The sequence below is a fragment of the Sphaerisporangium sp. NPDC088356 genome, from assembly GCF_040685555.1.
Lineage (GTDB): Bacteria > Actinomycetota > Actinomycetes > Streptosporangiales > Streptosporangiaceae > Sphaerisporangium.
The window spans coordinates 1-91,769 of record NZ_JBFBIK010000014.1 but is presented as its reverse complement, the minus strand read 5'-3'; the positions used below and the strand labels follow the sequence as shown (position 1 = coordinate 91,769).

The window sequence follows — 91,769 nt, the reverse complement described above, 5'->3', positions numbered from 1 at the left end:
CTGAGGCCGCGACACCCCCGGCCCCGGCGAGCAGTGCGCGACGACTGAACTGGAATGAGGATGAGGACGAAGACATGGGAGGAACCTCTCGAGAGCCTGGGGAGCTCTTCCAGGTCGCGCGGAATCCTGCCGCCCGCACACTGGGCGCGCAATCCATGCGCGCCCACCGGCGCAGAACTTCGTGTTTCGCGAACGTGAAGAGACTTTCACAGGATGAACATGGGATGTATTTGTAAGCCAGACACAGGGGAATGTCCAGACCTGCCGCCGATGGATGTCGCGGAGACCTCCGAGACCGGGCCCGCCGAGGCGGCCCACGAGCCCGGTAACGGCGTCATAAGGCCAGATCAGACAGGCATTTCTCGTTGCTCCCCCTCCTCCGGTTCTTCCGCTACGGAGACCCCTCGTGGCTGTGAAATCTGTCAGCCGTTCTTTCAGGACATGGGATGTTTCACCGTGGCTTCGCCCGGCTGGAACCTGCTGAGGGCGCTCATGCACGTGAGCACCACCGAGACCTGGCTGCGGGAGAACCTCGGCCGTCCGGCGTCCGGCCCGGACTCCCGGGTGCGGGGCCGAGTCGTGACGGCTCTCACCCGGGCGATCGCGCCGCCCCGGCGTCACCCGACCACGACGCGGGGTCGGTGGTCGTACCGGAGCGGCGCGTGCGACAGCCGGCTCGGGACTACTGGAACGAGGCGTCGTCGATGGAGAAGCCGTCGGTGCCCGCCGCCGTCTCGACGTAGAAGGTGGCCCCGGTCAGCGTCCCGCTCCACGACACCGTCGCCGTGCCGGTGAGCTGGGTCCAGCCGCCGGAGTTGACCACCGCCGCCGGAGTCAGCTGGAGGTAGTTCGTCGTGCCGTTCGCCGTGACCGCCAGGGTCGCCTTCGCGCTCGGCGTACCGCTCTGCGACCGCACCCAGACGCTCGTCGTGTAGCTCTTGCCGTTGGTGAGCTTGGAGGTCACATCCTGAGTGGTGCCGTTCCATGACGCCGTGCGTCCGGTGATGGACAGCGCCCGCGCGCCGCCGTGCACGGCGTTGGTGACGGACGACAGGGTTCCGCCGGACGCACCCCAACCAGTCGTGCCGCTCTCCATGTCGCCGTTGGTCAACAGGTTCCCGCCGGTACCGGTGCCGCCGTTGAACTGCCACCAGTTCACGTTGAACAGGGTGCCGCTCCCGCCGGTGTACTTGAAGTACAGGTCATGGGTGCCCGTCGCGCCGCTCACCGGGCAGGTGACCGTCGTCCAGGTCTGCCAGCCGCCGGTGCCCGCCACCGTGCACGTCCCCACCAGCGCGCCGTTGACACCGTCCAGACGCAGCTCGATCCGGCCGCCGCTGGTCGCCGAGGCCACCCGCGCGCTGAAGGACGTCGCGCCGGAACCGAAGGCGACCCCCTTGACCTTGACGTAGTCCCCGTTCTCGATCCACCCGACGTTCATCCCGCCCTCCGTGGAAGGCTCGGTCTCCACGCCGGACTCCCAGGCGATCGTCTCGGCCTCCTGACGGACGTAGGGGTTCAACGTGCCCACCTGCGGCGCCCCCGTCGTGGTCATGTTGATCGTCGGGATGGTCCCATCAGAGTTGTAGGAGAACTTCTCCACCGCGACCGAACGGGTGTAGCCGCCGCCGCCCGGCAGCGCGCCGTTGTGGTAGAAGAAGTACGACCCGCCGTTGTAATCGATGACGCCGGGGTGGTTGGTGAAGCTGCTGCCCTGCGTGGGCATGATCGTTCCCCGGTAGGTCCACGGCCCGGTCGGACTGGTGGCCGTGGAATACGCGATGAACTCCGAGCAGCATTTCGCCGCGAACACGATGTAGTACAGGCCGTTGCGCTTGTAAACCCACGGACCCTCTTCGAACAGGGTCGGACGGTTGGCATCCCCGCTACGAGTACCGAACCCCGCGGTGGTCAGCGCGATCTGCGTCACGCTGCCGGAGTAGGAGATCATGTCGGTGTTCAGCTTCACGTACGACAGATGCGGGTTGCCCCAGTACAGGTAGGCCTGCCCGTTGTCGTCGATGAACACCGTGGGATCGATCTCACCGTTCTCCACCAGCGGACGCCCGATCGCGTCCTTGAACGGCCCGGTCGGGCTGTCGGAGACCGCCACCCCGATGGCCATCCGCCCGGTCGACCGGTTGGTCGTCGGCACGTACCAGTAGAACTTACCGTTGCGGTAGATCGTCTGACCCGCCCACGCATCCGACTTCGCCCAACTGAAAGTGGCGACGCTCAGCGGGGAACCATGGTCGGTCCAGTTCACCATGTCGGTGGTCGACCACACCCGCCAATCCTTCATCGTGAAATACGTCGACCCGTCCTCGTCATGCCCCGTATACAGATAGACCCGGCCGTTGTACACCAATGGAGCCGGATCAGCGGTGTAGATCGTCTGGACGATCGGATTATCCGCCCGGGCCGTACCCGGGATCAGCGTCACGGTGCAGAGCAGTGCCATGAGCAAAAGCACACCGCGCCTGGATATGACGTCGAGTCGGAGGGGAGATGCGACTTTCATGATCACCCGTCCTTTCTGTACTCAGGGGGTGGTCAGGTCGAACCGGCGCACGGTCACCGAGCCGCCGAGGGCCTGGGTTGCGTAGTTGAACATCGCGAACCGGTAGCCCATGAAGAACTGCCAGGCGTTGTTGAGCGTGAAGGCCGGGCCGAGGGTGGTGAAGTTGACCCCGTCGGTGCTGTAGGAGAAGCGGGCCTGCCGTCCCGAGCCCGGGCGGATGTCGGCGTTGACGCGCAGCCAGATCCGGCCGCCGGAGACCGGCGCGCTCGCGGCCTCTGTGCCGGTGGCGGTGGTCTGCCAGCTACTGTTCATGGTGATGTTGTTGGTCATCACCACCCGGGTGGCGCCGTTGTCGCGCCTGACGCCGATCCACGCCGACGAGTCGCGGAGCATGGCCAGCCCGGCCCGGTCACCGTTGCTCATCGTGGAGTAGTCCAGGTCGATCGTCGCGGTGGACGAGGGGCCCTGGATGCGGTGGGTGAGGGTGTTGCGGGCCGCGTACAGGTCGCCGGTGACGGTAGCGGTCTGCAGTCGCAGCCCGCTACCCGCCGACCACTTGGTGTCGTCGGGGTTGTGGTTCCACTCCCACTGCGGCCCGAGCGCGCTCGTGGTGAAGGTGTCGGCGCCGATCATCGGTTTCACGGTCTTCGTGGTCTGGATGTTCGGCGTCGGGTACGAGGCGCCCCAGGCGCCGTTGACGGTCTGGACGGTGGGCCAGCCGTCGGCGCTCCAGGTGATCGGCGCGAGAGCCGGCATCCGGCCACCGGGGTAGGCGTCGACGAAGGCCATGTAATACCAGGCGCCGTTCTGGGTCTGCACGAGACCGCCCTGATGCGGCACCCCGCCACCGGAGATCGGGCCGGGCATGTCGAGCAGGACCTGCCGCATCTCGTACGGGCCGAACGGGCTGGTGGACCGCAGCACGTACTGCCCGTTGGCGGGGCGGGTCAGCCAGATGTAGTAGTAGCCGTCGCGCTTGTAGAAGCGGGAGCCCTCAAGAGTGCCGACACTCGACGGCGTGGTGAACACCTGCTGGTGGCGCACCTCGCTGAGCCCGTCGGCGGACAGCTGCGCGACGCTGATGTTGCTGTTGCCGTAGGCGACGTACATGGTGTCGTTGTCGTCGACGAGCAGGCCGGCGTCGTAGTAGCAGTTGTTGATCCGCGACCGCTTCTGCCAGGTGCCGTCCACCGCCGACGCGGTGTACACGTAGGTGCGGTTGAACTCGACGCAACCGAGCCAGTAGTACGTGCTGTTCCTCGGCCGGTAGTTCAGCGCGGACGCCCAGATGCCCTTGACGTAGGCGCGCCCGCCGCTCAGGTCGTAGGCGGTGGAGTCGAAGTCGAGCCGGGGCACCGAGTGGCCCGCGTACTCCCAGTTCACCAGGTCGTAGGAACGCAGGATCGGCGCGCCAGGCGAGTAGTGCATGGTCGAGGCCGAGTAGTAGTACGCGTCGCCGACCCGGATGATGTCACCGTCGGCGAAGTCCTGCCAGATGACGGGATTGTTGTACCGGGTCGTCGGCGTGGTTGGGGTCGGCGTCGGGGTGGGATTGGGGGTGCCGCCCATTTTGACGAGTTGCCACTGCTGGTTGGCGCCGTTCCAGTCGGTGTACTGGACGATGTTGCCGCCGTCGGCGGTGGAGGCGTTCTGGACTTCGACGGCCTTGCCGCTGTTGCGGTTGATCAGGCGGATGTAGCCGTCGGAGGAGTCGGTGAGGCGGAACTGCTGGTTGACACCGTTTCCGTCGCTCCATTGCACGATGGCGGCGCCGTCGGCGGTGGAAAGGTTGTAGACGTCCAGCACCTTGCCGGAAAGCTTGGACTTCAGCCGGTAGTAGCCGCCGCCTGAGTCGACGAACTGCCACTGCTGCTGGTTGCCGTCGTTGCGCGCCCACTGGGTGATCCGCGCCCCGTCATTGGTCGCCAGGTTGTACACATCCAGCGCCTTGCCACTGTTGCGGTTCACCAGCACATACCACGCGCTGGTGTCCACACTCGCCGCCGATGCCGTCGTCGTACCGATCGCGACCATGGATCCGGCCAGGACGACCGTCACGAACACGGCGAGCAGTGACCGCCAGCCACGCCGCCGCGGAAAGGCGTGCCCGACCTTACCGATGGCAACCATTGAGTCCTCCTTCGATCCTCCGGGCCGGACAGCCCGATATGTGAGCGTGATGCACTGCCGCGGCAGCGGGGCGGTCACGCATGACGTGCTCTCTGACCGGCGTCCAGATCAAGGTGGTCGGACGGTCCCGTAGGTGGGAGCACGGCTCGGATCGCTCACTTCGGAGAAGCGCGGCCTGAGGGTCGGCCGCGACCGCGACCAGGGCCGCCATGCCGATTCCGATGCCGACGTTCGGTCTGGTACGCCGTTTCACTGTTTGGTCCAGAGCTGGTTGGCGGCGCCGGTGCACGACCAGATCTGCAGTTTCACGCCGTTGGCGGTGGAGTAGTTCGGCACGTCCAAGCATTTGTTCGCGCCGACCGCGGTGATGCTTCCGTCGCCGTTGAGGCGCCACTTCTGGTTGCTCTGGCCGTTACAGTCCCAGATCTGCACCTGGGCACCGTCGGCGGTGCTCTGCTGGTAGACGTCCAGGCACTTGCCGCCGTACACCCGCAACTCACCTGCGGAGGTCAGCGTCCACTGCTGGTTGGCCTGCCCATTGCAGTCCCAGATCTGCACCAGCGTGCCGCTGGTCTGCGACGCGCCGGTGACATCCAGACACCGCCCGGACCCCACGCCGCGAATCGCGGTCGTACCCCCCGAGGGCGACGGGCTCGGGCTGGGGCTGGGGCTGGAACCGCCCGGCTGGCCGATGCTGCCGGGGACGGCCTGGAGTGCGGTGTACCACGCGGCGGCCATCTTGTCGTAGCCAGTGGCAGTGGGGTGAATACCGTCGACCAGGTCGGCGGTGGTCAGCTTGGCGTGCATGTCGACCAGGTGGACGTGCTTGCCGGCGTTCACCTTGCTCTGAACGATGCCGGGGATGGCCGCGTTGAAGGTGCGGGCGGCGGCTTCCTGGCTGGAGTTCGACAGCGGGATGATGGTCGCGACGAACACGTCAGCGTTGGGCACGGCCGTGGTGATGTGGTCGATCAGCGTGGACAGCCGCTGGGGCGCGCTGCTCACGTTGTAGTTCTGCAGCACGTCGTTGGTGCCGATGTGCAGCAGCACCGTGCGCGGGTTGTACGTCCGCGCCCAGCCGGTGATGTTGGCGTCGATCTGGTCGATCCGCCACCCGGGATGTCCCTCGTGGTCGTGGTCACCGAGGTTTCCCGGCCCGTTGAACTGGGATCCGACGAAGTCGGTCGTGTAGCGGCCGGCCGCCAGGCGCTGCCACAACCCGATCCGGTATCCGCCCGGCACCTGCGTGCCCTCGGTGATCGAGTCCCCCAGCGGCATCACCCGCACCCCGCCGTTGGACTCCGCGCTCGCGGCCCCCGTCCCGCTCACCGCGCCCAGCACCACCGCGACCACCATCAGGAACGCCCCGGCGCACCATCGTCTCCACATGAGCATGCTCGACCTCTTTCGGGCATCGGCGACCACACTGGGTCGACGCTGTGAGCGATAACAGATTCAACGATCGGGCCATCTCGGCGGCGAGCGTCGTGAGGTGGTGGCCTGTGCGGCCGGACGCGGGATCCGCCCCGCACGGCCGTCCGTTCTGTCGCGGGCCCCGCCGTCGCGGCGAGCCAATATGCCGACGGCTTCGGCTCTCCGCCCGGACGGACAACCTCCTGCCGGGATGCCGGCGATCGGTGGACCGCGTGGACGTGGTGTCTGTCCCGGGGTTCACGGCCTCCGGCCGCCGGGGCTTGTTAGCGTTAACATTTTGCCTGGTCGGCTAGCTCCTTCTCCGTCGGTGTACGGGGTGGTGTGGGCGGAGCAAATACGAGACAGGGAGGTGCCGTCAAGGGCCGGGCAGAAGGCGCGCCGCAAGCGCCCGGAGCTTCGGTGCGGCCGATCTGGTGTTATCGGCGTCCCCGCACTCCGACGCACACGGCATTGTGCTGAAACTTTCATCACTCTGGCCCCATCTCCGGCGTCGATCGCGATTTCCGGCGAGTGAGGACAGGCGTTGTGCGAGGTCTCCGGGCACTTCGAGGAAGCGAAGCCGAAACTTTCGCGCGACAGGTACGCGCTGATGGCACCTGCCGGGGCGTCGGGCTCGCTCGACACACCGCACGCGATCGGTTGGGCCTGGTGACTGCACACTGCACGCGATCGGTTCGGCCTGGTGACCGCATGAGTCGAGGGAGGTCCGCTGGGAAGGCAGAGGAGCATGGGGACCACCGCTTTGATCGTCATAGACATGCTCAGCCCGTACACGCACGAGGACGTCGAGCTGCTGGAGGAGAGCGCCGGAAAGGCCCACATCCACCGTGACCTCGCCGAAGCCGCCGTACGGATGATGGAACGCAACATGCGCGCTGAGATCACCGACTCCGTGCAATGCCTGAATATATGATCATCGTGCGATTCGCCGCTCTATAGGGTCTAGTTTCCCAATGGCCGGAGAACGCCATCGGGTTGCGCTTGCCGATCTCCCGGCGCGGCAGGGATCGGCGGCCTGTAAACGCGGGTATGCCCAGGTCAGGCCTAATATGAGACCCCTGATCAGGGGTTTTCGATCCGGTGCTGCGGGCACCCGGCGGTACACGTTGGGCGGGATATGCGAGCCCGACATGAGAAGCGACAAAGGTGGAAAGTAAGCCGACTATGAGAAGCGCCATATCCGGCAGAGAGGGTGCATGGTGAGCGCCGCTGTCATGGAAGCCGGCGTTTTCCCCGGAAGCAGGGAATGGCCGCGCGTCAAAGGACCCGGAACCGCATGAGACTTTCCGGTGCGAGCGTGTTGATCACGGGTGCTTCTTCGGGCGTGGGCGCGGCGACCGCGCGGACCGTGGCCGCAACCGGTGCGCGACTGGTCCTGGCGGGACGTAACCGCACCCGCTTGGAGCGTGTCGCCGCCGAGACCGGCGGGGTGGCCGTCGCCTGCGATCTTGTGACCGATGTTCACCTGCTCACCGAGCGTGCCGGACCCGTGGATGTACTGATCAGCAACGCCGGGGTCGGCTGGGCCGGGCCTCTTACGCGGATGCCGCACGACACGCTCGACCGGCTGGTGGGAGTGAACCTGACGGCCCCGATGCGGCTCACCGCTCTGTTCCTCCCCGGCATGGTCCGGTCCGGCCGGGGACACATCGTCTTCGTCGCCTCGATCGCCGGCGCGGTCGGGGTGGCGCACGAGGCGGTGTACTCGGCGACCAAGGCGGGGCTTCTCGTCTTCGCCGAGTCGCTCCGCCACGAGCTCCGCGGTTCTCCCGGGATCGGCGTGTCGGTGGTGCTGCCAGGTGTGGTGGACACGCCCTTCTTCGATCGTCGCGGCGCCCCCTACGATCGTCGCCGGCCCGCGCCCATCCCACCGGAGCGAGTGGCGCGCGCGATCGTCGCGGCGATCCGGCACGAGCGGGCCGAGTCGTACGTGCCGGGGTGGCTGCGCGTGCCCGCCCGGCTGCGTGGTGCCGCGCCGGGGCCCTTCCACCGCCTCGCCCGGCGGTTCGGGTGAGCCGCCTGCCCCTTCGGCGAAGGTCAGCCGTCGCGTATCGCCTGTAAGGACTCTTTGAGCGAGCCGAGAGTGGCGAAGATGGCGGTGGGCTCGTATCCGCAGTGCGCCATGCAGTTGGCACACCGTGGATCGCGCCCACGACCATAGGAGTCCCACTCGGTCCCCTCGACCAGTTCCTTGTACGTCCGGGCGTATCCGTCGGCCATCAGGTAGCACGGCCGTTGCCATCCGAACATCGAGTACGACGGGATGGCCCAGGCCGTGCACGGGAAGTCGATCCTTCCTTCGAGGAAGTCGAGGAAGAGGGGCGAATGGTTGAACCGCCACCTGCGGCGGTTTCCCCCGGCGAAGGCCTGGCGGAACAGTTCGCGTATCTCTCGTACCCCGAGGAAATGCTCCTGATCCGGGGCCTTCTCGTAGGCATACGCGGGCGAGATCATCATCTGGTCCACGGCCAGGTCATCGTTGAGGTAGTTGAGCACGTCGATGACCGTCTGCGGGCTGTCGGTGGTGAAGAAGGTGGTGTTGGTGGTGACGCGGAAGCCACGCCGCCGGCACTCGCGGACGGCGGCGACCGCCTCGTCGAACACGCCTTCCTTGCACACGGACGCGTCATGGCGCTCGCGCAACCCGTCGATGTGCACCGTCCACGCGAAGTACCGGGAAGGCGTGAACTCGTCGATCTTCTTGGGGATCAGCAGCGCGTTGGTGCAGAGGTAGACGTACTTCCTGCGGGCGACGAGCTCCCGGACGATCTCCGCGATCTGCGGGTGCATAAGCGGCTCCCCGCCCGCGATCGACACCATGGGGGCGCCACTCTCCTCGATGGCGGCCACGGCTTGGTCCACGGGCATGCGCTGCCTCAGGATGTCGGCGGGGTGCTGGATCTTGCCGCAGCCGGCGCACTTGAGGTTGCAGGCGAACAGCGGTTCGAGCTCGACCAACAGTGGAAACTTCGTCCGTCGCCGTAGCCTCTGGTGGAGGACGTAGCCGCCGACGCGCAGGCTCTGGCGTACCGGGATCGTCATGACAGCACTTCCTTCCCATGCGAGAACCGGATGGTCTCCTGGGCGACCCCCCGCACGATCCGGGGATCGACGCATGAGGCCCAGCGCGTGAGGGCCGGGCCGAGGCGCCGCAGCGCGCGGCGGGCCGAAGCGCCGCCTCGTATGGTGGCCAGGCTCAACAGTGGCGCGCCGGGGGTGTCGACGATGACGCGTACCGCCGCCAGCGGGCGACCGGCCGAGGCGGCCGCCAGCGGCCCGGTCTCCATGTCCACCGCGTGCGCGCCACCGGCGGCGAGGCGGGCGCGCTCGGTTCCGGTGACCACGTGGTCGCAGGTCAGCAGCCGCCCGGTACGAGCGGGCAGCCCGGCGCGAACCAGTTCCTCGGCCAGCGACGGCGCCGACGCGCAGGCGAACACGCGGTCCCCGAATAGCACCTCCCTGGCCACCAGCACGTCCCCCGGGCGCAGGCTCGGGTCGAGCGCACCTCCGAACCCCACCACGGCCAGGGCGCCGTACCCTGGCAGATCGCCTGCCGCACTGGCGGCCCGGCATGGTCCGGGCCCGGTACGCATCACTTGGACCTCCTTGGACGCGGCGGCGAGGCCACGCCGGACGGCCCGCGCCTCGATTCCCAGCGCGGTGCAGATCAGCAGGCCGGTCACGACGGCACCTGCGGTGCCCCGGCCGCGTCGCCGGCGCGGGCACGCACGTAACGGCCGAGGGCGCTGATCGGGAAGACGAGGCGATAGAGGTGGTAGTTGATGTAGAAGTCGCCGGGAAATCCGGTTCCGGTGTAATAGGGCTCGTCCCAGGTGCCGTCCGGACGCTGGTGCTCCACCAGCCAACCGACGCCCCTGTCCACGGCGGCCGAGCGGTCCCCGGCGGCGAGCAGGGCCAGCAGTGCCCATGAGGTTTGCGACGGCGTGGACCGCCCGCGTCCGAGCCAGGCGGGGTCGGTGTAGGAACGCAGGTCCTCGCCCCAGCCGCCGTCGTCGTTCTGGTGCTCACGCAGCCACGCGACGGCCCGCCGTACGCAGGCCGCCTCTGGTCGTACGCCGGCCGCGACCAGGGCGGGGATCACCGCCCCTGTGCCGTAGACATGGTTGGCGCCCCAGCGTCCGAACCAGGATCCGTCGGCCTCCTGGGCTCTGAGCAGCCAGACGACGGCGCGCCGCAGGGTCTTCGATCCGGCCGGTCGTTCGTGGGCGAGTGCCTCGACGACGTGGGCGGTGACGTCGGCCGACGGCGGGTCGATGACCGCGCCGAAGTCGCAGAACGGCAGCTTGGCGCACAGCGCGCGGGTGTTGTCGGCGTCGAAGGCCGCGAAGCCGCCGTCGCGTGAGGCCATTCCGGTCATCCAGCGCACAGCCCGGTCGATCGCCGGCCGCGTGCCGGGGCGGTGCGCCCGGCGCAGCGCGAGGACGACCTCGGCGGTGTCGTCGGTGTCGGGGTAGCCGTCGTTGTCGAACTCGAAGGCCCAGCCGCCCGGCGGCAGCGAGGGCCGCCGCACGGCCCAGTCTCCCGGGCCCCTGACCTCCTGGGTGAGCAGCCAGTCCGCGGCCTCGGCGACGGCCGGGTGGCCGGGGGCGATGCCCGCGTCGAGAAGCGCGTTGACCGCCAGCGCGGTGTCCCACACCGGTGACTGGCAGGCCTCCAGCCTGCGGCCCCTGTCGTCCCTGATCGTGAACCGGTCCAGTCCCTGGATTCCCCTGCGCATGACGGGATGGTCGGCGTGGTACCCGGACAGGTCGAGCGCGATCAGGGAGTAGACCCAGGGCGGCTGGATACCGCCCCAGGAGCCGTCGGCCTCCTGCCGCGCCACGATCCACTCGGCGGCACGCCTGAGCGCAGCGTCTCGTGTGCCCTTCACCGGGTTGCGCTCGTAGCGGTGCAGAAGCCGGTCCAGGGCGCGGAACGCTCCGTCCCAGCCCAGGCCCGCACGCGGCCGTACGGTGCGTCCGGTGCGCAGCTCGGCGAGGTCGAACGGGAGCGGGCGCACGGGCCGGTGCGCGCTGACCACGGTGAGCGGGACGATCGTCTGGCGGGCCCAACAGGCCCAGTCGTAGACGTTGAGCGGGAACCACGACGGCAGGAACATCATCTCCGGGGGAAGGACGGGCAGTTCCTCCCACGGCCACTGACCGAACATGGCCAGCCAGATCCGGGTGAACACCCGTGCCGCCTCCACGCCGCCGGCCTGCCGGACGAACGCGGCGGCGGCGCGCATGTGCGGGGCATCGGCCTGGTCGCCGGCGAGCCGCAGCGCGGCGTAGGCCTCGACGGTGGTGGACAGGTCGGGTGGGCCGCCGTGAAAGTTGGCCCAGGTCCCGTCCGTGCGTTGCTCGGATCGGATCCAGCGGGCCGTCTCGAAGGTGTCCTGCCGGCCCCGGATGCCGAGGAACTCGCGCAGGAGCAGGTCCTCGGCGTCCATCGTTACGTTCGTCCGCAGTTCGCCCTTCCACCATCCCTGCGGAGAGCGCAGGCCGATCAGGTGGTCACACGCCGCGTCGAGGGCCAGATCGGCGCCGGACGCCGACGTGGGCCTGGAGGCGTCGAGTGTGGTCATGTCAGCCGTCCCGGCATGGCCTCTGGCTCGGCAGGGGCCGGCCCGGTCGTCCGCGCGGCCTGCCGCCGAAGGCGCCGCCCGGCCGGGGTGCGGACGATCTGCTCGCAGCGCCTGTAGGCGTGGGAGGCGGTCACCGGGTCGTCTGCCTTGCCGAGAGAACCTGGAGCCAGGCGGCCAGCCATCGGCCCCGGCCGGGGCGGACGGCCTGCCCGAGCACGTCATGAGCGGACCGCTCCAGCGCGGTCACCGTGGCCTGGCCTCCCGCGATGTAGCCCGCGACCGCCATGCGGGCGTACCCCGTCAGCGAGCCGACGAGCGGACGGCCGTCTTCCAGCAGCCGTGCGGCTCGCGCGACCTGCAGGGACACCACGCGGCGCAGCCCCGCCGAAGTGACGCCACCGGCCAGGTCGCCCTCCTCGCAGTTGGATTCGCGCAGGTCCTTCCCCGGTAGGTAGACACGGCCCCGCCGGTAGTCCTCACCGACGTCCTGGCAGTGCTCGATGATCTGCAACGCGGAGCACACCCGGTCCGACAGCGAGAGCCGATGGGGAGCCGCCATACCGAACACGTGCAGCACGATGTGCCCGACGGGGTTCGCCGAGAGCTCGCAGTAGCCGAGCAGGTCGTCGAAGGTGTCGTAACGGGTGACCGTCTGGTCGCGCCGGTTGGCCTCCACCAGCCGGTGGAACGGCTCGGCCGGGATCACGCACGTCTCGACGGCCCGAGCGAGCCCGCCGACGGCCGGCAGGCGCGGAGTGGACCCGGCGTACAGGCGAAGCAGATCGGAGTCGACGGCGTTCAGCAGCCGCAGCCGGTCGGCCGGCTCGGCCTCGTCGCCGATGTCGTCCACGAATCTGGCGAACCCGTACACCGCCCAAAGGTGCTCGCGGTGCCGGCGCGGCAGCACCCGCAAGGCCACCGGGAAATTCTCGCGGCCGGCCTTCGATATGACGTCGTTCCCGCGATCCTGCCGCGATGACATCCCTGTTCGATTTCCATCGGCCTATGTCGCAAACAGAACGGCGCCGTCCGACGGCATCTATTGCCCCGCGTTGGCGGGGAATTTATGCCGTCCGGAGCCTTCCACGTCATCCGCGATGACAGGCCCACGTTTTCGTGTCGCGCGCATGAGGCCGAAAGGCGGTTTGACGGCATGGGCGGGCGGAGAGGGGGATTTCAAGCCGTATCAAGGAGGAGCGCAGTGGTCAGCCCGTCGCGGCGTTCCCGGGGCATGACGACCCTCGGCGGCCGTCCCTGCGACGCCATGGTCACGCAACGGCCCGACCCACAGTCCCATGGAACGGCAGCGGTCCACCAGCACCGGCAGGGCGCCGAGCCCCGATCGCCAGGAGCCGGGCGCCGAGGTGTGGTCGGAGTCGTGGAGCAGCAAGGTCGCGCCGCCGCGCAGTCCGGGCGCCATGGCCGCCAGCACAGAAGCCGGGCTCGCGGTGACGGTCCAGTCCTTGCCCCACGCGGTCCACAGCACCGGGCGCAGCCCTCGCGCGGCGGCCGCGACCAACGTCTCGGCGCTCAGCACGCCGTACGGCGGCCGGTACCACGCCGGACTCGCGCCGGTGACCGCGCGCACGAGCGCGGATGCCCGGCCGATCTCGTTGGTGACACGGCCCGGGCACATCATCAGGGCGTTGACGTGCCGCCAGCCGTGCACGGCCATCTCGTGCCCGTCCGCGACGATGCGCTGCCCAAGCGCGGGGTGGCGTTCGAGCATCTCACCGAGTACGAAGAACGTGGCCCGGCACCCGAGCCGTTCGAGCTCGTCGAGGAAGCGCGGGGTGGAACGGGGGTCAGGTCCGTCGTCGAAGGTCAGCGCCACATGATCGGCGCTTCCCACGCCCGCCAGGCCGGGCAGCCGGCGCCGTACGGCGGGCAGCCAGGTCCCCGCCGGGGCGGCGTGCAGCAGTGCCAGCCCCGCCAGAGCCGTCGACAGCGCGGCGGGTCGCATCCTCTCAGGCCCGACGGATACCGATGGTGACGGCGGGGCGACGCGTGCTGATCCTCAGCGCGGGCATGGGCGCCGGCCATGACGCGGTCGCCGCCGAGCTGGCCCGGCGGCTGGCCGCCGATGGTGCCGAGGCTGAGATCATCGATGTCCTCCGGTTGCTCCCGCTGCGGCTCGGCCCGATGCTGCGGTGGGGATACCAATGGGTGATCAGGCACGCGCCGTGGCTCTATGAGGCCACCTACCAGCTCTTCTTCGTCGCCAAACGGGCGCCGTCGACATCGCCGCTGACGATCCTCGCGGCGGCTCCCCTTGGCCGCCTGGCCGGCCGTCACCGGCCCGACGAGGTCATCTCGACCTTCCACCTGGCCGCCCAGGTGACAGGGCGGCTCAGACGGCGCGGCCGGCTCCGGGCGCCGAGCACGGTGCTGGTAACCGACTTCGCCGTGCACCGGCTGTGGCTCCATCCGGGCAACGATCGCTACCTCTGCCCGAACCCCGCCATGACCGGGCACATCACCGCCATGACCGGACGGCCGGCCCTGTGCACGGCCCCCGTCGTACGACCGAGGTTCCGGCCGCCTGCCGCCGAGTGCGCGAGGACACGAGCCCGGATCGGCGCGGACCCCGGTGACCTGCTGGTCCTGGTGTCCGCGGGTTCGTGGGGAGTGGGAGCCGTGCGCGAGACCGCGCGTATCTTGGTCCGATCCGGCCGCTACAGGCCGGTCGTCCTGTGCGGGCGCAATGCCCCGCTCCGGGCACGTCTGGGCGATGACGGGATGGTGCTGGCGCTCGGCTGGCGCGACGACGTGCCGGAACTCATGTCGGCGGCCCACGCGCTGGTCGACAACGCCGCTGGGCTCACCTGCGTGGAGGCCTTCGCGGCCGGGCTACCCGTCGTCTCCTACCTGCCCATCCCGGGTCACGGCCGCGACGGCGCGCTCGCGATGGCACGGGCGGGGCTCAGCGTTCACGCCCCGGACGCCGCGGCCCTCCTCGGCGCGCTGGACCGGCTGCGGGACGAACCGCGACGTCACCTCCAGATCACCCGGGCGTCGGCTCTGTTCACCTCGATCCCGGCCGAGGCCGCTCTCATGTCCGCTCCGGTGGACCTTCCACCGCTCGGACCACCGGGGTCATGAGGTGGTTCCCTGGCGCAGGTGCAGCCTGGCCAGGCGGGCCGCGTGGAGTCCGCTGCGCACGGCTCCCTCCATCGTGTCGGGCCAGCCTGTGTCGGTCCACGCGCCGGCGAGGTACAGACCGGGCCACCGGGTGCCGGCCGCAGGACGCAGCGCGCCGCTGCCCGGCCCCTGGCGGAAGGTGCCGCGTCGTTCTTTGGTGACGAAGAAGTCGGTGAGCCGTGCCCGCCATTCGCCGGGGAACAGCCGCTGCAGTGCGGGGACGAACTCGGCTTGGATCCTCGCGGCGGGCATGTCGATCCATCGGTCCGCCGCCGACACCGAAACCGTGAGGTACTGCCCCCTGTTCAGCCCTGCGACGCGGGTCTTGTCGAAGACCCACTGCACGGGCGAGTCCACGACGGCGGCGAACGGGATGTCGGTGACGGGACGGTCGTAGATGGTGTGCACGTTGACGATCGGGCTGGACCCCAGACCGCTCCAGCCGTCCCGTTCGGGCACCGCCTCATGGGGGACGAGCTTGGCGGCCTGCTCGTGGGGCGTCGCCAAGATGACCGCGGACGCCGCGATCCGGGCGCCGTCCACGACGATCGCCGGGCCCGGCACGACGGCCGTGACCTTCGCCGACAGGCGCACCTCACCACCACGTCGCCGGATGGCGGCCTGGGCGGCGGTTCCGTGCAGGTCGCCGAGAGGTACGGCCGGAATGCCGATGTCGGCGGCGTCGGCCCGCCCGAGCAGAGCGGTCTTGAACACTTTCACCGCCGCTCCAAGAGAGGCCTCCTCGATGCCGACGTTCAGGGCCGCCACCGCGAAGAGTTCCCAGAGCGCTGCTCGGGCGGGGCCGCGCTGCCCGTGTGAGGTCAGCCAGCTGCCCAGATCGATCCGGTCGAGTGCCGGGTCGGCGGGGTCGAGCCCGGCCAGCGCGAGGGAGGCGCGCACCGCGCGCAACCTGTCAGCCGGTCCCAGCAGGGAGTAGGTCGCAAGGGCGGGCACCAGATGGAGTGGTCCTGGCACGGCGGCCCGGCGCAGACGCCCGGCACGGCCCGTCGGGGTAAGGACCCGGATGTCGAACCGGTTTTGCAGGTGCACCCGGTCGGCGCCGCCGATCCTGTGGAGCAGGCCCCGATACGCCGTGCAGCATCGCAGGAACACGTGCTGGCCGTTGTCCACGATCAAGCCGTCGCGCTCGAACGAATGAGTGGCGCCTCCCAATCTCGGGCGTGCCTCGTACAGCGTCGCCGCACAGCCCGCTTCCGCCAGGGCGACCGCGGCGGCGATGCCCGCGAGTCCGCCACCCACGATCGCGACCGGCGCCACCGGCGAGCCGCTCACCTGCCGGCTCCCGCCAGTGCTCGCGCCGCCACCATCGCCTTCCGCCACGCGGGAAGCGTTGATCTGGCGGTCAGCGCCTGGACGGGGTGGACGGCGATGCGGTCGAGCAGGGACCTGTAGATGCCGGCCATCGCGGCGGTGCACGCCGCGCTGCGCCGGTCGAGCAGGGGTAGCAGGCGTGTACCCCGGTGGTACCAGTCGCGTGCCCGTTCGGCTTCGAACCGAAGCAGCGTGGCAAGCCGCTCGGGTGGATCGGTGAACCTCCCGCGAGAGTCGATGTCCAGCGTGCATCCGAACCGTTCCAGGTCCTCCGACGGCAGGTAGACGCGTCCGGCGAGACGGTCCTCGCGCACGTCCCGAAGGATGTTCGTCATTTGCAGCGCCACGCCCAAGGCGTCGGCCAGCGGGGCGGCCACCTCGGGATCCTCGGCTCCGAAGACGCCGAGCGAAAGGCGCCCGACCGATCCGGCGACGCACCGGCAGTAGGCCAGCAGGTCATCGAAGCTCTCGTACGTCGCACCGCGCACGTCAGCCGCGCACCCATCGATCAGCTCTTCGAACGCCGCGAGCGGGATAGGGTACCGGCGGGCCGCGTCGACGAGGGCCACCAGGACGAGGTCACCCTCGTCGGGACGTGAACCACGAAGCGCGGTACGCGCGTCGGCCAGACGGGCGAGCCGCTGGTCGGCGGGCCCGTCGGTGTCACCGATGTCGTCGATCCGGCGGGCGAAGTCGTACACGGCGCTCAGTGCCCGGCGTTTGGGCGGCGGCAGCAGCCGGATGCCGTAGGAGAAATTGCGCGCCCGGACACGGACGATCTGCTCGCAGCGCCTGTAGGCATGGGACGCGGTCACCGGGTCGCCTCCTTGTCGCAAGAACGGTGCGGCCATGCGGCGACCCGGCGGACAAGCGGGGCGACTCGACGGCGTCCAGCAGCCGCAGCCGACCCCCCGGCTCGCCTCACCACCGGTCTCGCCTACGAAGCGCGCGAACCCGTAGATTCCAGAAGGCTGCCGAGGTACCCGCGCGGCAGCGACCGTAAAGCCACCGGGGAATATCGCGGGCGGCCTTGGACATGACCTCCCGTATGCAATCCCGCCGCGTGGACACCGCTACGGAATTTCCACCGGCAGTCGTGGCAAAACAAGAGACGCGGAGCCTGCCCATGTTTATTGCGCCGTCCCGCCGAACAATTTACGCGCGGCGGTGATCTTGCGTTCAGGTCGCCGGTCATCGACCTCGTTCACCTCGGGTCCGTCCGAGGCGGCTCTCATGCCCGCGTCGGGGCGTCTTGTGACCGAGCCCGGATGGAAGCGACTTGGCGAGCCGGAAGCTGCCATAAATGATCAAAGTGATGCCTGTGGCTTCGAGCAGGATCCAGTGGCCCGTGCGGACATGTTCTCCGAACATCGTGGTGCCGTAGAGAATGCCGGCCACAGGGTCGCTGACGGTCAGTGCCGGCTGTGCGGCCACCAGGGGGCCGCTATGCAGCGCGTTCTGCAGCAGGAACAGGCTGCACAGACCAGCGACCACCATCGCGTACAACTGCCAGGAGGCGGGCAACGCGGCCGGATCGCGCTGGAAGACCGAAGTGCTCTCCTTGATGAAGGTGGCGGTGAAGGCGAACCCGACACCGGTGGCCACCCCGAGGGCGGCGGCCCGGCCGGCACCCGTGAACAGTCGTGCCACCATCACCAGCCCGATGACGGTGCCGATGGTCACGACGGTGGCCATCACCCATTCTGCCGAGGTGGGGGTCTGCCGTCCCGGGCCGGGCGCGGCACTGACGAGGAACACACTCACCCCGACGGTCACCGTCCCCACCGCCAGCCAGGATCGCCGATCGAGTTTCACGCCGAACATCCATGACAGCAGGACCATGGTGAACGGGAGTTCGATGACGAGAACAGGTTGCACAAGAGCCAGGGCTCCGACCGACAGCGCGGCGGCCTGGAAGAGGAATCCTCCGACGAGCGCGGCGATTCCCCCAAGCCACACCGGGTCGCGGACCAAGGCCAGGACGAGGGCCGGCCGGAATGCCTTGTCCTTGGGTACCGACCGTGCCGCGCGACGTTGCAGCACCGAGGCGGTCGCGTTGCCGGCCGCGGCGAGCAACGCCAGCACCACGGAGATCATTGAGCCCCCTCGTCCCGGGAGATCGTGATGATCACCAGAAGCGCCCCTCTCCGATCTCCGGTTCGACAGGACGGGCGCAGGGACAGGGGATCCCCTGCTTGATCACCAGTGCCCGGACGCCTGGGTGGTCTCGTCGGCGAGCTCCTGGTGAGCAACCATCAACCCATCCCTTCCCCCAACACCGGCTTCACATCTGACCTGCCGGAGTATCGCTCCCTCCCCCCTGTTCCAGCAGGAACTCGGCAGTGAGAGCAGCTGAACCCCACAGGCACGGAGAGCGCGGGCCAAGGCGTTCATGCGCCGTGATTTCCGAAAGATTTCGGGATTACAACATGGGCCTTTTCTCTCGTGGAGAGCTTTACTAACATAATGTTTCGTTGTTGAACCGAAAATTTTCGGGGGCGATCCCGAGGGAGTTCGATGAAACGTTTCCTGATCGTCGGTGCCACCGCGCTCATGCTGGCCGGCGCGCTGAGCGCCGTGCCTGTTCTCGCGGACGGGCGGCACCCCACGATCGCCGAGCAGAGCCTTCGCACGCTCGCCGCCCGCCACGACCTCGCCATCGGCACCGCGGTCGACATGGACGCACTGCACGACGCGGCCGATCCGCAGTACCGCGCGCTCGCCGCGTCGCAGTTCTCCACTGTCACCGCTGAGAACGTCATGAAGTGGGAGGTGCTCGAACCCACCCGGGGCGTGTACAACTGGGGTCCGGCCGACGAGTTGATCGACTTCGCCCGCAGGAACAAGCAGCAGGTCCGCGGGCACGTGCTGGTCTGGCAGAACCAGCTGCCGACCTGGCTCACCCAGGGCGTCAGCGACGGGACGATCAGCGACGCGCGACTCCGTGACATCCTGCGCGATCACATCACCGCCGTCGTCAAGCACTTCAAGGGCAAGATCTGGCAGTGGGACGTCGTCAACGAGGCGGTCAGCGACCCGTGGGACAGCCCGTCGTCGATCCACCTGAAGGGCTTCTGGGCGCAGCACCTCGGCCCCGGCTACATCGCCGACGCCTTCCGCTGGGCCCGCGCCGCCGACCCGGGCGCCCTGTTGTTCTACAACGACTACAACATCGAGGCGTTCGGCGACCGCGGCCCCTCCGACAAGACCTGGTACGTCTACACCATGGCCAAGCAACTGCGCGCGAGCGGCGTCCCCATCGACGGCGTCGGCAGCCAGGGGCACCTCGGCACCCAGTACGGGAACATCGACGCCTTCCAGGTGCTCGAAGCGCTCGACGCCTTCTCCGATCTCGGGCTCGCCACGGCGTTCACCGAGGTGGACGTGCGTAGCCAGATGACCGACGGCGTGCGTGCGGGCGACTCCAACGAGATCAATCCCCGCCTCCAGGCGTCGGCGTCGAACTACAGCGTGCTCCTGCAGGCATGCCTTGCCAACCGGCACTGCCTGTCCTACACCGTCTGGGGATTCAGCGACAGGCACTCCTGGGTGCCCGGCTGGTTCTCCGACCCCCCGGAGGGCATGGCCACCCTGTACGACGAGTCCTACCGGCCCAAGCGCGCCTACAACGCCGTCAAGGCCGACCTGGCCTTCGCCGGGCCGCCCTACGTCCTGCCGAGGATCCCGCAGAAGCCCCGACGATGAGCGACGCCGGGGCATCCGCCGGCTCGGATGCCCCGCGCGGCCACTCAGGGGCATGAGGAGGCAGTGCTCGCACCACTGGTTCCTCCGCTGGTAGATCAGGTACTTCTCGCGCATCTCGGCGAACGCCTTGAGCGCGTCGGCCCAGCCGGCCTCGACCTCGTCCGGGCCCTTCCCGGCGTCGATGTCGGTCCGGACCTGGGTCGAGCCGGTCATCTTGTCGATCCAGTACGGCCGGCCGCGGTGGACAGCACGGTCCGCCGGGAGAAGAGCTGGCCCATGCGCCGTCATGATCATGTCGGCGCCCGCGGCGGTGCCGGCCCGGAACGGCGGCGCGTCGATCCGCTCCCACTGCTCCTTCGTGTGGAAGATCCACGGCACGCCGGTATGGCTGTCGGTGACCGTGTCGCCGTGGCCCGGGAAGTGCTTCAAGGTCGCCGAGACGCCGCCCTGTCGCAGACCGCGGACGGAGGCTCGCGTCAGGGCTGACACGAGCTCGGTGTTCTCCCCGAACGAGCGGACGCCGATCACCGGGTTGCCCGGGTTGATGTTGACGTCGGCGACCGGCGCGTAGTCCTGGTTGATGCCGAGCGCGGCCAGCTCCCGGCCGGTGACCATCCCCGTGGTGAGCGCCCTGCCCGCGCTGCGGGTCGCCCCCAGCGCCATCTGCCCGGGGAACGCGGTGAACGGCTCGTCCAGCCGGTAGACGGCGCCGTGCTCCTGGTCGGTGGCGATCAGGAGCGGAATCCTCGCCGGCTGCGCCAGCGCCGCCCGCTGCAGGTCGTTGGACAGCCCCGCCGTCTTGACGGGGTCGTTCAAATTGTTCGCCCACCGGAAGTAGAGGATCGCGCCGAGCTTGTACTTGGCGAGGAGGTCGTCGCCGTTCTTGACGTCAGGCCCGTACATCGCCTGGTTCGCGGCCACGTCGGCCGGGTTGGTCGTGTCCCCGCTCTCGCCGTAGACGTCCGCCACGAACAGTTGCCCGACCTTCTCCTCAAGGCTCATGTTCGCGATCTTGTCGAGGATCCGGGGATCCTTCCCCTCGTCAGCGTGCACGGCCGGCGCCGCCCCCGTCCCGAGAACCACCGCCGCCGCCAGAGCCAGTAACCGCCGGTAACGCATCTGTCCTCCAACCCCTCGCATGTAGGTAAATTTCATGCAAGGTCGCCGCGTTGCCTGGAAGTTACTTACATCCGATCGGATGGTCAACGCTTTCTCGATGGAAACTTCGCCCGTCGCCGACCGGTCCCATAACACGGTGGTAGGGGTGAACTGGCGTATCCCCAGCCGGGCCCGCCGCGCTTACGTTGGCGGGAGCCCCACCCGAGGACTCCGTCGATCACCGGCCTGTCCGCGCCGGCGATCCTTCCGGTGTGCCTCGCGGTGGTCACCCCCCAACCGAGGAGACCCCGATGCGCATGTCACGGTTCCTCCGCGCCGTCCCGGCCCTGCTCCTGGGACTCGCCTTCCTGTCCACCGTGCCGCCCGCTCAGGCGGACGCGCACACCGGCGCCGGCTCGACGGCGAGCGCCGTGCGCGTGCTCCGGTACGACGCGACCCGCGCCGCCGAGTTCCGCACCGTGATGGACCAGGCCGCCCAGGTTTGGAACGCCAGCGTCACCAACGTCCGGCTCGTGGCGGGCACGCCCGCCGACTTCGTGGTGCTCGCCGACAACGGCTGGCCCCGCACGAGCGTCGCCGGCCTGGGCCGGGGCACGATCTGGATGGGCAGGGAGGCGACCGCCCAGGGCTATTACCCCCTGCGCATCGCCACCCATGAAATCGGCCACATCCTCGGGCTGCCCGACCGGCGCACCGGCCGCTGCACCGACCTGATGTCCGGTTCCAGCGCCCCGGTGAGCTGCACCAACGCCAACCCCAGCTCGGCGGAGCGTAGCGAGGTCAACGCCAACTTCGGCGGCTCCACCCCGCTCGTCGAATTCGACAAGCTCTACATCGACCGCCCGGACGCCGCCGGCAGCCTGGTCCCGGCACCGTAGCGCGGAGCCACCGGCCCCCGGAGTGGCGTTGCCACGCGCCTGGACGCGGGGCCGGCGGCGACGATCGATCGGGTCAGGCGATCGGAGCGAGCGGTGTTCAGACAGGAGTACGAGCGATATTCAGACGGAGTAGACATGGTCGCTGATAAGGCGGGCCGCCCCCACGACCCCGGCGGTGTCGTTCAGTTCCGAAAGGACGATGGGAAGATCGCCGGTGGCCAGGGGCAGCGACCGGCGGTAGACGACGCTTCTAATCTCGGCGAGCAGCAAGTGGCCCAGCCGGGCCACCCCGCCCGCGATGATCAATAGCCCCGGGTTGAAGAAGCTGACCAGGCCCGCCAGGACCTGGCCTATGCGGTGCCCGCCGTCCCTGATGAGCTGAACCGCCGCGGAGTCGCCCTGTGCGGCGGCCGCCGCGACGTCCTCGGCCGACAGCGTCCCGGCGGCCGCCAGCCGTTCCGCCAGGTACGGCGAGGCGCCCGAGCTCGCCACCGCCTGCGCCTGGCGGGCCAGGGCCGCACCGCCGGAATAGGCTTCCAGGCAACCGGTGTTGCCGCACGCGCACACCGGGCCGAGCTGGTCGACGCAGATGTGCCCGATGTCGCCCGCGCTGCCGGACACGCCGCGATAGATCTTGCCGTCGACCACGATGCCGCAGCCGATGCCGGTGCCTATCTTCACGAGCAGGAAGTCCCCCACCTGACGGGCCAGCCCGGCGTGCAGCTCCCCGAGTGCCATGATGTTGACGTCGTTGTCCAGCATGGCCGGGCAGCCGAGCTCCTGGCTGACCGTCTCGCGCACCGGGTACCGGTCCCAGCCCGGCATGATCGGCGGCACGACCGGGACCCCTTCGGCGAAGCTCACCGGGCCGGGCACCCCGATCCCGGCGCCGTGGAGCTGCGTGAACACCCCCTGCTCGCGCAGCTTCCCGGCGAGGACAAGCACCCGGTCGAGCACATGGGCCGGGCCGGACCGGATGTCGCACGGCTCGGTCACGTGGCCGAGCACGCGCAGCTCGCCGTCCGTGACGGCGACGTCGACCGAGGTCGCTCCAACGTCGATCCCCGCGAACCGGGTGTCGCGCGACAGCCGTACCAGGCCCGAGCGGCGGCCACCCCGGGAGGCCGCGAGACCATCGGTCTCGGCCAGCCCCAGCCCGACGAGCTGGTCGAGGGCGGCGTTGAGCTTCGAACGCGACATCGGCCAGGGGTGCGGGTACGCGACGCCGGGCGGCGGCGCCGGGGAGCCCGGCGTGGGATCCGCAGTGAGATCCGCCAGCTCGGCCCGCGAGCGGGGCCCATCACGCATCAGGCGCAGCAGCGCCGCCTGATGCGAGTCCTCCGGCCGGTTCGTCTTCACCTGCCACTCCTGGAGTAAGCGCTTGCTCGGTGTAGGCATTCGGGTGGAACGTACCGCGCTTTCGCCTATGCCGGGAAGAGCTTTCGCCGGAGTGCTCGCTATTTTCGCTGAGATAATCAAAAGCAAGTGGGTGATCAGAGTCCGGAATCCGCGCCCCGGTTGGCCCGTCCGGCCGTCGTCGCAGGCAGAGACGTAATCAGCCGAAGCCGGCGATGGAGCTTTCCCTACGACCCGGGGAGTTTCGTCCCCCAGGTCGAAATCCTGTTCGGTGCGCCGGGCCGGGCCGTCTCGCCCGCCGGCACGCCGGTACCGCCGCGGTGGGGCTCCGGGCGTGAGCCACGACCGGTTCCGGGTGACCACCTGCCGCTTCTCTGTGCCGCGAGGCTGGAGTTTCGAGTAACCACGCTGGACTTTTGTCGCAGAAGGCGCAAAGTCCTGTGGAGCCGACCGTAACCTATGGACAGTATGTACGTAACATTCTAGGCTCACACCAGAACAAGCCGTAAAGATGGCGAAAGTTCAGGAGGTGCAGCGATTTGCGACCGCAGCACCGCACTTTTCGTCTCCTGCGCCACGAAGGTCACTGTCCGCGGCAGATATCGGCGGCCGGGTCGCACCGCTGCGCGTGCGCGCGCCCGTCGAGCCGGAGCGGCTGGGAGCGAACCACCTCGCCCATGGCGCTTGGCACCGTGCCGCGGCGGCCGGGGCAGGCGCGCGGGCTATATCGATCATGCCCCCAGCGCGTCCACCCGCCACCGCCTGACGGCTTGCCCCGACCCCGCAGCGCTCGAAGGCGAGGTGACTCACACCCTCTGACAGAGACCTGTTGACTGTTCTACCTACAGCGGTACACATTTGTCCGAACGACGTCGCTGACGGATTCCCATACCTCTCCGCGTCGTTGGCGTGATCGGCGCACGCCTGTCTGGACTCGTACGACAGGAAGCGAGACCAACCGATCATGTTACGAAAACTGGCCTCATGTGTGGCCGTACTGACGGCCGCCCTGAGTCTGGCCCCTCCAGCACAGGCCGCACCGAAGGCCGCGGCGCTCGCGGCGCCCGGCTACACCCAGGTGACGCTGGCCAAGGGCGTGGCGGAGACCGGCGAGCCGATGGGCCTGACCGTCCTGCCCAACCGGGGCGTGCTGCACACTTCGCGTGACGGCACGATCCGCTACACCGACGTGCTCGGCAACACCAAGGTGGCGCTCACCATCCCGGTGTACACGCATGACGAGGAGGGCCTGCAGAGCATCAAGGCCGACCCGAACTTCGCGTCGAACCGGTGGGTGTACGTCTACTACGCGCCTCCGCTGTCCACCCCGGGCGGCGACGCCCCGGCCAACGGGACGCCGGCCCAGTTCGCCCCGTTCAACGGGGTGAACCGGCTGGCCAGGTACACGGTCAACGCGGACAACACCATCAACGCGGCCTCCGCGGTCACCATCCTCGACGTCGCCACCAGCCGCGGCATGTGCTGCCACGTGGGCGGCGACATCGACTTCGACGCGGCCGGCAACCTCTACCTGTCCACAGGTGACGACACGAACCCGTTCGAGTCGAGCGGATACACGCCGATCGACGAGCGGGCCGACCGCAACCCGGTCTACGACGCGCAGCGCAGCGCCGGCAACAGCAACGACCTGCGGGGCAAGGTGCTGCGCATCAAGCCGAGCGCGGCCGGCGGCTACACCATCCCGGCGGGCAACATGTTCGCGCCCGGCACGGCGAATACCCGGCCCGAGATCTACGCGATGGGATTCCGCAACCCGTTCCGCATGAGCGTGGACAGGGCCACCGGCACCGTCTACCTCGGTGACTACGGTCCCGACGCGGGCACCGCGGACGCGGGCCGCGGTCCCGCCGGCTCGGTCGCGTTCGAGCGGATCACCCAGCCCGGCTTCTACGGCTGGCCGTACTGCTCGCAGTACAACGCGCCGTACGTCGACTTCACGTTCCCGAACGGACCCTCGGGCGCCTCGTTCAACTGCGCCGGCGGGCCGGTGAACAACTCGCCCAACAACACCGGCATCACCCAGCTCCCGGCCTCGCGCGCGGCCTGGCTGCCCTACGGCGGCGGCCAGGACCGGCAGGAGCTTTGCTGCGGCAGCCTGTCTCCGATGGGCGGCCCGGTTTACAACTACGACGCCGCGCTGAACTCGGACGTGAAGTTCCCGGCGTCGATGAACGGCAAGGTGTTCATCGGAGAGTTCGGCCGACGGTGGATCAAAGCGGTCACCCTGGCCTCCGGCGGCGCGGTGGGCACGATCGAGGCGTTCCCCGCCTACACCGGCACCCAGGTGATGGACATGGAGTTCGGGCCGGACGGCGCGTTGTACGTGCTCGACTACGGCACCGGCTGGTTCGGCGGCGACGCCAACTCGGCCCTGTACAGGATCGAGTACAACACAGGCGGCGGCCGGGCCCCGATCGCGGTGGCCAGCGCCAACCCGACGTCCGGGAACGCGCCGCTCACCGTGCAGTTCAGCTCGGCCGGGACCACCGACCCGGATGGCGACCCGATCACCTACGCCTGGGACTTCCAGACCAACGGCAGCACCGACTCGACCGCGGCCAACCCGACGTTCACCTACACCGCCAACGGCACGTACACGGCGACGTTGACGGTGAGCGACAACACCGGCCGCAGCGCCACGGCGAGCGTCACGATCGACATCGGTAAGCCGACGGTCACGCTCAACCTCCCGGTCAACGGGCGGGTGTTCAGCTTCGGCGACGCGATCCCGTTCCAGATCACCGTCAGCGATCCGAACGCCCCGACCATCGACTGCAGCCGGGTGAAGATCACCTACATTCTCGGCCACGACAGCCACGGTCACCCGATCACCAGCGCGACCGGGTGCTCGGGCACCATCCAGACCACCGTGGACGGTGAACACGACGCCGCCGCGAACATCTTCGGCGTCTTCGACGCGGAGTACACCCCCGTCGGCTCGACCACGTCCGTCCACGCGCCGCAGGCCGTCCTGCAGCCGCGGACCCGCCAGGCCGAGCACTACAGCGCCCAGCAGGGCGTGACGGTCGTCGCCAAGGCCTCCGCCAACGGCGGCAACGCGGTCGGGTACATCGAGAACGGGGACTGGATCTCGTTCACGCCGTACAACCTGACCGGGGTCACGTCCTTCACGGCGCGGGTCGCGTCGGCGGGCGTCGGCGGCACGATCACCCTGCGGGCCGGTTCGGCGACCGGGACGGTGGTCGGCACGGCCACGGTCGCGCCGACCGGCGGCTGGGAAACCTGGACCAACGTCACCGGCACCGTGACGCCGCCGTCCGGGACGACGAACCTGTTCCTGGTCTTCACCGGCGGCACGGGCTCGCTGTTCGACCTCGACTCGTTCTCGTTCACCAGCGGCGGCACTGGGCCGCCTCCCACGGGGACCAACCTCGCGCTGAACAAGCCGGCGACGGCCTCCAGCGTGGAGTCGGCCGCCTACCCGGCCTCGGCCGCGGTGGACGCCTCGGCGACCACCCGGTGGTCGAGCGCGTTCTCCGACCCGCAGTGGATCCAGGTCGACCTGGGCGCCACCTACACCATCAACCGGGTGCGCCTGGTCTGGGAGGCAGCCTACGGCTCGGCATACCAGATCCAGACCTCGCCCAACGGCACCACCTGGACCACCGCCCGATCAGTGACCGGCGGCAACGGCGGCGAGGACGACAACACCGGCCTGAACGCCTCCACCCGATACGTACGCATCTACGGCACCGCCCGAGGTTCGGCGTACGGGTACTCCCTGTTCACCTTCGAGGTCTACGGAAGCTGAGCACCACGGCGGGCCGGGCGCCGCGCGGCCCCGGCCCGCCCTCTCAGGCAGCGCCGCCGCCCTCGGCCGGCGCTGACCATGACAAGCGCGTACTCGGGCATTCGCCTATGGGTCCTGGTCGGTCACCGAACCGGCCGGGACTTTTCCTTTGCGCGGATGGGCGGCCGCAGGCCGAACTCGTCCCCGTGCGCCCGCAAAATCGGTTGATCGGGGAGCAACAGGCTTGGAATGTAAAGGCAACGCCTGCGGCTGCGGCTGCGGCGTGTCCCTGTTCGTCGCGGCCCCTCAGCGCCCTCCGCCCCGTCCACCGCGCCGATCCGCGCTGACTCGTAAGGAGTGCCCTATTTCATGCCTCCCGACGGTAAAGACGCCGACCCTGCCCCTATTTCCCCAGAAAGGCCCCGTAGTGGGAGAGCTCGGTCGCTTCGGCGGCTCACGCCTTACCTCCGCCCCTACGTCCTGCGCCTGATCCTCATCTGGCTCGCCACCATGGCGGGCCTCGCCACCAGCATCGCGATCCCGCTGGTGGGCAAGGAGATCATCGACGGCCCGGTCGGCCACGGCCGCGGCGACGCACTCCTCCCACTCGGACTGCTCGCGCTGGCCCTCGGCGCCACCGAGGCGTTCCTGACCTTCGTACGCCGGTGGTCGCAGACCAAGGCGGTGCTCGGGCTGGAGACGGCGATCCGCGACGATCTCTACCGGCACCTGCAGCGGCTGCCGATGAGCTTCCACGGCGACTGGCAGTCGGGCCAGCTGCTGTCCCGCGCGACGACCGACCTGTCCACCATCAGGCGGTTCTCGGGGTTCGGCCTGCTGTTCCTCGTCATGAACATCGTGCAGTTGATCACCGTGACCGTGCTGCTGCTGCGGATGTACTGGCCGCTCGGCCTGCTCATCGTGGCGGCCGCGGTGCCCATCTTCGCCGTGTCGCTGCGGTTCGAGAAGAAGTACCGCCGCATCTCCCGCCAGGTGCAGGACTTGCAGGGCGACGTCGCCACCTATGTCGAGGAGGCGGCGCTCGGGATCCGTACGGTCAAGGCGTTCGGGCGCAGGCCGCATGTGTTCGCCGAGTTCGACGCCTCCGCGCGCAAGATCTACCGGGTCTCGATGGGCAAGGTGCGGCTGGCGTCCCGCTTCTTCACGTTCCTGGAGGTGATCCCGAACGTCACCCTGGCCATGGTGCTCCTGCTCGGCGCGCTGGCGGTCGGTGCGGGCACGTTGACGCTCGGCACCCTGGTGGCCTTCATCACGCTGATGCTCCAGCTCGTGTGGCCGATCGCGTCGCTCGGCTACATCCTGGCGATGGCGCAGGAGGCCATGACCTCAGCCGACCGGGTCATGGAGGTACTCGACACCGAGCCCGACATCGTCGGCGGCACCGAGGTGATCGAACGGCCGCGCGGGCACCTGCGGTTCGAGGGCGTCGGCTTCCGGTTCCCCGGCGGCGACCGGCCGGTGCTGCGGGATGTCTGGCTGGACGTGCGGCCGGGCGAGACGGTCGCGATCGTCGGGGCCACCGGCTCGGGCAAGACGACGCTGACCGCGCTGGTGCCGAGGCTCGCCGACGTCACCGCGGGCCGGGTCACGATCGACGGGCGGGACATCCGCGAACTGGAGCTGCCGGAGCTGCGGTCCATGGTCGCCACCGCCTTCGAGGAGCCGACGCTGTTCTCGATGAGCGTGCGGGAGAACCTCACACTCGGCCAGGGCACGGCGACCGAGGAGGAACTGCGCGAGGCGCTCGAAACAGCCCAGGCCACCTTCGCCTACGACCTTCCGTGGGGGCTCGACACCCGGATCGGCGAGCAGGGCATGTCGCTGTCGGGCGGCCAGCGGCAGCGGCTCGCCCTGGCCCGCGCGGTCCTCAGTAAGCCCAGGATCCTGGTGCTGGACGACACCCTTTCGGCCCTGGACGTCGAGACCGAGGCCCTGGTCGAGCAAGCGCTGCGCGGGGTGCTCGCCGACGCGACCGGCCTTGTCGTGGCGCATCGTGCGTCCACCGTGCTGCTCGCCGACAAGGTCGCGCTGCTTCGCGACGGCACCATCACCCACCTCGGCCCGCACCAGGAGCTGCTGGCGCAGGTCCCCGAGTACCGGGAACTCCTGGCGCAGGACGCCGACTTCGACCAGCAGGAGGCGCTGCGATGAGTCGCACGGCCACTGACGCGAAGGACGGCGCGCGAGCGAACGCGGCCATCGAACCGGGACGCTGGCGTGGCGTCGCCGCCGAGAAGCAGGACGAACTGCCGGACAAGGTGTCGGTCCTGCTGCGGGCGCGGTCCCGGCGGCTGCTGGGCGACCTGCTGCGCCCGCATAGGCGGGCCATCACCCTGCTGATCACGGTCATCGTGGTCTCGAACGCGGCCGGCCTCGCGATCCCGTACCTGGTGAAGGTCGGCATCGACGCCGGCATCCCGCCGATGCTGCGGCACGAGAGCACGAAGACGCTGCTCGTGTCCGTCGCGGCGATCCTGGCCGCAGCGCTGACCCAGGCGTTCACCCGTCAGGCGTTCCTCCAGATATCCGGGCGGATCGGGCAGGACATCCTGCTGGAGCTGCGCCGCCGCGTCTTCGACCACTTCCAGCGGCTGTCGCTGGCGTTCCACGAGCGGTACACCTCGGGGCGGGTCATCGCCCGGCTCACCTCCGACATCGACGCGATCGCCGAGATGCTGCAGTCGGGTTTCGACAGCATCGTCACCGCCGTCCTCACCATGTTCGGCACCGCGGTCCTGCTCCTCGTGCTCGACCTCCCACTCGGTGCGGTCGCGCTGGTGCCGCTGCCGGTCTTGTTGCTGTTCACCCGGTGGTTCCGGCGTGAGTCGAGCATCGTCTACCGCCGGAGCCGCGAGGCGGTGGCGCTCGTCATCGTCCACTTCGTGGAGTCGATGACCGGGATCAGGGCGGTCCAGGCGTTCCGCAGGGAGCCGCGCAACCAGGAGATCTTCCAGGAGCTCAACACCGGCTACCGTGACGCGAGCGCGCGCGGCATGTACCTGGTCGCGGTGTTCACGCCGGGCATCAAGCTGATCGGCAACCTCACGGTCGCGGTCGTCCTGCTGTACGGCGGCCGGCTCGCGCTCCACCACGCGGTCACGGTGGGCGTGCTCGCCGCGTTCCTGCTGTACCTGCGGCAGTTCTACGAGCCGATGCAGGAAATCTCCATGTTCTACAACACGCTCCAGTCGGCCGGTGCGGCGCTCTCGAACCTCTCCGGCGTGCTGGAGGAGCGGCCCGAGGTGGCCGAGCCCGACCATCCGGTGCCGCTTCCGCTCCCGCGCGGCGCGGTGCGGTTCGAAGGGGCCGAGTTCTCCTACATCGACGGCGTGCCGGTCCTGCACCAGCTCGATCTGGAGATACCTCCCGGGCAGATCGTCGCGCTGGTCGGCGCGACCGGCGCGGGCAAGACGACGGTGGCGAAACTGATCGCGCGCTTCTACGACCCGACGGCGGGCCGCGTCCTGCTCGACGGCATCGATCTGCGTGACCTCGACGAGGCCTCACTGCGCCGGGCCGTGGTGACGGTGACGCAGGAGAACTTCCTGTTCACCGGCACGGTGGCGGACAACATCAGGTTCGGCCGCCCGGACGCCACCCTGGCCGAGATCGAGGAGGCGGCCCGAGCGATCGGCGCGCACGAGTTCGTCGCGGCGCTGCCGGACGGATACCAGACCCAGGTGGGCAAGCGCGGCGGCCGCATGTCGGCCGGGCAGCGGCAGCTCGTGGCGTTCGCGCGGGTCTTCCTGGCCGACCCGGCTCTGGTGATCCTCGACGAGGCGACCTCCAGCCTTGACGTCCCCAGCGAACGACTCGTCCAGCGCGCCCTGCGCACCGTCCTCACCGGCCGCACCGCGCTGATCATCGCCCACCGCCTGTCCACCGTCGAGATCGCCGAAAGGGTGCTCGTCATGGACGCCGGCCGCGTCGTCGAGGACGGCCCGCCGGACCGCCTCATCACCGAAGCCGGCCACTTCGCCGGCCTCCACCGTGCCTGGCTCGACAGCCTGTCATAAGACAAAGGAGGAGCGGCCTGGTTCGTTCACCTCTCAGCGGGCGCGCGAGGCCGTACCAAGGATGAAGAAGGTGACCGGCGTGCGGATCCCGGCGAACAAGAACCGCTCCAGGTGTTCCATGGTGAACCCCGCGCGCTCGATCGCCGCGGCGCTGTCGCGGCCGGTGTGACAGCCACCGGCCATGCGCGGCCACACGCCTGCGTCCAACAGTCGCTGCACCCGGATCAAGGCCGTCGAATCGGCGCGGACGTGTTCCAGGAAGCGCAACTGCCCGCCGGGCTTGAGCACCCGATATATCTCCCGTAACGCGGCCACCGGATCGGGCAGCGAGCACAGCACCAGCGACAGCACCGCGGCGTCAAAGGTCTGGTCTTCGCCGGGCAACCGGCAGGCCAGGCCGCCGACCACCTCGATCGGGACCGGCGCCTTCCGCGCGGCCGCCTGCGCGAGCCGGCGCAGCCGCGCCTCGGGTTCGACCGCCAGCACCCGGGCGACGGTGAGCGGGTAGTGGGGGAAGGTCAGCCCGTTCCCCGCGCCTACTTCGATCACCTCCCCGCGAAGACCGCTCAGCAGCGCCTCGCGGCGGTTCGCGAGCCCGCGGCGCTCCAGCGCCTGGCTGACAGGGGGATAGAACCGGGCGAAGATCGGATGGTTGACGGGAGTTCTCGACATGGCATCCTCCCTGCTCACCTCTAGTTCACCAGGTCAGGGGAGCTCAACCGGACCCGGCGGCTCATCTGAGATCCCGTGAGCCGGTGCCTGCCTAGAAACGCCCCGATCGGCGCAGAGACGGTGGGCGGCCGTCGGGGTCGACCGCGAGCCGGTAGAGCGGCGAAGCGACGATCCTGCGGAAGCGGGTCAGTTCGGGGGAAGGGTGCGGACGCAACCGCCCCGGCGGGCGCGGGCCCTCGCGGCCGCCTGCGTGCCAGGCGTCGAGCCTGGCCGCGGACGCGGCGAAAGCGTCGAACGCGGTGATGGGATCACACAGTTCGTCCAGCTCCGCACTGTCGCCGGGCAGGGCGAGGTGCTCGGCCATGAGCGTCAGCCGTAGGTCGCGGGCGAACTTCCCGGCGCCGTACGGCGGACGCGGATCCTCCTGCTCGTCGAGGACGGCGCAGCTCAGCTCCGAGTCATGGCTCCACGAGCGCAGGTTGACGTTGTCGGAGCCGATCGAGGCCCACACGTCGTCGACCACGCACACCTTGGCGTGGACGTAGACGGGCGTGCCCTGGTTGTTCTCCAGGTCGTAGATCGCGACCCGGTCGCCGCCCGCCGCGAGCAGCCTGTCCAGCGCGTGGACCCGGCCGATCAGGCTCGCCGCCCCGGCCAGCCAGCCGTCCTGGTCGGGGTGGCGTGGCACCACGATGACCATCCGCAGATCCGGCTCGCGCTCCAGCGCCTCGGCGAACGGTTCGATCACGTCCGTGGACCACAGGTACTGGTCCTCCAGGTAGACCAGCGAACGAGCCCTGCCCAGCACCTTTTGGTAGGCGTACGCGATGCTCCGCTCACCGCGTGGCGCGAACGGGTATGCGTCGTGCTTCGCGGGATAGGTGCGCAGGATCTGCACCGCGTGTGTGCCCGCCCTGCGCGGCGGTGGTCCCGGCTTGGGCAGCGGGGGCATGTCGTCCATCTTGGCGAAGTGGTCGCGCAGCCGCCGTAACGGATCCCTGGTCTCAGGCGCGGGGTCCTCCCAGCGCTCGCAGAAGACCTTCTCCACCTCCGCGACCGCCGGGCCCTGTATGGAGACCTGGACGTCGTGCCACGGGGGCCGCTCGCCGTACGCCTCCGGCATCGGGCAGGCCTGCGGGTCGCCCATATGGTCGATGTCGTCGCGGCGGCTGTGGCACAGGTCGATGCCGCCGACGAAGGCGACATCCTTGGCCGAGTCGTCGTCGTGACGGAGGATGACGAACTTCTGGTGATGCGAGCCACCCGGCTTGGTACGCGTGTCCAGGATGGCCTGCCCGCCCGCCGCCTCGATCTCCTGGCCCAGGTGGCGATTCTCGGCCGCGCTGAAGCGGAGCCGGTCCAGGTGCGAGCGCCAGATGAGCCCCCTGACCAGTGCTCCTCTGCTCGCCGCGGCCGCCATCGCGTCGCCGACGCCGGGCCCGCCTTCGGTGAGCCGCTCGTCGGGGTCCCCCCGCCAGTCGGCGAACAGCAGCAGGTCGTCCTTCTTCAGCCCGTCGACTCGGGTCTTCAGCTCGGCGAAGTAGGTCGCGCCGTGGATGAGCGGGCGTACGTCGTTCCCCGTGGACCAGGCGTCGAGCTTGGTCGCGGGATTGCCTCTTTCCTCGTCGGTGAGGAACCAGTGCTGTATACGCATCCGAGACCCGCTACCCGCGTGGCAGGCGATCAGTCTTCGCGCAGGCGGTCAGGTGGCGATGTCGGGGTAGGGCAGGGTCGCGTGCGCGAGCCGCCGGGCGTACTCCAGCTGGAAGCCCATCGGCCCGTGGTCGCGCTCGAACATGGCGATGAACAGCGTGAGCGTGAGGAACGGGTGCGCGCCCAGGTCGAACAGCTTCGGGTAGTCGTGCGTCGCCAGGGCCTCGCGCTCGACGTCGTCGAACCGCAGCCAGGTGGACGACTCACCGTCGTGGCAGTTGAGGATGCGGTTGGCGTACCCCGCCTCCCACATCTCCACGGTCGCCCTCGGCTCCTCCCGGTAGCGCTGGACGAGCTCGGGGTCGCGGTCGACGGTGAACAGGAACTTGTTCAGCAGGTACTTGCTCACGCCGGGCCTCCGTTGGGGTACCAGGTGAAGTAGGCCTCCATGGTGTGGAACAGGTCGTAGGTGTCCACGTAGTCGGCTTTGCGGCCCTCGCCCGCCACGCCCATCATCAGCATGAAGTCCATGAAGCCGTGGGTGGCGTTGCCGGGCAGGTGCAGGCTGTCGAGGGTGACCTCGGCGAGGCAGCCCTCCAGGTCACCGGACGAGATCCACTCGACGGCCTTGCGGTCGAACTCGGGGTCGGGCCCGTGCGGGCCGAACTGGCGCGGCCCGCCGAGCTCCAGCGACAGGTGCCCGGTGCCGATGACCGCGACCCGCTTGTCCGCCGGCCACGACTCGACCAGCTCGCGGATGGTGCGCCCGAGTTGCACGAAGCGCTTCGGCCGCGGGAGGGGCGGGGCGAAGATGTTGGTGTAGATCGGCACGATCGGCAGGTCGTTCTGCGGGCGCAGGGTGATGATCGGGCAGGTGATCGAGTGGTCGATCCGCAGTTCGTTGGAGAAGGCGAGGTCGAAGCCGGCGTCCAGGCCTTCCCGCAACAGGTAGCCCGACAGGTCCTCCTGGCCCGTCATCAGCATCCGCGGCAGGCCGAACTCGCGCTCCTCGTTGTAGAAGTTCGCGTCGTAGAACGGGGCCTTGCCGATGAGGAACTGCGGCATGTTGTCCAGCCAGAGCTGGTGGAAGTGGTCGGAGCCGACCATGACCAGCACGTCCGGCCGCGCCTTCGTCAGCGTCTCGCGGAACGCCTCCACCTTGCGCACCCACTCGTCCGCGAAGGGGGGACGGTCGTCTCCGGTGGAGGTGCTGGCGCGGTAGTAGAACGGGTGGTGGGTGGACGCGATGACCGCGACCAGTTCAGCCATGCGAACCTCCAGTGTCGAAGGCGGGGGTGTACGGCTCGGGCGGTACGGAGCGGTTGTTGAGGTCCACCGACAGGAAGATCTCGTTGGCCACGGGACGGCGCAGCTCCTCGGCGAGCTGGCCGATCAGCCCCGCCGTACGGGCGAGGAGGGCGAAGCCGCGCAGCAGCTCCAGCGGCAGGCCCAGGTCGGCGAGCGCGGCGCCGCAGACGCCGGCCCCGTTGAGCGGCAGCGTCCGGCCGAGCACCCGCGGATGGACACGGCCGATGGCGGCGAACAGCGACAGGTGCGGTCCGAAGAGGCCCTCCTCGGCGGCGATCCCCATGAGCCGCGGCGTGCGGGGGTCGCCCTCCTTGTGCACGTGGTGCCCGAGGCCGGGGATGAACCGCTTCGCCTCCCGCTGCCGCCGTACGGTCTCCAGGGCGAGCGCGTCCCAGCCGGCGTCGTCGGCGGGCGGCGCCTCGTCGAGCGAGGTCAGCACGTCGTGCAGGAACCGGCCGCAGTCCTCGGTCACGCCGAGGAAGCGGGATCCGCCGCCGAGCAGCCCGGCCGCGAGCGCGCCCTGGATGGAGTCGGGCGCCGACAGGTAGGTCAGCCGGGTCACGATCGCGGTGGGGGTGAAGCCGTGGTCGGCCAGCGCGGCGAGGACGGCCTCGAACACGCGGGTCTCCCCGGACGTGGGCCGCCGCTGGGCCGCCAGCCAGAAGGCCAGCTCTCCGAACCCGACCTTGCCCATCACGTCCTCTGCCAGGTCGTGGCCGAGCAGGGTGATCGACGTCGGCGAGGACGCCCCCAGCGCGGTGGGGTACTCAGGCACCGCCATCCTCCTTCGGTGGGCCGGTCAGCCATTCACGCAGCCGCGCGCCGTGCTCGTCCAGCTCGGGCGGCGGCAGCCGGTAGCCGACGGGGGTCGCCGAGAACCGGATGGGGTGGCGCGTGGTCGGGACCGCGCGGTCGCCCTCGCCGACCTCCACGATCGGGTCGAGCCCGAACCGCTCGGCCATCGCGAACCCGCCGTCGATGGTGTTGATCGGCCCGCTGGGCACGCCGGCCTTGAGCAGCAGCTCGAACCACTCCACCGCGCCGCGCGTGGCGAGCCGTTCCACGAGGATGGGCCGCAGCTCCGCACGTCGTGCCGTGCGGTCGGCGTTGAGGGCGAACCGCGGGTCGTCCGCGACCTGGGGGATGCCGAGCACCTCGCAGAGCCTGCGGAACTGCGCGTCGTTGCCGGCGGCCACGATGAGGTCGTTGTCCGCGGTGGGGAGCGGCTCGTAGGGGAACACGCTTGGATGCGCGTTGCCCATGCGGAACGGCACGACCCCACCGGCGACGTAGGCGGAGCTGTGGTTGACCAGCCCGGTGAGCGCCGACGACAGCAGGTTGACCTCGACGTGCTGGCCCTGGCCGGTGGCGTCGCGGTGCCGCAGGGCGGCGAGGATCCCGACGAGCGCGTGGTTGCCGGCCATCACGTCGAAGACCGAGATCCCGGCCCGGTACGGCGGGCCTTCCGGGTCCCCGGTGAGGCTCATCAGGCCGGACATGGCCTGCACCATGAGGTCATAGCCGGGCACGTCGCTTCCGGCGCCGGAGCCGAACCCGGTGATCGACGCGTACACGACGCCGGGGTTGGCGGCCGTGACGGACGCGAAGTCGAGCCCGTACTTCGCGAGGCCGCCCGGCTTGAAGTTCTCCACCAGCACGTCGGCGCGGCGGGCGAGCTCCCTTGCCACCTCCGCGTCGGCCTCGTCGCGTAGATCGAGTGCGATCGACTGCTTCCCCCGGTTGACGCCGAGGTAGTAGGTCGACGCCTCGTCGCGCACCGGCGGCATCCAGGTGCGGGTGTCGTCCCCCTTGGGCCCCTCGACCTTGATGACCTGGGCGCCCATGTCCGCCAGCAGCATCGTGGCGTACGGGCCTGCCAGGACCCGGGAGAAGTCGGCCACCAGCACGCCGGACAGTGGCCCGCTCTCGGCGGGCCCGTCCACTGCCGTGCTCTCCGTCATCCGGCCCCGACCTCCCCACGTTCCACATTCGTCCGTTTGCCGGACAATTGTCCGCACTGGCGATTTTGGGGGATTTCTACTGCGTCGGTCAAGAGGTCGCCTTTGTGGCCTGGAAGCGGTGACCAGAACATCGCTCTTGACATGCGGATGGCACGTCATCACAGTAGCTCCGAAGAAGGATAACCGCCTAGCGGACAATTGTCCGGCGAACAGCCGTCAACGGCCGGCGCACGGTGAGGAGCCAGCGATGAACGAGTGGACCGAGCTCGAATCCGGACGACCGGTGGTGCTGCGAGGCGGCACCGTCCTGCCGATGGACGACGGTCACAGCGTCCTCACCCGTACCGACGTCCTCGTCACCGGGGAGCGGATCGCCGCGCTCGGGCCTGAGCTGCCGGTTCCGGACGGCACGATCGAGATCGACGCGAGCGACGGCATCGTCATGCCCGGCATGATCGACACTCACCGGCACATGTGGCAGACCGCCATGCGCGGCTACGGCGCCGACTGGACCCTGACGCAGTACTTCGTCTGGTACTACCTGGAGTACGGAAAGCTGTTCCGGCCCGAGGACGTGCACGCGGGCAACCTGCTCGCCGCGATCGAGGCCCTCGACGCCGGCGTCACGACCGTCGTCGACTGGTCGCACGGACTGCGGACCGTCGACCACGCCGACGCGGCCGTCGACGCGCTGCGGTCGGTGCCCGGCCGGTTCGTGCTGGCGTACGGCAACATCCAGCAGCCGCCCGCGGAGTGGACCGGCACGCCGGAGTTCCGCGACTTCGTGCGCCGGCGGATCACCGGGGACGACATGCTGGGCTTCCAGATCGCGTTCGACGTCACCGGCGACCCGGCCTTCCCTGAGAAGCCCGCCTTCGAGGTGGCGCGCGAGCTCGGCGTCGCGGTCACCACCCACGCCGGCGTCTGGGGCGCGACCAGCGACGACGGCATCCGCCTCATGCACGACCACGGCTTCATGACCCCCGAGACGGTGTACGTGCACGCCGCGTCGCTGTCGGCCGACTCCTACCACCGCATCGCCGCCACGGGCGGATCCATCTCCGTCTCGACCGAGAGCGAGCAGAGCGCCGGTCAGGGCTACCCGCCCACCTGGGCCATCCGCGCCCACGACATCCCGGTGTCGCTCTCGATGGACACCAGCGTGTGGTGGAGCGGCGACCTGTTCTCCGCCATGCGCACCACGCTCGGCGCCGACCGCTCCCGCGAGCACATGCAGGCGCACGCCAAGGGCGACACCATCACCCACTGCAGCCTGCGCGCCGACCAGGTCGTCGAATGGGCCACCCGCGGCGGAGCCCGTGCCATCGGCCGCGACCACGACCTCGGCAGGATCGAGCCCGGCAGGAAGGCCGACCTCGTCCTTATCAAGAACGACGCCTCGCCGGTCTCGTTCCCGCTGCTCAACCCCTTCGGCCACGTCGCGTTCCAGGCCCAGCGCGGGGACGTTCACACCGTGCTCGTGAACGGCCGGGTGGTGAAGCACGACCACCGGCTGGTCGGCGTCGACCTCGCCGCGGCCCGCCGCGAAATCGAGCGGACGATCGAGCACCTGCGGTCGACGATGGGCGAGGAGGCATGGCAGAAGGGGATGAACCCCGACATTCCCGAGACCAAGATCCTCGACAACCCCTACACGTACACCGACTACCGCAGTTCGGCGACGCACGCCCAGTAAGGGCGGACGAATGTCCGATGAGCGGTCAGCACTGGCGCCGCAGGCGCCGATATAGCCAGGAAGGGCGGATCAACAGGCTGAACATCACATCGCGAGCCCGCCGCTGTGCGGACAGAAGGACTGCTCGCGGGCGCTAGAGTCGGATCGGCGGATCGAGGCGAGGGAGGCGCTCATGGCACGTGGTGACACCGGACCCGACTTCATCGAGGCCCTGGCCCGTGGCCTCGATGTGATCAGGGTGTTCCGGCCCGGGCGCCCCGTCATGTCCCTGACCGAGGTGGCGACCGCCGCCGGCCTGGCCCGCCCGACGGCGCGTCGCATCCTGCTGACACTGCAGGAGCTGGGGTACGCCAGGGCCGAGCAGAGCGGCTTCGCGCTCACTCCCCGCGTGCTCGAACTGGGCCTTTCCTACGTGCGCTCGATGGGGCTGTGGGAGGTGGCCAGGCCACACCTGCAGTGGCTGGTGGCGCGTACGGGAGAGTCGTCGTCCATCGCGCAGCTCGACGGGTCCGACATCGTGTACGTCGCCCGGGTCGCCGTACCGAAGATCGTAACGCTGTCGGTGCAGATCGGCACGCGTTTCCCCGCGCTGCAGACTTCCCTCGGAAAGGTGCTGCTGGCCGCCTTGCCGCCGTCTGAGGTGGAGCGCGTCGTCGCCGAGCCGAGCCGTTCCGGCATCGAGCCGCGGTGGCGGCCCACTCCCGAAGACCGAGAGGCGGCGCTGCGCGTGGTGCGCGCCAAGGGATGGGCGCTGACCGACGAACAGCTCGCCCTGGGCATCAGGTCCGTGGCTGCTCCGCTGCGCGACGGGCTGGGCAACGTCATCGCGGCGGTGAACGTCAACGCGCACGCCGCCGAGACGTCCGTGGAGCGGCTGAGGGACGAACACCTGCCGCTGCTGCTGCAGGCCGCCGGCGCGATCAGCGCCGACTGGGCCCTGTACGAAGCGGTCCCCCAGGCCACCGCATGAAGCGGTGGCCGTACTCCTGAAACAGGCGCTCGCGGCGGTGATCTTGACGTAGGCCTCCGGATGGTTGAGTGATCGGAAGGCGCGGTCGTAGGCCGCGAGAACACGCCCTGGAGGTTCAGCGCTCCTCCAGCACCTCCGAACACGGGCGGCGGACGCTTCCCGTCCCGTCTCGTACGAAGCCCAGCCTCATGATCATTTGTGGGTGCTCGCCGGAGCACAGGTGGTTTCGGATGAACTCCCGCAGTTCCGGCATCTCCAGCGCCTGGGTGTGGAAGGCCGCGCTGAGCCCACAGGCGGAGGCGCGGAGCAGGGTGCGCTGCAACGCCTCACCCGCGGCCAGCCAATCGTGCCGGGTGTCGGCCCGCGTGGTGAGCACGGCCACCAGCCCGGTGGCCGTGGACCTGCGCTGTTCGGTCTCGCTGCCCCAGGAGTGGCCCCAGGCGTAGTCCCGTTGGGCGAAATGCTGTGGATATGTGCGTCTTTGCGTGAGCGGGTAGCTGTGGGCAGGCACGCCGTCCCTGCGGGTGCTGCCCGGAGGCCGGGCCCAGCGGATCAACTCCAGGCCGATCATGCGGTCCTGGGACTGGACGTCCTGGGCGGCGCTGGTGAGCGCGGCCAGCACGCGCGCCTCGACCTGCGACCGGACGGGCATCAGGCGGGCCCCCTCGGTGCTCGCCTGAGCCATCAGCATCTCTGTCACCTGCTCCCTGACCCGCGCGGTGGTGAACCCGGCGCGATGCGTGCGGCGCCGCTCGATCTCCCCGTACAACGACATGGTTTGCTCGTCGGCCTCCACGCCCCGTCGTGCCCGGATCGTGGCCAGCAGCAGAGAGCGGTCGGGATCGGGAAACCGCCGTACCTCAGGCTCATAGCCGAGCGCGCGAAGGGCGATCCGTACGTTGAAGAGCGCCGCGCCGCAGCTGATCAGCATCTGGCGGCCGGTCGTGTCGGCGAGGCGCAGCTTCCTGTCCGGGTCCGCACGCAGGCTGATCTCGTTCCCGGAGACGGCGAAGGACCACGGCTGGGTGTTGTGCGTCGAAGGCGCCCAGACGGCCGCCTCGACGGCGGTGCGCAACGTGCCGGAGATCTCGCCGGCTGTGTGAGCGTTCATTGCCTTTCCCGTTCCACGCTTCGCTCCGGTACTGCCCCACAGCAAGCGTGCCCGCTGGCGTCGCGCATGGTCAGCGATGAAAGTCCCGACGCGGCGGGACTTTCGGCCCCAACGGGAGCCGGTACGGCCGGCCGGCGACACCGGTTGATGGTGACAACGCGATGCCGGAGCCGGACCTATGGGACTCGCCGGCGCCATGGAACGGCTGACGGGGGACAAATCTGACTTGGCCGCTCACGTCGAGACGGGCGCGGTCTCACCTTGGTGAGGTAGGCACTGACCAAGCTTGAGCGGGAAGGGCTGATCACCGGTCGCCAGGTCATCCAGCACGACCGGCCCAACAAACGGCTGTTCACCGTCACCGAGGCCGGCCTCGCCGAGCTGGAGCGGTTCGCCGAGGCCGGGTCCAAACCCACCTTCATCCGCGAGGACCTGCTCGTCCTCGTCCAGGCGGTCGACGATCTGCCCGTCGAGACCGTGCTCGACCGTCTCAGCGACCGCGAGGCGGCGGCCGCCGCCAAGATCGAGATCTTCGAGAAGACCTTGCGGCGCCTGCGCGGCGACCTCGACGAGAACGCCTTCCTGCGCCACGGCGACCGGATAGGCCCCTACCTCACCTGCCTGCGCGGCCTGCGATTCGAGCGGGAGAACCGCGACTGGTGCCACGAGACCGCCCAGCTGCTGCGCGAGCGCGCCGCATCCAGAAAGGGCCATGACCATGCCTGAACGCGGCCATCTCCGCTACGTGGCGCTCGGCGACAGCCAGACCGAGGGCATCGGCGACGGCGACGACCTGCTCGGCCACCGGGGCTGGGCCGACCGGCTCGCCCAGCGGCTCGCGGCGGCCAACCCCGGCCTTCTCTCGGTCTCCCCGGCAGCGACGACTCCTGGACCCGGGCGCTGCCCGTCTCACCGCCCCACCGGCTCCCACGGGCCGTCTATCGCGAACTGCGCTGGATCACCTCGTTCGGCGGCCCCTGGGTCGTCCGGCGAATACGAGGGCGATCGTCCGGTGACGGCCGCACCGCCAAACGCCCCCAGCTCCAGCCTTTCAGCTGAACCGGTGTCAGCGGAGCCGCCGCGATCGGAGTGCGGCGCCGAGTACGGACGCGGCGGCGAGCTCACGTCCGAAGAGGTGAACGGCCTGACCGGCGCGACCGCGGCCGGGCTCCGCGACTCGCCGCGACCGGCGAGGTGACACCGGCGGCGCCCGCAAGCGGCTTGTATCAACCTGGAGCCACACGCTGCAAAATCAGGGTGGAAGGGCCTGCGCCAGACGTACCCGACGCCTGGCCGGCCTCGCTGCCGGGCCGGACAGGAGATTGGTGATGAGCGGCATGCCGCACTGGAGGCTCGACCCGCTGGTTGACCGCGATGCCCACCAGCTGCAGGAGTACGACGACCTGACCGCCATCGAGCGGCTGGCGCCCTTCTCGTTCGGGGCGTGCTCGTGCGGCGAGTGGACCACACCGAACATGACCATCGACGACGTCCTCGCGGCTTTCGACGCGCACATGCGACAGGTCCAGGTGGCCGCGCGCGCGAGCCGGCCCTGGCGTGACCGAGACGATCCGGCCCGGTGAGCCATGGCCGGTTCCCCGACCATGAACCTTCTGTGGGGTGCTCCTAAATTCTGCAGTGCTTGATGTAGACATTGAGCGGCATCGAGGATAGAGTTCCTGTCATCGCTAAGGACAAGTCCACGAGCCGAGGCAGAGACGAACTGCCTGGATGAATGGAATGGCGCAGATCGGACGTGCCGGGGCCGGTGCAGTGGAAGGGCTCGGGCCGTGGATCCGCCGCCTGGGCGGCCAGAGGGGCCGCCCGACGTTTGAAATGACGGTAAAGAAGCAGAAGGGAGTGTTGGGCGCCATCGGGATCGCCCGTCGCCGGCTGAGTTCCGCCGCACGGGTGCCGCAGCTCCACGGATGGGAAGGTGGTCTACGGTCACGTACAAGCGATCCCCGCGTCCCCGCCCCCACAGGGCGGCTGACGCGGAAACGACAAGCCGGCCGAATGGCCGGTAGATGGTGTTGAACCTCGTTGGGCCCCGGTGCACTTCGGCACCGGGGCCCCTGTTCGCGTTCCGGAAGGTTTAGTGGAGCAAACGCAGCCGGCCTCGGCCGGCGACACATCCGACGGCAGCCACGACGACAAGTTCGACGATGACGACTACCCGGCGTACAGCATGGGCCGCGCCGCGGAGATCCTCGGCGTCACGCCGGCGTTCCTGCGCAGCCTGGACACCGCCAGGCTGATCACACCGCAGCGCTCCGAGGGCGGCCACCGCCGCTACTCCCGCTACCAACTGCGCCTGGCCGCGAGGGCCCGGGAACTGATCGACCAAGGTACGGCGCTGGACTCCGCCTGCCGCATCATCATCCTGGAGGACCAGCTCGCCGAGGCCCTGCGCATCAACGCCGAGATGCAGCGGGCTCGCGAGCACCCGAGCACGTGACCCGTCTCGCCCGCCGCGAGCTCTAGCCGCGCGAGCGCCGCAGTCCGACCACGCCGATCACGGCCCCGAGCAGGCCGACCACGATGCCCAAGCCGCCCAGCAGCCTGGCCGTACCGTCGGAGTCGCCGGGCGTGCCCGACGAGGCCTCCGCGATCGGGGTCACCGAGAGAGCGGCGGCCGGCGGCGTGGCGGCGGCCGTGTCCGAGTGGCCGCCATCCTCGGTGGGGGCCACCAGCTTGAGGACCGGGGCCGGGTGTTCGGGCTCGGACCCGTCGGCCTTGGGCGCGTCGGCCCACTTGACGACCTCACCGCCCGAGTAGGTCTGGATGGTGGGGAAGGTCAGCTCGTCCACGTCCTTGGGCAGCGGGCCGACCGAGACCTCGAACTCCTGGAACTGCCCCGGCTCGATCTTCCCGCCCGTCCAGGTGATCTTGAGTACGGACTCGGTGACCTTGTCCCCGTCGTCGGAGACCACGGGCTTGGGCAGCTTGCCCTTGGTGAGCTTCACGTCCCAGCCGGGAACCGGCCTGACCGAGACGAAGGGAAGCGGGTGATCTATGGGGAACTGGACTTCGAGCCTGGTCGTCCTGGCCTTGTCCCGCTCGTTGGGAACGCGGAAGCCGATCTTGGTCCAGGCCCCCTTCTCCGCGGTGCCGGGATTGATCGTGACGTGGGCGAGCGCGGGCAGGGCCAGGCCGAAGGTGAGGGCGAGCGCACCGGCGGTGACGGTGACGGCGCGACGGCGGATGGCGGTCAGTGCCATGGGGGATTCTCCGATTGTCTACGTGAATGCCGAAGAGGCGCGAGCGGTACGAGATGCGTACCTGCGCGCGCGAGGGGACTCAGAGGACAGGGAGAACCGGAGGACCGCGCCGGACGACCGCGTGCCGCAGAACGCGGTCGCACACGGGACGGATGGCCTCCTCGGCGCGCCCGAACGGCACGCCAGGAGGTGTGGGGGTGACGTCCTGCCGCAGGAGGTGGAGAAGCACCGTGAGGCGCCGCGTCGCGTAGGCGCCGGCCCTCCGCAGGACCGACCACAGCACCGCGTCGCCCCGAGAGACCCACCAGCCGGTGAGCAGCGCGGCGGTGAGGTGGGCGAGGAGCATGCCCGCGCTCACGCCCAGCCCGTGACCCAGCGGTAAGCCCGCGCTCACACCCGGACCGTGGCCGAGCGGTGTCTCGCCCGGGCCATGTCCATGGGACGGCGGGCTGACGGGCGCGCCGGCCGTACCGAGCAGCCGGTGCAGAAACGCCTGGGCGAGGAGAAGGAGCCCGGTCACGGTCACCGGCGAGCGTTCTCGCCCGGCAAGCGCGGCCGTGACCGTCATGACGACCAGCCCACCGGACAGCAGCGCCTGCGACGTGGGCCCGCCCCCGCCCGCGAACCGGTGCGCCACCGAGGCAAGCGTCAAGCACACCACGGCGAAGACCGCCGACCGCGCAAGCCGTAAAGGCAGATTGGCGTGCATGACGCCTCGCATCGTCTCATAGTCCACCGAAATCCGGTCAGTGGAAACCGGCTGCGATCGTCCTCGGGAGCCCGGAGGAGGTCCCCGGCCTCGGCGGCGAACCGGCCGCGCGCTCCGCCCATCGCCCTATCCCTTGAGCCGATCGAGGGCCAGGTTGAGCTGGAGGACGTTCACCCCGGGTTCACCCATGAACCCGAGGCTCCGGCCCGTGGTGTTCTCGTCGATCAGCGTCCCCACCTGGGCCGGTGTGAGTCCGCGCTCCTTGGCGACGCGGTTGGCCTGCAGGCGGGCGTAGGCGACCGAGATGTCCGGGTCGAGGCCGGAGCCGCTGGCGGTGACCGCGTCGGGCGGCACGACGGCCTTCGCCGAGCCCCGCACCGCGACCGTACGGCCGCCCGCGTAGTCCTCGCCGGGGTTGGCGCACTCGACCTTCACGCCCCTGTACTCGGCGACGAAGGGCGCCGCCGGGCAGGCCTGGTTGACGCTGACGGCGCGGGCCGGCGTGCCGACGGCCGGGAAGACCTTCAGCACCGCGCCGACCCCGCCGGCCGTGCAGTACGGCCGCGCGCCGCTGACGCCCTCCAGCTCGCCGATCGCCTTGCTACGGGCGCAGACCTGGGTGAGCAGGCTCCGCTTGCCGGTGTCGGGCTCGCCCGCCGCGTCCTTGGCTCCGGGCACCGGGAGGGTGTCCACGATGTCCTCGGGGCCGAGGTTGCCGGCGGCGGTGGACGTCATGTCGTACCCGTCGCCGGCCGCTGAGGGGCGGCTCTGGAAGTACTTCCTGACCGGGGTGCCGGAGGCGTCGGTGAAGCTCTGGCCGACGAGGGAGCTGCCCGTGTCCTTGCCCTCCTTCCGCACGAGCGAGCCGTTGGCACTGCCGTTGAACACGGCCTGGGCGATCCCGGTGACCACGAGCGGGTAGACGGCCCCGGTGACCACGGTGAGCACGAGCAGCGCGCGCAGCGCGGCCAGGTGCTGGCGGATCCAGCTTGGCAGGCGTTCCATTTATGACATCCCCGGAAGAAAGCAGACGACGAGATCGATGGCCTTGATCCCGATGAACGGGACGACGATGCCGCCGAGGCCGTAGACATAGAGGTTGCGGCTGAGCAGCTTGGAGGCGATCGAGGGGCGATACCTGACGCCGCGCAGCGCCAGCGGGATCAGCGCGACGATGATGACGGCGTTGAAGATCACCGCCGACAGGATCGCCGACTGCGGGCTGGCCAGGCGCATGACGTTGAGCGCGTCGAGGCCCGGATACACGGCGGCGAACATGGCCGGGATGATCGCGAAGTACTTGGCGATGTCGTTCGCGATCGAGAACGTCGTCAGCGCCCCCCGGGTGATCAGGAGTTGCTTGCCGATCTCGACGATCTCGATCAGCTTGGTGGGGTTGGAGTCGAGGTCGACCATGTTCCCGGCCTCCTTCGCGGCCGAGGTCCCGGTGTTCATCGCCACCCCGACGTCGGCCTGGGCGAGCGCGGGAGCGTCGTTCGTGCCGTCGCCGGTCATGGCGACCAGCCGGCCGCCCCGCTGCTCCTCGCGGATCAGGGTCAGCTTGTCCTCGGGGGTCGCCTCGGCCAGGAAGTCGTCGACCCCCGCCTCGTCCGCGATGGCCCTGGCCGTCAGCGGGTTGTCCCCGGTGATCATCACGGTACGGATGCCCATCTTGCGCATCTCGGCGAACCGCTCGCGCATGCCCTGCTTGACCACGTCCTTGAGGTGGATCACCCCGAGCACGCGCGCCTTCCCTTCGAGCACCTCGCCGACCACCAGCGGCGTCCCGCCCGAGGCGGAGATGCCGTCCACCAGGTCGCCGACCTCATCGGTCGGGTGGCCGCCGTGGTCGCGCACCCACTTCATGACCGCCGTGGCGGCCCCCTTGCGCACGTGGCGGCCGTCCACGTTCACGCCCGACATGCGGGTCTGGGCGGTGAACGGTATCCACTCGGCGTGGGCCAGCTCCCCCGGCTTGCGCTCCCGCAGGCCGTACGCCTGCTTCGCGTAGACCACGATGGAACGGCCCTCGGGGGTCTCGTCGGCCAGGCTCGCCAGCTGGGCGGCGGCGGCCAGTTCGTCGGAGGTGACGCCGGGCACCGGCGCGAACTCCGACGCCTGCCGGTTGCCGAGCGTGATGGTGCCGGTCTTGTCCAGCAGCAGGGTGCTGACGTCGCCCGCGGCCTCGACCGCGCGGCCGCTCATCGCGAGGACGTTGCGCTGGACGAGCCGGTCCATGCCCGCGATGCCGATGGCCGACAGCAGCGCGCCGATCGTCGTCGGGATGAGGCAGACCAGTAGCGAGACCAGCACGATGCCGGTGACGCCGTTCCCGGTCAGGGCGAGCGAGTCGGGGATGCCCGGGTTCACGGCCTTGGAGTAGACGGCCAGCGGCTGCATGGTCGCCGTGGCGACGAGGAAGATGATCGTCAGCGCGGCGAGCAGGATGTTGAGCGCGATCTCGTTGGGGGTCTTCTGCCGGTTGGCGCCCTCGACCAGAGCGATCATCCGGTCGATGAAGCTCTCGCCCGGCCTCTGCGTGATCCGCACGACGATCCGGTCAGACAGCACCTTGGTGCCGCCGGTGACCGCCGACCTGTCGCCGCCCGACTCGCGGATGACCGGTGCTGACTCGCCGGTGATGGCGGACTCGTCCACACTGGCGATGCCCTCCACCACGTCGCCGTCGCCCGGGATGATCTCTCCCACCTCGACGACCACGAAGTCGCCCTGCCTGAGCTCGGGGGCGCCCACGGTGTCCCACGAGACGGCGTTCTGGCCCGGCTTCCAGCCCGTGAGCCTGCGTGCCATCGTGTCGCGCTTGGCGGCGCGGAGCGCGGCGGCCTGCGCCTTGCCCCGGCCCTCGGCCACGGCCTCGGCGAGGTTGGCGAACACGACGGTCAGCCAGAGCCAGACCACGATGGCCCACGCGAAGACCGACGGGCTGGTGATCGCGAGAACGGTCGTGAAGACCGCACCGATCTCGACGATGAACATCACCGGGTTGCGCCACAGCGACTTGGGGTTCAGTTTGCGCAGCGCGTCCGGTAGTGAGGTGACGAGCTGCTTGGGGTCCAGCAGACCGCCCCCCACCTTGCCGTTCTTGTCGGGCGCGGGTGTACGGCCCGGCGCCTTCCGCACCGGGGTTGCCATTACGAGATTCCTTCCGCGAGCGGCCCGAGCGCCAGGGCGGGGAGAAAGGTCAGCGCGACGAGGATGATCGTCACGCCGACGACCATGCCGACGAACTGCGGCCGGTGCGTGGGCAGCGTGCCGGCCGACGCCGGCACGGGTGCCTGCCTGGCCAGCGAGCCCGCCAGGCCGAGCACGAAGACGATCGGCAGGAAGCGTCCGAACGCCATGCAAAGGCCGAGCACGGTGTCGTACCACGGGGTGTTCACGGTGAGTCCGGCGAAGGCCGATCCGTTGTTGTTGGAGGCACTGGTGAAGGCGTAGAGCACCTCCGACAGGCCGTGCGGCCCGCCGTTCAGCATGCTCGCCCGCTGTGCCGGCGAGCCCATGGCCAGGGCCGTGCCAATGAGCACGAGCACCGGTGTGGTCAGGAAGTACAGCGACGCCAGCTTGATCTCGCGGGCGCCGATCTTCTTGCCGAGGTACTCGGGCGTGCGGCCGACCATGAGGCCGGCGACGAAGACGGTGATCACCGCGAGCACGAGCATGCCGTACAGACCTGCTCCAACCCCGCCGGGCGCGACCTCGCCCAGCATCATGTTGACCATCGTCACCATGCCGCCGAGCGCGGTGAACGAGTCGTGGAAGGAGTTGACGGCCCCGGTGGAGGTCAGCGTCGTGGCCGCGGCGAAGGTGCCGGAGTTGGCGACGCCGAACCTCACGTCCTTGCCCTCCATCGCGGCGCCGACGGCCTGCGGGACCGTGCCGTTGTGCGCGAGCTCCAGCCCGGTGAGCACGGCGACGCTGGTGAAGGCCAGGACGCCCATGACCGCGACGATCGCGTAGCCTTGGCGCTTGTCGCCCACCATCCGGCCGAACGTGCGCGGCAGCGCGAACGGCAGCACGAGGATCGCGAAGATCTCGACCCAGTTCGTCCAGCTGCCGGCGTTCTCGAAGGGGTGGGCGGAGTTGGTGTTGTAGAACCCGCCGCCGTTGTTGCCCAGCTCCTTGATGATCTCCTGGCTGGCGACGGGGCCGCCGGTGATGCCCTGCGTGCCCCCGGCGAGCCTCGCGACCTCGTGGACGCCGGAGAAGTTCTGGATCAGCCCGCCCGCCACCAGGACGATCGCGCCGACGAAGGCGATCGGCAGCAGGATGCGCACCGTGCCCCTGACCAGGTCGACCCAGAAGTTGCCGAGGTTCTCAGTCTGCTTGCGGGCGAACCCTCGGACCAGCGCCATCGCGACGGCCATGCCGACGGCGGCCGACACGAAGTTCTGCACGGCCAGGCCGGCCATCTGCACCAGGTGGCCCATCGTGGACTCGCCGGAGTACGCCTGCCAGTTGGTGTTGGTGACGAAGCTGACGGCGGTGTTCCACGCGATGTGGTCGGGGACGGCGGCGAAGCCGAGGTTCAGGAAGAGCTTGTCCTGGAGGCGCTGGAAGGCGTACAGGAACAGGATGGAGACGGCCGAGAAGGCCAGCACGCCGCGGGCGTACACGCTCCACCGCTGTTCGGCGTCCGGCTGGACGCCGACGAGCCGGTAGATCACCCGCTCCACCCCCAGATGCCTCACACCGGTGTAGACGCGGTACATGTAGTCGCCCAGCGGCCGGTGCGTCAGCACCAGGGCGACGACGAGGGACGCGATGAACAGGATCCCCGCGGTCGCGGTCGACATCAGAAGCGCTCCGGGAACAGCAGGGCCGCGACCATGAAGATCACCAGGACGACGGTGACCACCAGCCCGGCGGCGTTGACAGCGCTCACAGGCGCTCCACCGCCTTGACGACGAACCCGATGATCACGAATATCGCGATCGTCAGGGCAACGAAGATGACGTCAGCCATCCCCACTCCTCAAATCCGGACGAACGAGCTTCCGGCCGCCCAGGTCGGGCGGCCTTCATAGCCAGCAAATCGCGTAATTTGAGGGTCTTGGCGGGTCTTGACGGGTTCCATACGCCCCGAAGGTGATTATTGACGCGATCCCTACGCCGGACCGTCCGCCCGCTTCCCGGCATGCCCGCGTACGCGCCAAGTGGGGACCACGTTCCGCGTCCTTCTGGAGATAGCGGTCCACGCCATCCCAAAGAATCGCTCAGGCATTCCGCCCGCCGTCCGGCTCGGGCGCGGCGTCAGGCTCTGGTGTGGGATCCGGCTGCGGCGCCGGTGTTTCCCCGTCCGTCCGGGACGACCTGCGCCCGGTGAGGAGAACCGCCGCTCCGACGACCACGAGCACGCCGAGGCCGGCCCAGACCCATACGGGCACACCCGCCCGAGACGCCGTGTCGGCGGGCGCCGGCGCCGGGGCGGCGCTCGCGCCCGCCGCCGCTCCGGTAGGTTGCGCCGCTCCCGAGGGCGCGCCCGTTCCGCCCTGCGCGCCCTGGACGGTGAACGGGATCTCTCCCTCCACGGGATGGCCGTCGGAGGAGACGATGCGCCAGGCGATGACGTAGCCGCCGGGCGGGAGCGGGCCCGCGACGCTCTCGAAGACCTTCGAGCCGTCAGTACGCGGAGGACCGGACTCGAAGCGCCGTCCGGCGGCGTCGTGCAGGACGACCACCGGGAAGCTGGCGTGCGCGCTGAACTCCAGCTCGATCTGGTCGAGCCGCGAGACGGTCGAGTCCTTGGCCGGTGAACTGCTCTTCAGGCTGTCGTGCGCCAGAGCGGGCGGGGCGGCCAGCCCGACGACCACGCCGGACAGGCAGAGCGCCAGCAGCGCTCGGATGACGGGAAATCTCACTGAGGACTCCAAGGTGACCCGGAGGCGCGGCCCGTCGGGATGCGCCTGTCCGGACGCGGGAAGCGCGCGGGCCTGACAGAAGTGGCCGCATGCGCGCGCGGACTCAGGGAACCAGGAGAACCGGGGGCCCGCGCCTGACGACCGCGTGTCGCAGGACCTGCCCTTGAGCAGGCGGAAGGACGGCGGTCTCCGCTCGCCTCGGCGGAACGCGGGGCGCGGGGGCCACCTCCGGCCTCAGGAGGACGGCCAGGCGCCGCACCGCGTACGCGCCGGCGCCACGCAGGGCCGACCACAGCGCCGCCTCTCCACGGGAAAGCCACCATCCGGTGAGCAGCGTCGCGGTGAGGTGGGCCAGAAGCATGCCGGCGTCCACGCCGAGGCCGTGCCCCTGCGGCAGTCCGGGGAGATGCGCGATGCCGTGAGGCATGTGCGGTGCGGAGGGCAGGCCCTCGGCGCTCCTCGGGCCGAGGAGGTGGTGCAGGAACACCTGGGCGGCGAGAAGGAGCCCGGTCACAGTGACGGGCGAGCGTTCGCGCCCGGCCGGCACCGCCGTGATCGTCATGATCGCCAGCCCGCCGGACAGCAAGGTCACGGGCGCGGGCCCGGCACCGCCCGCGAACCAGTGCGCCACGGCGGCAAGCGTCACGCAGACGACCGCGAAGACCGTCGACCGCGCGAACCGTAAGGGCACATTGGCGTGCATGACGCTCTGAATCGTCTCATACGCCATGAAAGATCGAAGGAAGATCGTGCGTCAGCGACGTACGGACCCGCGAGGCGGGTCGTCTCAAGGGCGCGCGAGGGGGGTACGGCCGGTGCGGCCGTACCCCCCGTTCTGTGGACGTTTTTACTGGTTCTTGTTGGTAGATATCCGTGTCATGTATTTCGACGGGGAAAGTCTTCAGTGCCCGACGCTCCAGCCGGGCAGCGTAATCACTGGGGGTTATATGGCCGTTATGGCAGATTTGTCCAAACTGCTCGACAGGGAATACGAAGACAAGAGCCTCGCGGAACTTGTCAAGGCCCCTGTGTCGGCGCTGGCCGGGGTCAGCGAAGGCGACGCCAAGCTCCTCAAGGAGGCCTTCAGAATCAACACGGTCGGCGATATGGGGCGTAACAAGTACTTCCGTACCGCTACCGCGCTGGTCGACCTGGCCGACAGCACCAAGTAAACCGCCAGGGCAGGCCGGCAGCCACCGGATCGACGGCTGCCGGCCTTCGCACGCCTACCGAGGTGAGCGCATGCCCGGGATGGGATGCGGGCCCTCGGTCTCCAGCCGGTAGTCCTTGCCGAACTTCGCGACGGTCTCCTCCAGGACCACGTCGCTGGGCGGCGGCTCGCCACCGTGGATGCGCTCCTGGAACCGCTGGAACCGCTCGTGCGCCTCACGCACGTACCCGGTGCCAAGGGTGGTCAGGTCGAGCTGCGTGGCGATGAGCTCGCGCAGGTACGCCTTGTTCGGCTCGAACGTCACCGGCGTGGGGAACTCCCGCGCGAGGATGTCCGCGGGCTCCCGTCCGTCGTGGCGGCGCATCAGATCGCAGGCGATGCGCAGGTGCTCCAGCTCCATGGCGAGGTGGAGCTCCCACATGGCCTTCAGCCGCGACTCCGTCTCGGTCTCCATGAACGAGTAGTAGAGGTAGCACTCGTTGTACTCGTGGTTGACGAGCTGCTCCCACCACGTTTCGCCCGGGTCGAGCAGCGTCTCGTAGTGGGTGACGTGCTCCTCCTCGATCAGCCCGATCTCCTGGTAGAGCTGCCGGGCCACCTGTTCCATGTACTCCGGGCCGACGTTCAGATAGAAGTTCATGGTCTGCTGCTCGGCGGCCATGATCGTGAGCGTGTGCAGCTTGGAGATCGGGCTCGTCGTGTCCTTGTCGTAGTGATCCCGGACGTTGTCGATCGGATGCCGGTGGTGCAAGGGCGTCGGCCGTCCCGGCATGACCTCGGTCAGCGCGTCGACGATCTTCTCGGCCTTGCGGTGCTCGATCAGCTCGTACAGGTTGGCGTACCGGTAGAGGTGGTCGAAGTCTTCCAGCACGCCGAACTCGAAGGCCTGCTTGAGGTACGGGTCGGGCTCCATACGCGCGACCCAGGCGGTGAGGTCGACGGCCACCTGCTCGTAGGCGATGGTGGTCTCCAGCACGGACGCCAGCCCGGGGAGCAGCCAGTTGACGGCCTTCTGCTGCTGCTGCTCGATGTACCGCACCTCCGCCAACTGCCGGCGTACCTCCAGGTCCGGGCAGCGCCGGGTGAACTGGTGGCTGAACATGATCGCTTCGATCTCGATGCCGTTCATGGTGATGACCCGGCAGCGGGCGTAAGGATCGGCGTGGTCCGGATCCATCTGGGGGACGTTGAGCTCCCGCCAGTCGCGCAGTTGCTGGTCCAGCGGGATTCCCTGCTGTTCCAAAGGATTGAAAGTCATAGATATGACCCCTTTGTCCTATTTCGGGCGAGCGAGAACAGATGTACCCGAGGGACATGGAGCGCAACCAGACGGGTCGTGGTGGGGGGAATACATCCATTGACCAGACTCGATATCGAGTTTCCCCGCCCTATCGACAACTAATCCCATAACAGGATTTGTCAATGAATTTAGCACATTAGGCGGTTGAGGAAGCCTGAGGGAAGGCAAGGCCGTAAGATCAGCCCGTTCTCTTCTTTCGGAGGCCACCCTGACCGGCCATCATCTCGAAGGCGTACACGGTGACCAGGCCGTAGATGAGGTGAGGAATGAGATCGGACAGCCAGCCCGCCGTGCCCCAGGTGCGCGGGTCGGTCAGGCCCAGGGCCGTCATCGGCACGTCGGCCACCACGGTCGCCGCGAGCCCGACCCCGACGCCCGCCACCGGTACGGACACGTCGCGCACGGGGATGCGGAGCGCCCCGTAGGCCACGCCCAGCCCCACCCCCGTAGCCAGGCCGAGCAGGGCGCCGACGCCCTCCTTGCGGCTCTCGGCCTGCTCTCCCTCTCCGAGGTCGAGCCGGGCCGTCTCCGCGAGCTTCGCGGCGGTCTGGGCGGGCAGGCCGCTGGACGGCCGGCCGCGCACCGACTGGTCGAGGTAGGTCACCACGTAGAGGGCCGTCGTCCCCGCCGCCCCTGCGAGAGCACCGGCCACGATGTAGCGGCAGACGGACGATCTCCCCATGCGCGTCACCCTCCGGCTGCTCTGATCACGTTCCCATCCCCTACCCACTCGGAAACGGCGCAGTGAGAGCGCGCGGCAAACGGTGCTCCAAGCGATTCCACCCTGCGCAGAGGCGCGAACGCGTCGGGCTACACCACTTCGGCGGCCTGCCCGATTCCCTGGAGCGCGCGGGAGACGTGCTGTTCGGCGAGGAAGTGGCCGACGCCGATGACCACCGCGATGGGCCACTCGACGATCTCCAGCGCCGTGAGCACGCCCAGCGCCGCGTAGAAGGCGAGCCGCTTCGGCGGCGGCAGGACCACCGTGCCGATCAGCGGCAGGGTGACCGACGGCTTCCGCGACTCCGCCCGGGCGACCGCGGTACGTGCCGACGGGGTGGACCGCCGCGCCGAGGCCGTGGACCGCCGGGTGCCATCAGAAGCAGTGGACCGCCGGGTGCCATCAGAAGCAGTGGACCGCCGGGTGCCCGCAGAAGCAGTGGACCGCCGGGTGCCCGAAGAAGCAGTGGACCGCCGGGTGCCGTCAGAGGCGGCGGACCGCTTCGCCGCCTGACCGCGTGGCGCGCCGTTCGAGGCGGCGGACCGCTGTGTCGTGCCTGCCTTGGTACCCGCCGTGCCGTTCGACCCGGCAGAGCGCCGGGCCTTCCCGGTCTGACCTGCCGCTTTGCCATCCGGGACAGCGGTCGTATTCTGCGCCATTGCGGCCTCCGTGAGTCAGGAACGTATGGCCCATCCCCTGCCCCACGTGTCCGGTAACGCCGCTTGGCTGGGACTTTGCCCAGTGGCCCGCAGCCTAAGAGGGTTCACCCCTTCACGAATTGGTCAACTCCGGCTACGTTCGGCGGTCAGCAGCAATTCGGAGACTCATCCATAGGATCTGAAGGAGAAGCTGAATGCGCTTCACCCTCCGCAAGGGGGCCGGCATCGCCACCGCGACGGCCGCCCTGCTACTCCCTCTGGTCTCGGCCTTACCGGCCGGCGCCGAGCCCGACCTCACCCAGCTGGCCCGTACGATCACCACGCCAGGAGTGAAGCAGCACCTGCAGAAGCTGCAGCAGATCGCGAACGCCAACGGCGGTACGCGGGCGGCGGGAACGCCCGGCTTCGCCGCCTCCCGTGACTACGTGGCAGGCCAGCTCAAGAAGGCCGGCTACAAGGTGACCATCCAGCCGTTCGAGTTCCCGTACTTCCAGGAGAACACGACCGCGCTGTTGCAGCAGATCTCCCCCGAGCCGAAGGTCTACACCCCGACCCCGCCCGACGGGAGCACGGTCGGCGAGTTCGCCACGATGACCTACTCCGGGTCCGGCGACGTCACCGCGACCGTCCAGAACGTCGACCTGACCCTGCCGCCGGCCCCCGCGCCGGGCTCCACCTCGGGCTGCGAGGCGAGCGACTTCGCCGGGTTCACGCCAGGCAACATCGCCCTCCTCCAGCGCGGCACCTGCACCTTCCAGGTGAAGGTGGAGAACGCGCAGGCCGCGGGCGCGACCGGGGCGATCCTGTTCAACGAGGGGCAGCCGGGCCGCACCGACACGCTGCAGGGCAGCCTTGGGGAACCCACCGTCACGATCCCGGTGGTCGGCACCAGCTTCGCCGTCGGAGAGGAGCTGTCCAGCCCGGCCGGCACCACCGTGCGGCTGAGGACCGAAACCACCAGCGAGCTCCGGACCACGCAGAACGTCATCGCCGACTCCAAGTGGGGCGCCGCGAACAAGGTCGTCCAGCTGGGCGCCCACCTCGACAGTGTCCCGGCGGGGCCCGGCATCAACGACAACGGCTCGGGCACCGCCGCGATCCTGGAGGTCGCGACGAAGCTCGCCAAGATCCCCACGAAGAACAAGCTGCGCTACTCCTTCTGGAGCGCCGAGGAGCTCGGCCTGCTCGGCTCCGAGCACTACGTGGGCGGCCTGTCGCCCGCGGAGGCGGCGAAGACCAAGCTGTACCTCAACTTCGACATGGTCGCCTCGCCGAACTACGCGCTCAAGATCTACGACGGCGACGACTCCGACGCCATGGGCTCCCCGGCGGGGCCGCCCGGATCCGACGAGATCGAGAAGCTCTTCGAGAAGTACTTCGACACCCTCCGCCAGGGCCATGTGGGCACCGACTTCAACGGCCGCTCCGACTACGGTCCGTTCATAGACGCCGGGATCCCGGCCGGAGGCCTGTTCACCGGTGCCGAGGGCGTCAAGACCCCCGCGGAGCAGGCGCTCTTCGGCGGCACCGCCGGCCAGGCGTACGACTCCTGCTACCACCAGGCGTGCGACACGATCGCCAACATCAACGACAAGGCGCTCGCGCTGAACACCGGGGCCATCGCCACGGCGGCCGTGGTCTACGCGTTCAGCCGCGACCTGCCCGGTCCTGACACCCGAGCCGCGGTCGCGTCGCGCGTCGCGGCCCGGCCGTCCGGCGCCGACGCCGACGCCGACGCCCACGGACGTCCGGCCGTCTGATCCGCCCGAGGGTGGTCGTGCGCTCCGCCCGGGCGCATGACCACCCTTTCGCGTGGAGCGGACCCGTGCTCCCTGGGGTGACCCCTGGCTCCCCGTCACGGGCACGCGTGCCCCGGCGGCATGACGTACCGTCCTGTCATGTGCCGGAGTATCAAGACCCTTCGTGAGCCCTACACCAGCGACGTCACCGACGACGATGTACGGGCTGCCGCGCTCCAGTATGTCCGTAAGATCTCGGGGTTCCGTTCCCCGTCCGCGCGCAACGCGGAGGCCTTCGGACGGGCTGTGGACGTCATCGCCGCGGCGACCCAGAACCTTCTCGACGAGCTTCAGCTGAAGCACGTCGCCCGTGAGCGATCAGAGAAGTCACCCGACCTCACCTCGCCTTAATCACCCCCCTAATCACGATATTTCGCCGTTTTGGGTAATTCGGGGTTTTACGATCGAGGCTGCGACCGGGAAAGTCGAAGACCTATATCGAATCGGTCCCAGTTGGCTCATCCCAGAGTAAGGTTCGATTCATGAGGCCTTCAGAGACCTCCCGGCTCGAATCGTGCTCGGGCAGGCTCGGTCCGGCTTTCAGGCGCTGAGAGCGTCCAGTTCGTTCGTGCTGTGAGGTCGTCGAGGTGCTTACTCGCGTAGGCGGGGACTGGTCGAAATTATCCCCTTTCGCGGTCGTTGATGGTTTTTGTGGTGAGCGGGTCGCGCGTGCACGCCGTCCGCGAAGAGATCCCCCGGGTCGACACCGCGATCCGGCCGCCGGCCCCCGTGGCCGACTCGCTCGTAGCTGTGACCGGTGCGTAAGGTCGCGGCGCTGTTCGTGGATTCTCCACCTTGTTACAGTGGCCGCGGAGCACCGGGAAGTCTTGTCGGCACACCACCGAAATGGACCTATTCCGCGGAGGCATCCTGTGGCGAGCGAGCCAGGTCGCGGAGCGACCGTCACGGCTGCGGAACGCCTATGACCGCAATCAATCGCAGAACGCGGCGGCTCATGGCATCGCTGCCCTTCGCGTCGTTGGGCATCGTGGCGGCCGTGGACGTCATGACCGGCCCCGATCTCGGCTACCTGTCCCTGCTGGCCGTCGGCCCGGCATTCGCCAGCCTCGCGGGCGGCGTGCGCCGCACCGTGATGATCGGCGTCGTGGCGCTGATCCTGTCGCTCCTGCTGGCCGTGTACGACGACATCCTCGGCGACCGGCAGAGCAACATGAGCCTCATCTCGATCGTCGGGGTCACGGCGGCGAGCATCCTCGCCACCGTCGGGCGGCAACGGCGCGAGCGCGAGCTGGCCTCCGTGCGGTCCGTGGCCGAGGTGGCCCAGCGGGTGCTGCTCCGGCCGGTTCCCCGCCGGGCGGGCCACCTGCGGGCGGCCGTGTCGTACACCTCGGCGAACGCCGAGGCGCGCATCGGCGGCGACCTGTACGAGGTCGTCACAGGTCCGACCGGGGTCCGTGCGATCGTCGGCGACGTGCAGGGCAAGGGGCTGGAGGCGGTCGAGACGGCGGCGCTGGTCCTCGGCGCGTTCCGCGAGGCGGCCCACGACGAGCCCGACCTGCGCGCGGTCAGCGGGCGGCTGGAGAAGGCACTCAACCGGCGGCTGTCCGGCGAGGAGTTCGTCACGGCGATCCTGGTCGACGCCGACCCCGGCGGGAAGCTCACATTGCTCAACTACGGCCATCCTCCACCGCTGATCCTCCATGCCGACGGCAAGATCACACTGGCGGAGCCGGCGGAGACCGCGCCGCCGCTCGGCCTGGCCGTCCTGGAGGTCGAGGGGCCGAACCCTCACCAGGTCGCGTTCGGCCCCGGTGACCAGATACTGCTGTACACCGACGGGGTGATCGAGGCCCGTGACCGCGCGGGCCGGTTCTACCCGCTCACCGACCGCGTCTTCCTGCTGAAGGACGACGACCCCGAGGCGGCCCTCGAAGCGCTCCGGCTCGACCTGGTCGCCCATGTCGACGCGCCGCTGCACGACGACGCGGCCATGTTGCTGCTCCGGTGCCGTGAAGACTGAGGCGGCGCCGAGACGCACCCACCCCAGACGGGCGAGCCTGGTGGACCGGGTCAGGCGCCCGGGTCATGAAGGGGCTGGCCCGGGTGGTCTTGCTGGGTGTCGTCGGTCCGCTCGGCGTCCTGGTGGAGGGAGGTGGTGCGCAGAACCGCCTGCTGGAGGGTCCGGGTCAGGTCGGCGGTGGTGACCATGCCCACGACGTGACCGGCCTCCGCGACCACGGCCATCAGCTCGCCGACTACGGGTGACGGCTCCAGGATGCGGGTGGCGTCGTCATCCGGGGAGAGCAGGTGGCCTGGGGGCAGCGGTCGCGCCACCGTCGCGACCCGCCTGTCGTGACGCTGTGCGGGAGGGATCGCCGTGAGGGCGTCCAGGGAGAGGACCCCCGCCGAGTGCCCGCCGAAGTCCACGACGGGGAACACGGTCTGGCGCGAGCGCAGCGCCACGATCGCGATGAAGTCGTCGATGTCCTGCCAGGCCGGGGCCACATCGGGCGAGGTGGTCATCACGTCGCGCACCCGCCGGCCCTTGAGCCCTTCGTGAGCGGCCCTCACCAGACCCTCGCTCCTGGCGGCGCTGGCCAGGAACCAGCCGATCAGCATCATCCACAGCCCGCCGGTCCACGCCAGCAGGATGAGCTCCATGCCTCCGAGCCCGATCAGCGCCATGCCGAGGACCTGCCCGGCCTTGGCCGCGGCGCGGTCGGCGCGCACCCGGTCGCCGTGCATGCGCCACAGGGCCGCGTGCAGCACCCGTCCCCCGTCCAGAGGGGCGCCGGGGAGCATGTTGAAGACGGCCAGCACGGCGTTCATCAGAGCGAGCCACCGTACGGCGGCGACGATCAGCGCGGGGCCGTTGAGGAACACGACCGCCAGGTAGAAGACGCCCGACAACAGGAGGCTCACCAGCGGGCCCGCCACCGACACCTGGAACTCATCCTTCGGCGTCTTGGTCTCCCCCGCGAACTCGGTCACCCCGCCGAGCAGCCACAGCGTTATCGACTTGACCGGGACGCCCCTGCGGCGGGCGACGATCGCGTGAGCGAGCTCGTGTCCCAGGAGCGAGCCGAGGAACATGATCGACGCCGCGGCGGCGATCATCCAGTACCGGGCCGGAGGCTGGTCCCTGACCGCCTGCGGCAGCACGGTGGTCGCCAGCACTCCCCCGATGAGGAGGACGATCATCAACGTGGACCAGTGAGCCCCCACGGGGATGCCCGCCACGTGACCGAGACGCAGGCTCTGTTTCATGTGCCCCCGCCCCCGTGACCACCGGCGTGATCACTCGCGTCACCGCCGGGTCTCATGCCCCTCGCTCCCCTCATCGTCGGGCGCCGGCGGAGAGTGTCGTGATCGGACGACGGCGACCGGGCAGTACGAGTGGTGGAGCACGCCGTGGCTGACCGAACCGAGCACGGCCGAGCCGAGGGCGCCCCTTCCCCGAGAGCCGACCACCACGAGGTCCGCCTTGGACGACGCCTCGGAGAGCGCCTCCACCGGATGCGTGCGAACCATCGCGTCGAGCACGTCGATCTGCGGATACTTCTCACGCCACGGCGCAAGCTGTTCCTTCGCCGCTCGCTTGCCCATGTCGTAGACCCGTTCGAGGTCGGGGGTGTAGCTGGCGAACATCGGGAGGTAGACGGACGTCTGCCATGCGTAGATGGCGTGCAGCCGGGCTCCCCGCAGGTAGGCCTCCTCGAAGGCGTACTCGAGCGCTGCCTCCGACTCCGGTGACCCGTCATGGCCCACGGCGATCTCTCCGTGGGCGGTCTTCTGCGGATGACCGGCCACGACGACCGGACATTCGGCGTGCCCCGCGACGCCCATGGACACCGAGCCGAGCACCAGCCCCATGAACCCGCCCAGCCCTCGCGTGCCGACCACCAGCTCGTCGGCGTCGCGTGCCTCGTTCAGCAACTCGGTGCGCACGCGACCCTGGGGCGACGCCGTCTCGACCCGGAGCCCGGGCACCCGGTCATGGGCCGCCTTGGTGGCTTCATGGAGCACGCCCCTCGACTGGTCGGACAGGGACTCCCGGAACCCGGGAGGCGTGCCGAGTGTCTGGTCGAAAAGCCAGGGCTCGGTGACGTGGACGATGCGCAGGCCCCGGTCACGCCGTACGGCGTCGTCGGCGGCCCAGCGGACGGCGGCCAGCGCGGCGGGTGAGCCGTCGACACCGACGGCGACGTGTCCGTTCATGATCTTCTCCTCGTCACGGCTGCCTCGGGCGCCGCCACCGGTCATGAGCGGAGGTCCAGGCCTTGTCCCAGTCGACGTAGCGACGGCGGTCCAGCATCCACCGGACGAGCGCGAGGTTCAGGAACAGCAGTCCCGCGGCCCCGGTCTCGACGCCGAGCCCCGCCACCACCGTGTCGGCGACCGTCTGGGAGTGCGTCCGCGGCGGCGCCGTCGGATGGCCTGAGGAGTCGATCCACATCTCCAGCGAGGATCCCGCCTTGGCGTGCGCGGGCACGGTCACCACGTCCGTCCGCAGCCGGCCGTCGGGCATGTACCACCGCGCCTTGGCCTTGATGCCGAGGACGGCCCCCTGGGAGGAGACCGCGCTCGTGCTGGCCGCGTCCTCCAGCAGTACGGCCGTGACGGCCTGGCGCTGGGCGGGCTCGACATGCTCGGCCACGACGCCCCGGTTGTAGACGGCGCGGGCGGCCAGCATCGAGGGCCAAATGCCGACCAAAAGGGCCAGCAAGGTAAGGAGCACGGCGACGGTTTCGATCCGGTCAGAGCGCCGACGCAGCGGGTTGCGGTCGAACCGGTACCGGCGAACACACCTTGTCGTCCACCTGGCCAAGGATCGCATGGTGAACCTCCCTGTCAGGGAATCTCCATCCAGAGTCGGGTACGGCCGATCCCGCCCGACAGGGTCTTACGACGCCTCCCCGCGGGACGTTCGGCCCTGCCCGCCACCTGCGCCTTCACACGCATTGTGACCACACATGACCAACGTACGACGATGTCGGGCCGGACGGTATACCGACCCGTCGCCGCCACGGTTTCCAGACCTGCCAGGAGCGCCGCTTGTAAATCCAGAGTCAAGAACCGGTATGGCCGCACGCGCCGGCGTCAAGCACGCGGAAACGGCAAAGCAATCTTTGCTCGCCCTACAGGCCGCGTGGAGTGATCGGCACGGCTATTCGGGACGGGTGTAGCGGTGTTCGACCCCGGGAGGGAAGGACTCCGGGTCCCCGGCCCGCCGGTGCCCGGCCACGGGCGTCTGGTAGGCGTCCGGCACGTAGTGGCGAACTCGCTGTTCAGGCGCGGGAGCTCGGTCCGGATCGAGCCGGCCAGCACAGGCGCGAGATCCGCGTCGGGCCGCACCGGGGGCCAGCGCCCGGAAATCTTCCAGCAGGCGGCTCAGCAGGCCCGCGTAATGATCGTCGCGGCTCCGCAGCCGACCATGGTTTGGGGCACATGTGACTCATGCGAAGATTACCAATCTTCGGGAAAACTGTGAAGTTTCCGGACAGGCTGCTGTCGGAGCTGCTAAGAAGTTGCGCGGCCAGGATTTTGAGCAGAGAGGTTCGGTATGGACCGCGACGGCACCCCGAGATCCTTTGAAGAGGATCCTCTGAAGCAGACCGGTCCTTTGGGCATCGAGTGGAACGGCGAACCGGAGCGCGCGGACGGCGACGTGCTGTCCGACGGATGGACGCCTGGGCACGAACCCTCACACACCCAGAGCGACGACTCGCTGGAGTTCGAGCGGCCGGACCACGAGCGGGCCCAGGACTACGAACGGCCCGAGGGTTACGAAGGACCCGACGACTACGAGCGGCCCGAGGGCTACGCGCGGCCCGACGACGACGGCTGGGACCCGGACAAAGACCGCGAGCCGGACGCGGAGGAGCGCCGAGGCTTCCTCGGATCCGGCTGGACCGGCGAGAACAACCTGGAAGACGAGGAGAAGGGCAGCCAGAACAAGCGGCTGGTCCTCGCCATGGTCGTGATCGTCGTGCTGGCGGTCGCGGGCGGCTGGATCGTGTCCTCCTCGGTGGGTTCGAAGCCCGAGGCGGCGTGCTCGACCGCCGCCGACTGTGCTCCTGCCGGCCAGGAGAACCCCGCGCTGACCGACGACCCTGCGGCCGACCCCAGTGCCGACCCGTCGACCGGCCCGGCCGTCACGCCCGAGGAGACGACGGAGGCGCCCAGCGCGACGCCCACCCCGGAGCCGACGACCGCTCCGTCACAGGCCGCCCAGGAGCCCACGTCCCGGCCCTCGCCTACGCGCACCCGGACCCGCTCGCCCCAGCCGACGCCGAGGTCCAGCACCAACACGCACCAGCCGGACGACCCGCGTATCCAGGACGACAAGCCGACCACCGCGCCGAGCCCGTCCCCGACGCCACCGCCGCCGCCCCCCACCACCCAGGCCCCTCAGCCCGCCCCGACGCCGACGGAAACCAAAAACCGCGGCCTCCTCGACTGGCTCTTCTAAGCAACCCGCAGTCCAAGCGAACCCAGTCCAAGCGAACCCAGTCCAAGCGAACCCGGTCTGAGCGAACCCGGCGGCTCGCACTGAGCCGCCGGCACGAGATGGAGACCGGCGCGCGAAGGTCGGTCAGCGACGGCGAGCCGTCCTGCGCGCGGCCCAGGCGAGTGCGCCGGCAGCCAGTACGGCGGTACCGGCCACCGTTGACGAGAGCGGAAGGCTGAAGGCCAGCAGGAGGCAACCGGCCAGCCCTACGAGGGGGACGGCGCGGAGCGGGCGGCCCTCCTCGGCGGACAGCGTCAGGGCCGAGGCGTTGGCGATCGCGTAGTAGACCAGCACGCCGAACGACGAGAAGCCGATCGCGCCCCGCACATCGGCCGTGGCGGCGAGCACGGCGACCACCGCGCCGACGACCAGCTCGGCGCGGTGGGGAACGCGGAAGCGCGGATGCACGGCGTCCAGCACGCGCGGAAGGTGCCCGTCCCTGGCCATCGCGAGGACCGTGCGCGAGACGCCGAGGACCAGCGCCAGCAACGACCCAAGCGCGGCCGTCGCCGCCCCGGCCCTCACCAGCGACACCAGAGGCGCCGCGCCCGCGGCACGCACGGCGTCCGCGATCGGCGCGGTGGAGTGGGCGAGCCGATCGGGACCGAGCACGGCCAGCACGGCGACGGCCACGGCGGCGTACACGACCAGCGTGATGCCAAGGGCCACAGGGATGGCCCTCGGGATGGTGCGCGCCGGGTCCCGCACCTCCTCCCCGAGCGTGGCGATGCGCGCGTACCCAGCGAAGGCGAAGAACAGCAGCCCGGCCGCCTGGAAGACCCCGACCACCGTGATCCCGCCGGACGGCACCACCCGCGAAAGGTCGGCCCGCCCGCTCGCCAGGCACGCCACGACGGCCACCGCCAGCACCACGAGAACGGCGGCGACGACCGCCCGCGTGAGCCACGCCGCCTTGTGCACTCCCACGTAGTTCACCGCCGTGAGCGCCGCCACGGCCGCCACCGCCACGATGTGCTCGCGGCCGGGCCAGATGTAAGCGCCGACGGTCAACGCCATCGCGGCGCAGCTCGCGGTCTTGCCGACTACGAAGGCCCAGCCGGCGAGGTACCCCCAGAAGTCGCCCAGCCGCTCGCGACCGTACACGTAGGTGCCACCGGAGGCGGGGTAGAGGGCGGCGAGCCGCGCCGAGGAGGTGGCGTTGCAGTAGGCGACCAGAGCGGCCACCGCGAGACCCGGTAACAGCCCGGAACCGGCCGCCGCGGCCGCAGGACCGAACGCGACGAACACCCCGGCGCCGATCATCGAGCCGAGACCGATCACCACGGCGTCACCGACACCGAGCCGCCGCGCGAGCTCGTACGGGCGCGTCACCGGACCGGCCGATCGCGGCGGGCGCGACGGATCATGTGGCGCGCGAGCTCGTACGGGGGTGTCATTGGACCGGCCGTTCGCGGCGGCGGCGGATCAGGTGGCGGCCGATGGCCAGGGCGATGAGGGCGATGACGGCGAACAGCAGGTAGGTCTGGTAGCGGACCAGATCGTCGTAGACCTTGTTGATGTTGGTGCCCGCCAGATAACCCACGGTCGTCCACAACCCGACCCACAGGACCGCGCCGAGGACGTTGAAGGTGAGGAAGCGGCGCCACTCGACGCCGGTGGTGCCGGCGACGATGCCGTTGAACTGGCGAAAGCCATCGATGAAGCGCGCCACGGTGATGATCGGGGCACCGTGGCGGTGGAAGAACGCCTCGGCCGCCTGGAACCGCCTCTCGGGGAGGAAGATGTAGCGCCCGTAGCGGTGGATGAGCGCGCGACCGCCGCTGCGGCCGATGAGGTAGCCGATGTTGTCACCGATGACGGCGGCTGCCAGGGCGGTGGCGGCGACGGCCGCGATGTTGAGCTGCCCCGCCCCGGCGTAGACCGACGCGGCGATCAAGATGGTCTCACCGGGCACGGGGACCCCGAAGTCCTCAAGGAAGACCAGCGCGCCGACGACCAGGTAGCCGTAATGGTCGAGCAGCGGGGCGAGGTGGGCCAGCGGGCCCGGTAGCGGTGGCGGCGCCATGAGGTCACTCTACGTGTCCTCGCGATCACCATTGGGGGTTCATGCGACGGTGCCTGTGGACGGTCACGGGCGTGCTGCGGGTGTCTGCGTGGAGATGTCCTGCGACGACACCCGGCGTCGGGCGCCGCGTCGCCAGACCGCCATGAGGACTAGCAGCGCCACGATGGTCAGCGCCGACACGCCGGCCCCGAGCGCGGCGCCGGCCCGCTGGTCGGCGACGCGGTCGGGAGCCCACGCGATGTCCAGGATGTCGTACCACCCCTGGCCCTGGATGGGCCCCGCCAGGAACACCAGAGCCATCCACGCCTGCACGGCCAGCGCGCCCATCAGCATGCGCATGCGCACCGCCGGGCTGATCGCTCTGGGCAGCGGATCGAGGCCCAGCGCGACGCAGAAGAACCATGTCCCCGTCACCACCACGACGACCTCGGCGACGAGGCGCACGGCGAGGCTCGACTGGGCGGGCTCGAACAGACCGGTGACGTAGAGCAGCAGGTACGGCACGGCGTAGGCGGCCAGCGCGGCCAGAGGCTGGGTCAGCCTGAGCGCCATGGGTCCGTCGCCCGCCTGCCGGAGGAGCGGCATGGCCTCCTTGAAAGGCGTCAGGGGGGCGCCGAGGGCGAGCAGGGCCGGTCCGAGTGTGCCTAGGAGGGCGTACTGCAGCGCGTGCATGGAGAAGATCGCCGGTCCGTACGCGGACACCCCTCCGGCCGCGGCGTACAGCAGGACGAGCAGGCCCGCCGCCGCGGCGACCGTACGGCCGGCCGGCCAGGCCTGACCGCGCCGGGCGAGCCGCCGCACGCCGACGACATACGCGACCGCGAGGCCCACCACGGCGAGGATCAGCAGCGGATCGGGCCGTGTCTCGGTCACGAGCCGCCATGGGCTGAACTGGGGCAGCGAGTAGCCGAGCAGTTCGTGCTGGTCGTGGGCCCCGCTGTCGCGCGGGGGCGGGGTACGCGACAGGCCCACCGCGAGCGCGATCGTGCAGGCCATCACCCCGACCTCGCCCGCCGCGAGGCGCAAGAAGGGCCGGGACCCCTCGGCGGCCGGGGTGTCCAGCGCCGCGATCGTCGAGCGGCGGTGCCGCAGGCCGAACCATCCGAGCACCACGAGCGCCAGCAGCTTGCCGAGTACCAGAAGTCCGTAGCGGGACTGCCAGACCTGGTCCGGCGAGCCGAGCCTGATCCAGGCGTTGACCACCCCCGAGACGCCGACGGCGACGAAACAGCAGAGCGCCAGAGCGCTGAACCTCCGTACGGCCGTGGCAAGCGCGTCCGATCGGCGCAGGTAGGTGACGACACCGAACAGGCCGCCCACCCAGAGCGTCACCCCGGCGATGTGGAGCATCAGGCTGGAGACGGCGATGTTGTGATCGGCGGCCGAGGCGGAGTGGCCGACGTACGCGGGCGGCAGGACGGCGAAGATCGCGATGATGAGCAGCACGCCACGGCCCCAGAAGCCGACCGGCAGCGTGGTGGCCCCCGCGATCACCAGGGCGAGCAGAGTGACCAGCATGAACGCCTGGCCCTGGGGAACCTCCGTGCTGAAGGTGAACAGGAACCCCGACTGCAGCGCCTCTCCGACCGGGAGCCCGAGAAGGTCCGAGAGGGTGAGGATCTGGGTGACCGCCGAGCTGGCCGCCCACGCGAGCGCCCAGTGCCCGGCCGCTCGGGTGATCTCCCGCCGGGAGGCCGCGTCGCCCGCCAGAGCCACGGCCGAGAGCAGGGTTCCCACCGTCGCGACCGCGCAGACGTCGTGGACGACCCTGACGACGGGAAGGCCCAACGTCGTGAGGACGCCCGGAGAGGGCAGGCCGGGGATCTCTGCCCTCGGCCAGCCACCGCCGAACCACATCGCCAGCACGAGCACGGCGAACGCCGCGACGCCGACGAGCACGAACACGGCCGAGCGCCGCCGGGGAGAGGTCATTCTCCTGCTTCCTCATTTCAGGACCGCACTGTGCACAGATGTTCGCCTGTGATCGAGTATCTCCGCATTCGCTGGCCGGAGCGAGACCTTTCAGAAGCGGGAATCACGGACACCTCTGACTCCTCTGAACCATCCGATACCACCCCCGCACGCCGTGACCGTCCGGCGACACCAGAACCCCGTTCCCACCTGGCCTTTTGTCGGACCATGGCAGATCTTGATGCACCGGTGAGACCCGGATCGCGTTTATCGACCCCCTCACCGGACAAGGGCAGTATCGGAAAGACCTACAGCCGAAGGGGGACAGATCATGGGCGCCGACGACAAGATCTCGAACAAGGCCGAAGAGCTCAAGGGCAAGGTCAAGAAGGGTGTGGGCGACGCCACCGGCGACGACGAGCTCCGCGCCGAGGGCGAGGCCGACGAGACCAAGGGCAACATGAAGCAGGCCGGCGAGCGCGTGAAGGATGCCGCCAAGAACGTCAAGAACGCCTTCAAGGACTGACGCCCGCCGAGGGCCGACGCCGCTGGACACGCCGCCGGAAGACACGCCCGCCGAACACCGGCGGGGCCGAGGTGGCGTCGGGCCGGCCCGAAGACGACCGCGACAGCGGCGGAGTCCCGGATGCCACGGGGCCTCCGCCGCTGTCGCGCCACGACCCGCACGCGTTTACGGGGATCGCCGGAGCTTGGCCACCATGTCTTCCTTGTAGCGGTGCGCCTCGGCGAGCGTGGCCCCCTCGCGGAGCGCCGTGACGACGTCCTCCTCGGCGTCCGCGTACATGTAGGAGTCGGCGAAGACGTCCGTCGACGGAAGTGCGACCACCCCGGCACCGTCCATGACGATGGAGGTGCTCTCGTCCACGATCACGCCGGCGATCTCCACCGGGCGTCCGACCGACGCCACGTGCACCTCCGATCCCGGCCCGGCCGTCGCCTCGTACAGTGCCCACACGGGTAGGCCGAGGTCGCGGAACGCGTTGACGTCGCGCACCCCGCCCTCCACCAGCAGGCCGGACGCTCCTCGGGCGAGGGCGGCGCGGGTGAGGATCTCGCCCCACACCGCTCCGGCCGCCGCCTGGGCGCCCGCGACGACGACCACCCGGTCCTCCAGATCCTCGTCCATCAACCAGTGCAGGGGCTCAAGGCCGTTGTCCCCCGGCCCCGGCGCCAGCCGTACGGTGCGGGCCCTTCCGAGCAGGCCCAGAGATCGGTGGATGGGGCGTAGTGGCGGGCTGAGCCAGCCGGTGAGCCCGCGTAGTTGCAGCACGTCCGCGATCGCGGTGGTAGGCGGAACCACGGTATCGATCACCTCTTATGGAGAAATTTCCGGATCTTGCCGACTGGGGTACAGCCAAGGCCGGCCCCCGGTGACGAGCGATACGAGCGGAACGATCGGCTCGTCGTCCGAGCCCCGGACCGGTGAGGGGACTCGGATCTGTGAAGACGGACGGCGAATCCCCCGTGCGGACTCCCCGTGGATGGAGTTCCGGCGCCGGGGTGCGAAGCCCCGTCGACGAAAGGCGGACGTCCGATGGCGAGGCGCGGATCCCGTGCAGCCATGCGAGCGTGCCCGGCTCCCACGGTGCAGTGTGCTGCACGGTGCTTCCTCTCCCATGCCTCGGAACGGCCGTCCCGGTGCCGCTGGTGGAACGTGACGTTCACTCTGATGCTTGACGCTGCGTGAAAGATCCGTGAAACACAAATTCGAGATGATTTGAGATCCAACGAAGCGGTTCACCCGAGCCGCGCGCGGCTTTCGGGGATCCTGAGGCTCGAAGCCGGTGGCCGTCTCGGTGGGCGATCACCCATGGGACGTCACTCCCCCCAAAGGGTGCGGACCTCTTCGAACACCTTCTGGTTGTAAGACATCTCGACGACGTTGCCATCGGGATCCTTGAGGGCGCAGACGTAACCGACCGGGGGCGGCAGCTCCATCGGTTCCCAGTGCAGGCAGCCCAGCTCACGGGCCCGCTGGGCGATCTCGTCCACATCCTCGCGGTGGGGCACCTCCATGCCGAGGTGGGCGAACGGCGAGAGCTGCGGCTGTGGCGTGCCCCTGTCCTTGGCGAACTCCACCAGCACGAGCACGAACGGCGTCTCCGCCTGCTTGTCGTTGGAGAGCCAGGCGTTGCGCCCGTCCTTGTCCTCGTGGGTGGAGACCACCACAAGAGGGGTCATGGTCGTGTAGAACTCGATGGCCTTGTCGAGGTCGCAGCTTGGCAGCGCTACGTGCGTCCAGCGCGCCTCGGTGAGCTTCTTCCCGAGCACCAGTGCCTCCTTGAGCCGTTCAGTACCTGGTCGTCAGGCCTGTCGGTCTTCAGGTCCTCTTTGGTTCTTCCCCCAATCGTCATCGGCGGGCCCTTCGAACTCGCCGGCGCGAGCGGCGCGGCCACATCCTCGCCGGTTCGGCCGCATCAGGTGCCGGGCCTTCCCTCCCGGGCGCTTGGCGTCGAGGGCGACGTCTCGGACGCTACGTCCGGGATCCGCGTGCCCTCCATGTGCTCGCAGCCCAAAGATCGGATTTCTGGCCGCCGGCTCCGTGTCCGATCTTGTGCGGAGACCGCGCATGTTTCACGTGACACCATCGTTCTCCGAGTACACCTGGAGCAGTTCGCGGGCGGTGAGCGCGGTCTGCAGGTGATGGGCCATGGCCGGGTCCAGCGGATCGAAGCCGAGGAGCTGCCGGATCTGCCCGATGCGGTATCCCACCGAGTTACGGTGCAGGTGCAGCAGGTCGGCGACCGCCGCGCGGCTGCCTCTGGTCGACAGCCACGCGTCCAGCGTCAAGATCAGCTCTGGACGTCCCAGGATCGCCCCGAGCTGCTGGTCGACGAACGCCTGGAGCCGGTCGGGCGGCACGGCGAGCAGCAACTGCGTCAGCCCGAGCGACGAGTGCTGCAGCTCGGTCTCGCCGGGACGTCTTCTGAGCAGCCCGAGCACGGTCTCCGCGTCCCTGAAGGAGCGCGGTGTCTCCGCAGGCCCTGTCACCACAGGGCCCGTGGCCGCGAGCACGGTGCCCTCTCCCACCATTCCTTGCAGGCGGTCGCGGATCCGGCTCACCTCACGGGGGATGTCGCCGGTGAGCACGGTCCAGCCCTCCACGCCTTGCTGGCGGACCGGCATCTCCAGCCACGACAGGGCCGTGGACCAGGTGTGCCGGTTGGAGCCGTCGTAGGCGAAGACCGCGGCGGCGTGGGGCTGGCCGAGGTGGACCCCGAACCTCGCCGCCGTCCGGGTCACCTCCTCGGTGCCCCGCAGGGCTCCGAAGCGCAGCTCGTCGATGAGCCTGCTCGCGGTCTCGGACTTGGCCACGGCCGAGGCGTCCCGGCGTACGGCCTCGATCGCCACGGCGGTGGAGGCGGCACGCAGGTAGGGGAGCAGGTGGTCTGGCAAGGGCTCGGCCAGCAGCAGCAGTCCGACCCGGCGCTGGCCGGCCCACACGGCGAGGGCGCGGGCCTCCCACCCGTCCGGGCAGACGACGCGCACCGGGTTCGGTTCGCCGAATGCGCGTCTCACCTCGGCGGGGCTCATCGTGGCGTCGCCGCCATCGGTGGCGTGGAAGACGCCGCCGTGCACGCCGACCAGCCGGGCCGCCCTGCCGGTCTCGTCCGCGATCCGGCGCAGGATCGGGCGCCACCCGTCGCCGCCGAGGGCCAGATCGTTCAGGGCCGAGGCGAACTCCTCGACGCTCGCCGAGGTGCTCCTGTTACGGAGGCGGCCGGAGCTGTCCGGCGCTTCTGAGTCGCCGAGACGATCCATCAGACCTCCACGCTTCTGGTCCTACCGAGCAAAGTAGGACACACCCCCATCTTTGCGCCCACGGCATTGATCTAATGCGGTGGAATGGTCAGCTGTCCGGCTGTGTTCGCCAGTTTCGAGGCGAACCGCCAAAACCTGAGGGAGAGTCTTATATGAGCAAGCTGAACGACGACGCCAAGGCCCTGATCGCCCGCCCCGTGCACGCCTGGGTCACCGCGCACCGGCCCGACGGATCGCTGCACAGCACGGTGGTGTGGGTCGACATCGACGGGGACGACGTCATCTTCAACACCGCGGTCGGCCGGGCCAAGGAGCGCTACCTGCGTGCGGACCCCCGGGTGTCGGTCAGCGTGCTCGACCCCGACAACGGCTACCACCTGGTCAGCGTCTCGGGCACGGCCGAGTTCGTATTGGAGGGCGCCGACGACGTCATCGACGCGCTGGCCAAGAAGTACCTCGACGCCGACTCCTACCCCTTCAGGAACGCGGACGAGCAGCGCATCACCGTACGCGTCACCCCCGAGCACGTGATCCACAGCGCCTGACGCGCCGCCGCGCTCGCCCGTGAACGGACACCCCGCGGGCGAGCGCGGCGCGACGAGGTCAGGCCGGCGGGGCGAAGCGGCGCAGCCGGAGGCTGTTGCTGACCACGAAGACCGACGAGAAGGCCATCGCCGCACCCGCGATCATCGGTGAGAGCAGCCCGGACGCCGCCAGCGGGATGGCCGCCACGTTGTAGGCGAAGGCCCAGAACAGGTTGCCCTTGATCGTACGGAGCGTGCGGCGGGAGAGCCTGATCGCGTCCGCGGCCACCCGCAGGTCCCCGCGTACCAGGGTCAGGTCGGACGCCTCGATGGCCACGTCGGTGCCGGTGCCCATCGCCATGCCGAGGTCGGCCTGGGCGAGCGCCGCCGCGTCGTTGACGCCGTCTCCCACCATGGCCACGACCCGGCCCTCCGACTGAAGGCGCTTGACCACGTCGACCTTGCCCGCGGGCAGCACGTCGGCGATCACATCCTCGACCGGCACGCCGACCGAGGCGGCCACGGTCTCGGCCACCGCCTGGTGGTCCCCGGTGAGCAGCACGGGGCGCAGCCCGAGCTCCTTCAGGCGCGAGATCGCCTCGGCCGACGTCGGCTTGACCACGTCGGCGACGGTCAGAACGGCACGCGCCCGCCCGTCCCAGCCGACGGCGACGGCGGTCTCGCCACGCGCCCGCGCCTCGGCGACGGCGCGCTCCAGATCGGCCGGCAGATCCTGCGACCGCTCGGCCAGCAGTCGCGGCCTGCCCACCAGCACGGCATGGCCCTCGACGGTGCCCCGCACGCCGAGACCCTCGATGTTGGCGAAGCCCTCCACCGGGGCGATCGGGCCGGGGAGACCCTCGGCGGCGGCCGCCCTGGCCACGGCCTGGGCGATCGGATGCTCGGAGGCGGCCTCCAGCGCACCCGCGAGCCGCAGCACCTCGCCACGGTCGGTGCCCGGCGCGGTCACCACACCGACCAGGGTCATCTGGCCGGCGGTCACGGTGCCCGTCTTGTCGAGCACGATCGTGTCCACGCGCCGGGTGGACTCCAGCACCTCGGGGCCCTTGATCAGGATGCCGAGCTGCGCCCCGCGCCCGGTGCCGACCATCAGGGCCGTCGGCGTGGCCAGGCCGAGCGCGCACGGGCAGGCGATGATCAGCACGGCCACCGCCGCCGTGAAGGCCGCCGCCGCGCCGTTCCCCGTGCCGAGCCAGAACCCGAGGGTGCCGAGCGAGAGGGCGATCACGATGGGCACGAAGAAGGCGGAGATGCGGTCGGCCAGGCGCTGGACCTCGGCCTTGCCGTTCTGCGCGTCCTCGACGAGCCGGGCCATCTGGGCGAGCCGCGTGTCGCCGCCGACCCGGGTGGCGCGGACCACCAGGCGGCCTCCCGCGTTGACGGTCGCGCCGGTCACGGCGTCGCCGGGCCGTACCTCGACGGGGACGGACTCCCCGGTGAGCATGGAGGCGTCCACCGCCGAGGCGCCATCCTGCACGACCCCGTCGGTGGCGATCTTCTCGCCGGGCCGTACGACGAAGGTGTCTCCGGCCGCCAGCCGCTCGATCGGGATGCGCACCTCACGGCCGTCGCGCAGGACGGCGACCTCCTTGGCCCCCATCTCCAGCAGTGCCCGCAGCGCGCTCCCCGCCCGGCGCTTGGACCTGGCCTCGAAGTAACGGCCGGCCAGGATGAAGGTGACCACCCCTGCGGCGGCCTCGAAGTAGATGTTCCCCGCGCCGTTCCCCCGGCTGAGCGTGAACTCGAACCCGTGCCGCATGCCGGGCATGCCCGCCGTGCCGAAGAACAGCGCCCACAGCGACCAGCCGAACGCCGCCAGCGTGCCGATCGAGACCAGTGTGTCCATGGTCGCCGTGCCGTGCCGCAGGTTGGTCAGCGTCGCCCTGTGGAACGGCAGGCCGCCGTACACCACCACCGGCGCGGCGAGGGTGAGCGACAGCCACTGCCAGTTGTCGAACTGCAGGGCGGGGATCATCGCCATGGCGACCACGGGGACGGTGAGCAGGATCGACACGATGAGCCGCTGCCGCAGGGGAGCGAGCTCGTCGCGCTCCTCGGTGACGGGCTCGACGCTCGGCAGCTCCGCCGAGTAGCCGGCCTTCTGGACCTCGGCGACCAGATCCTCGGGACGCACCTCGCCGTCGTAGACGACCTTGGCCTTCTCGGTGGCGTAGTTAACTGTGGCGGTCACGCCGTCGAGCTTGTTCAGCTTGCGTTCGATGCGTGAAGCGCACGAGGCACACGTCATGCCGCCGATCGCCAGCTCTATCTGGCCGCCCCCGGCGGACGGCCTCGTGGTGACGGACGTCATGGCGTCTCCTCCCGCTCGTCTCCCATAGTGCGCGACCCGGGTCGCGGGCGCCAATCGCGGCCTGCCCTTACGTCCTGGAACGATACCCCCCTATAGTACCTGGCGCGTCAAGTGGCCCTCCAGGCCGGAGGGGTTCGACTCTCGCGACAGGGGTATCTGGAGCGGCATTCCCCCAGGAAGCGCCCTGCCGGTACGGTTCGGGCGGAGAACCGAACATGTCGCACGGTCTGATCTACTGATGTCGCGGGCTGCGCGGAAGGACGACACCGTGATCGTCGATCTGGTCTTCCTGCTGGGCGCGCTGGCCCTGGTCATCGCGAACGGCGTCTTCGTCGCGGCCGAGTTCTCGCTGGTCACCGTCGAACGGAGCGAGGTACAGCGGCTGGCCGCCGCCGGCGACCGCGGGGCCCAGGGCATCCAGGCGGCGATCCGGCGGCTGTCGTTCCAGCTCTCCGGGGCGCAGCTCGGCATCACGATCACCTCGCTCCTGCTGGGCGTCATGGCCGAGCCCGCCATCGCCGGGCTGCTCCGTCCCGCCGTCGAGAGCATCCCCGCCCTGCCGGACGGGGCGACCGAGAGCGTGTCGGCGATGCTGGGCCTCCTGATCGCCACGGTGAGCCAGATGGTGCTCGGCGAGCTGGTCCCCAAGAACGCCGCCCTGTCGCGCCCGATGGCCGTCGCGCGGCTCTCCACCCCCCCGCAGCGGATCTTCTCCGCGGTGTTCGCGCCGCTCATCAAGGCCTCCAACGCGACGGCGAACGCCATCGTCCGGGCGCTCGGGGCCGAGCCACAGGACGAGCTCGCCTCCGCCCGGTCCCCAGAGGAGCTGAGCCTGCTGATGAGCCTGTCGGCCGAGGCGGGCACCCTTCCGACCGGCACGGCGGCCATGCTGCGCCGCGCGCTGCGGTTCGGCGACATGACCGCCGCCGAGGCGATGACCCCTCGCATGGACTGCGTCACCGTGACGGACGGGGACACCGTCGCGGAGTTCCTCACCCTGGCCAGGCGGGAGCGCCACCTGCGGCTGCCCGTCTCCGGTGGCGAGCTGGACGACATCGTGGGCGTCGCGTCCGTGGTGGACGCCTTCGCCGTCCCCGAGGCCGCGCGCGGGGAGACCCGGGTGGCGAGGATCCGGCGTCCCCCCGTCCTGGTCCCCGAGTCGCTCGACCTCGCGACCCTGCAGGAGCGCCTGTTCACGGCCAGGGAGGAGATGGCGGTCGTCGTGGACGAGTACGGCGGCTTCGCCGGGATCATCACCGTGGAGGACCTGGCGGAGGAGCTCATCGGCGACATCGCCGACGAGTACGACCTGCCCGAGGAGGGCTCGGCCGAGCCGGAGTCCGCCCTGCTCGCCCCCGGCACGTCCGTGGCCGTGCCCGCGCTCCTGCGCGCCCACGAAGCCGAGGAGCGCACCGGGTTCCAGATGCCCGAGGGGCCGTACGAGACCCTCGCCGGGTTGCTGATCAGCCGTCTCGGCCGGATACCCGACACAGGGGACAGCGTGGTCGTGGACGGCTGGACCCTCAGGGTCGACGGCATGCGCCGCCACCGGATCGAGCTCATCACGCTCACAGCGCCCAGACTCGGCGAGGAGAACGCCTCTTGACCATGCCCCTGAGCGCGACGGGCGCCGCTCGGAGCAGCCGATGAGCCTCCTGGACGTCCTCGCCATCGTGCTGCTGCTCGCGACGAACGGGTTCTTCGTGGGCGCGGAGTTCGCGCTGATCTCCGCCCGCCGCACGCAGATCGAGCCGCTGGCCAAGGAGGGCTCCAGGAAGGCCCGGGCGGTGCTCTCCGCCATGGACTCGGTGCCCCTGATGCTCGCCGCCGCCCAGCTCGGCGTGACCCTGGCCTCGCTGGCGCTCGGAGCCGTCGGCGAGCCGGTCATCGCCCACGCCCTGGAGCCGCTGTTCTCGGCCCTCGGACTGCCCGTGGGCCTGGTGCATCCGACCGCCTTCGCCCTCGCCATGTTCATCGTCGTCTCAGCGCACGTGATCATCGGCGAGATGGTGCCGAAGAACCTGTCCCTCTCCAGCCCCGACCAGGCGGCCCTGTGGCTCGTGCCGCCCCTGCGCCTGGTCGCCCGCGCCACCCGCCCGCTGCTGGTCGGGATCAACGCCATCGCCGCCGCCGTCCTGTGGGTGCTGAGGATCCCGCCGACCGAGGAGATCCGCTCTGTCTACACCTCGGACGAGATGCCGGCCCTCATCCAGGAGTCGCGCAGGCACCGGCTGCTGGAGCAGGACGAGCACGATCGCATGATCGCGACGCTCGCCCTGCACGCCCGTCCGGTGGAGTCGGTCATGGTGCCGATCAGCGAGGTCGTCAGCCTGCCCGCCACGACCCGCGTGTCCGAGCTGCAGGAGAACGCCGGGCGCTACGGCCACTCGCGCTTTCCCGTACGCGGTGACGACCCGGGCGAGCTGTCCGGGTACCTCCACGTCCTGGACGCCCTCAACGGCCACGCGGCGCACGAGCCCTTACCGGCCCGCGCCCTGCCTCACGTTCACCGCAGGGCCACCCTGGCCGACGTGCTCGCGACGATGCGCAAGCGCCGCGCCCAGCTCGCGGCGATCGTCGACGACGGCGGCGCGGTGACCGGGGTCGTCACCCTGGAGGACGTCCTCACGGGCCTGCTCCACCACGCCAGCCAGGAGGCCCCGAGCTAGGCGCTGCCAGGATCCGTGCGGCAATTGTCTATTTCATCCAGATTCGACTCATAGCCTGACTCGGTGGTTAAGAGCACGGACATCTGGGGCAGCACTGGACAAATGCATGTCGCGACCCGCTCGTCACCCTCACCGGCCTCGTCACCGTCGTCGCAAGGCGGCCGACAATCGTGGCTGGACGCTCTGCGCGGGATCGCGGCACTGATCGTCGTCTTCGAGCACTCGCTGGACGCCCTGCTGCCGGAGATCCGCGGCTCGATCAGTCCATGGTTCGACTTCGGGCAGTACGGCGTGCTGGTGTTCTTCCTGGTCAGCGGGTACGTCATCCCGGTATCGCTGGAACGGCGCGGCAGCGTGCGGGGTTTCTGGATCACCCGGTTCTTCCGCCTCTACCCCCTGTGGGCGTTGGCGGCGGCGATCGGCACCGTGTTCGCCGTCATCGGCGTCTACTCGACCCTCCCGGCGCGGACCTCCGGGCAGCCGTGGAGCGCCACGCTGGCACACCTCACGATGTTGCAGGACCTGCTCCAGGTGCCCAGCGTCGTCAACGTCTTCTGGACCCTCTCGTACGAGATGGCGTTCTACCTCCTGGTCACCGCGATGTTCGTGTTCGGCGTCCATCGGGCCAGCGCCGGGACCTCGCTGACGCTCGCGGTGTGCGCGCTCGTCGCCGGCGCGCTCGTACCCGCCGGGTGGCTGACCCACGCGCTGGGAGCAAGCGTGGTGGGGATCGCGGCCATCGTGCTCCTCGGCGGGATCGCGGCCGTCCTCAGCGCTAAGCACGACGTGCGGCTCCATGGCGCGGCGGTCATCGCCGTCCTCGCCCTGGTGCTCCTCACCTTCAACAGCAGGGTGGGAGCCTGGCAGAGCCTCATCATCCTGGCGACGATGTTCGGCGGGACCGCCATCTACCGGCTTGAGCGTTCGCCGGTCGCGTGGGCGCGGTCACGTTGGATGATCGGCCTCGTGCCCGTCCTCTCGGTCGCCGCGGCGGTGTTGCTCGGGCCGGGGTGGGGCATGTCGGAGGCCGGGCAGCAGGCGTTCAAGTGGAGCTGGTCCACCGCGGTCGTCGCGGCGTGGCTCACCTTCGCCGCCGGGCTCGCCCTCCGCCACCGCACCGTCTCGCCCGTCCTGGTCTGGCTCGGCCTGGCGAGCTACTCCATCTACCTGCTGCATCCCCTGGTCCTGCAGGTCATCAGGCGGCTGACCAGCGATCCCTCGGGGATCCCACTCACGACGCGGCTGGCCTGGGAAGTGGTGTTCTTCACGACCGTGATCGGCTGTGCCGCGCTGAGCTACCGCTTCGTCGAGAAGCCGGCCCAGCGGATGGGACGCCGCCTCGCTCGCGCGGCGAGTGAGCCGTCTTACAGGTGATGTAGTGGGAAAAATGGAGACTTCCTGCGAATACCGCGACAGGGGGCCACAAATATCACCGGCATCGCTAGACTTGCTCGCGGCTTGCCGGGCAGATGGATCCGGCGCCTGGAGTCGGCGTGTGGCCTCGGGCCACCAGCCCTGGCCATTCCGTGGGGACAATGAACGGCGGGCTTGTCGATGTGCGCCCTGACCAGCCCGTGGACGAGTCCGCGGGCAAGCCGCCCGGCAGGGCGAAGCGGCCCTGGATGGCGTGGCTGTGGTGCCTGGTCGCGGCGGTCACGGGCGTTTCCGTAGCGGGCGGTGCCACGCTGGTGGGCGCGTACAGCAAGCTGAGCGGCAACATCAAGCACGTCGACATCGACGCCAAGGACCTCGGCACGCGCCCGGCCAAGGTCAGCAAGGCCCTGAACATCCTGATCGTGGGCTCGGACACGCGAGCGGGCGCCAACGTGAAGTACGGCCACCGAGATCTGGGCGAGCGCACCGACACGATCATCCTGGCCCACGTGTCCCCCAACCACGACAACGCCCTGCTCATCAGCTTCCCGCGTGACTCGCTGGTTCAGCTGCCCACCTGCCCGCCCAAGCCCAAGAACGGGCTGGCAGGGCAGCGCGCCCACGTAGGCATGATCAACGAGTCGTTCAACTTCGGCGGCATCGGCTGCACCTACAGGACGATCGAGTCGCTCACCGGCATCCGTATCGACCACTACGCCAAGGTAGACTTCACCGGCTTCAAGAGCATGGTGAACGCCCTCGGAGGCGTCGACATCTGCGTGCCGAAGGCGATCGACGACAAGAAGGCGATGCTGCACCTGGCCGCCGGCAAGCAGACCGTGAAGGGCGAGCAGGCCCTCGGGTACGTCCGCGCCCGCTACAGCCTGGGCGACGGGTCCGACATCGGCCGCATCCAGCGGCAGCAGATGTTCATCGCCTCGATGATCAAGAAGGCGATGAGCGGGGCCACGCTGAGCGACCCCGCCAAGCTGTTCCGCTTCCTCGACGCGGCCACCAAGTCCGTCACGACCGACCCCGGGCTGACCGTGGGGGTCATGAAGGACCTGGCGTCGAGCGCTCAGGGCTTGGCCGCCGGGGACATCCGCTTCGTCACCACGCCATGGCGCTACTCCCTCACCCAGCCCGGCCGGGTCGAGTGGGTGCAGCCGCAGGCCAAGAGACTCTTCCAGCTCGTGGCGACCGACACGAAGATCCAGGGCTCGCACATCAAGACGGGCCGCCAGGGCAAGGTGTCGAAGTCCAAGATCGAGATCTCGGTGCAGAACGGCACCACCCGGGGCGGCCTCGGCACGCAGGTCGCCGCCGCGCTGGAGCAGCGCGGCTACACCGTCGTCAAGGTCGGCGACACGAAGCGCAAGCCGTATCCCAAGACGACGATCATGTACGCCGCGGACGGGCAGAGCAGGGTGCCGACGCTGGCCGGCGACCTGCTGGTCTCGCGCAGCGCCCCCGTGAAGAACGTCACCACGACCAGGCTCGTGCTGGTGATCGGCTCCGACTGGAAGGGCCTCAAGGCCGCCCCCGTCTCCGAGGAGGAGCTCAAGGGGATCGACGCGACGCAGGACTCCTGCTCGGCCGAGTGACACCGCTCGTCATCGTCTTTCCCCCGGTTGGGGATGATTGTTGCATCCGCTCCCTTTGGGGTACGGAACCGGACATGTGTCACTTGCTCTCTGTTGTGGGTGAGCCTCGGTAAGAGGCGTGATCCCGCCGGCGGATCGGCGGGATACCCAGAGCGGCATGGGGGAACGGGGCGAGTGTCCGGGCATCGCAAGGATGGTGAGCTATGCGACGTGGAGTGATCTTCGATATCGACGGCACCCTGGTCGACACGAACTACCTGCACGTGACCGCCTGGTGGGAAGGTTTCCGGCGGCAGGGTCGTGACGTCCTCATGGTGGACATCCATGGAGCCATCGGCCGGGCCGATCGGGATCTCATCGACTACCTGCTTCCCGACGTGTCGGACGAGGAGGCCCAGGCCATCTCCGACGCGCACGCGGAGCTGTACAAGCCGCACCTCGACGAGGTACGGCCGGTGCCGGGGGCGGGCGAGCTGCTGCAGAGCCTCTCTGATCGAGGGCTGCTCGTGGTGGCGGCGACCAGCGCCCCGAAGGACGAGGCCGAGCGCCTGATAGGCATCACCGGGGCGCAGGACGCCGTCTCCGCCCTCGTGCATTCGGGCGACGTGGACAAGTCCAAGCCCCACCCCGAGCCGATACGCCAGGCACTCGACAAGTCGAGCCTGCAGCCCAATAATGCGATCATGGTGGGGGACAGCGTGTGGGACGCGCTGGCCGCCCGCGCGGCGAAGGTCGGATGCGTCGCCCTCCGGTCCGGCGGCATCGACACCGGATCCCTTCTGGAGGCGGGAGCCGAGGCCGTGTACAAGGACTGCCGGGATCTTCTGTACCACCTGGAAGAGACCCCGATCGGCCGGCTCCTGCAGAACTGACGCAGGATGGCCGCGTGAGCCGGCACGAGCACGAAAGCACGGAGTCGCCGCGCTCGCCCGCCGTCCATCGAACCCGGCGGCCATCCACGGCGTATTGCTAGATCAGAAGGAGAGTGGTCGGACATGGCACAGCAGGCGGTCATCGGCGTCACGGGACTCGGGGTCATGGGCCGCAATCTCGCGCGCAACTTCGCCAGACACGGATACACGGTCGCCGTGCACAACCGGACGAGCGCGAAGACCAAGGCGCTGATCGAGGAGTTCGGTCACGAGGGCGAGTTCGTCCCCGCGGAGACGCCGGAGGCCTTCGTCGCCTCGCTGGCGCGGCCACGCAAGATGGTGATCATGGTGAAGGCGGGCCAGTCGACCGACGCGGTGATCGAGGAGTTCGCGCCCCTGCTCGAACCCGGCGACATCATGGTCGACGGCGGCAACGCCCACTTCCGCGACACCCGGCGCCGCGAGAAGGCGCTCAAGGAGCTCGGCATCCACTTCGTCGGTGTCGGCATCTCGGGCGGCGAGCAGGGCGCGCTCGAAGGCCCGAGCATCATGCCCGGCGGTTCCCGCGAGGCGTACAAGTCGCTGGGCCCGATCCTTGAGGACATCGCGGCCAAGGTGGACGGCGTGCCGTGCTGCACGTACGTCGGACCCGACGGTGCCGGACATTTCGTGAAAATGGTGCACAACGGCATCGAGTACGCCGACATGCAGCTCATCGCCGAGGCGTACGACCTGCTCCGCAAGGGCGTGCGGATGTCTCCCCCCGAGATCGCCCAAGCGTTCCGCACCTGGAACAGGGGGCGGCTGGAGTCGTACCTGATCGAGATCACCGCCGAGGTGCTCTCGCACATGGACCGCACCACCGGGAAGCCGTTCGTCGACGTGGTGCTCGACCAGGCGGAGCAGAAGGGCACCGGCCGCTGGACCGTGCAGGCGGCCCTCGACCTCGGAGTGCCGGTCGACGGCATCGCCGAGGCGGTCTTCGCCCGTTCTCTCTCCGGCCACGTCGACATGCGCAAGGCGGCGCGCATCCTCCCCGGCCCTACCGGCGGCGGCCTTACGTCCTCCTTCGCCGACGACGTGGAGCAGGCACTGTACGCCTCGAAGGTCGTCGCCTACGCGCAGGGCTTCAACGAGATCCAGGCCGGCAGCGCGGAGTACGGCTGGAACATCAACCTCGGCGCGATGGCCACCATCTGGCGTGGCGGCTGCATCATCCGGGCCCGCTTCCTCGACCGCATCCGCGCGGCCTACGAGGCGGACCCGAACGCCCCCACGCTGCTGTCCGACGTCCACTTCGCGGCCGAGATGGGGCAGGCCCAGGACGGGTGGCGCGACGTGGTCGCCGCCGCTATCAGGCGGGGCATCCCCGCCCCCGGCTTCTCCAGCTCGCTCGCGTACTACGATGCGCTGCGCGCCGAGCGGCTCCCCGCGGCCCTGATCCAGGCGCAGCGCGACTACTTCGGCGCCCACACCTACCGCAGGGTCGACCGCGAGGGCGTCTACCACACCCACTGGGAGCTCACCGGCCACCCCGAGACCCGCGTCGACGTCTGACGCCAGGAGAAGCGCCGGCGGAGTACGCCGGTCGAACGTCGGCGTCCGGAGGCAGGAGCCTCAGGACGCCGACCTCGCGCGCTGCTCCTGCTCGGCGATCAGCTCGGCGAGGGTGGTCTCGTCGTCTGCGTCCACCGTCCGCCACACTCCCGCGGCCTCGATCTCGTCGTCGAATCGCAGCCGGGTGGCCCAGAAGCGCCCGGTGTCCGACTGGAAGACCATCCACCCGGAAGGGTCCAGCTGAGCGGGGTTCATCGTGCCTCCTGCTGACGGCGCCCAGACAACGGCGGAGGTGGGCCGGCGCACCGGCTGACGGGAAGGGCTGTGGGTTCGCGCACTGAACGCACCTCGGTTCCGAATCGCAAAAGACCCGTCAAAGACATGAATCATCCTTAGGGGTCCGCCAGTTATGGCGTCATCGGTCTGCGCGAGTTACATCCGCGCTACGGTCAGCGTGAGGGCTTGATAACTCGGTGTCACCGTTGCAGTGGTGCCGCACCGTCGTTGCCGCAACACGTGGAGTGACCATGACCATCGGCGAGGATCTGCGCGCCGCCCGTCAGCGTGCGGGCCTCAGCTTGGGGCAGCTCGCGTTGATTTCGGGTGTTTCCGCAGGTCACCTCAGCCGGGTCGAGCGGGGTGCCCGCGAGATCACACCCACGTTACTACGGCATTACGAGATCGCCTTGAGCAACGTGACGGTTCCTTTTGCCGCAACGGGAACGCCGGATGCCTGCACCCCTGAAGTGGGTACCGTCGATGACATGAAGCGGCGAGGCCTACTCTCAGTCATCGCGGCGGCGTCCGTGGGGGTCGCCACGGGTGAGCCTCTTACCCGTCTGCTCGAAGGCCTCGGCGCCGAGCCGCCGACCCGTGTCGGCTTACCCGAGGTGCAGGCCGTGGAAGCCGCCGCCGATCTCTACATGCGCATGGATCTCGCCCGCGGAGGCACCGCGGCGATCGCGATGGCACGCGGCTCCCTTGAGTGGGCGGTGAAGTTACAAGACCGGCCCATGTTCGAGCCCACGCGCGAGCGGCTCTGCTCGGCCATCGGGCTGCTGGCCGACCGCATGGGGTGGGCGACGTACGACCAGGGCCAGATGGAGCGGGCGGCGAGGCTCCTCACCTTCGCGCTCGACTCGGCGGCGCGCGGCGCCGACCGAGACCTGCGGGCGCACACCATGCTCGATCTGTCCGTCGCCTTCGCCGACATGGGCAGGCCGCGCGACGCCGTCGAGATCCTCCGCCTCGCGCTCGGGGACGAGCGCATCTCCAGCGCCGAGCGCGCCAACGTGCACGCCGTGGCCGCCCGCCACTGCGCCTCGGCCGGCGACCGGGCGGGCGGGTTGCGGCACATCGGCCTCGCGGAGGAGGCGCTGGCCCGCGAGGAGCCGGCGGTGGCACCCGACTGGGCGCGCCACATCACCGTCTCCCCCGGCCATCACGACAGCGCGCTGGGGCTGGCGCTGTTCCAGCTCGGCGACGACGTACGAGCGCGCGAGCGCCTGGCCGCGGCGCTCGACAGGCTCGGCGAGAGCCGTACGCGCACGGGGCTGCGCTGCCTCACCCGCCTCGCGGTGCTCCGCATTCGTGAGGGTGACCGCGACACCGGCACCGAGCAGGCGCGCCGCGCGGTCATGCTGGCCGAGGGCGTGTGCTCCACGCGGGTCACGAGAGACCTCCGCATGATGATCGACGGTGTCCGCCAGTGCGGCATGCACGAGCTGGCCCGCGAGCTGACCGGTTCCCTGACCCCCGTCTGAGCCCGCGTGGACACCGGCCCCTTCTGAGCCCGCGTGGACACCGGCCCCTTCCGCGCCCGCGTGGACACCGGCCCCTTCCGCGCCCGCGGGCGCGGCGGATCAGCCGTTCGTCCGCGCCGCATGAACCCCTCCGGTGCGCGGATCGGACTTTCGCCGAGCGCTCTGGTGCCCGAATTCGGCTAGCCTCGCCTGGTCCCCGCCAACGCGGCCGCGCGGCCTGGTCTCACCGCGCCCACGCGGCCCTCCCCCGGAAGGTGTGTTCATTGATCGGCTGGTTCGAGGCGTTCGTGCTGGGCTTGGTACAGGGGCTCACGGAGTTCCTGCCCATCTCCTCCAGCGCCCACATCAGAGTGGTCTCCGCCTTCTTCGGCTGGAAGGACCCCGGAGCCGCCTTCACCGCCGTCATCCAGCTCGGCACGGAGACCGCCGTCCTGATCTACTTCCGCAAGCGCATCTGGGACATCGTCTCCACCTGGACGCGCTCGCTCTGGACCCCGGAGCTGCGGCAGGAGTCGGCCGCGCGCATGGGGTGGTACGTCATCGCGGGCAGCATCCCCATCGGCGTGCTCGGTCTCGCGTTCAAGGACCAGATCGAGACCACCGTGCGCGACCTGCGGCTGATAGGCGCCTGCCTGATCGTCTTCGGCCTCCTTCTCGCCGTCGCCGACCGCATGGCCCGCAACGAGCTGACCCTGGACAAGAACCTCAACCTGCCGCACGCCCTGACGTACGGCCTGGCCCAGGCGCTCGCCCTCATCCCCGGCGTCTCCCGGTCCGGCGGCACGACCGGCGCCGGCCTGCTGCTCGGCTACCGGCGCGAGGAGGCCGCGGAGTACTCGTTCCTGCTGGCGATCCCGGCCGTGCTGATGTCAGGCGTGCTGGAGCTGTTCAAGATCGGCGACGGTCAGGCGCCCGACTGGGGGCCGACGATCCTCGCCACGATCGTGTCGTTCGTCGTCGGGTACGCGGCCATCGCCTGGTTCCTGCGGTACATCAGCACCCACCGCTTCACACCGTTCATCGTGTACCGGGTGATCCTCGGCGCCTTCGTCATCATCGCCGTCAGCCTCGACCTCATCCCAGCGAGCTAGCGTCCTCCACCGCTGCGGGCCCGGTGGAGACGGGCGTCTTCAAGGTCACGGACGCCGAACCGGTCGTGTCCAGCGGCCCGCTGAAGCCTGTGAAGATCGGATTCGAACCTGTGTACGAGTCTGTGGATACTGTGGATAACTCCTTCGGCCTCGGACCCCTGGCGGGAAGTCGTCCCGGCGTCGAGGGCATGGGTGAGGAGTACAGACTGGACGAGCCGCGGGCCGTGCGGGTTCACCACACTTCTCCTGACATGTCTTGACAGGACTGGTTACGGGGAACGCTAATCCGGTGTAGCAGCCGACCCGGCTCCAGTCGCGAGGGTGTGAGCCGGCGAGAGAAAGGCGCCCATCGTGTCCGATCTCCCCCAGTTGCCGTTCACGCGGCGTAACCAGCTGGATGTGCCACCGACATACCGCGAGCTGCGCGAGCAGTCGCCGATCAGCCGGGTGAGAACCCAGGCCGGCGACGAGGCCTGGCTCGTCACCGGTTACGAAGAGGTACGGCGACTGCTCGCCGACGACAGGCTCGGCCGCTCCCATCCCGATCCCGACGCCGCGCCGCGGATCTCCAGCTCGGTGATCCTCGGCGGCCCGAGAGGTGACTACTCGACCGAGAAGCAGGAGCACGAGAGGATGCGCAAGCTTCTCGCTCCGGCGTTCTCTGCTCGGCGGATGAAGGCGCTGACCGACCACGTGCAGGACCTGGTCGACGACCTCCTCGACCGCATGGCCACCAAGTCGCCGCCGGTCGACCTGCACGAGCACTTCTCCTTCCCGCTTCCCGTGCTGGTCATCTGCGAGCTGCTCGGCGTGCCGTACGAGGACCGCGACCGGTTCCGGGCGCTGGCGGACGGTATGACGAACATGACCGACCCGGCGGCGGCCACCATGGCGATGGACGAGCTCAGCGCCTACATCCACGGGCTGGTGCTGGAGAAGCGCCGGCACCCGGCCGAGGACGTCCTGTCCGACATGGCCAACATGGACGCCGACGACAAGGAGATCTCCGACCTCGGGGCGGGCCTGCTGTTCGCCGGGCACGAGACCACGGTCAACCGCATCGACTACGGCGTCGTGTTCCTGCTCAGCGACCTGGCCCAGCGCGACGCGCTGGCCGCCGACCCCTCCCTCGCGCCCGCCGTGGTGGAGGAGATCCTGCGCATGGCCGCGCCGTCCGACCACGGGCTCGTGCGGTACGCCAAGGCGGACATCGAGTTCGGCGACGAGACCATCCGTGCCGGCGAGGCGGTGCTCATCCTCACCTCGGCGGCGAACCGCGACGAGAGCGTCTTCGACGAGCCCGATGTGTTCGACATCGGTCGCGAGGCCGTGGATCCTCACGTCGCGTTCGGGTACGCCCAGCACTACTGCATCGGGGCGAACCTCGCGCGGGTCGAGCTCCGGGCGGTGTTCGGCACCCTGCTCCAGAGGTTCCCGACGATGGAGCTGGCCGAGCCCCTTCACCGGCTGCGCACCCGCACCGGCCGCCTGACGGGCGGCTTCGTCGAGCTTCCCGTCACCTGGTGACCTGCCCCAGCCCGCGGGTCAGCGGGACCGCGAGACCTTTACGAGGTGTCTCGCGGTCCCGCTGCCGTACCCGGCAAAAGCCGCAATCGACACTTAACGCGTCTTGTAACCAATTTTGATCGGCCCCGTTAAGATTTAGTTTGATCATCATGCTGATCGGGGAGAAATGCTGACCCTGTGGTACGACCGTCCCGCGAACGAGGCGGATGAGCACGACGCGTGGGAACGGCTGGCACTGCCGATCGGCAACGGCAGGCTCGGCGCGACGGTGTTCGGACGGCTCGGAACCGAGCGTGTCGCCCTCAACGAGAGCACCCTGTGGACCGGCGGCCCCGGCTCGAAGGACGCCCAGCACGGATACGGCTTCGGCGACTGGCCCGCTCCCCGGCCGGGCGCTCTGGACGAGGTCAGGCGGCGGATCGCGGAGGACGGGCGCGTGGAGCCCCGCGAGGCGGCCCGCCTGCTCGGAAACCCCGCCGGGATGGAAGGTCACATCCCCGGGTTCGGCGCCTACCAGCCCTTCGGCGACCTCTTCCTCGACACCGGGACGACGGCCGGGGTCTCGGACTACCGCCGCGAGCTCGACCTTTCCACTGCCATCGCGTCGGTGCGCTACACGGCGGGCGGGGTCCGCTTCACGCGCGAGTACTTCGCCAGCCACCCGGCCCAGGTGGTCGTCATACGGCTCGCCGCCGACCACCCCGGCCAGGTGTCCGTCACGGTACGGCCGGCCGCCGCCGCCCCGGTCTGTCCCCCGGTACGGGCGGAGGCGGGCCGCATGACACTCCGGGGAGCGCTGGAGGACAACGGGCTGCGCTTCGAGGGTCAGGTGCGGGTGCTGGCCGAGGGCGGCAGCCGTACGGACGAGGGCGGGGCGGTGGCGGTGCGCGGCGCCGACGCCGTGACCGTGGTGTTCTCGGCGGGCACCGACTACGCCGGCGTGCACCCGGGCTATCGCGGAGACGACCCGCACGTGACGGTCACCTCGCGCGTCGACCACGCGTGCGCCCGGAGCTACGCGGAGCTGCGTGCCGAGCACGTCGCCGACCACCAAGACCTCTTCGATCGCGTCCAACTCGACATCGGTGGATATTTCGCGACAGGGACGCGAAAGACGGTGCCGACGGACCAGGCGATCGCGGCGTACGGCGACGGCGGCCCCCGCGACCGGGCGCTCGAAACGCTGCTGTTCGCCTACGGCCGCTACCTGCTGATCGCGTCGTCACGGTCGGACTCGCCGCTGCCGGCCAACCTGCAGGGCCTGTGGAACGACAGCACCACGCCCCCGTGGGACGGCGACTGGCACACCAACGTCAACGTCCAGATGAACTACTGGCCGGCCGAGGTCACCGCACTGAGCGAGTGTGTGCCGCCACTGCTGCGCTTCGTCGACGCGCTGCGCCCTCCGGGCAGGATCACCGCCAGGACCATGTTCGGCGCGTCCGGCTGGGTGGTCCACCAGAACACCAACCCTTTCGGGTTCACCGGGGTGCACGACTGGCCGACGTCCTTCTGGTTCCCCGAGGCGAGCGCCTGGCTGGCTCAGCACGTCTACGAGCGCTACCTGTTCAGCGGTGACCTCGGTTACCTGCGCGACCACGCCTATCCCTTGCTCCGCGAGACGGCCGGCTTCTGGCTCGACCAACTGACCGAGGAGCGCGGGCTCGTCGTCTCCCCCAGCCACTCGCCCGAGCACGGGCCCTTCTCGGCCGGCGCCGCGGTGTCGCAGCAGATCGTGTGGGACCTGCTGGCGAACACCGTCGAGGCCGCGGACTACCTGGGCGTCGATCCGGGCTACCACCTGCTCAAGGCCCTCGGTGAGCTGGACGAGGGTCTGCGGGTGGGGTCGTTCGGCCAGCTCCAGGAGTGGCGGGAGGACTGGGACGACCCCGACGACACCCACCGGCACGTGTCCCATCTCTTCGCGCTGCACCCGGGCCGCCGCATCCGTCCCTGCACCGAGTACGGCGAGGCCGCGCGAGTGACGCTCGACCATCGCGGGGACGGCGGCACCGGCTGGAGCAGGGCCTGGAAGATGAACCTCTGGGCCCGGCTGCTCGACGGCGACCGGGCGCACCACCTGCTCGGCGAGCAGCTCAGGCACGGCATCCTGCCCAACCTGTGGAGTACGCACCCCCCGTTCCAGATCGACGGCAACCTCGGGACGACGGCCGGGATCGCCGAGATGCTCCTGCAGAGCCACGCGGGCGTGGTCGACGTGCTTCCCGCGCTGCCGTCCGCGTGGCCGTACGGCTCCTTCGACGGCCTGTGCGCCCGGGGCGGCCACACGGTGGGCGCCAGCTGGCAGGAAAGCGAGCTCGTCGAGGTGCGGCTCGTCTCGGGCATCGACGGCGAGGTGCGGCTGCGCAATCCCGCGTTCCTGAACGGCTGCCGCACCCATGTGCCCTGTGCCGTCGAGGATGACACGGCCACGTTCCAGGCGACCGCCGGCAGCGCGTACCGGATCACGATCGGCTGAACGCACCACCAGGACCAGACATAACGCCATATATCCATACAAGGAATGGCGGAGTGTCGTACTCGCGGGACACGAAGCGGTAACAACGCGTGCCCGCACCGTCACCACGGCTTGACAGGGAGGTCGGTATATCGTCTTATACACCTAACCGACTTATTAAGTAGGAATTAGGGAGTGTTCCATGAGGGTTCGCAGGCTCCGGGGGATGGCGGCAGCACTGGCCGCGGTCGCCGTGACCGCCCTTGCGGCGGCCTGCGGCGGAGGCGACACTTCCGCCTCCGGCGGCGGCGACGCGGCCAAGACCGAGGTCCGCCTCGGCTTCTTCCCGAACATCACGCACTCCACGGCGCTGGTCGGGGTCAAGAAGGGGTTCTTCGCCAAGGCGCTCGGCAGCAGTGCGACGCTGAAGACCGCGACCTTCAACGCCGGCCCCGCCGCCACCGAGGCGATCTTCTCCGACGCCATCGACGCGACGTACATCGGGCCGAACCCCGCGATCAACGCCTGGTCGAAGTCCAAGGGCCAGGCGATCAAGATCGTCGCCGGGTCGGCGTCGGGCGGCGTCTACCTCGTGGTCAAGCCGACGATCAACAGCGCCGCCGACCTCAAGGGCAAGAAGATCGCGACGCCGCAGCTCGGCAACACGCAGGACGTCGCGCTGCGCTTCTGGCTCAAGGACAAGGGCCTCAAGACCGACACCAAGGGCGGCGGCGACGTCTCGATCGTCCCTCAGGAGAACGCGCAGACCCTGCAGACCTTCGCCACCGGCGACATCGACGGCGCGTGGGTGCCCGAGCCCTTCGCGAGCCGGATGATCCAGGAGAGCAAGGGCAAGATCCTCGTCACCGAGGCCGACCTCTGGCCGAACAAGCAGTTCGTGATCACGCACCTCATCGTCAGGCAGCAGTTCCTCAAGGAGCACCCTGACCTGGTGAAGAAGCTGATCGAGGCGCACGTCGAGTCCAACGCCTACATCCAGAGCGACCCGGCCGGCGCCAAGGAAGCGATCAACGCGGAACTGAAGGACCTGTCCGGCAAGCCTCTCAAGACCGAGGTGCTGGACAGCGCGTTCAAGAACATCACCTTCACCAACGACCCGATCGCCTCCTCCCTGGTGACCAGCGCCGAGCACGCCCAGCAGGTCGGCCTGCTCGACCCGGTGGACCTGAACGGCATCTACGACCTGACGATCCTCAACGAGGTGCTGGCCGCCAAGGGCCAGCAGGCGGTGAGCGACAAGTGAGCAAGCACCGCACCCCACAAGAGCCGACGCGGCGCTCCCGGTCACGGGCCGGCGAGCCGCTGGGTGAGGAGTCGAAGTGACAGCTCCGATTCAGGAGCTGCGCCCCAGCCGGGCCGACGGGCGTGAGCCCGCGGTCCGGCTGGACGCGGTTTCCAAGGTGTACGGCCGGGAGCTCCTCGCCCTCGACCGGGTGACGCTGTCGGTGGACAAGGGCGAGTTCGTCTGCCTGCTCGGAGCGTCGGGCTGTGGCAAGAGCACGATGCTCAGCCTGGTCGCCGGGCTCGACCGCCCCACGGCCGGGGAGATCGACACCAAGGGCGGGCGCATCGCGATGATGTTCCAGGAGCCCGCCCTGTTCCCGTGGCTCACCGTCTCGGCCAACATCGAGCTGGCGCTCCGGGTGAAGAGCTCGGTCAGGAGCACCACCAAGAAGGAGCGCCGCGCGCGGGCGGAGGAGCTGCTGGAGATCGTCCACCTGGGCGGCTTCGGCGCCAAGCGCCCGCACGAGCTGTCCGGCGGCATGCGCCAGCGCGTCGCCCTGGCCAGGGCTCTGGCCCAGGACGCCGACGTGCTGCTCATGGACGAGCCCTTCGGCGCCCTGGACGCCATGACCCGCGACCTGCTCCATGACGAGCTGGAGCGCATCTGGCGGGAGCGCGAGCTGTCCGTCCTGTTCGTGACCCACAACGTGCGTGAGGCCGTACGCCTGGGCGACCGGGTCGTGCTGCTGAGCAGCAGGCCCGGCACGGTGATCGAGGAGTTCCCCGTCACGCTGCCCCGGCCGCGCCGTACGGACTCCGGGGAGGTGGCCGAGCTGGCCGCGAGCATCACCGACAGGCTCCGCCAGGAGGTGCTGCGTCACGCCCGGCCTTCGCAGCAGCCCGTCGGCGCCGGCGCCGAGAAGTGACGGATGACCATGACCACTGATATTTCACAACAGATAGCCGGTCTGGACGCGCTGGAGCTGTCCCACCGCGAGCAGCGCGGCGTCGCCGCGAGGATCTGGTCGCGCGCCTGGCCGATGATCTCGGCCATCGTGCTGGTCCTCGCGATCTGGGAGCTGGTCGTGCTCAGCGGGTGGCGCCCCGAGTACGTCTTCCCCGGCCCCGTCGCCGTCTTCGGAGACCTCTGGACCCGCCTCGGCGACGCCGAGTTCTACCAGGCCGTGGCCGTGACGATGCGCCGCGCCGTCACCGGGTTCGCGGTCGCGGTGCTGGTCGGGCTGGTCGTCGGCGCGGCCGTGTCACGGGTGCGTCCCCTGCGGGCGGCGTTCGGCTCCCTGATCACCGGACTGCAGACCATGCCCTCCATCGCGTGGTTCCCGCTGGCGATCCTGCTGTTCAAGCTGAGCGAGAGCGCGATCCTCTTCGTGGTCGTCCTCGGCGCGGCGCCGTCCATCGCGAACGGGCTGATCGCGGGCGTGGACTACACCCCTCCGATCCTGCTCAGGGCCGGGCACATCCTCGGCCTGCGGAGGCTGGCGCTGTACCGGCACGTCATCCTGCCCGCCTCGCTGCCGTCGTTCCTCTCGGGGCTCAAGCAGGGGTGGGCGTTCGCGTGGCGGTCGCTGATGGCGGGCGAACTCCTTGTGATCATCGCCAACCAGACGTCGATCGGCGAGCAGCTCGACAACGCGAGGGAGCTCTCCGACGCCCCCGGCCTGCTGGCCACGATGATCGTGATCCTCGTCATCGGCATCGTCGTGGACATGTGTTTCGGCGCGGCCGACAACGCTCTCCGGCGCCGCTGGGGGCTCGACCAGCGCGTGGGCTGATGCGGATCTCCGCCAGGACGCAGTACGCCCTGCGCGCCGCCGCGGAGCTTGCCGCCGCTCCTCCGGGCCCCGTGCCCGCGGAGCGGATCGCGAGCTCCCAGGACATTCCCCGCAGATTCCTGGACAACATCCTGCTCCAGCTGCGGCGCGCGGGCCTCATCGAGAGCCAGCGGGGCCCCGAGGGGGGCTACTGGCTCGCGAGACCGGCCACCGAGATCACTCTCGCCGACATCATCATCGTGATCGAGGGCGCGCCCTCCCACGGCGAGCGGTTCCCGGGCGTCGCCGGGCCGCTTGCCGACGTGTGGACGGCGCTGCGGACCTTCGAGAACACGACGCTGACGGAGATCACGCTGGCCCACATCGCCAGCGGCTCCCTCCCGCCTCTCGCCTGAGGCCGGCCGGTGCCTTACCGGAAAGCCGCAGAAGGCCCCGTCCTTCAGGGCGGGGATGAATGCGGTCCCCTTCAGGGGATGGCCCGCCGGAGGCGGGGCAGGACCGAGCGCGAAGCGCGTCTCGGTCCCGCTGGGTGGTCAGGTGGGTCGGCGTTGTTGTTCGATGTACGCCTTGATGATCGTGAGTGGTGCGCTGCCGCAGGAGGTTGCGAGGATGACGGTGACCGGAAGTGGCCACGCGTGATGGCCCGGATCACGTCGGAATCCAGCGTCGGTGGCGCCAGCTAGACGATAATGTGTTCGAGTAGCCATTGATGCGGAGCGTATTGGTCGTGGCAGGGGGTGTGGGCGGTGAAGTTGCGCTACAACTTCCGGCGCTACCCCGACGCTGCGCAGCGCCAGATGCTGGCCAAGACGTTCGGGTGCGCCCGGGTGGTGTGGAACGACGCGTTGGCCGCGCGCAAGGCCGCCCGCAAAGCCGGGCTCGGGTTCATCGGGGACGCGGAGATTCAGCGCCGGGTGCTCACCGCCG

At 69.6% G+C, this 91,769-nt stretch carries 79 protein-coding genes and 2 pseudogenes; 39 read left to right on the top strand and 42 right to left on the bottom strand.

Annotation, left to right across the window (positions count from 1 at the left end; genetic code table 11):
* Window positions 1-682: 682 nt before the first annotated feature.
* The 3 genes from AB0O34_RS08390 to AB0O34_RS08380 all read right to left on the bottom strand — a co-directional run bounded on the left by AB0O34_RS08390 (window position 683) and on the right by AB0O34_RS08380 (window position 6,046).
* Entirely contained in the window at window positions 683-2,461 is a 1,779-nt protein-coding gene (locus tag AB0O34_RS08390; protein ID WP_363914044.1) for a family 43 glycosylhydrolase, read from the bottom strand.
* 81 nt (window positions 2,462-2,542) lie between these two features.
* Window positions 2,543-4,651: a family 43 glycosylhydrolase gene (locus AB0O34_RS08385; protein WP_363914042.1), complete on the bottom strand. Its 2,109-nt coding sequence runs from the start codon at window positions 4,649-4,651 to the stop codon at window positions 2,543-2,545.
* Window positions 4,652-4,900: 249 nt separating this feature from the next.
* Entirely contained in the window at window positions 4,901-6,046 is a 1,146-nt protein-coding gene (locus tag AB0O34_RS08380; RefSeq protein ID WP_363914040.1) for a lectin, read from the bottom strand.
* Window positions 6,047-6,812: 766 nt separating this feature from the next.
* Between AB0O34_RS08380 and AB0O34_RS08375 the strand changes: the two genes are divergently transcribed.
* Both AB0O34_RS08375 and AB0O34_RS08370 read left to right on the top strand, forming a co-directional pair.
* Window positions 6,813-6,998, top strand: coding sequence for a hypothetical protein (locus AB0O34_RS08375; protein WP_363914038.1), 186 nt, complete (start codon window positions 6,813-6,815; stop codon window positions 6,996-6,998).
* Window positions 6,999-7,361: 363 nt separating this feature from the next.
* On the top strand, window positions 7,362-8,099 hold the full coding sequence (locus AB0O34_RS08370; protein WP_363914036.1) for an SDR family NAD(P)-dependent oxidoreductase: 738 nt from the start codon (window positions 7,362-7,364) through the stop codon (window positions 8,097-8,099).
* 23 nt (window positions 8,100-8,122) lie between these two features.
* Here AB0O34_RS08370 and hpnH read toward each other — a convergent pair whose 3' ends face one another.
* From hpnH to AB0O34_RS08345, 5 genes are all read right to left on the bottom strand, one after another.
* Entirely contained in the window at window positions 8,123-9,127 is a 1,005-nt protein-coding gene (gene hpnH, locus AB0O34_RS08365; protein WP_363914034.1) for an adenosyl-hopene transferase HpnH, read from the bottom strand.
* Window positions 9,124-9,768, bottom strand: a complete 645-nt coding sequence (locus AB0O34_RS08360) for a hypothetical protein (protein ID WP_363914032.1) — start codon at window positions 9,766-9,768, stop codon at window positions 9,124-9,126. The genes hpnH and AB0O34_RS08360 overlap by 4 nt, the downstream gene beginning before the upstream one ends.
* A complete protein-coding gene (gene shc, locus AB0O34_RS08355) occupies window positions 9,765-11,672 on the bottom strand; it encodes a squalene--hopene cyclase (RefSeq protein ID WP_363914030.1) in 1,908 nt (635 codons plus the stop codon). Before shc ends, AB0O34_RS08360 begins: the two co-directional genes overlap by 4 nt.
* A 130-nt stretch (window positions 11,673-11,802) precedes the next feature.
* Entirely contained in the window at window positions 11,803-12,654 is an 852-nt protein-coding gene (hpnC, locus tag AB0O34_RS08350; RefSeq protein WP_363914028.1) for a squalene synthase HpnC, read from the bottom strand.
* Window positions 12,655-12,858: 204 nt separating this feature from the next.
* The gene (locus tag AB0O34_RS08345) at window positions 12,859-13,635 is read right to left on the bottom strand and encodes a polysaccharide deacetylase family protein (protein WP_363914026.1); all 777 of its coding nucleotides are present in this window, start codon (window positions 13,633-13,635) and stop codon (window positions 12,859-12,861) included.
* A gap of 23 nt (window positions 13,636-13,658) precedes the next feature.
* On the opposite strand from AB0O34_RS08345, the gene AB0O34_RS08340 reads away from it, so the two are divergent.
* Window positions 13,659-14,774, top strand: coding sequence for a glycosyltransferase (locus AB0O34_RS08340; protein ID WP_363914024.1), 1,116 nt, complete (start codon window positions 13,659-13,661; stop codon window positions 14,772-14,774).
* On the opposite strand, the gene hpnE is transcribed toward AB0O34_RS08340, so the two are convergent.
* The 3 genes from hpnE to AB0O34_RS08325 all read right to left on the bottom strand — a co-directional run bounded on the left by hpnE (window position 14,769) and on the right by AB0O34_RS08325 (window position 18,242).
* Window positions 14,769-16,106 carry a hydroxysqualene dehydroxylase HpnE gene (hpnE, locus tag AB0O34_RS08335; RefSeq protein ID WP_363914022.1) on the bottom strand — a complete coding sequence of 446 codons (1,338 nt, stop codon included), beginning with the start codon at window positions 16,104-16,106 and terminating at the stop codon, window positions 14,769-14,771. The genes AB0O34_RS08340 and hpnE overlap by 6 nt on opposite strands.
* Window positions 16,103-16,960: a squalene/phytoene synthase family protein gene (locus AB0O34_RS08330; protein ID WP_363914020.1), complete on the bottom strand. Its 858-nt coding sequence runs from the start codon at window positions 16,958-16,960 to the stop codon at window positions 16,103-16,105. The genes hpnE and AB0O34_RS08330 overlap by 4 nt, the downstream gene beginning before the upstream one ends.
* Window positions 16,961-17,336: 376 nt before the next feature.
* Entirely contained in the window at window positions 17,337-18,242 is a 906-nt protein-coding gene (locus AB0O34_RS08325; protein WP_363914018.1) for a DMT family transporter, read from the bottom strand.
* A 420-nt stretch (window positions 18,243-18,662) separates the two neighbouring features.
* Here AB0O34_RS08325 and AB0O34_RS08320 point away from each other — a divergent pair, with 420 nt between their 5' ends.
* Window positions 18,663-19,850, top strand: a complete 1,188-nt coding sequence (locus AB0O34_RS08320) for an endo-1,4-beta-xylanase (protein WP_363914016.1) — start codon at window positions 18,663-18,665, stop codon at window positions 19,848-19,850.
* A gap of 102 nt (window positions 19,851-19,952) precedes the next feature.
* Here the strand turns inward: AB0O34_RS08320 and AB0O34_RS08315 are convergent.
* Window positions 19,953-20,852 (bottom strand): annotated as a pseudogene (locus AB0O34_RS08315) (glycoside hydrolase family 3 N-terminal domain-containing protein); the annotation flags it as partial.
* Between the two features lie 407 nt (window positions 20,853-21,259).
* On the opposite strand from AB0O34_RS08315, the gene AB0O34_RS08310 reads away from it, so the two are divergent.
* A complete protein-coding gene (locus AB0O34_RS08310) occupies window positions 21,260-21,847 on the top strand; it encodes a snapalysin family zinc-dependent metalloprotease (protein ID WP_363914014.1) in 588 nt (195 codons plus the stop codon).
* Window positions 21,848-21,967: 120 nt separating this feature from the next.
* On the opposite strand, the gene AB0O34_RS08305 is transcribed toward AB0O34_RS08310, so the two are convergent.
* The gene (locus AB0O34_RS08305) at window positions 21,968-23,206 is read right to left on the bottom strand and encodes an ROK family protein (RefSeq protein WP_363914012.1); all 1,239 of its coding nucleotides are present in this window, start codon (window positions 23,204-23,206) and stop codon (window positions 21,968-21,970) included.
* Between the two features lie 985 nt (window positions 23,207-24,191).
* Between AB0O34_RS08305 and AB0O34_RS08300 the strand changes: the two genes are divergently transcribed.
* The 3 genes from AB0O34_RS08300 to AB0O34_RS08290 all read left to right on the top strand — a co-directional run bounded on the left by AB0O34_RS08300 (window position 24,192) and on the right by AB0O34_RS08290 (window position 31,012).
* Window positions 24,192-26,996, top strand: coding sequence for a carbohydrate-binding protein (locus AB0O34_RS08300; protein ID WP_363914010.1), 2,805 nt, complete (start codon window positions 24,192-24,194; stop codon window positions 26,994-26,996).
* 348 nt (window positions 26,997-27,344) lie between these two features.
* Window positions 27,345-29,147, top strand: a complete 1,803-nt coding sequence (locus tag AB0O34_RS08295; protein WP_363914008.1) for an ABC transporter ATP-binding protein — start codon at window positions 27,345-27,347, stop codon at window positions 29,145-29,147.
* The gene (locus AB0O34_RS08290; RefSeq protein ID WP_363914006.1) at window positions 29,144-31,012 is read left to right on the top strand and encodes an ABC transporter ATP-binding protein; all 1,869 of its coding nucleotides are present in this window, start codon (window positions 29,144-29,146) and stop codon (window positions 31,010-31,012) included. The genes AB0O34_RS08295 and AB0O34_RS08290 overlap by 4 nt, the downstream gene beginning before the upstream one ends.
* A 33-nt stretch (window positions 31,013-31,045) precedes the next feature.
* Here the strand turns inward: AB0O34_RS08290 and AB0O34_RS08285 are convergent, their stop codons facing one another.
* The 6 genes from AB0O34_RS08285 to AB0O34_RS08260 all read right to left on the bottom strand — a co-directional run bounded on the left by AB0O34_RS08285 (window position 31,046) and on the right by AB0O34_RS08260 (window position 36,606).
* A complete protein-coding gene (locus tag AB0O34_RS08285) occupies window positions 31,046-31,684 on the bottom strand; it encodes a methyltransferase domain-containing protein (protein ID WP_363914004.1) in 639 nt (212 codons plus the stop codon).
* Between the two features lie 91 nt (window positions 31,685-31,775).
* Complete coding sequence (locus AB0O34_RS08280; protein ID WP_363914002.1) at window positions 31,776-33,338, bottom strand: phospholipase D family protein; 1,563 nt, start codon at window positions 33,336-33,338, stop codon at window positions 31,776-31,778.
* A gap of 48 nt (window positions 33,339-33,386) precedes the next feature.
* Window positions 33,387-33,746 carry a hypothetical protein gene (locus AB0O34_RS08275; RefSeq protein ID WP_363914000.1) on the bottom strand — a complete coding sequence of 120 codons (360 nt, stop codon included), beginning with the start codon at window positions 33,744-33,746 and terminating at the stop codon, window positions 33,387-33,389.
* Entirely contained in the window at window positions 33,743-34,606 is an 864-nt protein-coding gene (locus tag AB0O34_RS08270; RefSeq protein WP_363913998.1) for an extradiol ring-cleavage dioxygenase, read from the bottom strand. Before AB0O34_RS08270 ends, AB0O34_RS08275 begins: the two co-directional genes overlap by 4 nt.
* On the bottom strand, window positions 34,599-35,426 hold the full coding sequence (locus AB0O34_RS08265) for a citryl-CoA lyase (protein ID WP_363913996.1): 828 nt from the start codon (window positions 35,424-35,426) through the stop codon (window positions 34,599-34,601). The genes AB0O34_RS08270 and AB0O34_RS08265 overlap by 8 nt, the downstream gene beginning before the upstream one ends.
* Window positions 35,413-36,606: a CoA transferase gene (locus tag AB0O34_RS08260; protein WP_363913994.1), complete on the bottom strand. Its 1,194-nt coding sequence runs from the start codon at window positions 36,604-36,606 to the stop codon at window positions 35,413-35,415. The genes AB0O34_RS08265 and AB0O34_RS08260 overlap by 14 nt, the downstream gene beginning before the upstream one ends.
* Window positions 36,607-36,853: 247 nt before the next feature.
* Here AB0O34_RS08260 and AB0O34_RS08255 point away from each other — a divergent pair, with 247 nt between their 5' ends.
* Together AB0O34_RS08255 and AB0O34_RS08250 are read left to right on the top strand one after the other, a co-directional pair.
* Window positions 36,854-38,302 carry an amidohydrolase family protein gene (locus AB0O34_RS08255; protein ID WP_363913992.1) on the top strand — a complete coding sequence of 483 codons (1,449 nt, stop codon included), beginning with the start codon at window positions 36,854-36,856 and terminating at the stop codon, window positions 38,300-38,302.
* A 172-nt stretch (window positions 38,303-38,474) separates the two neighbouring features.
* A complete protein-coding gene (locus AB0O34_RS08250; protein WP_363913990.1) occupies window positions 38,475-39,272 on the top strand; it encodes an IclR family transcriptional regulator C-terminal domain-containing protein in 798 nt (265 codons plus the stop codon).
* A gap of 115 nt (window positions 39,273-39,387) precedes the next feature.
* Here AB0O34_RS08250 and AB0O34_RS08245 read toward each other — a convergent pair whose 3' ends face one another.
* Complete coding sequence (locus AB0O34_RS08245; RefSeq protein WP_363913988.1) at window positions 39,388-40,383, bottom strand: hypothetical protein; 996 nt, start codon at window positions 40,381-40,383, stop codon at window positions 39,388-39,390.
* 477 nt (window positions 40,384-40,860) lie between these two features.
* Between AB0O34_RS08245 and AB0O34_RS08240 the strand changes: the two genes are divergently transcribed.
* The 4 genes from AB0O34_RS08240 to AB0O34_RS08225 all read left to right on the top strand — a co-directional run bounded on the left by AB0O34_RS08240 (window position 40,861) and on the right by AB0O34_RS08225 (window position 42,841).
* Complete coding sequence (locus AB0O34_RS08240; protein WP_363913986.1) at window positions 40,861-41,109, top strand: hypothetical protein; 249 nt, start codon at window positions 40,861-40,863, stop codon at window positions 41,107-41,109.
* Window positions 41,096-41,581 carry an SGNH/GDSL hydrolase family protein gene (locus AB0O34_RS08235; protein ID WP_363913984.1) on the top strand — a complete coding sequence of 162 codons (486 nt, stop codon included), beginning with the start codon at window positions 41,096-41,098 and terminating at the stop codon, window positions 41,579-41,581. The genes AB0O34_RS08240 and AB0O34_RS08235 overlap by 14 nt, the downstream gene beginning before the upstream one ends.
* A gap of 130 nt (window positions 41,582-41,711) precedes the next feature.
* Window positions 41,712-41,966 (top strand): hypothetical protein, encoded by a 255-nt coding sequence (locus tag AB0O34_RS08230; protein ID WP_358547332.1) that lies wholly within the window; start codon window positions 41,712-41,714, stop codon window positions 41,964-41,966.
* Between the two features lie 605 nt (window positions 41,967-42,571).
* Window positions 42,572-42,841, top strand: coding sequence for a MerR family transcriptional regulator (locus AB0O34_RS08225; RefSeq protein WP_363914046.1), 270 nt, complete (start codon window positions 42,572-42,574; stop codon window positions 42,839-42,841).
* 22 nt (window positions 42,842-42,863) lie between these two features.
* Here the strand turns inward: AB0O34_RS08225 and AB0O34_RS08220 are convergent, their stop codons facing one another.
* The 8 genes from AB0O34_RS08220 to AB0O34_RS08185 form a co-directional block, all read right to left on the bottom strand.
* Window positions 42,864-43,604: a YcnI family protein gene (locus tag AB0O34_RS08220; RefSeq protein ID WP_363913981.1), complete on the bottom strand. Its 741-nt coding sequence runs from the start codon at window positions 43,602-43,604 to the stop codon at window positions 42,864-42,866.
* A 79-nt stretch (window positions 43,605-43,683) separates the two neighbouring features.
* A complete protein-coding gene (locus AB0O34_RS08215) occupies window positions 43,684-44,340 on the bottom strand; it encodes an MFS transporter (protein ID WP_363913979.1) in 657 nt (218 codons plus the stop codon).
* Between the two features lie 99 nt (window positions 44,341-44,439).
* Window positions 44,440-45,318, bottom strand: coding sequence for a potassium-transporting ATPase subunit C (locus AB0O34_RS08210; RefSeq protein WP_363913977.1), 879 nt, complete (start codon window positions 45,316-45,318; stop codon window positions 44,440-44,442).
* Complete coding sequence (gene kdpB, locus AB0O34_RS08205; protein ID WP_363913975.1) at window positions 45,319-47,466, bottom strand: potassium-transporting ATPase subunit KdpB; 2,148 nt, start codon at window positions 47,464-47,466, stop codon at window positions 45,319-45,321.
* The gene (gene kdpA / locus AB0O34_RS08200; protein WP_363913970.1) at window positions 47,466-49,127 is read right to left on the bottom strand and encodes a potassium-transporting ATPase subunit KdpA; all 1,662 of its coding nucleotides are present in this window, start codon (window positions 49,125-49,127) and stop codon (window positions 47,466-47,468) included. The genes kdpB and kdpA overlap by 1 nt, the downstream gene beginning before the upstream one ends.
* Window positions 49,127-49,216: a K(+)-transporting ATPase subunit F gene (gene kdpF, locus AB0O34_RS08195; RefSeq protein WP_363913968.1), complete on the bottom strand. Its 90-nt coding sequence runs from the start codon at window positions 49,214-49,216 to the stop codon at window positions 49,127-49,129. Before kdpF ends, kdpA begins: the two co-directional genes overlap by 1 nt.
* A gap of 330 nt (window positions 49,217-49,546) precedes the next feature.
* Complete coding sequence (locus tag AB0O34_RS08190; RefSeq protein ID WP_363913966.1) at window positions 49,547-50,191, bottom strand: copper resistance protein CopC; 645 nt, start codon at window positions 50,189-50,191, stop codon at window positions 49,547-49,549.
* 103 nt (window positions 50,192-50,294) lie between these two features.
* Window positions 50,295-50,921 carry an MFS transporter gene (locus AB0O34_RS08185; RefSeq protein ID WP_363913964.1) on the bottom strand — a complete coding sequence of 209 codons (627 nt, stop codon included), beginning with the start codon at window positions 50,919-50,921 and terminating at the stop codon, window positions 50,295-50,297.
* Between the two features lie 148 nt (window positions 50,922-51,069).
* Here AB0O34_RS08185 and AB0O34_RS08180 point away from each other — a divergent pair, with 148 nt between their 5' ends.
* The gene (locus tag AB0O34_RS08180; protein WP_363913962.1) at window positions 51,070-51,363 is read left to right on the top strand and encodes a hypothetical protein; all 294 of its coding nucleotides are present in this window, start codon (window positions 51,070-51,072) and stop codon (window positions 51,361-51,363) included.
* Window positions 51,364-51,417: 54 nt separating this feature from the next.
* Here the strand turns inward: AB0O34_RS08180 and AB0O34_RS08175 are convergent, their stop codons facing one another.
* The 3 genes from AB0O34_RS08175 to AB0O34_RS08165 form a co-directional block, all read right to left on the bottom strand.
* The gene (locus AB0O34_RS08175) at window positions 51,418-52,620 is read right to left on the bottom strand and encodes a hypothetical protein (RefSeq protein WP_363913960.1); all 1,203 of its coding nucleotides are present in this window, start codon (window positions 52,618-52,620) and stop codon (window positions 51,418-51,420) included.
* A gap of 220 nt (window positions 52,621-52,840) precedes the next feature.
* Window positions 52,841-53,344 (bottom strand): hypothetical protein, encoded by a 504-nt coding sequence (locus tag AB0O34_RS08170; RefSeq protein ID WP_363913958.1) that lies wholly within the window; start codon window positions 53,342-53,344, stop codon window positions 52,841-52,843.
* 128 nt (window positions 53,345-53,472) lie between these two features.
* Entirely contained in the window at window positions 53,473-53,646 is a 174-nt protein-coding gene (locus tag AB0O34_RS08165; RefSeq protein WP_363913956.1) for a hypothetical protein, read from the bottom strand.
* A gap of 1 nt (window position 53,647) precedes the next feature.
* Here AB0O34_RS08165 and AB0O34_RS08160 point away from each other — a divergent pair, with 1 nt between their 5' ends.
* The 4 genes from AB0O34_RS08160 (at window position 53,648) to AB0O34_RS08145 (ending at window position 57,822) form a co-directional block, all read left to right on the top strand.
* A complete protein-coding gene (locus tag AB0O34_RS08160) occupies window positions 53,648-53,896 on the top strand; it encodes a hypothetical protein (RefSeq protein WP_363913954.1) in 249 nt (82 codons plus the stop codon).
* Window positions 53,897-54,236: 340 nt separating this feature from the next.
* The gene (locus tag AB0O34_RS08155; RefSeq protein ID WP_363913952.1) at window positions 54,237-55,802 is read left to right on the top strand and encodes a M28 family metallopeptidase; all 1,566 of its coding nucleotides are present in this window, start codon (window positions 54,237-54,239) and stop codon (window positions 55,800-55,802) included.
* Window positions 55,803-55,940: 138 nt separating this feature from the next.
* Entirely contained in the window at window positions 55,941-56,192 is a 252-nt protein-coding gene (locus AB0O34_RS08150) for a DUF2277 domain-containing protein (RefSeq protein WP_363913950.1), read from the top strand.
* A 604-nt stretch (window positions 56,193-56,796) separates the two neighbouring features.
* Window positions 56,797-57,822 (top strand): PP2C family protein-serine/threonine phosphatase, encoded by a 1,026-nt coding sequence (locus tag AB0O34_RS08145; RefSeq protein ID WP_363913948.1) that lies wholly within the window; start codon window positions 56,797-56,799, stop codon window positions 57,820-57,822.
* A gap of 50 nt (window positions 57,823-57,872) precedes the next feature.
* On the opposite strand, the gene AB0O34_RS08140 is transcribed toward AB0O34_RS08145, so the two are convergent.
* Genes AB0O34_RS08140 through AB0O34_RS08130 form a run of 3 tightly spaced genes read right to left on the bottom strand, consistent with a single transcriptional unit; the run spans window position 57,873 to window position 60,540 of the window.
* Entirely contained in the window at window positions 57,873-59,069 is a 1,197-nt protein-coding gene (locus tag AB0O34_RS08140; RefSeq protein WP_363913946.1) for a site-2 protease family protein, read from the bottom strand.
* Between the two features lie 39 nt (window positions 59,070-59,108).
* On the bottom strand, window positions 59,109-60,020 hold the full coding sequence (locus AB0O34_RS08135) for a universal stress protein (protein ID WP_363913944.1): 912 nt from the start codon (window positions 60,018-60,020) through the stop codon (window positions 59,109-59,111).
* A 13-nt stretch (window positions 60,021-60,033) separates the two neighbouring features.
* Window positions 60,034-60,540: a hypothetical protein gene (locus AB0O34_RS08130; protein ID WP_363913942.1), complete on the bottom strand. Its 507-nt coding sequence runs from the start codon at window positions 60,538-60,540 to the stop codon at window positions 60,034-60,036.
* 825 nt (window positions 60,541-61,365) lie between these two features.
* Here AB0O34_RS08130 and AB0O34_RS08125 point away from each other — a divergent pair.
* A complete protein-coding gene (locus tag AB0O34_RS08125; RefSeq protein WP_363913940.1) occupies window positions 61,366-62,274 on the top strand; it encodes a hypothetical protein in 909 nt (302 codons plus the stop codon).
* Window positions 62,275-62,397: 123 nt separating this feature from the next.
* Here the strand turns inward: AB0O34_RS08125 and AB0O34_RS08120 are convergent, their stop codons facing one another.
* The 3 genes from AB0O34_RS08120 to AB0O34_RS08110 form a co-directional block, all read right to left on the bottom strand.
* Entirely contained in the window at window positions 62,398-63,645 is a 1,248-nt protein-coding gene (locus AB0O34_RS08120; protein ID WP_363913938.1) for an amino acid permease, read from the bottom strand.
* A gap of 61 nt (window positions 63,646-63,706) precedes the next feature.
* Window positions 63,707-64,339 (bottom strand): DedA family protein, encoded by a 633-nt coding sequence (locus AB0O34_RS08115; RefSeq protein WP_363913936.1) that lies wholly within the window; start codon window positions 64,337-64,339, stop codon window positions 63,707-63,709.
* Window positions 64,340-64,402: 63 nt separating this feature from the next.
* Window positions 64,403-66,271, bottom strand: coding sequence for a cytochrome c oxidase assembly protein (locus AB0O34_RS08110; protein WP_363913934.1), 1,869 nt, complete (start codon window positions 66,269-66,271; stop codon window positions 64,403-64,405).
* Window positions 66,272-66,581: 310 nt separating this feature from the next.
* Here AB0O34_RS08110 and AB0O34_RS08105 point away from each other — a divergent pair, with 310 nt between their 5' ends.
* On the top strand, window positions 66,582-66,776 hold the full coding sequence (locus AB0O34_RS08105) for a CsbD family protein (RefSeq protein WP_363913932.1): 195 nt from the start codon (window positions 66,582-66,584) through the stop codon (window positions 66,774-66,776).
* Between the two features lie 165 nt (window positions 66,777-66,941).
* On the opposite strand, the gene AB0O34_RS08100 is transcribed toward AB0O34_RS08105, so the two are convergent.
* The 3 genes from AB0O34_RS08100 to AB0O34_RS08090 all read right to left on the bottom strand — a co-directional run bounded on the left by AB0O34_RS08100 (window position 66,942) and on the right by AB0O34_RS08090 (window position 70,033).
* Entirely contained in the window at window positions 66,942-67,571 is a 630-nt protein-coding gene (locus AB0O34_RS08100) for an RraA family protein (RefSeq protein WP_363913930.1), read from the bottom strand.
* Window positions 67,572-68,089: 518 nt separating this feature from the next.
* Window positions 68,090-68,542, bottom strand: a complete 453-nt coding sequence (locus AB0O34_RS08095; RefSeq protein WP_363913928.1) for a VOC family protein — start codon at window positions 68,540-68,542, stop codon at window positions 68,090-68,092.
* A gap of 303 nt (window positions 68,543-68,845) precedes the next feature.
* Window positions 68,846-70,033: a helix-turn-helix domain-containing protein gene (locus tag AB0O34_RS08090; protein WP_363913926.1), complete on the bottom strand. Its 1,188-nt coding sequence runs from the start codon at window positions 70,031-70,033 to the stop codon at window positions 68,846-68,848.
* A gap of 152 nt (window positions 70,034-70,185) precedes the next feature.
* Here AB0O34_RS08090 and AB0O34_RS08085 point away from each other — a divergent pair, with 152 nt between their 5' ends.
* Entirely contained in the window at window positions 70,186-70,578 is a 393-nt protein-coding gene (locus AB0O34_RS08085) for a PPOX class F420-dependent oxidoreductase (protein ID WP_363913924.1), read from the top strand.
* Between the two features lie 58 nt (window positions 70,579-70,636).
* Here the strand turns inward: AB0O34_RS08085 and AB0O34_RS08080 are convergent, their stop codons facing one another.
* On the bottom strand, window positions 70,637-72,889 hold the full coding sequence (locus AB0O34_RS08080; protein WP_363913922.1) for a heavy metal translocating P-type ATPase: 2,253 nt from the start codon (window positions 72,887-72,889) through the stop codon (window positions 70,637-70,639).
* A 268-nt stretch (window positions 72,890-73,157) separates the two neighbouring features.
* Here AB0O34_RS08080 and AB0O34_RS08075 point away from each other — a divergent pair, with 268 nt between their 5' ends.
* The 6 genes from AB0O34_RS08075 (at window position 73,158) to gndA (ending at window position 80,965) form a co-directional block, all read left to right on the top strand.
* On the top strand, window positions 73,158-74,495 hold the full coding sequence (locus tag AB0O34_RS08075; RefSeq protein WP_363913920.1) for a hemolysin family protein: 1,338 nt from the start codon (window positions 73,158-73,160) through the stop codon (window positions 74,493-74,495).
* Between the two features lie 40 nt (window positions 74,496-74,535).
* Window positions 74,536-75,558, top strand: coding sequence for a hemolysin family protein (locus AB0O34_RS08070; RefSeq protein WP_363913918.1), 1,023 nt, complete (start codon window positions 74,536-74,538; stop codon window positions 75,556-75,558).
* Window positions 75,559-75,660: 102 nt separating this feature from the next.
* Window positions 75,661-76,932, top strand: a complete 1,272-nt coding sequence (locus tag AB0O34_RS08065) for an acyltransferase (protein ID WP_363913916.1) — start codon at window positions 75,661-75,663, stop codon at window positions 76,930-76,932.
* Window positions 76,933-77,093: 161 nt separating this feature from the next.
* Window positions 77,094-78,536, top strand: coding sequence for an LCP family protein (locus tag AB0O34_RS08060; protein ID WP_363913914.1), 1,443 nt, complete (start codon window positions 77,094-77,096; stop codon window positions 78,534-78,536).
* 203 nt (window positions 78,537-78,739) lie between these two features.
* Window positions 78,740-79,408, top strand: coding sequence for an HAD family hydrolase (locus AB0O34_RS08055; RefSeq protein WP_363913912.1), 669 nt, complete (start codon window positions 78,740-78,742; stop codon window positions 79,406-79,408).
* Between the two features lie 123 nt (window positions 79,409-79,531).
* Window positions 79,532-80,965: an NADP-dependent phosphogluconate dehydrogenase gene (gene gndA / locus AB0O34_RS08050; protein WP_363913910.1), complete on the top strand. Its 1,434-nt coding sequence runs from the start codon at window positions 79,532-79,534 to the stop codon at window positions 80,963-80,965.
* Between the two features lie 60 nt (window positions 80,966-81,025).
* On the opposite strand, the gene AB0O34_RS08045 is transcribed toward gndA, so the two are convergent.
* Window positions 81,026-81,220 carry a hypothetical protein gene (locus tag AB0O34_RS08045; RefSeq protein WP_363913908.1) on the bottom strand — a complete coding sequence of 65 codons (195 nt, stop codon included), beginning with the start codon at window positions 81,218-81,220 and terminating at the stop codon, window positions 81,026-81,028.
* A 272-nt stretch (window positions 81,221-81,492) separates the two neighbouring features.
* Between AB0O34_RS08045 and AB0O34_RS08040 the strand changes: the two are divergent.
* The 11 genes and pseudogenes from AB0O34_RS08040 to AB0O34_RS07990 all read left to right on the top strand — a co-directional run.
* Window positions 81,493-81,624: pseudogene (locus tag AB0O34_RS08040) on the top strand (helix-turn-helix transcriptional regulator); the annotation flags it as partial.
* A gap of 147 nt (window positions 81,625-81,771) precedes the next feature.
* Entirely contained in the window at window positions 81,772-82,728 is a 957-nt protein-coding gene (locus tag AB0O34_RS08035; protein WP_363914048.1) for a hypothetical protein, read from the top strand.
* Window positions 82,729-82,982: 254 nt separating this feature from the next.
* Window positions 82,983-83,819: an undecaprenyl-diphosphate phosphatase gene (locus AB0O34_RS08030; protein ID WP_363913906.1), complete on the top strand. Its 837-nt coding sequence runs from the start codon at window positions 82,983-82,985 to the stop codon at window positions 83,817-83,819.
* 23 nt (window positions 83,820-83,842) lie between these two features.
* The gene (locus tag AB0O34_RS08025) at window positions 83,843-84,079 is read left to right on the top strand and encodes a hypothetical protein (protein ID WP_363913905.1); all 237 of its coding nucleotides are present in this window, start codon (window positions 83,843-83,845) and stop codon (window positions 84,077-84,079) included.
* 91 nt (window positions 84,080-84,170) lie between these two features.
* Window positions 84,171-85,346 carry a cytochrome P450 gene (locus AB0O34_RS08020; protein WP_363913904.1) on the top strand — a complete coding sequence of 392 codons (1,176 nt, stop codon included), beginning with the start codon at window positions 84,171-84,173 and terminating at the stop codon, window positions 85,344-85,346.
* Between the two features lie 166 nt (window positions 85,347-85,512).
* On the top strand, window positions 85,513-87,825 hold the full coding sequence (locus AB0O34_RS08015) for a glycoside hydrolase family 95 protein (protein WP_363913902.1): 2,313 nt from the start codon (window positions 85,513-85,515) through the stop codon (window positions 87,823-87,825).
* 181 nt (window positions 87,826-88,006) lie between these two features.
* Window positions 88,007-89,068 carry an ABC transporter substrate-binding protein gene (locus tag AB0O34_RS08010; RefSeq protein WP_363913900.1) on the top strand — a complete coding sequence of 354 codons (1,062 nt, stop codon included), beginning with the start codon at window positions 88,007-88,009 and terminating at the stop codon, window positions 89,066-89,068.
* Between the two features lie 76 nt (window positions 89,069-89,144).
* Complete coding sequence (locus tag AB0O34_RS08005; RefSeq protein WP_363913898.1) at window positions 89,145-89,975, top strand: ABC transporter ATP-binding protein; 831 nt, start codon at window positions 89,145-89,147, stop codon at window positions 89,973-89,975.
* A 3-nt stretch (window positions 89,976-89,978) separates the two neighbouring features.
* Entirely contained in the window at window positions 89,979-90,842 is an 864-nt protein-coding gene (locus AB0O34_RS08000) for an ABC transporter permease (RefSeq protein ID WP_363913896.1), read from the top strand.
* Entirely contained in the window at window positions 90,842-91,237 is a 396-nt protein-coding gene (locus AB0O34_RS07995; RefSeq protein ID WP_363913894.1) for an Rrf2 family transcriptional regulator, read from the top strand. Before AB0O34_RS08000 ends, AB0O34_RS07995 begins: the two co-directional genes overlap by 1 nt.
* Window positions 91,238-91,588: 351 nt before the next feature.
* Window positions 91,589-91,769: helix-turn-helix domain-containing protein (locus AB0O34_RS07990; protein ID WP_363913892.1), on the top strand; the 181-nt coding region annotated here is incomplete at its 3' end.

Coding starts and splice junctions, on each gene's coding strand:
- AB0O34_RS08230 (WP_358547332.1), top strand. CDS start 41,712: ATGAGCGGCATGCCGCACTGGAGGCTCGACCCGCTGGTTGACCGCGAT.
- AB0O34_RS08105 (WP_363913932.1), top strand. CDS start 66,582: ATGGGCGCCGACGACAAGATCTCGAACAAGGCCGAAGAGCTCAAGGGC.
- AB0O34_RS08255 (WP_363913992.1), top strand. CDS start 36,854: ATGAACGAGTGGACCGAGCTCGAATCCGGACGACCGGTGGTGCTGCGA.
- AB0O34_RS08280 (WP_363914002.1), bottom strand. CDS start 33,338: ATGCGTATACAGCACTGGTTCCTCACCGACGAGGAAAGAGGCAATCCC.
- shc (WP_363914030.1), bottom strand. CDS start 11,672: ATGACCACACTCGACGCCTCCAGGCCCACGTCGGCGTCCGGCGCCGAT.
- AB0O34_RS08090 (WP_363913926.1), bottom strand. CDS start 70,033: ATGGATCGTCTCGGCGACTCAGAAGCGCCGGACAGCTCCGGCCGCCTC.
- AB0O34_RS08250 (WP_363913990.1), top strand. CDS start 38,475: ATGGCACGTGGTGACACCGGACCCGACTTCATCGAGGCCCTGGCCCGT.
- AB0O34_RS08055 (WP_363913912.1), top strand. CDS start 78,740: ATGCGACGTGGAGTGATCTTCGATATCGACGGCACCCTGGTCGACACG.
- gndA (WP_363913910.1), top strand. CDS start 79,532: ATGGCACAGCAGGCGGTCATCGGCGTCACGGGACTCGGGGTCATGGGC.
- AB0O34_RS08125 (WP_363913940.1), top strand. CDS start 61,366: ATGGACCGCGACGGCACCCCGAGATCCTTTGAAGAGGATCCTCTGAAG.
- AB0O34_RS08260 (WP_363913994.1), bottom strand. CDS start 36,606: ATGACGGAGAGCACGGCAGTGGACGGGCCCGCCGAGAGCGGGCCACTG.
- AB0O34_RS08185 (WP_363913964.1), bottom strand. CDS start 50,921: ATGGCGTATGAGACGATTCAGAGCGTCATGCACGCCAATGTGCCCTTA.
- AB0O34_RS08180 (WP_363913962.1), top strand. CDS start 51,070: ATGTATTTCGACGGGGAAAGTCTTCAGTGCCCGACGCTCCAGCCGGGC.
- AB0O34_RS08325 (WP_363914018.1), bottom strand. CDS start 18,242: ATGATCTCCGTGGTGCTGGCGTTGCTCGCCGCGGCCGGCAACGCGACC.
- AB0O34_RS08000 (WP_363913896.1), top strand. CDS start 89,979: ATGACCATGACCACTGATATTTCACAACAGATAGCCGGTCTGGACGCG.
- AB0O34_RS08210 (WP_363913977.1), bottom strand. CDS start 45,318: ATGGAACGCCTGCCAAGCTGGATCCGCCAGCACCTGGCCGCGCTGCGC.
- hpnH (WP_363914034.1), bottom strand. CDS start 9,127: ATGACGATCCCGGTACGCCAGAGCCTGCGCGTCGGCGGCTACGTCCTC.
- AB0O34_RS08140 (WP_363913946.1), bottom strand. CDS start 59,069: ATGAAACAGAGCCTGCGTCTCGGTCACGTGGCGGGCATCCCCGTGGGG.
- AB0O34_RS08145 (WP_363913948.1), top strand. CDS start 56,797: ATGGCATCGCTGCCCTTCGCGTCGTTGGGCATCGTGGCGGCCGTGGAC.
- AB0O34_RS08310 (WP_363914014.1), top strand. CDS start 21,260: ATGCGCATGTCACGGTTCCTCCGCGCCGTCCCGGCCCTGCTCCTGGGA.
- AB0O34_RS08270 (WP_363913998.1), bottom strand. CDS start 34,606: ATGGCTGAACTGGTCGCGGTCATCGCGTCCACCCACCACCCGTTCTAC.
- AB0O34_RS08015 (WP_363913902.1), top strand. CDS start 85,513: ATGCTGACCCTGTGGTACGACCGTCCCGCGAACGAGGCGGATGAGCAC.
- AB0O34_RS08045 (WP_363913908.1), bottom strand. CDS start 81,220: ATGAACCCCGCTCAGCTGGACCCTTCCGGGTGGATGGTCTTCCAGTCG.
- AB0O34_RS08220 (WP_363913981.1), bottom strand. CDS start 43,604: ATGGCACTGACCGCCATCCGCCGTCGCGCCGTCACCGTCACCGCCGGT.
- AB0O34_RS08345 (WP_363914026.1), bottom strand. CDS start 13,635: ATGCGACCCGCCGCGCTGTCGACGGCTCTGGCGGGGCTGGCACTGCTG.
- AB0O34_RS08290 (WP_363914006.1), top strand. CDS start 29,144: ATGAGTCGCACGGCCACTGACGCGAAGGACGGCGCGCGAGCGAACGCG.
- kdpB (WP_363913975.1), bottom strand. CDS start 47,466: ATGGCAACCCCGGTGCGGAAGGCGCCGGGCCGTACACCCGCGCCCGAC.
- AB0O34_RS08110 (WP_363913934.1), bottom strand. CDS start 66,271: ATGACCTCTCCCCGGCGGCGCTCGGCCGTGTTCGTGCTCGTCGGCGTC.
- AB0O34_RS08060 (WP_363913914.1), top strand. CDS start 77,094: ATGAACGGCGGGCTTGTCGATGTGCGCCCTGACCAGCCCGTGGACGAG.
- AB0O34_RS08295 (WP_363914008.1), top strand. CDS start 27,345: ATGCCTCCCGACGGTAAAGACGCCGACCCTGCCCCTATTTCCCCAGAA.
- AB0O34_RS08070 (WP_363913918.1), top strand. CDS start 74,536: ATGAGCCTCCTGGACGTCCTCGCCATCGTGCTGCTGCTCGCGACGAAC.
- AB0O34_RS08150 (WP_363913950.1), top strand. CDS start 55,941: ATGTGCCGGAGTATCAAGACCCTTCGTGAGCCCTACACCAGCGACGTC.
- AB0O34_RS08380 (WP_363914040.1), bottom strand. CDS start 6,046: ATGCTCATGTGGAGACGATGGTGCGCCGGGGCGTTCCTGATGGTGGTC.
- AB0O34_RS08135 (WP_363913944.1), bottom strand. CDS start 60,020: ATGAACGGACACGTCGCCGTCGGTGTCGACGGCTCACCCGCCGCGCTG.
- AB0O34_RS08225 (WP_363914046.1), top strand. CDS start 42,572: ATGGGCCGCGCCGCGGAGATCCTCGGCGTCACGCCGGCGTTCCTGCGC.
- AB0O34_RS08065 (WP_363913916.1), top strand. CDS start 75,661: ATGCATGTCGCGACCCGCTCGTCACCCTCACCGGCCTCGTCACCGTCG.
- AB0O34_RS08245 (WP_363913988.1), bottom strand. CDS start 40,383: ATGAACGCTCACACAGCCGGCGAGATCTCCGGCACGTTGCGCACCGCC.
- AB0O34_RS08155 (WP_363913952.1), top strand. CDS start 54,237: ATGCGCTTCACCCTCCGCAAGGGGGCCGGCATCGCCACCGCGACGGCC.
- hpnC (WP_363914028.1), bottom strand. CDS start 12,654: ATGTCATCGCGGCAGGATCGCGGGAACGACGTCATATCGAAGGCCGGC.
- AB0O34_RS08170 (WP_363913958.1), bottom strand. CDS start 53,344: ATGGGGAGATCGTCCGTCTGCCGCTACATCGTGGCCGGTGCTCTCGCA.
- AB0O34_RS08175 (WP_363913960.1), bottom strand. CDS start 52,620: ATGACTTTCAATCCTTTGGAACAGCAGGGAATCCCGCTGGACCAGCAA.
- AB0O34_RS08080 (WP_363913922.1), bottom strand. CDS start 72,889: ATGACGTCCGTCACCACGAGGCCGTCCGCCGGGGGCGGCCAGATAGAG.
- AB0O34_RS08085 (WP_363913924.1), top strand. CDS start 70,186: ATGAGCAAGCTGAACGACGACGCCAAGGCCCTGATCGCCCGCCCCGTG.
- AB0O34_RS07995 (WP_363913894.1), top strand. CDS start 90,842: ATGCGGATCTCCGCCAGGACGCAGTACGCCCTGCGCGCCGCCGCGGAG.
- kdpA (WP_363913970.1), bottom strand. CDS start 49,127: ATGTCGACCGCGACCGCGGGGATCCTGTTCATCGCGTCCCTCGTCGTC.
- AB0O34_RS08320 (WP_363914016.1), top strand. CDS start 18,663: ATGAAACGTTTCCTGATCGTCGGTGCCACCGCGCTCATGCTGGCCGGC.
- AB0O34_RS08285 (WP_363914004.1), bottom strand. CDS start 31,684: ATGTCGAGAACTCCCGTCAACCATCCGATCTTCGCCCGGTTCTATCCC.
- AB0O34_RS08340 (WP_363914024.1), top strand. CDS start 13,659: ATGGTGACGGCGGGGCGACGCGTGCTGATCCTCAGCGCGGGCATGGGC.
- AB0O34_RS08385 (WP_363914042.1), bottom strand. CDS start 4,651: ATGGTTGCCATCGGTAAGGTCGGGCACGCCTTTCCGCGGCGGCGTGGC.
- AB0O34_RS08370 (WP_363914036.1), top strand. CDS start 7,362: ATGAGACTTTCCGGTGCGAGCGTGTTGATCACGGGTGCTTCTTCGGGC.
- AB0O34_RS08115 (WP_363913936.1), bottom strand. CDS start 64,339: ATGGCGCCGCCACCGCTACCGGGCCCGCTGGCCCACCTCGCCCCGCTG.
- AB0O34_RS08390 (WP_363914044.1), bottom strand. CDS start 2,461: ATGGCACTGCTCTGCACCGTGACGCTGATCCCGGGTACGGCCCGGGCG.
- AB0O34_RS08375 (WP_363914038.1), top strand. CDS start 6,813: ATGGGGACCACCGCTTTGATCGTCATAGACATGCTCAGCCCGTACACG.
- AB0O34_RS08235 (WP_363913984.1), top strand. CDS start 41,096: ATGACCATGCCTGAACGCGGCCATCTCCGCTACGTGGCGCTCGGCGAC.
- AB0O34_RS08010 (WP_363913900.1), top strand. CDS start 88,007: ATGAGGGTTCGCAGGCTCCGGGGGATGGCGGCAGCACTGGCCGCGGTC.
- AB0O34_RS08265 (WP_363913996.1), bottom strand. CDS start 35,426: ATGGCGGTGCCTGAGTACCCCACCGCGCTGGGGGCGTCCTCGCCGACG.